The sequence below is a fragment of the Pseudomonas sp. ASL4 genome, assembly GCF_056680395.1.
The window spans coordinates 7,115,158-7,229,422 of record NZ_CM155280.1 but is presented as its reverse complement, the minus strand read 5'-3'; the positions used below and the strand labels follow the sequence as shown (position 1 = coordinate 7,229,422).

The 114,265-nt window shown below is 58.7% G+C and carries 101 protein-coding genes, 1 tRNA gene and 2 pseudogenes (2 of these 104 running past the window's edge); 53 read left to right on the top strand and 51 right to left on the bottom strand.

The annotated features are described in order from the left end of the window. The 4 genes from truB to AC1MEW_RS33095 form a co-directional block, all read left to right on the top strand. Nucleotides 1-808, top strand: partial view of a tRNA pseudouridine(55) synthase TruB gene (gene truB / locus AC1MEW_RS33110; protein ID WP_201200479.1) — the 3' portion only. 110 nt of this gene lie to the left of the window's left edge; only the last 808 of its 918 coding nucleotides appear in the window; the start codon falls outside the window, past its left edge; its stop codon occupies nucleotides 806-808. A gap of 142 nt (nucleotides 809-950) precedes the next feature. Then, nucleotides 951-1,220: a 30S ribosomal protein S15 gene (gene rpsO, locus AC1MEW_RS33105; RefSeq protein WP_003176135.1), complete on the top strand. Its 270-nt coding sequence runs from the start codon at nucleotides 951-953 to the stop codon at nucleotides 1,218-1,220. Between the two features lie 194 nt (nucleotides 1,221-1,414). Continuing rightward, nucleotides 1,415-3,520 carry a polyribonucleotide nucleotidyltransferase gene (gene pnp, locus AC1MEW_RS33100; protein WP_046045794.1) on the top strand — a complete coding sequence of 702 codons (2,106 nt, stop codon included), beginning with the start codon at nucleotides 1,415-1,417 and terminating at the stop codon, nucleotides 3,518-3,520. 137 nt (nucleotides 3,521-3,657) lie between these two features. Continuing rightward, nucleotides 3,658-3,730 (top strand) — tRNA-Thr (locus tag AC1MEW_RS33095). Between the two features lie 11 nt (nucleotides 3,731-3,741). On the opposite strand, the gene AC1MEW_RS33090 is transcribed toward AC1MEW_RS33095, so the two are convergent. Beyond that, nucleotides 3,742-4,524: a hypothetical protein gene (locus AC1MEW_RS33090; RefSeq protein ID WP_322270529.1), complete on the bottom strand. Its 783-nt coding sequence runs from the start codon at nucleotides 4,522-4,524 to the stop codon at nucleotides 3,742-3,744. Nucleotides 4,525-4,840: 316 nt separating this feature from the next. Here AC1MEW_RS33090 and AC1MEW_RS33085 point away from each other — a divergent pair, with 316 nt between their 5' ends. Next, complete coding sequence (locus tag AC1MEW_RS33085; RefSeq protein WP_480424958.1) at nucleotides 4,841-5,146, top strand: DUF6388 family protein; 306 nt, start codon at nucleotides 4,841-4,843, stop codon at nucleotides 5,144-5,146. A gap of 101 nt (nucleotides 5,147-5,247) precedes the next feature. Here the strand turns inward: AC1MEW_RS33085 and nadC are convergent, their stop codons facing one another. Beyond that, a complete protein-coding gene (gene nadC, locus AC1MEW_RS33080) occupies nucleotides 5,248-6,096 on the bottom strand; it encodes a carboxylating nicotinate-nucleotide diphosphorylase (protein WP_201200483.1) in 849 nt (282 codons plus the stop codon). 364 nt (nucleotides 6,097-6,460) lie between these two features. Here nadC and AC1MEW_RS33075 point away from each other — a divergent pair, with 364 nt between their 5' ends. The 5 genes and pseudogenes from AC1MEW_RS33075 (at nucleotide 6,461) to AC1MEW_RS33055 (ending at nucleotide 12,502) form a co-directional block, all read left to right on the top strand. Next, entirely contained in the window at nucleotides 6,461-8,677 is a 2,217-nt protein-coding gene (locus AC1MEW_RS33075) for a DUF1631 domain-containing protein (RefSeq protein ID WP_480424956.1), read from the top strand. A gap of 64 nt (nucleotides 8,678-8,741) precedes the next feature. After that, the gene (gene ampD, locus AC1MEW_RS33070; protein WP_201200486.1) at nucleotides 8,742-9,302 is read left to right on the top strand and encodes a 1,6-anhydro-N-acetylmuramyl-L-alanine amidase AmpD; all 561 of its coding nucleotides are present in this window, start codon (nucleotides 8,742-8,744) and stop codon (nucleotides 9,300-9,302) included. Then, nucleotides 9,299-10,135: a regulatory signaling modulator protein AmpE gene (ampE, locus tag AC1MEW_RS33065; RefSeq protein WP_201256486.1), complete on the top strand. Its 837-nt coding sequence runs from the start codon at nucleotides 9,299-9,301 to the stop codon at nucleotides 10,133-10,135. Before ampD ends, ampE begins: the two co-directional genes overlap by 4 nt. 369 nt (nucleotides 10,136-10,504) lie before the next feature. Next, nucleotides 10,505-11,596 (top strand): annotated as a pseudogene (locus tag AC1MEW_RS33060) (methyl-accepting chemotaxis protein); the annotation flags it as partial. Next, on the top strand, nucleotides 11,573-12,502 hold the full coding sequence (locus AC1MEW_RS33055) for a methyl-accepting chemotaxis protein (protein WP_480427379.1): 930 nt from the start codon (nucleotides 11,573-11,575) through the stop codon (nucleotides 12,500-12,502). The pseudogene AC1MEW_RS33060 and the gene AC1MEW_RS33055, both read left to right, overlap by 24 nt. Before the next feature lie 199 nt (nucleotides 12,503-12,701). On the opposite strand, the gene AC1MEW_RS33050 is transcribed toward AC1MEW_RS33055, so the two are convergent. Next, complete coding sequence (locus AC1MEW_RS33050; RefSeq protein ID WP_480424955.1) at nucleotides 12,702-13,478, bottom strand: TatD family hydrolase; 777 nt, start codon at nucleotides 13,476-13,478, stop codon at nucleotides 12,702-12,704. A 3-nt stretch (nucleotides 13,479-13,481) separates the two neighbouring features. Next, nucleotides 13,482-14,477, bottom strand: coding sequence for a catabolite repressor/activator (gene cra, locus AC1MEW_RS33045; RefSeq protein WP_201200495.1), 996 nt, complete (start codon nucleotides 14,475-14,477; stop codon nucleotides 13,482-13,484). Nucleotides 14,478-14,768: 291 nt separating this feature from the next. On the opposite strand from cra, the gene ptsP reads away from it, so the two are divergent. From ptsP to AC1MEW_RS33025, 4 genes are all read left to right on the top strand, one after another. Continuing rightward, nucleotides 14,769-17,630, top strand: coding sequence for a phosphoenolpyruvate--protein phosphotransferase (ptsP, locus tag AC1MEW_RS33040; protein WP_480424954.1), 2,862 nt, complete (start codon nucleotides 14,769-14,771; stop codon nucleotides 17,628-17,630). Further along, the gene (pfkB, locus tag AC1MEW_RS33035) at nucleotides 17,630-18,571 is read left to right on the top strand and encodes a 1-phosphofructokinase (RefSeq protein WP_201200499.1); all 942 of its coding nucleotides are present in this window, start codon (nucleotides 17,630-17,632) and stop codon (nucleotides 18,569-18,571) included. Before ptsP ends, pfkB begins: the two co-directional genes overlap by 1 nt. Nucleotides 18,572-18,582: 11 nt before the next feature. Continuing rightward, nucleotides 18,583-20,322 (top strand): PTS fructose-like transporter subunit IIB, encoded by a 1,740-nt coding sequence (locus AC1MEW_RS33030; RefSeq protein WP_201200501.1) that lies wholly within the window; start codon nucleotides 18,583-18,585, stop codon nucleotides 20,320-20,322. A 167-nt stretch (nucleotides 20,323-20,489) separates the two neighbouring features. Continuing rightward, nucleotides 20,490-22,031, top strand: coding sequence for an alkaline phosphatase D family protein (locus AC1MEW_RS33025; protein ID WP_480424952.1), 1,542 nt, complete (start codon nucleotides 20,490-20,492; stop codon nucleotides 22,029-22,031). A gap of 130 nt (nucleotides 22,032-22,161) precedes the next feature. On the opposite strand, the gene AC1MEW_RS33020 is transcribed toward AC1MEW_RS33025, so the two are convergent. Next, nucleotides 22,162-24,687 carry a PepSY domain-containing protein gene (locus tag AC1MEW_RS33020; RefSeq protein ID WP_201200508.1) on the bottom strand — a complete coding sequence of 842 codons (2,526 nt, stop codon included), beginning with the start codon at nucleotides 24,685-24,687 and terminating at the stop codon, nucleotides 22,162-22,164. A 170-nt stretch (nucleotides 24,688-24,857) separates the two neighbouring features. Then, nucleotides 24,858-27,116 carry a TonB-dependent receptor gene (locus AC1MEW_RS33015; RefSeq protein ID WP_480424950.1) on the bottom strand — a complete coding sequence of 753 codons (2,259 nt, stop codon included), beginning with the start codon at nucleotides 27,114-27,116 and terminating at the stop codon, nucleotides 24,858-24,860. 207 nt (nucleotides 27,117-27,323) lie between these two features. Between AC1MEW_RS33015 and AC1MEW_RS33010 the strand changes: the two genes are divergently transcribed. Both AC1MEW_RS33010 and AC1MEW_RS33005 read left to right on the top strand, forming a co-directional pair. Continuing rightward, entirely contained in the window at nucleotides 27,324-28,004 is a 681-nt protein-coding gene (locus AC1MEW_RS33010) for a Fe2+-dependent dioxygenase (protein WP_201200510.1), read from the top strand. After that, complete coding sequence (locus tag AC1MEW_RS33005) at nucleotides 28,001-28,762, top strand: tetratricopeptide repeat protein (RefSeq protein WP_480424949.1); 762 nt, start codon at nucleotides 28,001-28,003, stop codon at nucleotides 28,760-28,762. The genes AC1MEW_RS33010 and AC1MEW_RS33005 overlap by 4 nt, the downstream gene beginning before the upstream one ends. Before the next feature lie 54 nt (nucleotides 28,763-28,816). On the opposite strand, the gene AC1MEW_RS33000 is transcribed toward AC1MEW_RS33005, so the two are convergent. The 16 genes and pseudogenes from AC1MEW_RS33000 to AC1MEW_RS32925 form a co-directional block, all read right to left on the bottom strand. Beyond that, entirely contained in the window at nucleotides 28,817-29,818 is a 1,002-nt protein-coding gene (locus AC1MEW_RS33000; protein ID WP_480424948.1) for an alpha-xenorhabdolysin family binary toxin subunit B, read from the bottom strand. Nucleotides 29,819-29,852: 34 nt separating this feature from the next. Further along, nucleotides 29,853-30,911, bottom strand: coding sequence for an alpha-xenorhabdolysin family binary toxin subunit A (locus AC1MEW_RS32995; protein ID WP_201256171.1), 1,059 nt, complete (start codon nucleotides 30,909-30,911; stop codon nucleotides 29,853-29,855). Between the two features lie 178 nt (nucleotides 30,912-31,089). Then, the gene (locus AC1MEW_RS32990) at nucleotides 31,090-32,253 is read right to left on the bottom strand and encodes a type III PLP-dependent enzyme (RefSeq protein ID WP_201194372.1); all 1,164 of its coding nucleotides are present in this window, start codon (nucleotides 32,251-32,253) and stop codon (nucleotides 31,090-31,092) included. Between the two features lie 407 nt (nucleotides 32,254-32,660). Beyond that, nucleotides 32,661-33,818: an osmoprotectant ABC transporter ATP-binding protein OsmV gene (locus tag AC1MEW_RS32985; protein WP_201256167.1), complete on the bottom strand. Its 1,158-nt coding sequence runs from the start codon at nucleotides 33,816-33,818 to the stop codon at nucleotides 32,661-32,663. After that, nucleotides 33,815-34,468 (bottom strand): ABC transporter permease, encoded by a 654-nt coding sequence (locus tag AC1MEW_RS32980; protein WP_201200515.1) that lies wholly within the window; start codon nucleotides 34,466-34,468, stop codon nucleotides 33,815-33,817. The genes AC1MEW_RS32985 and AC1MEW_RS32980 overlap by 4 nt, the downstream gene beginning before the upstream one ends. Before the next feature lie 12 nt (nucleotides 34,469-34,480). Beyond that, the gene (locus AC1MEW_RS32975; protein WP_201200516.1) at nucleotides 34,481-35,374 is read right to left on the bottom strand and encodes a glycine betaine ABC transporter substrate-binding protein; all 894 of its coding nucleotides are present in this window, start codon (nucleotides 35,372-35,374) and stop codon (nucleotides 34,481-34,483) included. A 20-nt stretch (nucleotides 35,375-35,394) separates the two neighbouring features. Continuing rightward, nucleotides 35,395-36,111 (bottom strand): ABC transporter permease, encoded by a 717-nt coding sequence (locus AC1MEW_RS32970; RefSeq protein ID WP_054049992.1) that lies wholly within the window; start codon nucleotides 36,109-36,111, stop codon nucleotides 35,395-35,397. Between the two features lie 379 nt (nucleotides 36,112-36,490). Continuing rightward, nucleotides 36,491-37,285, bottom strand: a complete 795-nt coding sequence (locus AC1MEW_RS32965) for a gamma-glutamyl-gamma-aminobutyrate hydrolase family protein (protein WP_201256166.1) — start codon at nucleotides 37,283-37,285, stop codon at nucleotides 36,491-36,493. Between the two features lie 28 nt (nucleotides 37,286-37,313). Further along, nucleotides 37,314-37,745, bottom strand: a complete 432-nt coding sequence (locus AC1MEW_RS32960) for a GFA family protein (RefSeq protein ID WP_201256165.1) — start codon at nucleotides 37,743-37,745, stop codon at nucleotides 37,314-37,316. A 17-nt stretch (nucleotides 37,746-37,762) separates the two neighbouring features. Next, nucleotides 37,763-38,911: a trans-sulfuration enzyme family protein gene (locus tag AC1MEW_RS32955; protein ID WP_323570027.1), complete on the bottom strand. Its 1,149-nt coding sequence runs from the start codon at nucleotides 38,909-38,911 to the stop codon at nucleotides 37,763-37,765. Further along, nucleotides 38,901-40,118 (bottom strand): MFS transporter, encoded by a 1,218-nt coding sequence (locus AC1MEW_RS32950; protein ID WP_201256163.1) that lies wholly within the window; start codon nucleotides 40,116-40,118, stop codon nucleotides 38,901-38,903. The genes AC1MEW_RS32955 and AC1MEW_RS32950 overlap by 11 nt, the downstream gene beginning before the upstream one ends. Before the next feature lie 4 nt (nucleotides 40,119-40,122). Further along, a complete protein-coding gene (locus AC1MEW_RS32945) occupies nucleotides 40,123-41,493 on the bottom strand; it encodes a preATP grasp domain-containing protein (RefSeq protein ID WP_480424946.1) in 1,371 nt (456 codons plus the stop codon). 19 nt (nucleotides 41,494-41,512) lie between these two features. Next, nucleotides 41,513-42,427, bottom strand: a complete 915-nt coding sequence (locus AC1MEW_RS32940; protein WP_480424945.1) for a fatty acid desaturase family protein — start codon at nucleotides 42,425-42,427, stop codon at nucleotides 41,513-41,515. Beyond that, entirely contained in the window at nucleotides 42,424-43,185 is a 762-nt protein-coding gene (locus AC1MEW_RS32935) for a hypothetical protein (RefSeq protein ID WP_201256160.1), read from the bottom strand. Before AC1MEW_RS32935 ends, AC1MEW_RS32940 begins: the two co-directional genes overlap by 4 nt. Nucleotides 43,186-43,636: 451 nt before the next feature. Further along, a pseudogene (locus AC1MEW_RS32930) lies at nucleotides 43,637-43,786 on the bottom strand (IS5/IS1182 family transposase); the annotation flags it as partial. Next, complete coding sequence (locus AC1MEW_RS32925; protein ID WP_480427401.1) at nucleotides 43,779-44,057, bottom strand: hypothetical protein; 279 nt, start codon at nucleotides 44,055-44,057, stop codon at nucleotides 43,779-43,781. The pseudogene AC1MEW_RS32930 and the gene AC1MEW_RS32925, both read right to left, overlap by 8 nt. Before the next feature lie 616 nt (nucleotides 44,058-44,673). Between AC1MEW_RS32925 and AC1MEW_RS32920 the strand changes: the two genes are divergently transcribed. The 3 genes from AC1MEW_RS32920 to AC1MEW_RS32910 all read left to right on the top strand — a co-directional run bounded on the left by AC1MEW_RS32920 (nucleotide 44,674) and on the right by AC1MEW_RS32910 (nucleotide 47,824). Further along, nucleotides 44,674-46,263, top strand: a complete 1,590-nt coding sequence (locus AC1MEW_RS32920; protein ID WP_201256158.1) for a peptide chain release factor 3 — start codon at nucleotides 44,674-44,676, stop codon at nucleotides 46,261-46,263. Nucleotides 46,264-46,878: 615 nt separating this feature from the next. Then, nucleotides 46,879-47,235: a DUF6124 family protein gene (locus AC1MEW_RS32915; protein ID WP_322270542.1), complete on the top strand. Its 357-nt coding sequence runs from the start codon at nucleotides 46,879-46,881 to the stop codon at nucleotides 47,233-47,235. 343 nt (nucleotides 47,236-47,578) lie between these two features. Further along, complete coding sequence (locus tag AC1MEW_RS32910) at nucleotides 47,579-47,824, top strand: hypothetical protein (RefSeq protein ID WP_201256156.1); 246 nt, start codon at nucleotides 47,579-47,581, stop codon at nucleotides 47,822-47,824. A 181-nt stretch (nucleotides 47,825-48,005) separates the two neighbouring features. Here AC1MEW_RS32910 and AC1MEW_RS32905 read toward each other — a convergent pair whose 3' ends face one another. From AC1MEW_RS32905 to AC1MEW_RS32865, 9 genes are all read right to left on the bottom strand, one after another. Then, on the bottom strand, nucleotides 48,006-48,986 hold the full coding sequence (locus AC1MEW_RS32905) for a peptide ABC transporter ATP-binding protein (RefSeq protein WP_201200519.1): 981 nt from the start codon (nucleotides 48,984-48,986) through the stop codon (nucleotides 48,006-48,008). Then, entirely contained in the window at nucleotides 48,986-49,954 is a 969-nt protein-coding gene (locus AC1MEW_RS32900; RefSeq protein WP_201194391.1) for an ABC transporter ATP-binding protein, read from the bottom strand. The genes AC1MEW_RS32905 and AC1MEW_RS32900 overlap by 1 nt, the downstream gene beginning before the upstream one ends. A 10-nt stretch (nucleotides 49,955-49,964) precedes the next feature. Continuing rightward, on the bottom strand, nucleotides 49,965-50,876 hold the full coding sequence (locus tag AC1MEW_RS32895; RefSeq protein ID WP_201205126.1) for an ABC transporter permease subunit: 912 nt from the start codon (nucleotides 50,874-50,876) through the stop codon (nucleotides 49,965-49,967). A gap of 13 nt (nucleotides 50,877-50,889) precedes the next feature. Then, nucleotides 50,890-51,900, bottom strand: a complete 1,011-nt coding sequence (locus tag AC1MEW_RS32890; protein ID WP_201200520.1) for an ABC transporter permease subunit — start codon at nucleotides 51,898-51,900, stop codon at nucleotides 50,890-50,892. Nucleotides 51,901-51,974: 74 nt separating this feature from the next. Further along, nucleotides 51,975-53,570 (bottom strand): ABC transporter substrate-binding protein, encoded by a 1,596-nt coding sequence (locus tag AC1MEW_RS32885; RefSeq protein WP_480424943.1) that lies wholly within the window; start codon nucleotides 53,568-53,570, stop codon nucleotides 51,975-51,977. 78 nt (nucleotides 53,571-53,648) lie between these two features. Then, complete coding sequence (locus tag AC1MEW_RS32880; protein ID WP_201200523.1) at nucleotides 53,649-55,061, bottom strand: OprD family porin; 1,413 nt, start codon at nucleotides 55,059-55,061, stop codon at nucleotides 53,649-53,651. Nucleotides 55,062-55,231: 170 nt separating this feature from the next. Continuing rightward, nucleotides 55,232-56,833 (bottom strand): ABC transporter substrate-binding protein, encoded by a 1,602-nt coding sequence (locus tag AC1MEW_RS32875; protein WP_201200525.1) that lies wholly within the window; start codon nucleotides 56,831-56,833, stop codon nucleotides 55,232-55,234. A 301-nt stretch (nucleotides 56,834-57,134) separates the two neighbouring features. Next, nucleotides 57,135-58,760 carry an ABC transporter substrate-binding protein gene (locus tag AC1MEW_RS32870; RefSeq protein ID WP_201256155.1) on the bottom strand — a complete coding sequence of 542 codons (1,626 nt, stop codon included), beginning with the start codon at nucleotides 58,758-58,760 and terminating at the stop codon, nucleotides 57,135-57,137. Between the two features lie 259 nt (nucleotides 58,761-59,019). Next, the gene (locus AC1MEW_RS32865) at nucleotides 59,020-60,621 is read right to left on the bottom strand and encodes an ABC transporter substrate-binding protein (RefSeq protein WP_480424941.1); all 1,602 of its coding nucleotides are present in this window, start codon (nucleotides 60,619-60,621) and stop codon (nucleotides 59,020-59,022) included. Between the two features lie 757 nt (nucleotides 60,622-61,378). Here AC1MEW_RS32865 and AC1MEW_RS32860 point away from each other — a divergent pair. After that, entirely contained in the window at nucleotides 61,379-61,741 is a 363-nt protein-coding gene (locus tag AC1MEW_RS32860; protein WP_480424940.1) for an NIPSNAP family protein, read from the top strand. A 221-nt stretch (nucleotides 61,742-61,962) separates the two neighbouring features. Here AC1MEW_RS32860 and AC1MEW_RS32855 read toward each other — a convergent pair whose 3' ends face one another. After that, nucleotides 61,963-62,685 (bottom strand): SIMPL domain-containing protein, encoded by a 723-nt coding sequence (locus AC1MEW_RS32855; RefSeq protein ID WP_201195849.1) that lies wholly within the window; start codon nucleotides 62,683-62,685, stop codon nucleotides 61,963-61,965. A gap of 385 nt (nucleotides 62,686-63,070) precedes the next feature. On the opposite strand from AC1MEW_RS32855, the gene AC1MEW_RS32850 reads away from it, so the two are divergent. The 4 genes from AC1MEW_RS32850 to AC1MEW_RS32835 all read left to right on the top strand — a co-directional run bounded on the left by AC1MEW_RS32850 (nucleotide 63,071) and on the right by AC1MEW_RS32835 (nucleotide 67,619). Then, complete coding sequence (locus AC1MEW_RS32850) at nucleotides 63,071-64,333, top strand: ATP-binding protein (protein WP_201200533.1); 1,263 nt, start codon at nucleotides 63,071-63,073, stop codon at nucleotides 64,331-64,333. Further along, entirely contained in the window at nucleotides 64,326-64,886 is a 561-nt protein-coding gene (locus tag AC1MEW_RS32845; RefSeq protein ID WP_007942792.1) for a response regulator transcription factor, read from the top strand. The genes AC1MEW_RS32850 and AC1MEW_RS32845 overlap by 8 nt, the downstream gene beginning before the upstream one ends. Nucleotides 64,887-64,983: 97 nt before the next feature. Next, on the top strand, nucleotides 64,984-66,711 hold the full coding sequence (locus AC1MEW_RS32840) for an ABC transporter ATP-binding protein/permease (protein ID WP_480424937.1): 1,728 nt from the start codon (nucleotides 64,984-64,986) through the stop codon (nucleotides 66,709-66,711). A 158-nt stretch (nucleotides 66,712-66,869) separates the two neighbouring features. Further along, nucleotides 66,870-67,619, top strand: a complete 750-nt coding sequence (locus AC1MEW_RS32835; RefSeq protein WP_201256152.1) for a FadR/GntR family transcriptional regulator — start codon at nucleotides 66,870-66,872, stop codon at nucleotides 67,617-67,619. 158 nt (nucleotides 67,620-67,777) lie between these two features. Here the strand turns inward: AC1MEW_RS32835 and AC1MEW_RS32830 are convergent, their stop codons facing one another. Together AC1MEW_RS32830 and AC1MEW_RS32825 are read right to left on the bottom strand one after the other, a co-directional pair. Next, complete coding sequence (locus tag AC1MEW_RS32830; protein WP_201256151.1) at nucleotides 67,778-67,969, bottom strand: hypothetical protein; 192 nt, start codon at nucleotides 67,967-67,969, stop codon at nucleotides 67,778-67,780. Between the two features lie 15 nt (nucleotides 67,970-67,984). Then, a complete protein-coding gene (locus AC1MEW_RS32825; protein ID WP_480424936.1) occupies nucleotides 67,985-69,289 on the bottom strand; it encodes a phospholipase in 1,305 nt (434 codons plus the stop codon). A 236-nt stretch (nucleotides 69,290-69,525) separates the two neighbouring features. Between AC1MEW_RS32825 and kdgD the strand changes: the two genes are divergently transcribed. The 5 genes from kdgD (at nucleotide 69,526) to AC1MEW_RS32800 (ending at nucleotide 76,167) form a co-directional block, all read left to right on the top strand. Further along, a complete protein-coding gene (gene kdgD, locus AC1MEW_RS32820) occupies nucleotides 69,526-70,437 on the top strand; it encodes a 5-dehydro-4-deoxyglucarate dehydratase (protein ID WP_480424935.1) in 912 nt (303 codons plus the stop codon). Between the two features lie 59 nt (nucleotides 70,438-70,496). After that, nucleotides 70,497-71,942 (top strand): aldehyde dehydrogenase family protein, encoded by a 1,446-nt coding sequence (locus AC1MEW_RS32815; protein ID WP_480424934.1) that lies wholly within the window; start codon nucleotides 70,497-70,499, stop codon nucleotides 71,940-71,942. 164 nt (nucleotides 71,943-72,106) lie between these two features. Continuing rightward, complete coding sequence (locus tag AC1MEW_RS32810; RefSeq protein WP_480424932.1) at nucleotides 72,107-73,474, top strand: MFS transporter; 1,368 nt, start codon at nucleotides 72,107-72,109, stop codon at nucleotides 73,472-73,474. Between the two features lie 11 nt (nucleotides 73,475-73,485). Next, the gene (gene garD / locus AC1MEW_RS32805; protein ID WP_201200545.1) at nucleotides 73,486-75,039 is read left to right on the top strand and encodes a galactarate dehydratase; all 1,554 of its coding nucleotides are present in this window, start codon (nucleotides 73,486-73,488) and stop codon (nucleotides 75,037-75,039) included. A 186-nt stretch (nucleotides 75,040-75,225) separates the two neighbouring features. Next, nucleotides 75,226-76,167 (top strand): AEC family transporter, encoded by a 942-nt coding sequence (locus tag AC1MEW_RS32800; protein WP_201256149.1) that lies wholly within the window; start codon nucleotides 75,226-75,228, stop codon nucleotides 76,165-76,167. A gap of 157 nt (nucleotides 76,168-76,324) precedes the next feature. Here AC1MEW_RS32800 and AC1MEW_RS32795 read toward each other — a convergent pair whose 3' ends face one another. From AC1MEW_RS32795 to gatC, 6 genes are all read right to left on the bottom strand, one after another. Further along, on the bottom strand, nucleotides 76,325-76,705 hold the full coding sequence (locus AC1MEW_RS32795; RefSeq protein WP_133838522.1) for a carboxymuconolactone decarboxylase family protein: 381 nt from the start codon (nucleotides 76,703-76,705) through the stop codon (nucleotides 76,325-76,327). Further along, nucleotides 76,702-77,763: a calcium/sodium antiporter gene (locus AC1MEW_RS32790; protein ID WP_201200554.1), complete on the bottom strand. Its 1,062-nt coding sequence runs from the start codon at nucleotides 77,761-77,763 to the stop codon at nucleotides 76,702-76,704. Before AC1MEW_RS32790 ends, AC1MEW_RS32795 begins: the two co-directional genes overlap by 4 nt. A 59-nt stretch (nucleotides 77,764-77,822) precedes the next feature. Further along, nucleotides 77,823-78,197 carry a septal ring lytic transglycosylase RlpA family protein gene (locus AC1MEW_RS32785; RefSeq protein WP_201256148.1) on the bottom strand — a complete coding sequence of 125 codons (375 nt, stop codon included), beginning with the start codon at nucleotides 78,195-78,197 and terminating at the stop codon, nucleotides 77,823-77,825. A gap of 223 nt (nucleotides 78,198-78,420) precedes the next feature. Beyond that, a complete protein-coding gene (gatB, locus tag AC1MEW_RS32780; RefSeq protein WP_201200558.1) occupies nucleotides 78,421-79,866 on the bottom strand; it encodes an Asp-tRNA(Asn)/Glu-tRNA(Gln) amidotransferase subunit GatB in 1,446 nt (481 codons plus the stop codon). 10 nt (nucleotides 79,867-79,876) lie between these two features. Then, nucleotides 79,877-81,328: an Asp-tRNA(Asn)/Glu-tRNA(Gln) amidotransferase subunit GatA gene (gene gatA, locus AC1MEW_RS32775; RefSeq protein ID WP_201200559.1), complete on the bottom strand. Its 1,452-nt coding sequence runs from the start codon at nucleotides 81,326-81,328 to the stop codon at nucleotides 79,877-79,879. Between the two features lie 16 nt (nucleotides 81,329-81,344). Beyond that, nucleotides 81,345-81,632 carry an Asp-tRNA(Asn)/Glu-tRNA(Gln) amidotransferase subunit GatC gene (gene gatC / locus AC1MEW_RS32770; protein WP_007901429.1) on the bottom strand — a complete coding sequence of 96 codons (288 nt, stop codon included), beginning with the start codon at nucleotides 81,630-81,632 and terminating at the stop codon, nucleotides 81,345-81,347. A 211-nt stretch (nucleotides 81,633-81,843) separates the two neighbouring features. Here gatC and mreB point away from each other — a divergent pair, with 211 nt between their 5' ends. The 8 genes from mreB (at nucleotide 81,844) to tldD (ending at nucleotide 93,121) form a co-directional block, all read left to right on the top strand. Continuing rightward, a complete protein-coding gene (gene mreB / locus AC1MEW_RS32765; RefSeq protein ID WP_002555108.1) occupies nucleotides 81,844-82,881 on the top strand; it encodes a rod shape-determining protein MreB in 1,038 nt (345 codons plus the stop codon). Between the two features lie 178 nt (nucleotides 82,882-83,059). Continuing rightward, nucleotides 83,060-84,121 carry a rod shape-determining protein MreC gene (mreC, locus tag AC1MEW_RS32760; protein WP_480424930.1) on the top strand — a complete coding sequence of 354 codons (1,062 nt, stop codon included), beginning with the start codon at nucleotides 83,060-83,062 and terminating at the stop codon, nucleotides 84,119-84,121. Continuing rightward, nucleotides 84,121-84,612, top strand: a complete 492-nt coding sequence (gene mreD / locus AC1MEW_RS32755; RefSeq protein ID WP_201200560.1) for a rod shape-determining protein MreD — start codon at nucleotides 84,121-84,123, stop codon at nucleotides 84,610-84,612. The genes mreC and mreD overlap by 1 nt, the downstream gene beginning before the upstream one ends. 41 nt (nucleotides 84,613-84,653) lie before the next feature. Continuing rightward, complete coding sequence (locus AC1MEW_RS32750) at nucleotides 84,654-85,253, top strand: Maf family protein (RefSeq protein ID WP_201200561.1); 600 nt, start codon at nucleotides 84,654-84,656, stop codon at nucleotides 85,251-85,253. 57 nt (nucleotides 85,254-85,310) lie between these two features. After that, nucleotides 85,311-86,768, top strand: a complete 1,458-nt coding sequence (rng, locus tag AC1MEW_RS32745; RefSeq protein ID WP_201200562.1) for a ribonuclease G — start codon at nucleotides 85,311-85,313, stop codon at nucleotides 86,766-86,768. Nucleotides 86,769-86,843: 75 nt separating this feature from the next. Next, a complete protein-coding gene (locus tag AC1MEW_RS32740) occupies nucleotides 86,844-90,647 on the top strand; it encodes a YhdP family protein (RefSeq protein WP_480424929.1) in 3,804 nt (1,267 codons plus the stop codon). Nucleotides 90,648-90,811: 164 nt separating this feature from the next. Beyond that, nucleotides 90,812-91,660, top strand: coding sequence for a carbon-nitrogen hydrolase family protein (locus tag AC1MEW_RS32735; protein ID WP_201200566.1), 849 nt, complete (start codon nucleotides 90,812-90,814; stop codon nucleotides 91,658-91,660). A gap of 18 nt (nucleotides 91,661-91,678) precedes the next feature. Beyond that, nucleotides 91,679-93,121 (top strand): metalloprotease TldD, encoded by a 1,443-nt coding sequence (gene tldD / locus AC1MEW_RS32730; RefSeq protein ID WP_201200569.1) that lies wholly within the window; start codon nucleotides 91,679-91,681, stop codon nucleotides 93,119-93,121. Nucleotides 93,122-93,232: 111 nt separating this feature from the next. On the opposite strand, the gene yjgA is transcribed toward tldD, so the two are convergent. After that, nucleotides 93,233-93,757: a ribosome biogenesis factor YjgA gene (yjgA, locus tag AC1MEW_RS32725; RefSeq protein ID WP_201200571.1), complete on the bottom strand. Its 525-nt coding sequence runs from the start codon at nucleotides 93,755-93,757 to the stop codon at nucleotides 93,233-93,235. Nucleotides 93,758-93,865: 108 nt separating this feature from the next. Between yjgA and pmbA the strand changes: the two genes are divergently transcribed. The 6 genes from pmbA (at nucleotide 93,866) to AC1MEW_RS32695 (ending at nucleotide 99,231) form a co-directional block, all read left to right on the top strand. Continuing rightward, on the top strand, nucleotides 93,866-95,212 hold the full coding sequence (gene pmbA, locus AC1MEW_RS32720) for a metalloprotease PmbA (RefSeq protein WP_201200573.1): 1,347 nt from the start codon (nucleotides 93,866-93,868) through the stop codon (nucleotides 95,210-95,212). 248 nt (nucleotides 95,213-95,460) lie between these two features. Further along, on the top strand, nucleotides 95,461-95,856 hold the full coding sequence (locus tag AC1MEW_RS32715; protein ID WP_201200574.1) for a FagA protein: 396 nt from the start codon (nucleotides 95,461-95,463) through the stop codon (nucleotides 95,854-95,856). After that, on the top strand, nucleotides 95,849-97,225 hold the full coding sequence (locus tag AC1MEW_RS32710) for a class II fumarate hydratase (RefSeq protein ID WP_323570502.1): 1,377 nt from the start codon (nucleotides 95,849-95,851) through the stop codon (nucleotides 97,223-97,225). The genes AC1MEW_RS32715 and AC1MEW_RS32710 overlap by 8 nt, the downstream gene beginning before the upstream one ends. Before the next feature lie 27 nt (nucleotides 97,226-97,252). Continuing rightward, nucleotides 97,253-97,693, top strand: a complete 441-nt coding sequence (locus AC1MEW_RS32705; RefSeq protein ID WP_201200576.1) for a hypothetical protein — start codon at nucleotides 97,253-97,255, stop codon at nucleotides 97,691-97,693. A 2-nt stretch (nucleotides 97,694-97,695) separates the two neighbouring features. After that, nucleotides 97,696-98,307, top strand: coding sequence for a superoxide dismutase (locus AC1MEW_RS32700; protein ID WP_480424926.1), 612 nt, complete (start codon nucleotides 97,696-97,698; stop codon nucleotides 98,305-98,307). 30 nt (nucleotides 98,308-98,337) lie between these two features. Continuing rightward, complete coding sequence (locus tag AC1MEW_RS32695) at nucleotides 98,338-99,231, top strand: ZIP family metal transporter (protein WP_480424924.1); 894 nt, start codon at nucleotides 98,338-98,340, stop codon at nucleotides 99,229-99,231. 70 nt (nucleotides 99,232-99,301) lie between these two features. On the opposite strand, the gene AC1MEW_RS32690 is transcribed toward AC1MEW_RS32695, so the two are convergent. The 10 genes from AC1MEW_RS32690 to AC1MEW_RS32645 form a co-directional block, all read right to left on the bottom strand. Beyond that, entirely contained in the window at nucleotides 99,302-99,574 is a 273-nt protein-coding gene (locus AC1MEW_RS32690) for an HPr family phosphocarrier protein (RefSeq protein ID WP_201200579.1), read from the bottom strand. A 15-nt stretch (nucleotides 99,575-99,589) separates the two neighbouring features. Then, entirely contained in the window at nucleotides 99,590-100,447 is an 858-nt protein-coding gene (rapZ, locus tag AC1MEW_RS32685) for an RNase adapter RapZ (protein ID WP_201200580.1), read from the bottom strand. A gap of 2 nt (nucleotides 100,448-100,449) precedes the next feature. After that, nucleotides 100,450-100,914 (bottom strand): PTS IIA-like nitrogen regulatory protein PtsN, encoded by a 465-nt coding sequence (gene ptsN / locus AC1MEW_RS32680; RefSeq protein ID WP_480424920.1) that lies wholly within the window; start codon nucleotides 100,912-100,914, stop codon nucleotides 100,450-100,452. A 12-nt stretch (nucleotides 100,915-100,926) separates the two neighbouring features. Further along, nucleotides 100,927-101,235, bottom strand: a complete 309-nt coding sequence (gene hpf, locus AC1MEW_RS32675) for a ribosome hibernation-promoting factor, HPF/YfiA family (protein ID WP_093226719.1) — start codon at nucleotides 101,233-101,235, stop codon at nucleotides 100,927-100,929. Between the two features lie 73 nt (nucleotides 101,236-101,308). Beyond that, entirely contained in the window at nucleotides 101,309-102,802 is a 1,494-nt protein-coding gene (locus tag AC1MEW_RS32670) for an RNA polymerase factor sigma-54 (RefSeq protein WP_109787870.1), read from the bottom strand. Between the two features lie 186 nt (nucleotides 102,803-102,988). Further along, entirely contained in the window at nucleotides 102,989-103,714 is a 726-nt protein-coding gene (gene lptB, locus AC1MEW_RS32665; RefSeq protein ID WP_201195796.1) for an LPS export ABC transporter ATP-binding protein, read from the bottom strand. Then, nucleotides 103,714-104,247, bottom strand: a complete 534-nt coding sequence (gene lptA, locus AC1MEW_RS32660) for a lipopolysaccharide transport periplasmic protein LptA (RefSeq protein ID WP_201200585.1) — start codon at nucleotides 104,245-104,247, stop codon at nucleotides 103,714-103,716. The genes lptB and lptA overlap by 1 nt, the downstream gene beginning before the upstream one ends. Continuing rightward, nucleotides 104,234-104,806: an LPS export ABC transporter periplasmic protein LptC gene (gene lptC / locus AC1MEW_RS32655; protein ID WP_201195794.1), complete on the bottom strand. Its 573-nt coding sequence runs from the start codon at nucleotides 104,804-104,806 to the stop codon at nucleotides 104,234-104,236. Before lptC ends, lptA begins: the two co-directional genes overlap by 14 nt. A 7-nt stretch (nucleotides 104,807-104,813) precedes the next feature. Then, nucleotides 104,814-105,338, bottom strand: coding sequence for a KdsC family phosphatase (locus tag AC1MEW_RS32650; RefSeq protein WP_201195792.1), 525 nt, complete (start codon nucleotides 105,336-105,338; stop codon nucleotides 104,814-104,816). Next, entirely contained in the window at nucleotides 105,338-106,312 is a 975-nt protein-coding gene (locus tag AC1MEW_RS32645; RefSeq protein WP_480424915.1) for a KpsF/GutQ family sugar-phosphate isomerase, read from the bottom strand. Before AC1MEW_RS32645 ends, AC1MEW_RS32650 begins: the two co-directional genes overlap by 1 nt. A gap of 275 nt (nucleotides 106,313-106,587) precedes the next feature. Here AC1MEW_RS32645 and AC1MEW_RS32640 point away from each other — a divergent pair, with 275 nt between their 5' ends. From AC1MEW_RS32640 to hisC, 10 genes are all read left to right on the top strand, one after another. Further along, nucleotides 106,588-107,397 (top strand): ATP-binding cassette domain-containing protein, encoded by an 810-nt coding sequence (locus tag AC1MEW_RS32640; protein WP_201200590.1) that lies wholly within the window; start codon nucleotides 106,588-106,590, stop codon nucleotides 107,395-107,397. Next, entirely contained in the window at nucleotides 107,397-108,194 is a 798-nt protein-coding gene (gene mlaE, locus AC1MEW_RS32635; protein WP_201200594.1) for a lipid asymmetry maintenance ABC transporter permease subunit MlaE, read from the top strand. The genes AC1MEW_RS32640 and mlaE overlap by 1 nt, the downstream gene beginning before the upstream one ends. After that, complete coding sequence (gene mlaD / locus AC1MEW_RS32630; protein ID WP_201195787.1) at nucleotides 108,194-108,661, top strand: outer membrane lipid asymmetry maintenance protein MlaD; 468 nt, start codon at nucleotides 108,194-108,196, stop codon at nucleotides 108,659-108,661. Before mlaE ends, mlaD begins: the two co-directional genes overlap by 1 nt. Nucleotides 108,662-108,672: 11 nt before the next feature. Further along, entirely contained in the window at nucleotides 108,673-109,314 is a 642-nt protein-coding gene (locus tag AC1MEW_RS32625; protein WP_201200595.1) for an MlaC/ttg2D family ABC transporter substrate-binding protein, read from the top strand. Further along, on the top strand, nucleotides 109,311-109,616 hold the full coding sequence (locus tag AC1MEW_RS32620) for an STAS domain-containing protein (RefSeq protein ID WP_322270557.1): 306 nt from the start codon (nucleotides 109,311-109,313) through the stop codon (nucleotides 109,614-109,616). Before AC1MEW_RS32625 ends, AC1MEW_RS32620 begins: the two co-directional genes overlap by 4 nt. A 115-nt stretch (nucleotides 109,617-109,731) precedes the next feature. Continuing rightward, nucleotides 109,732-109,983, top strand: a complete 252-nt coding sequence (locus AC1MEW_RS32615; RefSeq protein ID WP_201195781.1) for a BolA family protein — start codon at nucleotides 109,732-109,734, stop codon at nucleotides 109,981-109,983. A 22-nt stretch (nucleotides 109,984-110,005) separates the two neighbouring features. Beyond that, the gene (gene murA / locus AC1MEW_RS32610) at nucleotides 110,006-111,271 is read left to right on the top strand and encodes a UDP-N-acetylglucosamine 1-carboxyvinyltransferase (protein ID WP_054049887.1); all 1,266 of its coding nucleotides are present in this window, start codon (nucleotides 110,006-110,008) and stop codon (nucleotides 111,269-111,271) included. Between the two features lie 125 nt (nucleotides 111,272-111,396). Beyond that, nucleotides 111,397-112,032, top strand: coding sequence for an ATP phosphoribosyltransferase (gene hisG, locus AC1MEW_RS32605; RefSeq protein WP_201200599.1), 636 nt, complete (start codon nucleotides 111,397-111,399; stop codon nucleotides 112,030-112,032). Nucleotides 112,033-112,158: 126 nt separating this feature from the next. Further along, nucleotides 112,159-113,484, top strand: a complete 1,326-nt coding sequence (gene hisD, locus AC1MEW_RS32600; protein WP_323570501.1) for a histidinol dehydrogenase — start codon at nucleotides 112,159-112,161, stop codon at nucleotides 113,482-113,484. 2 nt (nucleotides 113,485-113,486) lie between these two features. Then, a protein-coding gene (gene hisC / locus AC1MEW_RS32595) for a histidinol-phosphate transaminase (RefSeq protein ID WP_201256724.1) crosses the window boundary here: on the top strand, nucleotides 113,487-114,265 show its 5' portion. The gene runs 274 nt beyond the window's last position; 779 of the gene's 1,053 nt are visible here — the first part of the coding sequence; the start codon lies at nucleotides 113,487-113,489; its stop codon lies beyond the right edge, outside the window.

The window sequence follows — 114,265 nt, the reverse complement described above, 5'->3', positions numbered from 1 at the left end:
CGCCGAGAAGGCCGGGCACACCGGTAGCCTTGATCCGCTGGCCACCGGCGTGCTGCCGTTGTGCTTCGGTGAGGCCACCAAGTTCTCGCAATACCTGCTCGACTCCGACAAGGCTTATGAAACCCTGGCGCAACTGGGCAAGACCACCACCACGGCGGATGCCGAAGGTGATGTTCTGCTGGAGCGCCCGGTGACCGTTGGTCGCGCCGATGTCGAAGCTGCTTTACCCGGTTTTCGTGGGCAAATCAGTCAGATACCGCCGATGTACTCGGCGCTCAAGCGTGATGGCCAGCCGCTGTACAAGCTGGCCCGTGCAGGCGAAGTAGTGGAGCGCGAACCGCGTTCTGTTACTATTGCGCGCTTGGAATTGCTGGCCTTTGAGGGTGATACTGCGCGGCTTGCGGTGGATTGCAGCAAAGGCACCTATATCCGCACCCTGGTGGAGGATATCGGTGAGCAACTCGGTTGTGGCGCTTACGTTGCTGAATTGCGACGTACCCAGGCCGGGCCTTTCACGCTGGCGCAGACTGTCACGCTTGAAGAGTTGGAAGCGGTACATGCCGAAGGCGGCAACGAAGCGGTCGACCGCTTCCTGATGCCATCGGACAGCGGCTTGCTGGATTGGCCACTGTTGCAGTTCTCGGAGCACAGCTCGTTCTACTGGCTTAACGGCCAACCGGTACGGGCCCCGGATGCACCGAAGTTTGGCATGGTACGGGTACAGGATCACAACGGTCGCTTCATCGGTATCGGTGAAGTGAGCGAAGACGGGCGCATCGCGCCGCGTCGACTGATTCGGTCGGAATGACCGAAACCGGTCTGCGTAACAGCAGGCTGGCGAGGGTGGCTGTTAGCAGGCACGGTCACTACTCATTTTTAGATACAGGGATTTGTCCCTGGCCTGTTGAAGCTGTTTCTCTGAAACAGTTTCCTGATAAAAGGATTGCCTCATGGCTCTCGACGTTCAAGAAAAAGCTCAAATCGTAGCTGACTACCAGCAAGCTGTTGGTGACACTGGTTCGCCAGAAGTGCAAGTTGCACTGCTGACCCACAACATCAACAAACTGCAAGGTCACTTCAAGGCCAACGGTAAAGATCACCACTCCCGTCGTGGTCTGATCCGCATGGTAAACCAGCGCCGTAAGCTGCTGGACTACCTGAAAGGCAAGGATCTGGGCCGTTACCAGGCTCTGATCGGTCGCCTGGGTCTGCGTCGCTAATAAGCGATTGCGCTAGAGGTTGGTTGTCTGTCTTGCGTCAGTGGGTTTCCCGCTGGCGCATGGCAGGCTCCCAGCCTCAAGTTTTATCTGGATACACGTTTTACCCTGGACAGACGTTGGGCCGACTCCCGACATTGCCCAAGAATTTCGCAAGAAGACAAGTTCCCCAAGAGCCACAAAGAAGGTAGGACACCGTGAACCCGGTAATCAAAAAATTCCAGTTCGGTCAGTCGACCGTTACCCTCGAGACTGGCCGTATCGCCCGTCAGGCCTCCGGCGCAGTATTGGTCACCGTTGACGACGACGTCAGCGTATTGGTGACCGTCGTTGGTGCCAAGCAAGCCGATCCAGGCAAGGGCTTCTTCCCTCTGTCCGTTCACTACCAGGAAAAGACTTACGCTGCCGGTAAGATCCCTGGCGGTTTCTTCAAGCGCGAAGGCCGTCCTTCCGAGAAAGAAACCCTGACTTCCCGACTGATCGATCGTCCGATCCGTCCGCTGTTCCCAGAAGGCTTCATGAACGAAGTGCAGGTTGTCTGCACCGTCGTTTCCACCAGCAAGAAGACCGATCCGGACATCGCTGCGATGATCGGTACCTCGGCTGCCCTGGCCATCTCCGGCATTCCTTTCGATGGCCCTATCGGCTGTGCACGCGTTGCGTTCCACGAAAGCACCGGCTACCTGCTGAACCCGACTTACGAACAACAGAAAGCTTCGAGCCTGGACATGGTCGTTGCCGGTACTTCGGAAGCTGTGTTGATGGTTGAATCGGAAGCCAAAGAGCTGACCGAAGACCAGATGCTGGGCGCGGTACTGTTTGCTCACGACGAGTTCCAGGTTGTGATCAACGCCGTTAAAGAACTGGCTGCCGAAGCGGCCAAGCCAACCTGGACCTGGACTCCACAGCCAGAAGCCACCGCTCTGCTGGGCGCCATCCGTGCCGAGTTCGGCGACGCGATCTCCCAGGCTTACACCATCACCATCAAGGCCGACCGTTACGCTCGCCTGGGTGAGCTGAAAGACCAGGTTGTTGCCAAGCTGTCCGGTGAAGAAGGCCAGCCTTCTTCCAGCGAAGTCAAAGCTGCTTTCGGCGAAATCGAATACCGCACCGTTCGCGAAAATATCGTAAACGGCAAGCCACGTATCGACGGCCGCGACACCAAGACCGTACGTCCTCTGAACATCGAAGTCGGTGTTCTGCCAAAGACCCACGGTTCGGCACTGTTCACCCGTGGCGAAACCCAGGCTCTGGTTGTTGCAACACTGGGCACCGCCCGTGACGCACAACTGCTGGACACCCTGGAAGGCGAGAAAAAAGACCCGTTCATGCTGCACTACAACTTCCCTCCGTTTTCGGTAGGTGAGTGTGGTCGCATGGGTGGCGCTGGTCGTCGCGAAATCGGTCACGGCCGTCTGGCCCGTCGTTCGATTGCAGCCATGCTGCCTGCTGCCGACGTGTTCCCGTACACCATTCGTGTTGTGTCGGAAATCACCGAGTCCAACGGTTCGAGCTCCATGGCTTCGGTCTGCGGCGCTTCCCTGGCCCTGATGGATGCCGGCGTTCCGATGAAGGCACCGGTTGCCGGTATCGCCATGGGTCTGGTTAAAGAAGGCGAGAAATTCGCCATCCTGACCGACATCCTGGGTGACGAAGACCACCTCGGCGACATGGACTTCAAAGTAGCCGGTACCGCCAAAGGTGTTACCGCGCTGCAGATGGACATCAAGATCAAAGGCATCACCGAAGAAATCATGGAAATCGCTCTGGGCCAAGCCCTGGAAGCGCGCCTGAACATCCTCGGTCAGATGAACCAGATCATTGGTCAGTCCCGCACCGAGTTGTCGGAAAATGCTCCGACCATGATCGCGATGAAAATCGACACCGACAAAATCCGTGATGTTATCGGTAAAGGCGGCGCGACCATTCGTGCGATCTGTGAAGAGACCAAGGCTTCGATCGATATCGAAGACGACGGCTCGATCAAGATCTTCGGCGAAACCAAGGAAGCTGCTGAAGCTGCACGTCAGCGCGTTCTGGGCATCACCGCAGAAGCTGAAATCGGCAAGATCTACGTCGGTAAGGTTGAGCGCATCGTCGACTTCGGCGCATTCGTCAACATCCTGCCTGGCAAGGACGGTCTGGTTCACATCTCCATGTTGAGCGACGCTCGCGTTGAGAAAGTGACCGACATCCTGAAAGAAGGCCAGGAAGTGGAAGTACTGGTACTGGACGTGGACAACCGCGGCCGTATCAAGCTGTCCATCAAAGACGTAGCAGCAGCCAAGGCGTCGGGCGTTTAAGACACCCCTCGCTTGACCGCTTCAACGTTGTAAAAAAGGCCCCGCAGTGAAAACTGCGGGGCCTTTTTTTGCCTGCGATAATCCGGGAAGGTACTCGCGGTTGCGACACTCCGAACCTGTGCTAGGTTTAGCTCACCGCCCGTGTAGCTCAGCCGGTAGAGCAGCGCACTCGTAACGCGAAGGTCGCAGGTTCGATTCCTGTCTCGGGCAAAGAATTACTGCTATTTCACCTTCCGGCTCAGATCCTCGACGGAGCGTTTGAGCTGATCCAGTTGATTGCCCTGTTCACTGACCTTTTGCTTCACGCTGGACAGGTCACTGGAGCTTGAGCTGGAACTCGATCCGGCGTTGCGCTTGAGATCATCCACCTGACGGGCAATATCTTTAAGGCCATTCTGTTGTTCGCTGACACTGCGCTTGAGGTCGCTCACTTCACTAGAGCTGGAGCTTGAACTTGAGCCGTTATTGCGCTTGAGATCGTCCATCTGCGAGGCGAGTTTTTTCAGGCCGTTATCCTGCTCCTCGACGGTGCGCTTGAGATTGGACAGTTCAGTCGAGCTGGAGCTTGAACTTGAGCCGTTATTGCGCTTGAGCTCCTCCAGTTGCCTGGTGAGGTCTTTGAGGTCTTTATTCTGTTCCTCGGCGGTACGCTTGAGGGTGGTTATTTCACTGGTGCTCGAACCGACGTTTGTGCCGGTGTTGCGTCTGAGTTCTTCGATGAGGCGCGCTTGTTCGCTGACGGTTTTCTTCAGGTTGTCGATTTCAGCTGTATTGGTTTTAACGATGCCTGGTAATTTTTCCAGCTCACTGACTTCCAGATTGGTTCTGACCAGTACGGTTTTGCCATATGAGGTGTGGGTGGCGGTGAGCGTGTCGTTGAGCGAAGGGTTGTCGGAGCTAAGCTCGATAGCCTGAGCCGTATTGGCCAGTGCCAGGTTGCCGAGCAGCAGGGCAGCCATGCCAGTTGCAAACAGGGTAGACGGAAGCTTTGGAAAATTGCGCATCACCTGAATTCCTTGTGAAGTGCCTATATGGCACATCGCTATGACTTCGTTTTCTGAAACATGTTCCTGTGGGCCTCACAAAATAAGCGTGGTCAGTGACGGCAATCGGTTTTTTGTAGATTTGATGTAAACATGCATATAAATCGTCAGCTAAAGGTCCTATATTCGGAGCTTGCATGAGCACCACCGAGCTGTTTTCAGATGATCCCGAATGGTTCTGAAGGCCAGACAAACCAGGCTTCACGCGGTTTTTTGCGTCAGAGAGATCCTTGATGATCCAGATCCATCTTCCATTCCCCAGATCAGCGAGAACGACATGACCGTTAAAGAATTGACCCAAGAAGCCAGACACGAAGAAGCGCTCAAGAAGTACTTGCTGGAGTCGCCCCAGCTAGCCGAAGAGATCAAGGACCTGCCCGCCGACGATCAGAAAGACCAGGTCCAATGGGCGTTCGAGGATGAAGCGGAATCGCAAGGCTTGCAGCCTTGGGAGCTGACGCTCAAGTACACCTCAAGTCCTGAAGAGTTCGAGGCGGCACGCCTGGTTCTGCACAAAGAGGCGGCCGAAGTATTGGGTGTCAAGTGGGAACAGTACTGCGAGGACAATAATCTGGTGGTCTGACCTGTGGGAGCGGGCTTGCTCGCGAAGAGGGTGTATCAGTCGACGATTTTTATCGTCTGACTCACCGCTTTCGCGAGCAAGCCCGCTCCCACATTTTTCAATCAGAGGCTGAGCCGCATCGATAGGTCGACGGCTTTTACATCCTTGGTCATCGCACCAATCGAAATGTAATCAACCCCGGTTTCGGCAATCGGCAGCAACGTGCTTTCGTTGATACCGCCGCTGGCCTCCAGTTTTGCCTTGCCGCCGTTCAGGCGCACCGCTTCACGCATGTCATCCAGGCTCAGTTCGTCGAGCATGATGATATCGGCACCGGCCGCCAGGGCCTCTTTCAGCTCATCCAGGCTTTCCACTTCGATTTCCACGGGCTTGCCTGGGGCGATCTTGTGCGCGGCCTTGATCGCTTCAGGAATGCCGCCGCAGGCCGCGATATGGTTTTCCTTGATCAGGAAGGCGTCATACAGACCAATACGGTGGTTGTGGCAGCCGCCGCAAGTCACGGCATACTTCTGCGCCAGACGCAGCCCCGGCAGGGTTTTGCGGGTGTCGAGCAGCTTTACCTGAGTCTCGGCGACGAAATCCGCCAGAAATTGCGCGCGCGTTGCCACGCCTGACAGCAATTGCAGGAAATTCAGCGCACAGCGCTCACCCGTCAGCAGCGAACGCGCCGGGCCTTCGAGGTGAAACAGCGGCTGGTTGGGCTGCACCCGTTCGCCATCGCGCACCTGCCAGTGCACCGCAACCCGTGGGTCCAACTGCCGGAAAACGGCGTCAACCCAAGCAGTGCCGGCAATGACGGCCGCGTCGCGGGTGATGATGGTGGCTTTGGCCAGGCGTTCGGCCGGGATCAGCTGTGCGGTGATGTCGCCGCTGCCGATATCTTCGAGCAACGCACGGCGCACGTTGGCTTCGATTTCGGCGGTCAAATCGGCGAGACGTAGATTCGGCATAACGGGCTCCACAAACTAAGTGGCTCGATTATAGGGCCATGGCGCGAACCAACCCAAGGCATCCACGGTGTTCACATCGCTCTGAAACCTGCATTTGGTCGATTCGCCTGAGCATTTGGCGTTAAGCAGGGGTCTGCCTTGTACGTCTATTTCAATGAGAAGCGCAGAGTCTGCTGGCACAAGCCGTGTGTTTTACAGATAATTCGCCTTGCATTTGACGTCATAGCTTTGACGTCCCTTTGGGTCCCCGATTATTGAATGACAGCGGGTGGGCGGTGATCCCCGTTGAGCACCGCCCGTGAGGCTTGCACCCGCCGTCGATCTTTCTTACCGAACCGAAGAATCACCGTTTCAGGAGGCTTGGATGCACAACGACGGGAATGTAGTGCCTTTGCACAAGGCGGCTACCGATCAGGCGACCCACTCGCCGCTCGCCCGCCTGCCTGTGATTCTGCTTCAGGTTCGCGACAAGGCTGCTCAGTTACTCAGGCATGGTTTGCAGGAGCTGTTCGATAATGCAGATGACACGCTGTTCGAAATGGCCGACCGGGCCCGCAACGACGTCGAGCAGAACCTCTTTTTCGAAGCCATGCGCGACTTGCGCCTCAAGCGTAAAAGCATTGAACGCGGCTTTCTCGAACAGTTTTTTGAGGCATTCGTCAGCCTCACTCAGTACGACATCACTCACTCGACCTTGCCCCAGGCATTGGCGTTCGATGCTAATGCATCGCTGCCCAATGACGACCTGGAGCGCAACGTTGCGGTGGAGGCGATGGTCAGCAAAGTACTCAACCGCGAAGGGTTCGCCCTCGATCAACTGACCACCCGACTCAGCGTGTTGTTGGGCAAGGAGTTGCTCGAACAGCACAACCCGATGGGCCCGGCGATGCTGTGCGAGTATTTTCTGCAGTCCGGGCGCAATCTGGGCGTGGAGATCAAGGTCAAGCTGATCATTCTCAAACTGTTCGAGCGCTATGTGCTCAGCAGCGCCGATCAGCTCTACGCCGAAGCCAACCAATTGCTGATCGCCACCGGCGTGCTGCCCGAGCTCAAGCCGGCCCCGGCGCGGCGTGCTGCTGACCGTGCGGCGGCCAGTGCCCATGCCGAACCGGTCGAAGCGGTTGTCCGGTCCGGCAATACGCAGATTGATGACGGTGTCCAGGAAGTCTTCGCCGCCTTGCAGGAACTGCTTTTCCACGTGCGTGGCAGCGTCGCGCCGACGCTTGAGCTCAGTGCCCAGGCCCAGCCGATTTCCACCCGCGACTTGCTGCGCCTGCTGTCGCACTTGCAGCAATACGTGCCGGCCCTGGCAGCTCAGGACGACTTTGACCTGCGCAACCAACTCGAACAACTGTTAACCCGCGTCAGCGTAAAAAGCGGCAAGTCGCGGGTGGTCGGGGTGGCCGACGAAGACGTGATCAACCTGATCGCCATGCTCTTCGAATGCATTCTCGATGACCGTAACCTGCCGGATTCGCTCAAGGCGCTTATCGGGCGCTTGCAGATCCCGATGCTGAAGGTCGCGGTGCTCGACAAGAGCTTTTTCAGCCGCAGCAGCCACCCGGCGCGACGTCTGCTCAATGAAATCGCCACCGCGGCCATGGGTTGGGGCCAGTGTGACGATCATGAGCGCGATTCGTTGTACCTGCGCATTGAGCAAGTGGTGCAGCGGCTGTTGAATGACTTTGTCGACGACCCGGCGATTTTCTCCGAGTTGCTGGCGGACTTTCTGGCGTTTACCAGTGATGAACGCCGTCGCAGCGAGCTGCTGGAACAGCGCACCCGGGACGCCGAAGAAGGCCGGGCCAAGACTGAATTGGCGCGTCAGCGGGTCGAACGGGCGCTGAATGAGGCCTTGTTGGGCAAGCTGCTCCCGCAAGGCGTGGTGGTATTCGTCCAGGACGCCTGGAGCAAGCTGCTGTTGCTGACTTACCTCAAGCACGGCGATCAGTCCGCCGAATGGCACGCCGATGTGCAAACCATGGCGCAATTGATCTGGAGCGTGCAGCGTCACGACGAAGCCGACGCGAGCCTGCGTCTGCTGTCGCTGGTGCCGGGGCTGCTCAAATCCCTGCGTGATGGCCTGAGCAGTTCGGCGTTCGACCCGTTTGCCACCAGTGAATTCTTCAGTGAGCTGGAAGCCTTGCACGTTCAACTGTTCGAGCGGCCAGCCCGGACACCGGAACAGACGACACCCCGCGATGAGCCAGTGATGGTCGAAGTGCGGGAGGAAATCGTCTTGCGTACTGCCGATGAAGGTCCGGTCGACACGGCGTCGGTACGTTTGCCGGCGGACGATATTGGCCTGCTCCAGGTAGATCAGCTGCGCCTGGGCTGCTGGGTCGAGTTTCAGGAAGACGAAGAAAACACCTTGCGTTGCAAGCTGGCGGCGGTCATTGACGCCACCGGCAAGTACATCTTCGTCAACCGCACCGGGATGAAAGTGTTGGAGCGCAACCGTATCGGTCTGGCCCTGGAGTTTCGCCGTGGTGCGGTGCGTGCGCTGGACGATACGTTGCTGTTCGATCGGGCTCTGGAATCGGTGATTGGCAACTTGCGGCGTCTCAATCACGGCAAGTGATCGCGCGCAGAGGGTCTATCGCGGCATACTGGGCGCCAACACGGTCGTCGTTGAAGGAACCTGTATGCAGTTGGACCCCGCGAGCGGTTGGTGCCAGGGCGTAAACATATGCCCCTCGCCCAACTTCAATGCGCGCCCCACGGATGAAATTTCCCTGCTGGTGATCCACAACATCAGCCTGCCGCCGGCGCAGTTCGCCACCGGCAAGGTGCAGGAATTTTTCCAGAATCGTCTGGATGTCACGGAGCATCCCTACTTTGAGGGGATTGCTGACCTGCGGGTGTCTGCGCATTTTCTGATCGAGCGTGACGGCACCGTCACTCAGTTTGTCTCCTGTCTTGAGCGTGCCTGGCATGCCGGTGTCTCGAATTTTGAGGGGCGGGAAGTCTGTAATGATTTTTCCGTGGGCATCGAGCTCGAAGGTACGGATGATCTGCCCTTTACGGACGCGCAGTATCAAGCATTGACGACACTGACCCGCCAGTTGCAAAACACGTTCACCGGCATTACCGCGCAGCGCATTTGCGGGCATAGCGACATCGCACCCGGGCGCAAAACCGATCCGGGACCGGCGTTCGACTGGACACGCTATCGCGCCGCTCTGGCAAAAGAGGAACAACAATGAGTTTTCTGGTGTTGCTGTTGGCGGTCTGGATCGAGAAGTTCTCGGCCCTGCGTCATCGGGTTCAGCGTGATGGTGGTTGGGTCCGCGAGTTGCACAAGCTTGAGGCCAGCCCGCGTCTGAAAGACCGTCCGTGGCTGGTATTGGTGCTGTTGGTGTTGTTGCCGGTGGCGCTGCTCGGTTTGCTGTTGCTGGTCCTGGAGCCTTTGGCTTATGGCTTGCTGGCGCTGCCGGTGCACCTGTTGGTGGTGATTTACAGCCTGGGGCGTGGTGATCTGCTGGCGGGTCTCGGACCGTTTCGCGATGCCTGGCGCCGCGAAGACCTGCAAGCCGCTGCACACGTGGCCAAGCGTGACCTGGACATCTGCGCTGACAATGGCGAGCAACTGCTGGAGCGGGTTCAGGCCCATCTGATTTGGGAGGCCTACCAAAGCTTTTTCGCGGTTATTTTCTGGTACTTCCTGCTGGGCCCGGTAGCTGCGCTGAGCTATCGCTTGCTCGCGCTGGCCGAAGAGCATAGCCAGAACCCGGCGGTGGCTGAGCGTGCTGCGCAATTGCGCCATGCCTTCGATTGGGTGCCCGTGCGGTTGCTGGCGGCGAGTTTTGCCTTGGTCGGTAACTTTGTTGCGGTCGGGCGGGTGATGCTGCACGAGTTGCTGAACTGGAACATCAGCGCCGCCCAGTTGATCGAAAAGGTCGGGCTGGTGGCCGGTGAGATACCAGCGCCGATGGTCGGCCCCGACGGCATCAACAGCCTGGATCGCATCTGGGAATTGCTGCTGCGGGCGGCGGTGCTCTGGTATGCCGGGTTTGCGTTGTGGACGGTGTTGCCTTAACCACCTCAAATCTGAAGTGAACTTCATTGTGGCGAGGGAGCTTGCTCCCGCTGGGGTGCGAAGCGCCCCCGAAACCTGCCAAGGTGATTGATCAGGAAACCTCGCCCGCTCATTTTGCGACTGCTTCGCAGCCGAGCGGGAGCAAGCTCCCTCGCCACAGGCAAGCCCCCTCGCCACAAGGGTTTCATCAACCTCGATCACGGCATCCTCCCGTTAACCTTAAGTTACAAAACCTCCCTTCGATTTGAGCTATACAGACATAGCGCCAAATAGTGGCTATCTGCTGTCGCTGCGCGCCTGCCAATAAAAATAAGAAATCAAAAGGGAGACTTCACAGTGAAGAGCTTGCTCTATCCCGCTGTCGCGCTGATGAACCGTCTGAGCTTCGGCATGAAGTTCAGCCTGATCAGCGTGCTGTTCCTGGTGCCGATGCTGGTGACCAACTTCTATCTGGTGCGCGATTCTTATCGCGAATTCCAGGGCACCCAGGTCGAACTGCAAAGCCTCGACCTGCTGGGCAGCAGCCTGACCCTTCGGCGGGATCTGGAAACCCTGAACAACCTGGTGCAGATCAACGTCACCCTCGGTCAGTCCGGCAAGGCCGGTGATGTGGAGTCGAAGATCACGGCGCTGGGACAAAGCATTCTGACTCGCTTGCAAGGTCTGGTGGCCATGAGCACCGACCCGGAACAGATCAAAGTCTTCGATGGCAAACGCGATGAAATGATCGCCGCGTTCAAGGCCCAGCAAGCGGAAAATTCCCTACAAAGCAAAAGTGCGCTGATTGGCAAGTTGCTCGGCAACGCGCAGGTTTTCAGCCAGATCATCGCCAGCCAGGCCGGCCTGAGTCGTGACACCCAGAGCGACATGCGCCAGCTCAGTGAACTCATCACCAGCGTCACCCCGCCGGTGACCCAGATTCTGGGCGAAGGCCGGGCGATGGGCTCATTTTCGCTGGGGCAGGGCTTTCTCAATTCGGCGTCAAGCACCCGTTTCGACGAGTTGCTGGCGCAGATCGAAAAGCTCCAAGCCGAATACGGGTTGAAGTTGCACGATGCGTTGGGCGCAAGCCAAGCGGCGCACGACACCCTGGCCGCTCAGGCTGAGAGCAGCAAGGCCTCGCTGAAAAAGGCCGGCGAGCTGTTCGAAACGCAGGTGGTTGTGGCCGACACGCTTGATGCACCGTGGCAGGGATTTTACGATCAGGTCACCGGCCTGATGGACCAGACTTACCAGCTCAATGAAGCCACCCTGACGTTTCTCGGCACCCAGTTGCAGCAGCGGCTGGAGCAGAACCGCACGCACATGGTCTTGCAGGCCGTAGCGCTGTCGGTGGTGTTTGTGTTGATCTTCTATCTCTACGGCGGCTTTTACGCCTCGACCCGCACCACCCTCAAGCGCCTGGGCGCGGTGATGGATAAAGTGGCGGCCGGCGACATGACCGTGACGTTCAGCGCCCACAGCCGCGATGAGTTGGGTGAGTTGGGCGAGGTGTTCAACGGGACGGTGAAGAAAATCCACGACTTGATCGAGCGGGTCGGCCAGACCGTCAGCGAAGTCGAGCGCCAGGCCGGGCAAGTGGAAAGCGTTTCCGCCCAGAGCAATCAGGCCGTGGCCGGGCAGCGGACGCAGATCGAACAGGTCGCCACTGCCATGAACCAGATGTCAGCCACATCGCTGGAAGTGGCACGCAGCGCGGCGGCGGCAGTCAGCAGCGCCCACAGCGTCAATGACGAGACCCTCAACGGTCGTGGGCTGGTGGAGTCCCAGCAGGGCAGCATTGCGGCACTGGCTGGCGAGATCGATCAGTCGGTGATGGTGATCAATCAACTGGCCAGCGACAGCCAGTCCATCAGCCGCGTGCTGGATGTGATCAAAAGCATTGCCGAGCAGACCAACCTGCTGGCGCTGAACGCCGCCATCGAAGCCGCGCGGGCGGGGGAGCAGGGCCGTGGTTTCGCGGTGGTGGCGGATGAAGTCCGGACCTTGGCCAAACGCACCCAGCAATCGACCGAAGAAATCGAGCAGATGATCGCCAAGCTCCATGGCGGTGTCGGTGCGGCGGTGAAAGCCATGGGCGTCAGCCATCAAATGGCTAACGGCACCGTGGGGCAGTCGGAAAAGGTCCAGCAAGCACTGGAAAACATCCTCGGCGCCGTGGGTATGATCGTCGACCAGAACCAGCAGATCGCCGCTGCCGTGGAGCAACAAACCGCCGTGGCCCATGACATCGACCAGAACATCGTCGAGATCAACCGTGCCGGCGAGCGTACCGCCGAAGGTGCGCACCAGACCGAAAATGCCAGCCGCGCATTGTCGGCGCAGGTGGTTGAGTTGAAACAGTTGATCTGCGCGTTCCGGGTCTAATCAACACCCCAATGTGGGAGCGGGCTTGCTCGCGAATGCGGTGTGTCAGTCACCATCATGCTGAATGACGAACCGCATTCGCGAGCAAGCCCGCTCCCACAGGGTATGCGTTCCAACGTTAATGCGAACAATCTGTAGTACTTATCCTCTTTTCTGGCGGGCAGATTCCTGTTTCCCTGCGCGCACTGGTTTTTCGTGACTACCAGTTGAACAGCTCGCAGGCATTGGCCGTGCTGGCGGTGGCCAATTGTTCAGGGTTGATCGCCATGATGCCGGCCAGTGCCGAGCAGATCGCCGGCAAGTGCGCCGGGCTGTTGCGTTGGCCGGGGAACATGACAGGTGCCATGTCCGGGGAGTCGGTTTCCAGTACCACCGAGTCCAGTGGCAACTCGGCCAGCACCCGATGCATGCGCAAGGCTTGAGGCCAGGTCGCGGCGCCACCGAGGCCCAGTTTGAAACCAAGCTTGATGTATTCCCGCGCCTCTTCCTTGCTGCCGGCGAAGGCGTGGATGATGCCTGCGCGTTTCAAACGAAAGCGTTTGAGGGTAGCTATCACCGCGGCATGACTGCGCCGCACATGAATCAGCGCCGGCAGATTGAAATCCACCGCCAGTTGCAGCTGCGCATCGAACAACGCCTGCTGGCGCTCGCGATCAAGGGTTTCGATGAAGTAGTCCAGACCGATTTCGCCCACGGCGCACAACTGCCGATGACCGGCCAGCCGAGTCAGCCATTCGCCGAGAACCGTCAGGTCCTCAGGACGATGGTCATCCAGATACACCGGATGCAAGCCGAACGCTGCATGCAGATCAGGATCACTCAAAACCAGGTTCCAGACCCGCTGCCAATTACCCTGGTAAACCCCCAGCACCACCATCCGCCGTACCCCGAGGGCGCGGCTTTCGGCCAACAACGCCGTGCGATCGGCGTCGAAGTCCGGAAAATCCAGATGAGTGTGGCTGTCGATCAGCTCCACGGTTCAGTCCTGGCGAATGCGCTGCTTGAACGTCCGCGCAATGGCGAGCACGCCGGGTTGGTAGTCCGACTGTTCGATGGCGGCCAGGGCCAGCTCCAGGGCTTTGTCGGCGATCAACTGATGCTGCTGGGCCATGGCGTTGACCGGCAACGGCAGGAAATCCAGCAACTGCGTGTCGCCGAACGTGCCGAGACGCAGCGGCCGGGTTTTCAGCGGGAAGTCGTGCAACGCGTCGAACACGCCTTGAAGCAGCACGTAGGACGTGGTCACCAGCGCATCCGGCAAATGCCCCAGACGCTGGAGTAATTCTTCCATCAGTTGCTTGCCGCACTCGCGGCTGAACGACTCGCCCTGTTCGATCAGGATTTCGCCTTTGAACCCGGCCAGCGCCTCTTTGAAGCCCGCCGTCCGCTCCTGGCTGATGCTCAGCTCGGGACGGGCGCCGATCAGGGCGATTTGCTTGGGCAATGGGTCGAGCAGGCTGCGGGTCAGTTGCAGGCTGGCCTCGCGGTCGTCACTGATCACCGAGCAGAAATGCTCGGGTTCCATAACCCGGTCGATGGCGATGATTGGAATGCCTTTGGCCTGCAACTGGCGATAGCTGTCATCATCGGTCGGCAGGCAACTGGCGACGATCAAGGCGTCGCAACGCCGGGCCCGGAACAGTTTCAGCAGTTGCCGTTCGCTGTCCGGTGCATCATCGGAGCTGGCGATCAGCAACTGATAGCCGCGCGCCCGGGCGCCTTGCTCCAGGAGTTTGGCGATCCGCGCGTAACTGGGGTTTTCCAGGTCCGGCAGGATGAACCCCAAGGTGCGGGTATGCCGACTGCGCAGCCCGGCGGCTTGAGGGTTGGGTGTAAAGCCATGTTGCTCAACCACGGCACGCACACGCTCGACGGTAGCGCTGCTGATGCGTTGCTGTGCGGCTTTGCCATTGATGACATAACTGGCGGTGGTTACGGACACACCGGCCAACTGTGCGATATCACTGAGTTTCAACTCGGGATTTCCTTGTTTTTTCGAGCTTGCCCCGACATTTTCGCCAATCCTACCTGATTCAGGCAGGCAACCATTGTCGCAGCGCATCCGACAAGTTGGACTTCAAGGATGAGACATTATCGAGTAACGTGCCAAACTTTCTAGATTAAACGTTTCAGCAAGCGTATTTTCTACGTTATAGGTGCCTTTGGCCGGTTCTGCCGCGAAACTGCCAAAAGTCATGATCAAGCGCCTAAGCTGAAACATTCAAAACAATACCTGGCACCCCAAGGGCGCCAAAAAGGAGAAAGCATGCTCGAGCTCACCATAGAGCAGATATCCATGGGCCAGTCGGCTGTGGATAAGTCAGCCGCGTTGCACCTGCTGGCCCAACATCTGGTCGCCGATGGCTTGGTCGCCGAGGGTTATCTCGCCGGTTTGCAGGCGCGTGAAGCCCAGGGCTCGACCTTTCTCGGTCAAGGTATTGCCATCCCCCACGGTACTCCGGAAACCCGCGATCAGGTGTTTTCCACTGGCGTGCGGCTGATGCAATTTCCTGAGGGCGTGGACTGGGGCGATGGCCACATTGTCTACCTGGCGATTGGTATCGCTGCCAAATCCGATGAACACCTGCGCCTGCTGCAACTGCTGACCCGTGCCCTCGGCGAGACCGATCTGGGCCAGGCCCTGCGTCGCGCCAGTTCCGCCGAAGCGCTGCTGAAACTGCTGCAAGGCGCGCCGCAAGAATTGGCGCTGGACGCCCAGATGATCGGCCTCGGTGTGTCCGCCGATGACTTCGAAGAACTGGTCTGGCGCGGCGCGCGTTTGCTGCGTCAGGCCGATTGCGTGAGCAATGGTTTCTCCGCCGTGCTGCAACAAGTCGAAGCGCTGCCCCTGGGCGATGGCCTGTGGTGGCTGCACAGCGAGCAAACCGTGAAGCGTCCGGGGCTGGCCTTCGTCACGCCGGACAAACCGATGCGTTACCTAGGTCAGCCGTTGAGCGGTCTGTTCTGTTTGGCCAGCCTCGGCGAAGCGCATCAGGCCTTGCTCGAGCGCCTGTGTGCGTTGCTGATCGAAGGCCGTGGCCACGAATTGGGCCGCGCCACCAGCAGCCGCAAAGTCCTTGAAGTACTGGGCGGTGAAGTGCCTGCCGACTGGCCGAGCGCGCGCATTGCCCTGGCCAACGCCCACGGTTTGCATGCGCGCCCGGCGAAGATCCTCGCGCAACTGGCGAAAAGTTTTGAAGGCGAAATTCGTGTGCGCATCGTCGATGGCCAGGACAGCGCCGTGTCGGTGAAGAGCTTGAGCAAGCTGCTCAGCCTTGGCGCCCGTCGCGGTCAGGTGCTGGAGTTCATCGCCGAACCGAGCATCGCCGCCGATGCCTTGCCGGCGTTGCTGGCAGCCATCGAAGAAGGTCTCGGTGAAGAAGTCGAGCCGTTGCCAGCCGTCAGTCAGCAGCGCGAAGTGTTTGCCGATGTCGCCGAAGTGTTGCTCGCGCCAAAGTCCGGCAGCCTGGTCCAGGCCATCGCCGCCGCGCCGGGAATCGCCATCGGCCCGGCGCACATTCAAGTACTGCAAGCCATCGATTATCCGCTGCGCGGTGAATCCGCCGCCGTCGAGCGCGAGCGTCTCAAGCAAGCGCTGACCGATGTCCGTCGCGACATCGAAGGCTTGATCGAACGCAGCAAATCCAAAGCCATTCGCGAGATTTTCATCACCCACCAGGAAATGCTCGACGACCCGGAATTGACCGATGAAGTCGACACGCGCCTCAAGCAAGGCGAAAGCGCCGAAGCGGCGTGGATGGCGGTGATCGAAGCCGCCGCTAAACAACAGGAATCGCTGCAAGACGCCTTGCTCGCCGAGCGCGCTGCTGACTTGCGCGATATCGGTCGCCGGGTGCTGTCGCAACTTTGCGGCATTGAAACCCCGAGCGAACCGGAGCAACCGTACATTCTGGTGATGGACGAGGTCGGTCCATCCGACGTCGCCCGTCTCGATCCAGCGCGGGTGGCCGGCATTCTCACTGCCCGTGGCGGCGCTACCGCCCACAGCGCCATCGTCGCCCGCGCCCTTGGGATTCCGGCGCTGGTCGGCGCCGGTGCCGCAGTGTTGCTGCTGGCACCGGGCACGCCGTTGCTGATTGATGGGCAACGCGGTCGCCTGCATGTCGACGCCGATGCCGCAACCTTGCAGCGTGCCACTGAAGAACGCGACACCCGCGAGCAGCGATTAAAAGCGGCGGCCGAACAACGCCACCAACCGGCGCTGACCACCGACGGTCATGCAGTCGAAGTGTTCGCCAACATCGGCGAAAGCGCCGGTGTGACCAGTGCGGTAGAGCAGGGCGCCGAAGGCATCGGCCTGCTGCGTACCGAACTGATTTTCATGGCGCACTCGCAAGCACCGGACGAAGCTACTCAGGAAGTTGAATACCGTCGCGTCCTCGATGGCCTCGCCGGTCGTCCGCTGGTGGTGCGTACCCTTGATGTCGGCGGCGACAAACCGCTGCCGTATTGGCCGATCGCCAAGGAAGAAAACCCGTTCCTCGGTGTGCGCGGCATTCGCCTGACCTTGCAACGTCCGCACATCATGGAAGCGCAGTTGCGCGCGTTGCTGCGTGCGGCGGACAACCGTCCATTGCGGATCATGTTCCCGATGGTCGGCAGCGTTGATGAGTGGCGTCAGGCCCGGGACATGACCGAGCGCCTGCGTCTGGAAATCCCGGTGGCAGACCTGCAACTGGGGATCATGATCGAAGTGCCGTCGGCAGCATTGCTGGCGCCGGTTCTGGCCAAGGAAGTCGACTTCTTCAGTGTCGGCACCAACGACCTGACGCAATACACCCTGGCCATCGACCGGGGGCATCCGACCTTGTCGGCCCAGGCGGACGGCTTGCACCCGGCGGTGCTGCAACTGATCGACATCACCGTGCGCGCGGCCCATGCCCATGGCAAGTGGGTTGGCGTCTGTGGCGAACTGGCGGCGGACCCGCTGGCGGTACCGGTGCTGGTCGGCCTCGGTGTGGACGAACTCAGCGTCTCCGGCCGCAGCATCGCCGAGGTCAAGGCGCGTATCCGCGAACTCAGCCTGGCCCAGACTCAAACGCTCGCTCAACAGGCCCTGATCGTGGGCAGCGCCAATGAAGTGCGCGCATTAGTGGAGGCCCTGTAATGGCCAAGATTTTAACCCTGACCCTCAACCCGGCGCTGGACCTGACCGTCCAGTTGCCACGGTTGGAACCCGGTCAGGTCAACCGCAGTGACGAGATGCACACCCACGCCGCTGGCAAAGGCGTGAACGTGGCCCAGGTGCTGGCCGATCTCGGGCATCAACTGACGGTCAGCGGTTTTCTCGGTGAAGACAATCTTCAGGCGTTTGAAACCCTGTTCGTCAAACGCGGTTTTGTCGACGCGTTCATTCGCGTGCCAGGAGAGACTCGCAGCAACATCAAACTGGCGGAAAGCGACGGGCGCATCACCGATATCAACGGCCCAGGCCCGCAAGTCAGTGAAGCGGCGCAGCAAGCGTTGCTGGACCGACTGGATCAGATCGCGCCGGGGCATGATGCCGTTGTCGTCGCCGGTAGCCTGCCGCGAGGCGTTAGCCCGCAATGGTTGCAGGCGTTGATCGCTCGCTTGAAAAACCTCGGTTTGAACGTGGCGCTGGACACCAGCGGTGAAGCATTGCGTGCAGGGCTGGCGGCCGGTCCATGGCTGATCAAACCCAACACCGAAGAGCTTGCGGATGCGCTCGGTTGCGAAGTGATTTGCGTAGCTGCACAAGCCAAAGCCGCGAGCCGCTTGCACGCTCAAGGTATCGAGCATGTAGTGATTTCCCACGGCGCCGAAGGGGTGAACTGGTTCAGTGTCGGCGCGGCGATGCATGCCACGCCGCCCAAGGTCAGTGTGGCCAGCACGGTGGGTGCGGGCGATTCGTTGCTGGCCGGCATGCTTCACGGTTTGCTCAGTGCCGACACGCCTGAACAGACCCTGCGCACCGCCACGGCGATTGCCGCGATGGCCGTCACGCAGATCGGTTTCGGCATCAGTGATGCCGCGCAATTGGCGCAGCTCGAACAGGGCGTGCGCGTGCGCCTCCTGACAGAACAATAAGAGGGGTTGTCATGAAGTTAGCCATTGTTACGGCCTGCCCGAACGGTATGGTCACCAGTGTGCTGTGCGCGCGGTTGCTTGACGCCGCCGCCCAGCGTCAGGGCTGGAGCACTTGCGTCGAAGTGAACGACGCGGCACATCCGGAACGCCAGTTGTCGGCGGCCACCATTGAGTCCGCCGAATGGGTGCTGCTGGTGACCAGCGCGCCAGTGGACATGGCCCGATTCGTCGGCAAACGCGTATTCCGCAGCACCCCGGCCCAGGCCCTGCAAGACGTTGAAGTCGTGCTGCGCCGTGGCGCGGAAGAGGCCGAGATTTACGTCGCCGCTGAAGCAGTCGCCGAGCCTGTCGTGGCCGCTAAAAACGCTCCGCGCCTGGTCGCGATCACCGCGTGCCCGACCGGTGTTGCCCACACCTTCATGGCTGCCGAAGCCTTGCAGCAAGCGGCCAAGCGTCTGGGCTACGACCTGCAAGTGGAAACCCAGGGCTCGGTCGGCGCGCGCAATCCGCTGAGTGCCGCAGCGATTGCCGATGCTGACGTGGTGCTGCTGGCTTGCGATATCGAAGTCGCCACCGAGCGTTTCGCCGGCAAGAAGATTTACCGTTGTGGCACTGGCATCGCGTTGAAACAAGCCGAAGCCACGCTCAACAAAGCCCTGGCCGAAGGCAAGCAGGAAACCGCTTCGAGCGGCGCCAAAGGCCCGGCCAAGCAAGAGAAGACCGGCGTCTACAAACACCTGCTGACCGGTGTGTCGTTCATGCTGCCGATGGTGGTGGCGGGCGGGTTGATGATCGCGCTGTCGTTTGTGTTCGGCATCACCGCGTTCAAGGAACCGGGCACGCTGGCGGCCGCGCTGATGCAGATCGGCGGCGAGACTGCGTTCAAGTTGATGGTGCCGTTGCTGGCGGGCTACATCGCTTACTCCATTGCCGACCGTCCGGGCCTGGCGCCGGGGATGATTGGTGGCTTGCTCGCGAGTACCTTGGGCGCCGGTTTTATCGGCGGGATCGTTGCCGGTTTCATCGCCGGTTACGCGGCCCAGGCGATCAATCGTTATGCGCGGTTGCCGCAGAGCCTTGAAGCGCTGAAACCGATTCTGATCATCCCGTTGCTGGCGAGTCTGTTCACCGGGTTAGTGATGATCTACGTGGTCGGCAAACCGGTGGCGGGGATGCTCGAAGCGTTGACGCACTTCCTCGATAGCATGGGCACCACCAACGCGATTCTGCTCGGTGTGTTGCTCGGCGGCATGATGTGCGTCGACCTCGGCGGGCCGATCAACAAGGCTGCTTACGCGTTCTCGGTCGGGCTGTTGGCGTCGCAGAGTTATGCACCGATGGCCGCGACTATGGCCGCCGGTATGGTGCCGCCGATTGGTCTTGGGATTGCGACGTTTATTGCCCGGCGAAAATTTGCCCAGACCGAGCGCGAGGCCGGTAAAGCGGCGTTGGTGTTGGGGCTGTGCTTTATCTCTGAAGGCGCGATTCCGTTTGCCGCCAAAGACCCGTTGCGGGTGATTCCGGCGAGCATTGCTGGCGGCGCGCTGACCGGTGCGTTGTCGATGTACTTCGGCTGCAAGTTGATGGCACCGCACGGTGGGTTGTTCGTGCTGATGATCCCGAATGCGATCAACCATGCGCTGCTTTATTTGCTGGCGATTGTGGCGGGGAGTTTGCTGACTGCGGTGGCGTACGCGGTGCTCAAGCGACCGGAAGTGGTGGAGTTGGCTCTGGAACCAGCCAAGGCCTGACACCCAGCCCCTGTGGGAGCGAGCTTGCTCGCGATGACGGTTTAACATTCAGCATTGATGTTGTCTGACACGCCGCTATCGCGAGCAAGCTCGCTCCCACAGGGGATCGCGTTTCACACGGGCGTCATGCGCACATGCTTTAGTTTCCCTTTTACAGGGAGAACACCATGAGCGAATTCAACCTCGGTCGCCGTCGTGTCATGCAAGCGGTCGGCGCTGGTTTGTTGCTGCCGGGCCTGGCCCCGGCGGTGATTGCCTCGGTCCAGGATCGGCCGCAACTCACCGACGGCGTGCAGTCCGGCGATCTACTGGGCGACCGAGCGATGGTCTGGAGTCGCAGCGACCGTCCGGCGCGGATGGTGGTGGAATGGGACACCCGCAGCCTGTTCACCAACCCGCGTCGTTTTGTCTCGCCACTGGCCGACGCCCGCACCGATTTCACCGCTCGAGTTGAACTCACTGGGCTGCCAGCCGACCAGGCGATTTTCTATCGAGTGCACTTCGAAGACGCCCAAAGTGGTGCCGCCAGTGAACCCTGGTTCGGCCACTTGCGCAGCGTGCCGACGGCCCGTCGCGACATTCGTTTTGTCTGGAGCGGCGACACCGTCGGCCAGGGCTTCGGCATCAACCCGGACATCGGTGGCATGCGCATCTACGAAGCCATGCGCCTGCGCCTGCCGGACTTCTTTATCCACAGCGGCGACACCATCTACGCCGACGGCCCGGTGCCGGCACAGCTTGTTACTGAAAGTGGTCGGGTGTGGCGCAACATCACCAGCGAAGCCAAGAGCAAAGTCGCCGAAACCCTCGACGAATATCGCGGCAACTATCGCTACAACCTGATGGACGAAAACATCCGCCGCTTCAACGCTGAAGTGCCGCAGATCTGGCAGTGGGACGACCATGAGGTGGTCAACAACTGGTCGCCGGGCAAGCAGTTGGACGACCGCTACAAGAGCAAAGATATCCACAGCCTGGTCGGCCGCGCGCGGCAGGCCTGGCTCGAATACGCGCCGATGCGTTTGCAAGCCGCCGACAACGGCGGACGGATTTATCGCAAGCTCAGTTACGGGCCGATGCTTGATGTGTTCGTGCTCGACATGCGCAGTTATCGTGGGGCGAATGACGACAACCTGGGCGGGGAGAAGCCGTTCCTCGGCCGCGAGCAACTGGACTGGTTGAAGGCCTCGTTGAAAGCTTCAAACGCGCAATGGAAAGTGATCGCGGCCGACATGCCGATTGGTCTCGGTGTGCCCGATGGTGAAGTCAGCCCAGGTGTCACCCGTTGGGAAGCGGTGGCCAATGGTGACCCGGGACCGGCTCAGGGCCGCGAGCTGGAAATCGCCGAGTTGCTCGGTTTTCTGCGCGCCCAGCAAGTGCGCAATTTCGTCTTCCTGACTGCGGATGTGCATTACTGCGCTGCGCATCACTATCACCCGGAGCGTGCGGCGTTTCAGGATTTTGAGCCGTTTTGGGAGTTTGTCGCCGGGCCGTTGAATGCCGGGAGCTTCGGGCCTAATCCGCTGGATAAAACCTTTGGGCCGCAAGTGGTGTTCGAGAAAGCACCACCGGCGCAGAACACCTCGCCATTTGCCGGGTTTCAGTTTTTTGGCGAGGTGAATATTGATGGGCAGAGCGGGGAGATGAGTGTGGTGTTGCGGGATTTGGATGGGGTGAGTGTGTTTGAGCAGAAGCTGGCGCCGGTTTGATACTTTCAGGCAGGGCGTAGATCAACTGTGGGAGCGGGCTTGCTCGCGATGACGGCTCAACATTCAACAGAGATGTTGGCTGTCAGACCGCTTTCGCGAGCAAGCCCGCTCCCACAGGGAGGGTGTGTTTTCAGTAAACGTCGCGGCGGTAGCGGCCTTGTTCGATCAATCGATCGACTTCTTCGATCCCCAGCACTTGGTTGAGCACGTGATCCACGCCCGAAGCCATGCCTTGCAAGCTGCCGCAGATGTAGATCACGGCGCCGTCGGCCAGCCATTTTTTCAGCTCGGCGGCGGATTCGCGCAGGCGATCCTGGACGTAGATTTTCTCGGCCTGATCCCGGGAAAACACTAGGTCCAGCCGCTCCAGGTCACCTTCAATCAGCCAACCTTCCAGCTCATCGCGACACAGGAAGTCGTGCTCGCGATTGCGCTCGCCAAACAACAGCCAATGCCGTTGCTGCCCATCGGCAATCCGCGCCTTGAGCAAACTGCGCAGCCCGGCGAGGCCCGTGCCGTTGCCCAGCAGGATCATCGGCACCGGTTCGTTCGGCAGGTGGAAACCGCTGTTGCGCCGTACCCGCAAACTGATGCTGCCGCCCACTGGGGCGTGTTCGGTCAGCCAGCCGGAGCCGATGCCGAGACTGCCGTCGGGATGCAGTTCCTGACGCACGATCAGTTCCAGCACGCCGTCGGCGGCAATCGAAGCAATCGAGTATTCACGCATCGCCAACGGCACCAACGCCTGCACCAATGCCTGGGCGTGCAGACCAACCAGATGTGCCCGGTTTTCGGGCAGTTGTCGACTGGCGAGGGCTTGATCCAGCGGTTGCGAGAGGCCGTCGAGTTCTACACTGGCCCGGCCATCAATCCCCAAGCCATCGAGGAAATGCTCGATCGCCCACGTGCAATTGCGCGGCATGACTTCCACCAGATCACCGGCCAGCCAACTGCTGGTGCTTGGGGCAATCAGACCCACCAAGTACACCGGCGAGCCGCAGCTGTCCGGGTTGAGCAGTTCGCGCCGGGCCAGCGTCCAGTTGTCGTAGCTGGGCGCTTGCCAGGTATCCACAGGCGCCTGTCCGGTCAGCAGGCCAAGTTGCTGCTGCCAGTGACGCAAGGCGTAGGGGTCGCCGCTGTCGACTTCCACCGGGGCAAACAGGGTCTTGCCGCCGTGTTCGCCGAGCCAGGTGTGCAAGCGCCGGGCGAAGCCGCAGAAGTGCTGATACTGTCGATCACCGAGACCAAGCACCGCGTAGTTCAAACTCTCAAGGCTCAACGCCCGACCCAGCACTTTGCGCTCAAAACCACGGGCGCTGTCCGGTGCTTCGCCGTCGCCGAAGGTGCTGACCACGAACAGTGCATTGCTCGAATCACGCAGATCCTGTTCGCTGACATTCGCCAGCGGCTGCACCTTCACCGGCAAGCCTGCGGCCTGCAATTGCCCGGCAGTCTGCCAAGCCAATTGCTCGGCAAACCCGCTCTGACTGGCGAAGCCGATCAGCCAGGCAGGTGCGTCGCCGCCCGGTTGCACCAGGCCTTTGCGCGCGTCCTTGATCTGACGCTTTTTGCGTCGACGATCCAGGTACAGCAACCAGCCCGTGACGAAAAACAGCGGCATGGTCAGCGCGGTGATCGTCAGGATGATCCGCCCGACAATGCCGAAGTAACTGCCCGTGTGCAGCGCATAAATGCTGGTCAGCAATTGCGCCTTGAGGCTCTTGTCACTGTAGCGATCATGACGTTTGGTGATCCCGGTCGCCGGATCCAGGGTGATCTGGTTCAGCGCGCGGTCATGGGGCGAGGTATTCAACAGGTAGAACACCGTGGCCGGTTGGCCAGCCACCGGCGGCATGCGGATGTTGTAGGCAGACAAGTGCGGGCCGGCGGCGCTGTAGATGCTGCTCCACATCGCGGCGTAATCGGCAGTCGGCGCAGGACCGCTCGGCGCCGGCCCGCGGTTGCGAACCCGCTCGTTTTGCGGTGCGTCGGACAGCAGTTTGGTCAGACCTTGGTTGTACCACTCGTAAGACCAGGACAACCCGGTCAGCGCGGCCAAGAGGTAAAACACCAGGCACCAGGTGCCCGCCACCGAGTGCAAGTCCCAGTTGAAGCTGCGGCCCTTTTTCTTCCAGTCCAGGGTCAGCCAGGCTCGCCAGTTCTTCCATTGGCGCGGCCAGCGCAGGTACAGGCCTGAGAGGCAGAAAAACACCAGGATCAACGTGCACGCGCCAGTGATTTGCCGCCCGGTATCGCCCATCGCAAGGAAGCGGTGCAATTGCAGCATCAGGCCGAAGAAGTCCTGGCCGGTGACGTCGCCCGTGAACTCGGCGGTGTACGGGTCGAAATAACGCATCTCGCCGCGACGCTCGCCCGGCGGCGCCGTGAAGATCACCCGCGCAGCGTTGCCGCTGTCGGTCTCGACCCAGAGCATCGAGACTTTTTTGCCGGATGCGGCTTCGATGCGCTCGACCAGTTCGGCGGGCGGGAGGACGCCGGCGACCTGTTTCTCGACCTGCAGCACAGAGGGATTCAACGCCCGCAGGATTTCATCCTGAAACGACACCGTTGCTCCGGTGATGCCCATCAAGGCCAGGATCAGCCCGGCGCTGATGCCAAAAAACCAGTGCAACTGGAACAGGGTTTTCTTCAACACGTCGCTCGCCTTGTTCGTTCGAAAGTAATCATCACGGCGCGCATTATGCCGTGGGTTGTCGAGAAACATTCTTTATTACGCACAAAAGCCCCGTTCACCTGGATGAACGGGGCCTGTTGCTGATTACCGCCGTTGTCCGCTCCCACAGGGGATTGCGGTGTGACCAGCAATCAGAAGTGGAAGTTGGCGCTCAGCAGTGCAGTACGACCTGCTGCAACGTGGGCATAGTGCGTCTGGAACACCTGGTCAAAATAACGCTTGTCGGTCAGGTTCTGCACGTTGAGTTGCAGGTCGACGTTTTTGGTCAGGGCGTAGCTGGCCATTGCGTCGTAACGCCAGTAGGACGGGATCTCCACCGAGTTGGCTACGTTGCCGAACTGCGAATCGACGAAGGTCGCGCCGCCGCCGACGGTCAACTTTTCCGGGATCAGGTCGTAAGTCGACCACAGGGTGAAGTTGTTCCGTGGGGTGCTTGGCATATGGTTGCCTTTGTCGGCCGCGAGGGTGGTCTTGACCACTTCGCTTTCCATGTAGGTGTAGCCGCCGAAGACTTTCCAGTTACGGGTCAGTTTGCCGGTGTAGGTCAGTTCCAGGCCGTTGACGGTTTGTTCGCCGTCCAGCACTTGGGTGGTGGCGCCGTCCGGATCGTCGATACGGGCGTTGGTTTTCTCGGTGCGGAACAGCGCAGCGGTCAGCGACAGGTCGTCACCGAAGAAGTCCCACTTGGTGCCGACTTCGTAGTTGCGGTTCTTTTCCGGCTCCAGGTCGCTGTTGTTCGCCGCCAGTTCCATGCTGCCGTTACCGCTGGTTTCACCGGCCGGGTTGCTGGAGGTGGAGTAGGCCGCGTACACGCTGCCGTTAGGCAACGGGTTGTAGACCACGCCGATCTGGTAGTTCAGCAGGTCGCTGGTGTTCTCCCGGGAGAAACTGCCCGCTGGCGTGGTACGGCCCGCATTGGCGTAGCCGCTGGATTCGGTCTGGTAGTTGTCGTAACGCAGGCCCAGGTTCAGGGACCATTGTTCGTTGAACTTCAGGGTGTCGAACACATAGGCGGCAGCAGTTTTGGTGTCGGTGTCGGTGAAAGCGTTGCTGTCGGTGATGGTGCCCGACCAGTTATCCCCAGGCGTCGGCTTGTACAGGTTGGTGCAGTCGCCGGAGTTGAACAGTGCGCGGTTGCACGTGGTACCGCTGGCGGTCGAGGTCAAGATGTATGGGCGGTTGTGGGTGTCCTGATAAGAGAACTCCAGGCCGGTGACCAGGCTGTGTTCGATACCGGCGGTATTGAACTTGGCGCTCAGGTCGGTCTGGTTGACCCAGCCGCTGGACGTCGAGTTACGGCTTTTCGCGCCACGGTACACACTGCCGTTGGCCACGTTGCCCTTGCTGTCGTCAGGGTTGCTGACGATGTAGTCCAGGGTCGAACGGGACATGCGGAAACTGTTGGAAACGGTCAGGTCATCATTCAGATCGTGCTCGATCTTGATGGTGCCGCTGTCATCACTGGTCTCACGATAGTCGCGACCGGTGAGGCCGTAGAAATTGTCGCGATTGACGTTGGCTGGTTTGTCGACCTGGTACTTGCTGCGGTTCGGGCTGAGGGTCAACGGGATGCCGTAGTCCGGGATATCGTTGCTCTCGTTGTGGTAGTAACCGACGATCACGCGGGTGTCGGTGCCCAGGCCGAAGGAGAAGGTCGGCGCCACGCCCCAGCGGCTGACGTCCACGGCGTCACGCCCGGCGACGTTCGCTTCGTGCTTCATCAGGTTCAGGCGGAAAGCCGAGGTGTCGTTGATCTGCTGGTTCAGGTCGAGGGTGGTGCGCTTGGTCTGGTCCGAGCCCCAGGTGAAGCCGCCGTTGTAGAAATTGCCGAGTTTTGCGGTCTTGCTGATCAGGTTCAGGCTGCCACCGGTGGAGCCGGCGCCGGTGAAGGCCGAGCCTGGGCCTTTGCTGATTTCGACCGATTCAACGTCGAAGATCTCGCGGCTCTGGGACGCCGGATCGCGCATGCCGTCGATGAACACATCGCTTTCAGCGTTGAAGCCGCGAATGATCGGACGGTCGCCGGCCGGGTTGCCACCTTCGCCGGCACCAAAGGTGATGCCCGGCGTGGTGCGCAATGCGTCGACCAGACTGGTAGCGCCGGTGTCGCGGATCACTTGCTGCGGGATCACGGTCACGCTTTTTGGCGTTTCGCGAAGTGGCGCGGTGTACTTCTTGGAGGCCGAGGTATCGGTTTTGTAGGAGGTGTCTTCCTGGTCGCCAACAACGCTGGTGGCGTCGAGGGAAATCGCATTGCCCGGAGCCTTGTCGTCGGTCTTTTCAGCAGCGAAAACCATGTGGCCAGCGGAGCCGGCGGTGATCGCCATGCCAATCGCAGAGGCGAGCAAGCGCGGTGAACTGACGGGTGATTGTAGTTGTTGGCGTGACATTTGAATTCCCCTCCCCAAGGATTTGAGGCCGCGGAATATAGGGTAAACAAGTATCTGTATCAATTGCGAAACGTTGCTATTCGTGACGAATTTACATTCTTTACAATTTGACCTTACGGTTTTTGGTGTCTCGTTCGTCTATGGGGTTTTACACGGGCAATAAGAATCAATACCATTGGCGCTCCTCTGTTTTCAGGTGTCGTCCCCATGTTGCTGCACATTCCCGGCGTGTTCGCGAAAGAAGAAGTGCAGCGCATCCGTGAGGCGCTGGAACAGGCCGATTGGGCCGACGGCAAAATCACCGCCGGCTTTCAGTCGGCCAAGGCCAAGCACAACCTGCAACTGCCGGAAGGTCATCCGCTGGCCAAGGAAATCGGTGCGGCGATGCTTGAGCGGTTGTGGAAAAATCCACAGTTCATGTCAGCGGCGTTACCGAGCAAAGTCTTCCCACCGTTGCTGAACTGTTACACGGCGGGCGGCAGTTTCGACTTCCACATCGACAACGCCGTGCGTCAGCCCAAGGGCAGTATCGAGCGCGTGCGCACCGACCTGTCGGCGACGCTGTTCTTCAGCGAACCGGACGACTACGACGGCGGTGAACTTGAAATCCAGGACACCTTCGGCACTCAACGCGTCAAGTTGCCCGCCGGCGACATGGTCCTGTACCCCGGCAGCAGTCTGCACAAGGTCAACGCCGTCACCCGCGGTACGCGCTATGCGTCGTTTTTCTGGACCCAAAGCCTGGTCCGCGAAGACAGCCAGCGCGCGTTGCTGTTCGAGATGGACGGGGCGATCCAGCAACTGACCCAGGACATGCCTGATCACCCTTCGCTGATTCGCCTCACCGGCACCTATCACAACCTGCTGCGCCGCTGGGTCGAGGTATGAGTTATCAACTGCACCGCGAGGAAGTGCTCGACGGTGATCGGCTCAAAGCGATGCTCGAGGAAAGTCCGGCACGGGCGGCGCAAGCGATTTTGATCGCGGCTGGCGAAGGTGTTCTCGATGCTCAGGCCTTGCTGGGGCAGATTCTGCTGGACGGGCTGGGCATTGAGCAGGATCAGCCGCTGGCGGTGCGCTGGTTCGGGATCGCCGCCAAGGGCGGGCATTTGATGGCGTGCAACATGCTCGGTCGTTGTCATGAGCATGGCTGGGGATGTACCGCTGATGCCACGGTCGCAGCGAAACATTATCGCGACGCCGCCGAGGCCGGGCTGGATTGGGCGATGTACAACTACGCCAACCTGCTGGCCACCGGTCGTGGGGTGGCTGAAGACCAGGCACAAGCGCTGAGTCTTTATCGCCGCGCCGCGGAATTGGGCCACGCGAAATCGATGAACTTGCTGGGGCGTTATCTGGAGGAGGGGTGTCATTGCCCGGTTGATCCCCAGGGGGCCGTTGACTGGTATCGACGTTCGGCGGTCTGCGGTGATTTTCGTGGTCAGTTCAGTTATGCGGCGGTGCTGGCCGACGAGGGGCACATCGAAGCGGCGCTGGGTTGGTTGCACAAGGCGTTGGCGGGAGGGAATATCAATTTTCTGCGGGTCAGCAGCGAGTCATTGCTGGATGCACCGCACCCGGAAATACGCGCCATGGCCGAGCCTTATCGGCAACGGCTGGCCGAGCTGGCCAGCCACCTGATTTAAAGACTGCGCACCGACCCCTTGCCTGAGGGACCGATGCGCAGCATGGGCTGATAATCAGCCGCGCATCCAGCGTCCTTGCAGGACATTCATGTGGGCGCGCAGCGCTTGGCAGTGCTCGATCAGACGATTGCCGATGCTCAGCATGTCTTCATTTCTGGACGGCATGACCGCCTTGAGGAACGCCGCCAACGAATCGACCAGTTTTCCGGCTTCACGCACATAAACCTCTCGGTGCGGCACGACTTTCTGAGTGTCATTGAGCTGCCGGGTCTTGTCGTGGACGTCCCGCAGCTGGGTTTTCAGCGAAGTGATTCGCTCCTGTCGCTGGTCGATCCGCGTCTGGATGATTTGCCGGGTTTTGAGCAAGTCCCTGTACTTGGTCAGTTCGTTGGCTTCATCGAGGAATTTGTTCGCCACAATCAGCCCGGCCTTCATGGCGGCGGTTTCAGGTGTTTCGGGCTTGTTGCCGATCAGCGCAGTGAGTTGTTCCAGCAAGGGCTTGAGGCGATCGATAAAACTCACCTTTTCGAAGACCTTGATGGCTTCGTTCAAGATATCTTCATCGCCGCGCAGGGCGTTCAGGGGCACTTGCTCTGCGCTCAATTCCTTGTCCAGGCTGACCTGTTTGTCTGCCAGTTCCGCCAGCCTGAACCGGTTGTTGCTGATGGTGATGCTCTGGACATTGAACACGCCGATTTGCAATGTCGAGTGCAAATTCGAAATCTGATCAGTGCACAGCTCCATCAACTGGTTCGCCGTTTTCGAATAGATTTTAATGGCGTTTTTCACACTGGCGTCGGCTTCACGAGCGTTCAATACAGCAAGGGCTTCGAGGTTTTCTTGAAGATCCTCGGTTTCCAGGACGGTGATTGCCGATGTAATCGCGTTGGCGACCAGTTGGTCGGTGCTGCTGACGGCGGCATTTAATCCGACCAGCTCATTGCTCAGCGCTTTGATGTATAGGTTGGAGGAGCCGACAATCGATTGATAACGAATCGATTCGCGGCTGTCGCGAACAAGGGCGAAGTCGGGGGTAACATAATGTTGGGTGCTCATAGGGAAATCCTTTTCCTGTTTGTATGTGGATTGTTTAGTCGAACGCGGTAACAAGGGCATTTGCGTTGTTTTGAATGCTTTTCCAGTTTTTCAGAATGACTTTCAGGCTGGAAACAAAGCTTCTGAGTGTGAGAAAGTCGTTAATGCCGGTTACTTTGTTTCGGGACGAATTAATGTATTCGGATGTCGAGATCCATAAGGTTTCCAGTTGCGCTGTGCTGGTAATGGCGCCTTCCACGTAAGTAATCAGGCTGTCCAGCTCACTATGAAGTTCAAGCAGTGTCCCGGCGAGAATGTTTTTCTGTTTGATTGTTTCCGTGAGTTGTTCCCGTTCTCTGATTAGAGGCGACAGCTGCACTTTCTGCATGTCGGCAACCAGCCTGTGGTGGAACGAGCCCAGCGGGTTGATAAAACCCATGACGTGGTCGAAAAAGTTAGGCGATGTTTCTCTGGTTTTTTCGTCTATGCGCTTCTGGGTTTCATCAATTTTCTGATTCAGTTGGGTAATTTGTCGATTAATCTCTTCGTTGCTGGCCAGCTTCAGCTTTGAGCCAATACCCATGTGTACTTCTTCGGAGAGTTCAACCTTGAAATACTTCAAGCGTGCCAGAACGTCCATGCTGCTCAGCTTTTTGTCATCGATGGAGCTGGCGATGAACGTCAGGGAATCCTTGATGGAGCCAAAACGGTTTTTCTCTGTTTTGCCGATTTCCAGCGGTGGAAGGCTATTGATTTCTTCCTCGCTCATATCTTTGATAGTGCCGGTGTAGTTTTGGTAACCCGGCATTGTCACAATGGCATCAATGATGTCTTGCCCGAAACTTTCCAGATCCTCGGAAAATGCGGAAAGACTTCCGCCTACACGCTTCATGGACGACTCGATGTCTCTCCACGAGTTCGCGTTATTGATGATCTTGTGATACAGGCTGACAACGTCGTACGGTTCCAGGCCAACAATGTTGGTCTTTTTGGTTCTTAGTTGTTGTTCGACTTCTTCAATGGTGGTCGGCAGTGCCTTGGCGGTCGCAATATAATGTTTGATTTTGCGAATGTCGTCTTTTGTAATGATGGGGGTTGAGGTGTTGTTGCTCATTTGCATTTTTCTAATTCCTTTTAGAGTTTGCGTTGAGTTCTTAGGGTAATAGTGTTTTTTGAATAAGTGTATGTTTAGTCTGTAACTGTTTTTTAGTTATTGTTTGTCGGGGTTAAGTAATAACGGCGCCCATAAAAAAACCCGTGATTAATCACGGGTTTTTTATGGGGTTTGGCGTTTACACGTAAAACGACTTCAGCGGCGGGAAGCCATTGAATTCAACGGCGCTGTAACTGGTGGTGTAGGCACCGGTCGACAACCAGTACATACGATCACCAATGGCCAGGTTCAGCGGCAAACCGTACTTATAGTTCTCGTACATGATGTCGGCGCTGTCGCAGGTCGGGCCGGCGATGACGACTTCTTCCATCTCGCCTTTCTTCTCGGTCCAGATCGGGAACTTGATGGCTTCGTCCATGGTTTCGATCAGACCGGAGAATTTGCCCACATCCGTGTACACCCAGCGCTCTACCGCAGTACGGGATTTACGCGCGACCAATACCACTTCGCTGACCAGGATACCGGCGTTGGCGATCAACGAACGGCCCGGTTCCAGGATGATTTCCGGCAGGTCGTCGCCGAAATCTTCCTTGAGGAAACGGATGATTTCTTCAGCGTAGGTTTCCAGGCTGTTGGTGCGGGTGATGTAGTTGGCCGGGAAGCCGCCGCCCATGTTGATCAGCTTCAGGTGAATGCCGTCTTCTTCTTTCAGGCGTTCGAAGATCACTTTGACCTTGGCGATCGCTGCGTCCCAGACGCTGATGTCGCGTTGCTGCGAGCCGACGTGGAACGAGATGCCGTAAGGCACCAGGCCCAGGTCACGGGCTAGGATCAGCAAGTCCATGGCCATGTCGGTCTGGCAGCCGAATTTGCGCGACAAAGGCCAGTCAGCAGTGGTCGAGCCTTCGGTGAGGATGCGCACGTAGACTTTCGAACCCGGCGCAGCCTTGGCGATGTTGCGCAGGTCGGCTTCGGAGTCGGTGGCATACAGACGCACGCCCTTCTCGTAGAAGTAGCGAATGTCCTTGGATTTCTTGATGGTGTTGCCATAGCTGATGCGATCCGGGCCGACGCCCTGGTTCATCACTTTGTCGAGCTCGTAGATCGACGCGATGTCGAAGTTCGAGCCTTTCTCTTTGAGCAGGTCGATGATTTCGACGGCCGGGTTGGCCTTGACCGCGTAGTAGACCTTGGCGAATTCGAAACCGGCACGCAGGTCGTCATAGGCCTGGCTGATCATCGCGGTGTCGATCACCACGAACGGGGTTTCTTGTTTGTCGGCAAACGCCTTCATTTTGTTGAAGGTTTCACGCGCGAAATAGTCTTCGACGTTGATCGACATGCTGGGAACTCCTACTGGCAAACTAGATTAATCAATGGGTGCAAATGAACGTCCTCCGTATCCCCACTTTGGTTCGCCTACTTCCCAAGGCATGTCGCCGAAAGCAAAAAGGCCATGGGAAATGGTGCTTCCCTTGGCCTTGCTGTCTCGTCGTCAGTACTTGAGCCGGATGGATCGTTTCCAGCATGGACGTTCGGCGCGAACTTTAGGGCGTGAGGGGCTTGAGATCAACAAAAAATGTCGCGTTTTTACACGCTTCCGTCGTGCGGTCCCGGACAGCTACTGATGTAACCGACCTGCATGACAGTGTGATGTTCCCGTAGAAGGGAGATTTGAAGGGGATTGGATGGCCCTTGTGGCGAGGGAGCAAGCTCCCTCGCCACAAGGGCACTGGTGCCTCAGACAGATCAGGCGACCGCAGCCTCAGCCGGCGAAACAATGCTGGTCTTGCCGCCACGGGACTTACCGGAGCTCAAATACTCGGCAATCGACTCCTGGGTCACTTCCCCCAGGAACACCCGCTCGGCATCCATCACCGGCAGCCACGAGCGATTGAACTCGTACATGCGTGACAGCAGGATGCGCAAATGTTCGTCGAACGCGGCCGTGGCGTTGAACTCCCGAAGGTATTGCGCGCAGGTGCCGGTCTGACGGTGCAGGTCGCGACGTCGTACGTAACCCAGCGCCTTGTTGTCGGAGCAAGTCACCACGACATAACGACGGTCCAGTTCGTCCATCAACTCCAGGGCCTCGGCCACCGGGGTTTCCGGGCTCACCGACGGTGCGTTGTCCGCAGCGTCTTCGGCTTTCACCAGCAACAGGCGCTTGAGCGTGCTGTCCTGGCCGACGAAGTTGCTGACAAAGTCATCCGCCGGGTGCGCCAGCAGCGTGTCCGGGTGATCGATCTGCAACAGCTTGCCGGCGCGGAAGATCGCAATCTTGTCGCCGAGCTTGATGGCTTCGTCGATGTCGTGGCTGACCATGATCACGGTCTTGTTCAGCGCGCGTTGCATCTCGAAGAACTCGTTCTGGATCATTTCGCGGTTGATCGGGTCGACCGCGCCGAACGGTTCGTCCATCAACAACAGCGGCGCATCCGCCGCCAGCGCACGAATCACGCCGATCCGTTGCTGTTGACCACCGGACAACTCACGCGGGTAGCGAGTCAGGTACTGCTTGGGTTCCAGCTTGATCATGCTCATCAACTCGCGGGCGCGGTCGTGGCATTTCTGTTTGTCCCAGCCCAGCAGGCGCGGAACGATGGTGATGTTTTCCTCGATGGTCATGTTCGGGAACAGACCGATCTGCTGGATCACATAACCGATGTTGCGACGCAGGGTCACCGCGTCGAGGTCGGTAGTGTCTTCGCCGTTGATCAGGATCTTGCCCGAAGTCGGCTTGATTAACCGGTTGATCATCTTCAGCGTGGTGCTTTTGCCGCAACCCGATGGCCCGAGGAACACACAGATTTCGCCTTCATTGACGGTCAGGCTTACCGAATCCACGGCTTTCACATCTTTGCCGTTGCTTTGGAAGGTCTTGCTGAGGTTTTGAAGTTCGATCATTTCAGGAGTCCTTTTGGAGTCAGCGAGCGTTGCAGCCATTGCAGAAGCAGGTCGGCGAAGATGGCCAGGAGACTGACCAGCACGGCGCCGACGATCAGCATCGACATGTCGCTGCGGCTGATTGAAGCGAGAATAAGTACACCGAGGCCACCGGCGCCGATGGTCGCGGCGATGGTCATGACACCAATGTTCATGACCACGGCGGTGCGCACGCCAGCCAGGATCACCGGCACCGCGATCGGCAGTTCGACCATGCGCAAGCGCTGATAGAACGTCATGCCGATGCCGCGAGCGGCTTCGCGAATGCCGGGTTCGACACCGGTCAGCGCCAAGTAGGTGTTACGCATGATCGGCAACAGCGAGTAGAGAAACACGGCGGTGATTGCCGGCATCGGGCCCAGGCCCTGGCCGAACTTGGAGTAAAACGGCAGCAGCAGGCCGAACAGCGCAATCGACGGCACGGTCAGCAGCACCGTGGCGCTGGCTTGCAGTGGGCCGGCCAGCGACGGGAAGCGCGTCATCAGCACGCCCAGCGGTACACCAACGAGGATTGCCAACGTCACAGCGATGCCGACCAACGTGATGTGCTGCCAGGTCAGGTGCAGGACCAGCGGCCAGTCGAGATGGGAAAAGGCGTTCAGAAATTCCATGGCTTTTCCTCCTCAGTTGATCGGGTGCTGGCGCAGGAAATCTGCGGCAACGGATGAAGGGCTTTCATGATCGACATCGACCCGCGCGTTGAGCTGGCGCATGGTCGCGTCATCGAACAGTTCCGCCAGTGGCTTGAGTTCTTCGGCAAGCTTGGGATGCGCGTCGAGGTAAACCTGACGCACCACCGGGGCGGCGGTGTAGTCCGGGAAGTAGTGCTTGTCGTCTTCGAGCAGTTTCAGCTTAAAGGCGTTCAATCGACCGTCGGTGGTGTAGACCAGACCGGCAAACACTTGGCCGTTACGCAAGGCGGTGTAAACCAAACCAGCATCCATCTGCCGGATGTTTTTGCGGGTCAGGTTCATGCCATAGAGCTTGACCATGCCGTCCAGGCCGTCGGAACGGTTGGCGAACTCGGTGTCCAGCGCCACCAGGTGATTGTCCTTCTGCTCAGCCTGCAACACCGTGTTCAGCTCGCTGATGGTGTTGATCTGCGGATAAGCCTTGGCGGTGGTTTCCGGCAGGGCCAGGGCGTAGGTGTTGCTGAATTTCGACGGCGTGAGCCAGACCAGGCCTTTTTTCGCGTCGAGTTCTTTCACCCGGGCGTAGGACTGTTCGCTGTCGAGCTTTTCAGTGACGTGGTTGTAAGCCACCAGCGACACGCCGGTGTATTCCCACATCAGATCGAGCTGGCCACTTTCGTGAGCGCTGCGGGCCAGGTTACTGCCCAGACCGCCGGTCACCTGGGTGTCGTAACCCTTGGTGCGCAGGTATTGGGAAGTGATTTCCGCGAGCAGGGTTTGTTCGGTGAACACCCGGGCGCCGATGCGGATCACCGGTTTTTCAGCGGCTTGGGCAAATCCTGCGAACAGCAGGGCGCAGCCTAGTAATAGGGTCAGTCTTTTCATAAATATTCCTTTGCCGAGGCTTAAGACGGGCGTAGGCCGCGTTCGAGCCAGAGGCGGCTGGCGAGTGTCACCAGACCGTCGAGCAGCAAGGCCAGCAGGGCGGTGCAAGCGGCGCCGAGCAGCAGTTGCGGCTGATTGTTCAGGGCGATGCCAGGGAAAATCAGGCTGCCCAGGCTGTTGGCGCCGATCAGGAACGCCAGCGGTGCGGTCCCGACATTGATCGCCAGGGCCACGCGCACACCACCGATGATGATCGGCACCGCGTTCGGCAGTTCGACCCGCCACAGCACTTGAGTCGGGGTCATGCCGATGCCGACGGCCGCTTCCTTGAGTGAACCCTGGACGTTTTTCAGGCCTTCATAGGTGTTGCGCACGATCGGCAACAGCGAGGCGAGGAACAGGGCGAAGATCGCGGGGCCGCTGCCGATGCCCAGAATCCCCAGGGCGATGGCCAGTACGGCGAGAGGCGGAACGGTGTTGCCGATGTTGAAGATCTGCATGAAGCGTTCAGCGCGGCCAACCATGGTCGGGCGGCTGAGGAAGATACCGGCGGGGATGCCCACAACGAGGGCGGCCAGCATGGAGACAAGGACGAGAATCAAGTGAGCTTGCAGGTAAAACAATAAATCGTCGCGGTAATGTTCGATCGTGTTGATGCCAATCCAGTGGACCAGCAGGGCCAGGAGTGCGACGACAACCGCACCTCCTATAAGCCCCTTGCCATAGCGAATCGCCACAGGCGGACTCCTTTTTTTCTTAGTCGGCGAACGCAGTCCTTTGTGGCATGCCATTGCTGGCTGCCGGGATATCAACGTTCGCGAAAAGCAGCGCGTTCTATGTCCGCAAAGGGACATGAATCGAGCCATAAGCGCAGCCTCGTCAGGCTAACTTGCTGATTTTTCAGCCCCTGGTACGAGTGCAGTAACAGGGGAGTGGACGTCTGCACCTTTTAAAAGGTTCCATATTTAGCAGCATTTAGCCACCCTTGATGTCCCAACGGTCGAATTGATCGGTGTTGCGGCGGGGAAATATCAGAACGCTAAAGCCCCCTGTTCAGGCTGTTTGGGCGTGCGCGGTGGAACAGCCTGAAACGGGTTTCCAGAAGGACTTGCCGGTTCACACCCTCTCTTTTCGGGGAGCTGCCATGAAGGCATGACAGGCATCGCGAAACCGGGCCCAGATCAATTGTCCGAGTGGAGACGTCGGGACATTCCACTCCGGGTGCCACTGCACCCCAAAAATCGGCAAAGTGACATGGGATATCGCCTCGACTGTCCCATCCTCGGCGTACGCGTCTGCCTGCAGAGAGTCCGCCAAGCGATCAATACCCTGACCATGCAGCGAGTTCACGGAATAAGATTTCTGCTCGGGAAAAGCAGTTCCCGCGTTTCGCGCAAGCCACCCTTTTGCGGGAAGAGAAACTCTGTGTACGGCTGAATAGCGTGCCTGAAACTCACGGTCACGCTGCGCACGATGATCGAAGTGATCGCACACCTCATGTAGCGCCGTGTACAACGTGCCGCCCAAGGCAACATTGATTTCCTGCATACCCCGGCAAATCCCCAGCACCGGCAGCCCAGAACTTGCGGCGTGTTGTAAAATCCGCATCGCAGTCTGGTCTCGCGCGCAATCGCGATCCCCCACATGTGCTCGCGCTGGGGCATACAACGCTGTGTCTATGTTGCTTCCTGCGCCCGGAAGCAGCACGCCATCTAACCGGTCCAGGATGTCGGAGATTTCCCATCCCTCGGCGCCGCTCAAGAGGGAGGGGATAAGCACGGGAGAGCAGTCGCTGAATTGTGTCATGGCATCTAGATATTTCACAAAAACGGCTTGATGCGATAGCTCTCCCCAGCCAGCAATCGCGATTGTTTCAGTAGAACAAAGCACACCGACCACAGGTTTCTTCACGCGAATCCCTCCTTGAAGAACGCCTCTGTCAGGTCGGAAATCGGCTGATATTTTCTTCCCATCTGCGGCCGTCAAATGGCACGACGTTGAACGAGTGAGTGTCGTGCAATTCGAGGCACCGCACGTTGACGCTGAAGTCTTCCGGATGCGAACGCGGTCGATAAAATGGCTTTACGCCACAGATTCGACAAAAGGTGTGCTGTGCGACCTTCGTGTTGAACCGATAGGTCGTCAACACATCATGTCCCTCGATCAGTTGAAAATCCTCCGCGCGGACGGGCAAATGAAGAAAACCCGAGGCGAAACAGATTGAGCAATTGCATTCGATGGCGGTCGATTCAGTCGCAATCCGAATCCGAAACTGAACGGCGCCACAATGGCACTGCCCATCGATGTCTCTGAAGTGTTGAACCATGTTCCTCTCCGAGGCGCGGTTACCTTCCAGTGGTAGATGCGTCATGCACTGACGTCTCTTATTTAGTTAAGTGCAGTGGCGAGATCGATAAGGAGCGTATCCACATCCTCTAATCCGACGCTCATGCGCAGGCCCATTCGAACTCCGCCCTCTGGGCCCGTGAGCGTCGCGGGGCAAATAACCGATTCGTACCCCCCCCACCCCCAACCTCGTCCGATTACGGACACCCTGTCGATGAATCGTTGAAGAGCATCCGTATGACCACCTTTCAGCGTGAAGGTAAACACTCCACCAGCCCCCGAAAACTGCGCTTTCCACGCAGCATGATTGCGGTCTGATGGTAGGGCTGGATAGAAAACGCTCTCAACCGCGGGGTGTTTCGAGAGCCAGGCACAAATCCGACTTGCCGATTCGTAGTGGCGATTCATTCGAACGGCGAGGGTGCGTAGGCCTCGCAGGGCGAGATTGGCATCATCTGCGCCCACAGCCTGACCGAGAAGGCGTGCGGTATCACGTGTTCGCTCGAAGGTCGGCACATCGGCGAAAACCGCAGCTCCCATGACAGAGTCGGAATGTCCGCTGATATATTTCGACGTGCTATGGATGACGACACTCGCGCCGTGCTTCAGAGGATTGAAAAAGTATGGCGTCGCCCAAGTGTTATCGACAACAACAGGGACCCGGCCAGCATAGGCCGTCAACTCGCGCAGGTTGCAGACATCGAACGTCACAGATCCAGGAAGATCGAGATAAATCAAACTGACGTTGTCGGTAAGCGTTTGACGAAGTTCGGAAAGTAGATCAAGCGAGAAATATTCGACCTCGATTCCAAGCGGGCTCAACATCTGTTCGCAGAACTTTCGGGTCGCAGCATACGACGACTGCGCGACCAGAACTCTTGAACCGGGGCGTGCCAGCGCTATAAGAGTCGTTGTTATTGCGCCGAGGCCCGAACACATGGCGAGAGCACCAACACCATACTCGATCTCTGCCATTGCTTCGCAAAAGGCATCAGTGGTTGGTGTTGCCCATCTTCCGTAATGATAGGGGGCGGCACCCGGCGCCATTTCGGAGTAGGAATCAAACAAAACGGTGGAGCCCCGATACACAGGTGGATTGACGAAGCCCATCTTCATCCAGTTACGGCGTCCCGCCTCAATAAGACGAGTCTCTGGCGCTACTTGCTGCGCGTGGTCAATTTTATTTGTCATGTTCACGCCTCCTGAAACAAAACAACCCGATCATGCTGACAATGGCGAACATGAACCAACCCAAGCTGATCGGCGTCCATTGAGCACTTATGCTGCCCAGATAGTTCCCCAATGCCCCGCCAATCGCCCAAGAGACTGCGGACGCTCCGAAATAACTTCCAGCGTTGCTCTCGGTTGTTAATTCTGCGAGAGCAATGTTCGACGCGGGCAAGATGAGGCTTTCGCCGAATGTGAAAATCAAGGCTATGACAACGAGGAAGACCATCGACTGCTGCGAGCTCCATTCGCGCAAGAATATGAGTGCCGCCAGTGCGAAACAGGCGAGCAGCGCGAGATGACCGATTGACATTAACGATCGCCACTTCGCTCGTTGAAACCATTGCATCCCTAAAAGTGCGGTCAAAACACCGAACAAAGCATTCGCGATGTAGAACGGTCGAACACCGTTATACCCTGATGGTCCTTGAGCGAAAGTCAGCGGGATGAACACATAAATTTGCGTGTAAACAGCCCAGAACGGGATAAGAGCGATGCAGAGTTTTAGAAATTTCCTGTCGCGGAAAGCTCCAAAAAGCGCAGACGCGACACGCTTGGGTCTTTCAATTACGCGCGTTCGTACAGCCGCAAACGGTGCCACCAAAGTCAATACAGCGAATACATAACCGCTCACTTCAAACGGAAAAGCTCCGCTATGGGCAGGTAGCAAGAACAGTACCGTTGGCCCGACCAGCGCACCCAGGTTAAGTACAAGATTATTCAAAACGAATACACGCGAACGAATGCTTGCTTTAAGGGTGCCGAACACTGAGTACGCTGTCGTTTCGTAGAGCGCTGCGCCGAGTCCATTCAAGAACGCACACGAGACCAATGAAGGGAAATCGAGAACATGGCCCAGGCCGAAGAATCCCGCAGCACGACACGCCAGACCCAATGAAGCTAAAACCCTGCTATTGAAGCGGTCGGTAGCGGATCCGAGAATAAGCGGCAACAGCCGACTGGACAGCAGACTCACCGTGAGCACGTACGCGACGTCGCCGGCGCTCAGATGTCGCTCGATGCTCAGAAAGGTCGCCAGCAGCGGAAAAGACCCGAACACCGAGAGATTAACGAGGAACTGCAGAAAGAGCAGGACCATTGTTGCTAAGCCGACGCCACCCGTTAATCGGTCAAAAAGCGGCAAGACAGGGCGTATCTTCATTGATGTCATAGAGTCACTCGCAGACCGACTCTTCGATTGGGCTGGGTGCGAGCGCATCAAGGAATCCCCGCTCCATGGAAAACGCCTCGTTTTCGTCTCGAGCATAAGTCATGTACTCGATGGTGCCAGTGCCGCCGAGGTCTTCGGTAAGGACAACCACGCCAGCCCGTTCCCGCCGGTGTGTCATGGCGTTGGCAGCAGCAAGCGCTGCGTCAAGGTCATTCACAGGTACGCGATTGCGGGTTAACACCGTATGAGTGCGCAGGTAATCCTCGCCCGCAAGCTTTCGCAGCACACCATCAAGATGACTGCAGCCCCCGAGACGACCGTTTATTTCGGTGAACACTAGCGCTCCCTCGTCGGTCACGATGGCGTCGAAGTTAACGCGCCCGATATAGCCGAGGCTTCTTGTTATCTCTGCCAACACATCACACTGGCGGTGAAACTCATTCAGCGCGTAACCGTGCGGCTGGCATGGGATCTGAAATCCAGTCCACATCACCATGCCGTTGCCGCGTTTGTCTCCAGATGCGTCCATGCGAAGGTCCCCGAAGCTAATGCGCCTGGAACCCGCGGCCATGATGTCGTACTCGGAATAGAGAACCGTCGAGCTCCGATAAAACTGCTCGACGACCACCTGACAGTTGCCGGCCGTATCCGTCTGCCGTTCCCACATCGCCTGGGAGAACGCGTCCGTCAGGTCGGCGATCCCTGCAAGCGCGTAGACTTGATGGACGCCCGGATAGACATCTCTTTTCTCGAGCGTCACCGCAATATTGCCATCGCCACCGGCATTGACGTCCTGTTTGACTATGACGCTCGCATGTCTTGAAAGCATCTCGCGCAGTACAAGGTGCAACTCACGCGCAGTGCGACACACAAAGCCTTCGGCGCAGTTGACTCGGCCAGCGCACAGCGCGCGAAACACGGCTTTGCGATTTAGAAGTTCGGCCCCGGCCTGCGCCATGAAGTTCGGCGTTCCAGTCGATTGGCCGATGCGTAACTCTTCGCACAATATCCCAATCGATGACGTGTAAAAGTACGGGAGAACCTCCCAATCGCCAGCGCCGACACCGGCGGCTTTTAGCGTAGACAACATGACTTCGCTTAATAGCACGTCAGAGGTAAGCACCACGGGTGTCACCAAATCCATCGCCGGAGAAATAACCTGCGAAGACAACAGTTTTCGGCCAATCGTCTCAGCTACATACGCCATCATTGGCTCCGAAACCAAGGAGGGCAGGACCGCAATGTCCTGTTCGCCGAGTTGCCATACGAGTCGTCTTGCTGCGATCGCAGAAACTTGCCTCAGCGGCAGTGTTGCCCGATTCGTGTCTCCGATCATTGCTTCGTTATCGACGTTTCCAACGATAAGTTTGCGCATAGGTTTCTCTAGTGAGTGATCATTTGTGACGCATGAGAGAACGGATCAGATTCAGGTGCCATCTTGCATAAGAGCGCTCTCGGTATACGGCTTGCCCCATCTCTTCTAATGCGATTGTTTCAAGCAGTGATGAAGGCGCGGCAGGGTATCGATGATGTTCCGCATGAAAGTTGGCGTTCCACATAAAGTAACGCACAACCCAATTGCTCGTTATTGTTCTTGCGCAGAGATAGCGCGGAACGGTGGCGCTGCAACCATAGTGCTCAGGTAACCCAATAAATATAATCCAGAAATAAGCGACGGCAAGAGGTGCCAGATACAAAGAAAGCGTGTTTTTCGGAAATAGGGTCAGAAGCACTAAAACAACAACAATCCATAGCGTAATGCCCCATGCCTCTCGACGTGCCAAAGACATTCTCTTTCGTCCCCTCATATATGCCGGGAATTTGAAGAAAATAATCTCTACACCCAGGCGTATCTGGGAGATTAAAAAAGAACATCCTGAGAGCGTAAAAAAGTAACTGGATACTGAATTAAACTCCCCGCTCGACTCAGTATCATTACTTGTGCCCAGGTGCTGATGGTGCTTAAGGTGCTTGTCGGTATAGGCTGTGTAATTTATAAGTAATATACCAGCAGCGATCGAGCCGATAAGATAATTAGTATGCTTGCTTTTAAAAATATTCTGATGCAGGCATTCATGGGCCAGATTTAGAAAGCCAGCCAATATGAAACCCATTGCCATAACTATGCATAGTTTTTCAAGGAGCGATAAGTCTTGAAGCATTAAAGCGCCAAGGGCGCAATAGATCGATAGGATGATGAGTATTTTTAGCGGAAACTTGATGTTGCTCGCATGAGACCGGCCCGAACGGTATTTTTTTATTGCATCAGTAACGAGATCTGAATGCATGCCGCCGAGTCGGCTAGTCATTGAGAAAGTTCCGTCAGCGCCGCACACCAGTTGATGTTTTCCTGCATTGCCTTTAGCGAATCGCTAACGAACTGGGCCTCGTCTTCAGGGCTCACCAGAAGGTCCACCATTTGTCGTGTCATGGCAACGTGATATGCCTCGGCAGGGTCGTCACCACCTACATGGCACTCGAAATACTTGAGCTGATTACGATCAACGCCATAGCTGGAACTGACCGCATCCCAAAGCGCGGAGATCATCGTATTGGCATGCATTTCGAACGAAACCATGTAGGCACAGCGTGTCACCGCCGATAAGGACGCAAGCCCCTCAAACAGATTAGTCAGGTAGGAGCCGGTAGGGTCGCCAAATTCCGGTGATACAGGCTTACCCGTTAGCTTCTCAATATCGGTCTTTAATAGATTGGCGTGAAACCATTTTTCAGTATCGAGAATTTTGCTTAAACCAGGCTTGCCGTAGCGATCCATAACATAGGCTCCGCCTGTCTCGTCCCAACTTAGAAAGTTACCAACCACGCTGGTGATCTCGAGACTTCGAGGCACCTCATAATTGCTCTTTATCGCCGTGAGTATTGAGTTTGCCTGCGAGCCTGCCTGGAGGTACGGAAAGGCCTGAGACATGGCCAGATAATGAGGAAGGATCTCATTGACCTGTCTCTCGGTATGAACACTTCGAAACGGATGATCGTCAAGCAGATAGCGAACGTTGGCTTGCGCTTCGTCTATTACGGATACCGAGAACTCATCTTGAATGCACATAACACCCTCCCATCTTAATGTTTTTCAGGGGCAGTCGCCAAAGCCGTTACTCTGAGCCTGGCGAGTGACTTTAAGAAAAAACGAAACGCATGAGGTTCTTCGAAAAAGATTCGAAGACTGATACTGCACAACATGGATCACCACATCAAGGCATCGATCGCCAGCCCCATCTCAACATAGAAAGAGCTCCGTTACAGTGAGCGTCATCGTCTTGCCTGGCACTAAGTTAATGCTTGGGGCCGATTTGATTTAAATCATCAGCCGATGTGCTTGCAGTCACGGCTCTAAAATAGCTAATAAGTCATGTGTGACGGCTGTTGAAATTACCAGGCACTTCGGCGTCGCCCAGAGTGCCTGGCGTATGATTTAGAAGATCAACTGTTTTAGTGCAGCAGAAAGTTGTATTGTTTCAAGCGCTTAAACGGTCTAAAGCAAAAAACCGTTCCGAACATCACTTGCCAGCAAACCGTTTTATAATCATTCGCAGGTTTGGTAGAGCGAACAGCGTGGTCAACTGAGGAGTGGCCTTCATCAACCCTCGTAACTTCACTTTCAAATTAGCAAACTGCCGCTTGATCCCCCGGAACGGATGCTCAACCTTGACTTGCTTCGGTGCTTTGCAATATCGATCTTGCGCTCGGCCCTGTAGTACAGCCCGCGTTATTACAACTTGGATAGGTACTGTTACGAGCGGCGATCTGCCAAATTGCTTTATGAATTTCGTGCTCTTCGACACCGGTGTGTCCGAGGTCTTTGTACACGGCGAATTCTTCACCTGGCAGCAAATCGGTGACCTGTGTGACGTCGGCAATGGTGGTGCCCTGTCTTTCATCCGACTCGTGGGGGGCTTGGACCAGGTGGTGACGGTGCATTTCAGCACCTCTGGGGACTTGTTCGGAGAGTCCCGAAAACCGTCGATATGATCCCAATTGAATTGTCAGATGACGATGCAATTTGCCTCGCGCAATACCGGTCTCGCGTCTCGTGAAGAGAATCGCAGTTATTTCGAGGCATGAAATCATTTGAAATACACTCCTCCTTGTGTTGTTCGGTCGGATATGATTTCCGTATCATTGGATCCAATATTGGAGCACGAATTTTGAGCCGTCAATACCTTTTAGAGAGCATCCGAAAATATTCATATTCGGATATTTACAGGGGAAATTCGGGCTGTTGGGGACGGTGCAGAGCGCGCCTCTGATCGATTGATTTCAACACCGTTCGAAAGCTCACCCCCCCGCAGTGATTGAAGTTGCGGGTCTACACCACGCCGCCATGCTTGTAGCGTTTATAGGGGAGAGCACCCGCCGAGCATTTTTCCAAGACGAGATGCGGGCGCTGTGACCTTCAGCGGGAGGAGGCATTGCATCGGGCATTCCCGGCGGCTGTTTGTTACAATGCCCGGTTATCTGTGTTGGCCTTTGCAATCGGCCAAAGGTACTTTTTTAACTGTGTACATACCTGCGTACACAATCGAGATTTGAAGCGATGTCCGATAGTAAAATTGTCAATGAAGTCAACGCCAGACGAACGTTTGCCATCATTTCCCACCCCGATGCCGGTAAAACCACCATCACCGAGAAGCTCTTGCTGATGGGGAAGGCGATTGCGATTGCTGGCACGGTGAAATCCCGTAAATCCGACCGCCATGCCACCTCCGACTGGATGGAAATGGAAAAGCAGCGTGGTATCTCGATTACCACGTCGGTCATGCAGTTCCCGTATCGCGACCACATGATCAACCTGCTCGACACCCCGGGCCACGAAGACTTCTCTGAAGATACCTACCGCACCTTGACGGCAGTGGACTCGGCATTGATGGTCCTCGACGGCGGTAAGGGTGTAGAGCCACGCACTATTGCGCTGATGGACGTCTGCCGTCTGCGGGATACGCCGATTGTCAGCTTCATCAACAAACTCGACCGTGACATCCGCGACCCGATCGAACTGCTCGACGAAATCGAAGCCGTCCTGAAGATCAAGGCCGCGCCGATCACCTGGCCGATCGGTTGCTACCGCGACTTCAAGGGCGTTTATCACCTCGCCGACGACTACATCATTGTCTACACCGCCGGTCACGGCCACGAGCGCACCGATGTGAAAATCATCGAGAAGCTCGACTCCGATGAAGCCCGCGCGCACTTGGGTGACGAATACGATCGCTTCGTCGATCAGCTGGAACTGGTGCAGGGCGCCTGCCACGAATTCAATCAACAGGAATTCCTCGACGGCCAACTGACCCCGGTGTTCTTCGGTACTGCTCTGGGCAACTTCGGTGTCGATCACGTGCTCGACGCCGTGGTCAACTGGGCGCCGAAACCCCTGGCCCGTGTTGCCAATGAGCGCACCGTGGAACCGGTTGAAGAGAAGTTCGCCGGTTTCGTGTTCAAGATCCAGGCGAACATGGACCCGAAACACCGCGACCGTATTGCCTTCATGCGTATCTGCTCCGGCAAATACGAAAAAGGCATGAAGATGCGCCACGTGCGTACCGGCAAGGATGTACGGATCGGCGACGCGCTGACGTTCTTCTCCTCCGAGCGCGAGCAACTGGAAGAGGCGTTTGCCGGCGACATCATCGGCCTGCACAACCACGGCACCATCCAGATCGGCGACACCTTCACCGAAGGCGAAGTCCTGGGTTTTACCGGCATCCCGCACTTCGCCCCGGAACTGTTCCGTCGCGTACGCCTGCGCGATCCGCTGAAATCCAAGCAACTACGCCAGGGCCTGCAGCAATTGGCCGAAGAAGGCGCGACCCAGGTGTTCTTCCCGACGCGCAGCAACGACATCATCCTCGGCGCCGTCGGTGTGCTGCAGTTCGATGTGGTCGCCAGCCGCTTGAAAGAGGAATACAAGGTCGAATGCTCATACGAGCCGATCACGGTGTACTCCGCCCGCTGGATCGATTGCAGCGATAAGAAGAAGCTTGAAGAGTTCAGCGTCAAGGCTGTGGAAAACCTGGCTATCGATGGCGGCGGTCACCTGACCTACCTGGCCCCGACCCGGGTCAACCTGGCACTGATGGAAGAGCGCTGGCCGGACGTGAAATTCCGTGCGACGCGTGAGCATCATTAAGCGCTGATTGGCGACACCCAAAACCCCGTTGCGAAAGCTGCGGGGTTTTTTAATGCCCCGATTTCGGCCCGTTAACGCAAAAACCCTGTGGGAGCGGGCTTGCTCGCGAAAGCGGTATGTCATTCAACAGTGATGTCGACTGATACGGCCTCTTCGCGAGCAAGCCCGCTCCCACAGGTTTTGTGGTCTGAGCCGAGCGGCGGTGGGGCTGTTCAATTGCCATGTGACTAGTGAATGGATGGCTGTTTTTCTGCAGGTCCTACAGCGGTTTCCGATGGTTACATGTTTGGGCTACGTCACCTTGCGTCTTTGCCTACAAGTCCGCCAGAATCGGCCGGCTTGTGGGTATTGCGGGCTGCCTCTATCGTTTCCCTGTCGCTGAAAAACACAGCGGAACGGGCTTGGCGGTCCGCGGTTTTATACTCCAGGCATCTCGTCCAAAAATGGTTTCGGGCACTTAAGTGTCAGACCTCAATGTTATGGCGGGTTGCTCAAGGATCCCCTCGGGGATGCCGGGTTTGGAGTGTTGACCGGTCCGCCAATCTTGTGCAATCCGCCACCCAATCTGCTTGGCGGCAGGCGGTGGTGATCTCAACATTCTTAATGAGGTTCATCATGATCAAAGATTCGCCGAATCCCCCAGAAACCGACGAAGATTCCCCCGAGTCCATCGACTCCAAAAAATACGCAGACATCGCCGACCGCGTCCTCAGGCATTACCTCAATCCCTCGTCGCTCACCGACACCCCACGCAAACCCAGCCCCCTTTTTCACATCGACCCCGACGCCGATAACGAAACCCTGCTGGCCCACGCCTGCGAGTCGTTGGCCTCCGCGAATGTCATGACCAGTAACCTCGCCGGGCTAGTGGAAGGCACCCATCGCAATACCCTGTTGGGAATTGCGCAAGTCATCATGCTGGGTGAACTGGCCGTGAGTCGGGCCCTCGATAACCTCGACCCGCAAAAATAGACGCGGCCCTGTGGTGAGGGGGCTTGCCCCCGTTGGGTCGCGAAGCGGCCCTATAACCGGCGACCCATTTCTCCTGGCACATCGCGCGAACCGGGTTTACGACTGCTTCGCAGCCGAACGGGAGCAAGCTCCCTCGCCACAGGTCATCATTGATTTTTGAAATTGCTGTTTGGCATAACCTTTATTCCAAACCAATCTGTCCATTGGCGGCAATTACCCTCCTTCGTTAGCGTCCTATCTGGAGAACCCGGCCGATAGGAACTAGATTTCATTCAGCGCCACGGCAACCGGGTTACGCGCCGGCAGGCACCCATGCTGCATCTCAGAAAGGATGGAATCGGCTATGAGCATTTTTCAACGCGTTGTGCTGTTGCTTAAGGTTTTGGTGATGCTGTCTCTCGGAACGTCCTCGGCGTGGGCGTCCAGCCCCAGTCATCCACAGGGATTTAACGGCGTACCAGGGCATGACAGCAGCGGCCTGATGATCGCCGCGTCGGAGCCCGAGGGGAGCAAGGGCGACGACGACTCCACGACTGACGAGCCTGATCCTGATTCAAGTGATGACGAGGAAGGCGATAGCCAATCGTAAACCCCGGACAAAAGAAAACCCCTTCTACCGGACTGATGCGCAATCCAGGAAAAGGGGTTTGGACAACTGGTCAGGAAGACCGCAATCCCTGTGGGAGTGAGCCTGCTCGCGAAGAGGGTGTGTCAGCCAACATTAACGTGTCTGACAAACCGCTTTCGCGAGCAGGCTCGCTCCCACATTTTTATGCCGCGCCGTCGAGGAACTGCTCGGCGTAATGGCAAGCCACCTGGCGGCTGTCGAGCAGGCGCAGGGCCGGCTCTTCGGTGCTGCAGCGCTCGGTGGCGTACGGGCAGCGCTTGTGGAAAGCGCAGCCGGACGGTGGGTTCAGCGGGTTGGGCAATTCGCCGACGATCTTGATTTTCGGCTTGTTCGGGTCCGGGTGAATGGTCGGGGTGGCCGACAGCAACGCCTGGGTGTACGGGTGCAGCGGACGCTGATAGATGTCGTTCTTCGGGCCCATTTCCACCGGGCGACCGAGGTACATCACCATCACGTCATCGGCCACGTGCTGGACGACCGCCAGGTTGTGGGAGATGAACACGTAGGCGGTGTTGAACTCTTGCTGCAAATCCATGAACAGGTTCAGCACCTGCGCCTGGATCGACACGTCCAGCGCGGAGGTCGGTTCGTCCGCCACCAGCACTTTCGGTTGCAGCATCATGGCGCGCGCCAGGGCGATCCGCTGGCGCTGACCGCCGGAGAACATGTGCGGATAACGCTGGTAGTGCTCAGGACGCAAGCCCACCTGCTTCATCATCGCCTGGACTTTCTCGCGACGTTCGGCGGCCGACAGGTTGGTGTTGATCAGCAGCGGCTCGCCGAGCTGGTCACCGACTTTCTGCCGTGGGTTCAACGAGGCGTACGGGCTCTGGAACACCATCTGCACGTCTTTGCGCAATTGCTTGCGCTGAGCCTTGTCAGCGCCGGTCACTTCTTGCCCGGCGATTTTCAAGGAACCGGAGGACGGCTCTTCGATCAGTGTCAGGGCACGGGCCAGAGTGGATTTGCCGCAACCCGATTCGCCTACAACGGCGAGGGTCTTGCCGGCTTCCAGTTCGAACGACACACCGTTAAGCGCGCGAACCAGCGCATGGCCCTTGAACAGGCCGCGGGACACTTCGTAATGACGGGTCAGGTCGCGGGCGGTAAGTACGACGGCCATTACGCCACCTCCTGATTCAGCGGGTAGAAGCAGCGGGCGAGGCTGTTGCTTTTCGGGTCAAGGCCAGGACGCTGTGCGCGGCAGGAATCCTGCACGTACGGGCAACGCGGCGATAGCAGGCAACCCTGCGGGCGGTCGTAGCGACCGGGAACGATGCCCGGCAGCGTGGCCAGACGCGTGGCGCCGAGGCTGTGTTCCGGAATCGCCTTGAGCAGCGCTTCGCTGTACGGGTGCGCCGGAATGTCGAACAGTTGTGGCACTTGACCGACTTCGACCGCTTGGCCGGCGTACATCACGCACACACGCTGGGCGGTTTCGGCCACGACCGCGAGGTCGTGAGTGATCAGCACCAGGCCCATGTTCTGCTCTTTTTGCAGGGCCAACAGCAGGTCCATGATCTGGGCCTGAATGGTCACGTCGAGTGCAGTGGTCGGTTCGTCGGCGATCAACAGTTTCGGTTCGCCGGCAATCGCCATGGCGATTGCAACACGCTGGCTCATACCGCCCGACAATTGATGCGGGTAGGCCTCCATACGGCTGGCGGCCCCCGGGATTTCAACTTTTTCCAGGAGCTCGATGGCACGCTTGCGCGCTTGCTTGCTGGACATTTTCAGGTGCAGGCGCAGCACTTCTTCGATCTGGAAACCGACGGTGTAGCTCGGGTTCAGCGCGGTCATTGGGTCCTGGAAGACCATGGCCAGGTCTTTGCCGACGATTTGCCGACGCTGACGGTTGCTGAGCTTGAGCATGTCCTTGCCGTCGAAATTCAGGGCGTCAGCGGTGACGATCCCCGGATGTTCGATCAGGCCCATCAGCGCCATCATGGTCACGGACTTGCCGGAACCCGACTCGCCAACGATGGCCAGAACTTCGCCCTTGTCCACGGTAATGTCGAGCCCGTCGACCACCGGAACGGCGTTCTTGTCGCCGAAACGAACGTTGAGATTCTTGATTTCTAACAGTGACATTTGAATCTCCTCAGGCGGCGTTCTTGAGTTTCGGGTCCAGCGCATCGCGCAGGCCGTCGCCCATCAAGTTGATTGCCAGCACGCTGAGCAAAATGGTCAAACCAGGCAGACTTACCACCCACCAGGCGCGTTCGATGTAGTCGCGAGCCGAAGCCAGCATGGTGCCCCACTCAGGGGTTGGCGGTTGGACGCCAAGACCCAGGAAGCCCAGGGCGGCGGCATCGAGAATCGCCGAGGAGAAGCTCAAGGTCGCTTGAACGATCAGTGGCGCCATGCAGTTGGGCAGCACAGTGACGAACATCAGGCGTGGCAGGCCGGCACCGGCGAGGCGCGCGGCGGTCACGTAGTCGCGGTTCAGTTCGCCCATCACCGCGGCGCGGGTCAGACGAACATAGGACGGCAACGAAACCACGGCGATCGCAATAATGGTGTTGATCAGGCCAGGGCCGAGGATGGCGACAATCGCCACAGCCAGCAGCAGGGACGGCAGGGCCAGCATGATGTCCATCAGACGCATGATGGTCGGGCCGAGCATTTTCGGGAAGAAACCGGCGAACAGACCCAGCAGGATCCCCGGGATCAGCGACATGACAACCGACGACAAGCCGATCAGCAGGGACAGGCGCGAACCGTTGATCAGCCGCGACAGCAGGTCGCGACCCAGTTCATCGGTACCGAGCAGGAACTGGATGTGCCCACCTTCCAGCCAGGACGGCGGGGTCAGCAGGAAGTCACGGTATTGCTCGCTCGGGTTGTGCGGGGCAACCCACGGCGCGAAGATCGCGCAGAAAATCACCAGCAGCATGAACATCAGGCCGGCGACGGCGCCTTTGTTCTTGGAGAATGCTTGCCAGAATTCTTTGTACGGAGACGGGTACAGCAGGCTTTGATCGACTGCTACCGCTGGAATTGGAGTGCTCATGGTCATGATGATCTCAGCGCTGGTGACGAATGCGTGGGTTGGCAAAGCCGTAGAGGATGTCCACTACGAAGTTGACCAGAATCACCAGGCAGGCGATTAACAGGATGCCGTTTTGCACCACGGGATAGTCCCGTGCGCCAATGGCTTCGATCAGCCATTTGCCGATGCCGGGCCAGGAGAAGATGGTTTCGGTCAGGACCGCACCGGCCAGCAACGTGCCGACTTGCAGGCCAACCACGGTCAGCACCGGAATCAGTGCGTTGCGCAGGCCGTGGACGAATACCACGCGAGCCGGCGACAGGCCTTTGGCGCGAGCGGTACGGATGTAATCCTCACGCAGCACTTCGAGCATCGACGAACGGGTCATCCGCGCAATAACGGCCAGCGGGATGGTGCCGAGCACGATGGCTGGCAGGATCAGGTGATGCAGGGCATCGAAGAATGCACCGACGTCATCGGCCAGCAAGGTGTCGATGAGCATGAAGCCGGTGCGCGGCTCGATGTCATAGAGCAGGTCGATCCGCCCGGACACTGGCGTCCAGCCCAGGGATACCGAGAAGAACATGATCAGGATCAGGCCCCACCAGAAGATAGGCATCGAATATCCCGCCAGGGAGATGCCCATCACCCCATGGTCGAACAGGGATCCTCGCTTGAGTGCCGCAATCACCCCGGCCAGAAGGCCCAGGACGCCAGCGAACAACAGTGCGGCCATGGACAGTTCCAGGGTCGCAGGGAATAGAGAGCTGAACTCGGTCCAGACACTGGTGCGTGTGCGCAGTGATTCGCCAAGGTCGCCGTGGGCCAACTTGCCGATGTAATCCAGGTATTGGGCATACAGGGGTTTGTTCAGACCTAGGCGTTCCATTGCCTGGGCGTGCATTTCGGGGTCGACCCGACGTTCGCCCATCATTACTTCCACGGGGTCGCCCGGAATCATGCGAATCAGTGCGAAAGTCAGCAGGGTGATGCCGAAAAACGTGGGGATCAATAACCCCAGTCGGCGGGCAATAAAACTAAACATCTTGTGTGGTACCTCATCAGCCGGTTAGGCGTGCCTGGCGTCCCTGGGGTCAGGGACGCCGGGAGTTTTCTTATCTACTTCACCTGGGTGGTGGCGAAGTTATTAGTGGTGAGGGGGCTAATGTGATAGCCCTCTACGTTGTTGCGCATTGCGGTAAACATACGGGTGTGGGCCATGCTGATCCACGGTTGATCCTGGTTAAAGATCACCTGAGCCTGCTCGTACAGCTTGGCCCGTTCGGCCGGGTCAACTTTAGCGCGTGCTTCGTCCAGCAGTGTCTGGAATTTCTCGTTGCACCAACGGGCGTAGTTTTCGCCGTTTTTGGCAGCCTCGCAACTGAGCATAGGCGTCAGAAAATTATCCGGGTCGCCGTTGTCGCCCGCCCATCCGGCGGAAACCATGTCGTGCTCGCCGTTTTTGGCGCGTTTGAGCATTTCGCCCCATTCCATGACGCGAATATCAATCTTGATTCCGACCTTGGCCAGGTCGGCCTGCATCATCTGCGCGCCGAGCATCGGGTTCGGGTTGGTCGGGCCGCCGCCGTTACGGGTGAACAGGGTGAGCACCGTGCCTTCCGGTACGCCGGCTTCCTTGAGCAGGGCGCGAGCCTTGTCGAGATCACGCGGCGAGTTCTTCAAGTCGTGGTTGTAACCCAGCAGGGTGTCCGGGTACGGGTTGACCGCGACCGTGGCGTTACCTTTGCCGAACAGCGCATTGACGTAAGCCGCTTTGTCGAAGGCGATGTCGATGGCCTTACGCACCCGCACGTCACTCATGTACTTGTGGGTGGTGTTCATGGCGATGTACGAAACGGTCATCGCGTTCAGTTCATCGACCTTCAGGTTCGAGTCTTTCTTGATGCTCGGGATGTCATCCGGTTTCGGGTACAGCGCGATCTGGCACTCGTTGGCCTTGAGCTTTTGCAGGCGCACGTTGTTGTCGGTGGCGATGGCCAGGATCAGCGCATCAGCCGGAGGCTTGCCACGGAAATACTCCGGGTTGGCCTTGAAACGGACCTGAGCATCCTTGGCGTAACGCTGGAAGATAAACGGGCCGGTGCCGATTGGCTTGCTGTTCAGATCGCTGGTCTTGTCGGCCTTGAGCAACTGGTCAGCGTACTCGGCGGAGTAGATCGAGGAGAAGGCCATGGCGATGTCAGCCAGGAATGGCGCTTCGCGACGAGTCAGGGTGAATTTGACGGTGTTGTCGTCAACTTTCTCGACGCTTTTCAGCAGTTCCTTGAAGCCCATGCTTTCAAAGTACGGGAAGCCCACGCTCGACAGTTTGTGCCATGGATGGTTTGGGTCCAGTTGACGCTGGAAGCTCCAGACCACGTCGTCGGCATTCATGTCGCGGGTCGGCTTGAAGTATTCGGTGGTGTGAAACTTGACGCCTTTGCGCAGATGGAACGTGTAGTTCAGACCGTCCTCGCTGATGTCCCAGGAGTCGGCCAGTGCCGGAACCACTTCGGTGGTACCGGGCTTGAACGCCACCAGACGATTGAAGATGGTTTCGGACACTGCGTCGCCTGTGACTGCAGTCGTGTACTGGACCATATCGAAGCCTTCCGGACTGGCTTCGGTGCAGACCACCAAGGGTTTGGCCGAGACGCCAACAGCGACACTCAGCAACGCGGCAGCGATGGCCGCACGTAGGGGAAGCATTTTCATCAAGAGCCCTCTGCAATCAGTTGAACAGGAAAAAACCGAACGGCCGACTCTTCATGAGTCAGCCGTTGGGCGGTGTTTTTACAGAATGTTGAACGGGATGGTGGTTACGAGACGGAACTCGTTGATGCTGCCGTCAGCCTGGTTTTCGCTGGCACGGTGAGCGGTGTAGGTCGCGCGAACAGTGGAGGCCTTGAGTGGGCCGCTCTGCACTGCGTACGAAGCACCGATGCCGTATTCGTAGTGATGCTCGCCGTCCATGTTTTTCACGTCATACGCAGTGCCGGTGTAGTGAGTACCGTCGATGCCCCAGCCGCGAGCCTGGTAAATGTTGAACTTCAGGCCTGGCACGCCGTATTCGGCCATGTTCAGACCGTAGGCGATCTGGAAGGATTTCTCGTTCGGACCGTTGAAGTCGGACAGCAGGGAGTTGGCCAGGTAGATGCCGTTGGTTTCATGCAGGTAGTCGAAGTACTCGTTGCCGTTAATTTCCTGGTACGAGAAGGTCAGGCTGTGGGCCTGGTGAGTCAGGCCGAACGACAGGGAGTAGGCGTCGTTGTCGATTTCACCCATCTCTTTTTTGCCGGTATCGACGGTTTTGTAGTAGTTCAGGCCAGTGGTCAGGCTCAGGACATTGCTGTCACCCAGTTCATGGGTAGCGCCGAAGTAGTACTGGTTCCAGAAGTCTTCAACCTGGGATGCATACAGGCTGGTCTTCAGGCTTTTCAGCGGCTGGTAGTTCAGGCCGACGATGCTAACGCGATCGGTTTCAGCGTTGTTGTTGGTGTACTCGGAGCGGAATTTCGACAGGCTCTCTTCGGTACGCGGCGATACGCGGTCGAAGGTGCCAGCGTCGAACGACAGGTTGTTCAGCTCTTCGCTGTGCAGGCTCACACCTTCAAAGCTCGAAGGCAGTGGACGGTTGCCGATGGTGTCGACGATTGGCGTGCTGAAGTTCTGGCGACCGGCGGTCAGGGTGGTGTTCGACACGCGGAACTTGACGTTGGCCAGGCCCAGTTTGCTCCACTGACCTTCAGCGTCGCCGCCTTCGGTGGTCAGGGTACGGTTGTTACCGGCGCCTGGACGGGAACCAGGTGCGCCACCGTTGTTGGAGGCCAGGCTCTTGCGATCACGTTCCAGTGCAACGGCGTTGTACGCGGCCACTTCAGTGCTGACACCGACGGTGCCCTGAGTGAAGCCGGAAGTGAAATTGACGATGGTGCCCTGAACCCAGTTGATCCGGCGATCGGTCGGGGTTGCTACACCGTCTTTACGGTAGGTGAACTTGCCGCCACGTTTCAGTTGCTCGTTGGCGTACCAGTTACGGGTGGTGCCTTTGATCGTTGTACCTTCGACAAAGCCAGGTGCTTCGGCTTGGGCGCTGGCGGTGTTGACGGTCACCGGGGTGAAATCCTGGCTCTGGGTTTCCGCATACGCCGTGGCGGTGATGCTGCTGATGGCCAAGGCCAGGATCGCGGTGCTGCTCAGTTTCATGGGTGAAGCTCCTTTACTTTCTTTTTTTAGTGCCGGTTTTTTTGTGGCCCGGCTATTGGTTTAGAACTCATTCAGCGCTTCGCAAACGTTTGCTGTAGGCCCAATTGGCGAATTACGGCAATACGCTTGCGTGAGGGCGAAATCCGCCCCCAGCGTTTTTGGCTTATCGGTTATTGATCGATGCTGACACCCGAGAACACGTTGCGACCAAACGGGCTCACCTTGAACCCTTCTATTTTGGCGCTTAACGGCTGGTTGACCGTCGAGTGAGCGATAGGCGTGATCGGCACTTGCTGCTTGAGCAATTGCTGCGCCTGTTTGTACAGCACGGTGCGCTGGTCCCGATCAGTGACGACCTTGGCCTGCTTGACCAGCTTGTCGTAAGCCGGATCACACCACATGGAGTAGTTGTTGCCGCCAATGGCGTCGCAGCTGTACAGCGTGCCGAGCCAGTTGTCCGGGTCCCCGTTGTCACCGGTCCAGCCGATTAGGCTGATGTCGTGCTCGCCATTCTTGGTGCGCTTGATGTACTCGCCCCATTCGTAGCTGACGATCTTCACTTTGAGGCCGATTTTCGCCCAGTCAGCCTGGAGCATTTCGGCCATCAACTTGGCGTTGGGGTTGTAGGGGCGCTGGACCGGCATGGCCCAGAGGGTGATTTCGGTGCCTTCCTTGACGCCGGCAGCCTTGAGCAACTCTCTGGCTTTTTCCGGATCGTAGGCAGCATCTTTAATGGTTTCGTCGTAGGACCACTGGGTCGGCGGCATGGCGTTGACCGCCAACTGCCCGGCGCCCTGGTACACGGCGTTCAAAATGCTTTTTTTGTTCACCGCCATGTCCAGCGCCTGACGCACTTCGAGCTGGTCGAACGGTTTGTGGCGCACGTTGTAGGCGATGTAGCCGAGGTTGAAGCCAGGCTTCTCGATGAGCTGGAGTTTCGGGTCGTTCTTGAGTGCTGTTACATCGGCCGGGCGCGGGTGCAGAGTGATCTGGCATTCGTTGGCCTTGAGCTTCTGCACCCGCACCGACGCGTCGGTGTTGATGGCGAAAATCAGGTTGTCGAGCTTGACCCGGCTCGGGTCCCAGTACTGCTTGTTGCCGGTGTAACGGATGTTGGAGTCTTTCTGGTAACTCTTGAACACGAACGGCCCGGTGCCGATCGGCTTCTGATTAATATCGCTTGGTTTGCCAACCGCCAGCAGTTTGTCGGCGTATTCGGCCGACAGGATGGCGGCGAAGCTCATGGCGATGTTCTGGATGAACGCGGCGTCCACGCTGTTGAGCGTCATGACCACGGTCAGCGGCCCGGTCTTCTCGACCTTGGCGATGTTCTTGTTCAGGCTCATCCCGTTGAAATACGGGAACTCAGTCGGATAAGCCTTACGGAAAGGTTGTTGCGGGTCGAGCATGCGATTAAACGTGAACAGCACGTCATCGGCATTGAAATCACGGGTTGGCGTGAAGTAAGGCGTGGTATGGAACTTCACCCCTTCGCGCAGGTGGAAGGTGTACGTGAGGCCGTCTTCGGAAATATCCCAGCGGGTTGCCAGGCCAGGAACGACGTTGGTGGCGCCTTTTTCAAACTCTGCCAGTCGGTTATACAGCGGCTCGGCGGCGTCGTTGTCGGTCGCAGTGGTGTACTGCGCCGTGTCGAAACCGGCGGGGCTGCCTTCTGAGCAGAATACCAGGCTGTTGTTGGCGGCCTGGCTGATGGAAGTGGCGGCCAACAGGCCGGTGCCCAGCAATGCGGATAAAACCAAGGTATGGCGCATAACGCTCCCTCTTTATTAGTGTTTAACAATGAGCCTCCGTCCCGTCCAGGGACGTGGGGGCTGCATTGAGTTCAAACCATTGCGCGCAGCAAACCGAGAGCCCACGCATGCACTGGTCAGATCCCGACGGTATGAGCCGCGGGTCTGGCAGTAAATGCGGAAAGGCCTGAAAAACGCGTAGGAAAAGCCGACACGTCCTAAACCTCTGCTGTGGTACGCAGTGGATTTGGCTGTCAGAGAATTCCTACTTTCCCGGCAGATAAAGCAACGGCGACGTCATAAACGTCGCCGTTGCCAAACCTTATTTGCTGACGCTGACGCCGTAGAAGGAGTTCAAGCCGAATGGGCTGATCTTGAAGTCCTGCACGTTGGCGCGCATGGGTTGATACACCGTCGAGTGTGCGATAGGTGTCATTGGAACTGCATCTTTGAGGATGTGTTGTGCTTGCTTGTACAGCTCGATGCGCTTGGCCTGATCAGGCGTAGCCTTGGCTTCTTTGATCAGAGCGTCGTACGGCTTGTCGCACCATTTGGAGAAGTTGTTGCCGTTCAGCGCGTCGCAGCCGAACAGGGTGCCGAGCCAGTTGTCCGGGTCCCCATTGTCACCGCTCCAGCCGATGATCATCGCCTGGTTTTCGCCACCTTTGGAACGCTTGATGTACTCGCCCCATTCGTAGCTGACGATGTTCACGTTCAGGCCGATTTTCTTCCAGTCGGACTGCAGCATTTCAGCCATCAGTTTGGCGTTCGGGTTGTATGGCCGCTGAACCGGCATGGCCCACAGAGTGATCTGGGTGCCTTCCTTGACGCCAGCTTCCTTGAGCAGCTCTTTGGCTTTCTCAGGGTCGTACTTGGCATCTTTGATGGTGGTGTCGTAGGACCACTGGGTCGGAGGCATGGCGTTGACGGCCAGTTGGCCGGCGCCCTGGTAAACCGAGTCGATGATCTGAGGCTTGTTGACGGCCATGTCCAGCGCCTGACGGACCTTGAGGTCGGCCAATGGGTTTGGAGTGGTTTGGCCCTTCAGAACAGGCATCACGTTGTAGGCGATGTAGCCCAGGTTGAAACCGGCCTGGTTTGGCAGTTTCAGCTCTTTGTCTTCACCCAGTGCCTTGAGGTCGGCTGGACGCGGGAAAAGAGTGACCTGGCATTCGTTTTTCTTCAGCTTCTGAATACGTACCGACGGGTCGGTGGTGATAGCGAAGATCAGGTTGTCGATCTTCACGTCTTCAGGCTTCCAGTAGTCCTTGTTCCCGGTGTAGCGGATGTTGGAGTCTTTCTGGTAGCTCTTGAACACGAACGGGCCAGTGCCGATTGGCTTCTGGTTGATGTCGGCTGCCTTGCCTTCCTTGAGCAGCTTGGCAGCGTACTCGGCGGACTGGATGGAAGCGAAGCTCATCGCCATGTTCTGGATGAACGCAGCGTCAACGGTGTTCAGGACAAACTTGACCGTGTGATCGTCGACCTTCTCGATCTTGGCGATGTTGGTGTCCATCCCCATGTCGGTGAAGTATGGGAATTCGGTCGGGTACGCTTTGCGGAACGGATCATCCTTGTTAATCATGCGATTAAAGGTGAACAGCACGTCATCAGCGTTGAAGTTGCGAGTCGGGGTGAAATACGGAGTGGTATGGAACTTCACACCTTCACGCAGGTGAAAAGTGTATTCCTTCACGTCCGGGGAAATATCCCAACTGGTCGCCAAACCAGGAATCACGGCGGTGCCGCCGCGCTCGAACTGGGTCAGGCGGTTGAACATGGTTTCTGCAGAGGCGTCGAAGTCGGTTCCGGTGGTGTACTGACCAGGATCAAAACCGGCCGGGCTCCCTTCGGAGCAAAACACCAGGTTAGTCGCCGCTTGGGCGAAAGGTGCGCTAGCTAACAAGCTTGCGCCGACTAAAAACGGAATGACCGCGTGTTTAAGCATGGTGGCCTCATGATTTGTTGTCATTTTTGGAATTAGAGGACGACCTCGTGAGTCGTGCCTGCGGATACTTATGCAGGGGCCATACCCATTGCAAGATCCAGAGCGGCCACAAGTCTTAAACAGTGGCACGAACGTACCTTAATGTCGCATATGTATAAATTTTGACGCATTTGACCGTTTGCGCACGTTTTTTACGGTGCAAATGGCGCCCCACAAGGGGGCAACCGGGGCGCCTGGCGCACCCGGTTGGCGCGCGGTGTTACTTATTTATACCCACGCCATAGAAGGGTGTGAGGCCAAAAGGACTGATCTTGAAGTCGGTAACTTCCTTGCGCAAAGGCTGGAACACCGTCGAGTTGGCGATCGGTGTGATAGGCACCTGTTGCTTAAGGATTTTCTGCGCCTGTTGGTAGAGCTTGACCCGTTCGTCACGATCGGTTGAAACCTTGGCTTGCTGAACCAGTTTGTCGTACGCCGGATCACACCACTTGGCGTAGTTGCTACCTTTCACCGCAGCGCAGCTGTAGAGCACGCCGAGCCAGTTATCCGGGGCACCGTTGTCGCCGGTCCAGCCGTAGATCATCGCGTCATGCTCGCCGTTCTTGGCGCGTTTGATGTACTCGCCCCACTCATAGCTGACGATATTGGCCTTGATCCCGACCTTCTCCCAATCCTGCTGGATCATCTGCGCCGACATCCGCGCATTCGGGTTGGAGGCGCGCTGCACGGTCATCGCCCACAAATTGATCGTCGTACCGGGTGCAACCCCTGCTTCTTTCAGTAGCGCCTTGGCTTTGGTCGGGTCGTAGGGCGCGTCCTTGATGGTCGGGTCATACGACCATTGCGCCGGTGGCAGGGCGTTTTGCGCGAGTTGGCCGGCACTCTGGTACACGGCTTTGATGATCGCCGGTTTGTCGATGGCCATGTCCAGGGCCTGGCGGACCTTGAGCTGATCCAGTGGCGGATGCGTCACGTTGTAGGCCAGGAAGCCGAGGTTGAATCCGGCCTGCTTCAGCACCGTCAGGTTCGGGTCTTTCTCCATCACCTCGATATCGGCCGGGCGCGGGTAGCCGCTGACCTGACACTCGCCGGTCTTGAGCTTCTGCAAGCGTACGGCGGCGTCCGGGGTGATCGAGAACACCAGGTTGTCGATCTTCACGTCCTCAGGTTTCCAGTACGCCTTGTTGCCGACGTAGCGGATCTGCGAGTCCTTCTGATAACGCTTGAACACGAACGGGCCAGTGCCGACCGGCTTCTGGTTGATGTCCGCGGCTTTGCCTTCCTTTAATAGCTGCGCGCCGTACTCGGCGGACTGGACCGAGGCGAAGCTCATGGCCAGGTTCTGGATGAAGGCGGCGTCGGTGTTGTTCAGGCTGAAGCGCACGGTGTGCTCGTCGATCTTGTCGACGCTCTTGATCGTTTTGTTCAGGTCCATGTCGGTGAAATACGGCGACTCGGCGGGGTAGGCCTTGCGGAACGCATTCTCCGGATCGAGCAGACGCTGGAAGGTGAACAACACGTCGTCGGCGTTGAAATCCCGGGTTGGGGTGAAGTAGTCGGTGGTATGAAACTTCACGCCGTCGCGCAGGTGGAAGGTGTAGCTGAGGCCGTCCTTGCTCACGTCCCAACTGGTCGCCAGGCCAGGCTCGACTTCGGTGCCGCCGCGTTTGAATTGGGTGAGGCGGTTGAAGACGGTTTCCGCCGAGGCATCGAAGTCGGTGCCGCTGGTGTATTGGCTGGGGTCGAAGCCGGCGGGGCTGGCTTCGGAGCAGTAGACCAATGTTGTGGCGGCTTGGGCGAAGGGAGCGGTGGTGGCTAGGGCGATTGCGAGCAGGAGAGGTTTGACGGTGGTTCTTTCCATGGAGTCCCCGGGGGATTTGGGTAGCGGTGTATTCCTGAGAGTAGCTTTGTTGACCGGGCGCGCGGAAATATCGTTTTTTGAGGGGGACCCCTCTGTCTGGGCATAGTTGGCCGTTTTCCTTCGGATGTGCTCGGTTAAAACTGTGGGGGCTGGCTTGCCTGCGAAGGCGGCCTGATAGCCGACCTGTTTTCTGTTGACCGAGTACATATCCATTCCTGCGGTAACGGCCGCTTAGGGTTTATCCCTTACGGCGAGTCCCTTTTGGCAAACGCCCCAAAAGGAACCAAAAGGTCTCGCCCCGAGCGTCCGGCCCCTCGCTTAGGCTCGGCGTTCCTTCGCTCCGGTATTCATCTGGGGGCATCGCCTCCGGTCGGCTTCGCTTCGACCTCCTCTCGATGTGTGCGGCTTCGCCGCACGGCGCTACGCGCCTAACCCCCAGATGAACACCTCCACTCAGCCTCCCGAAGGGGCGGGCAGAGCAAGATCAAGATCAAGAGCAGGCGAGCTAACGCTCGGCCTAATGAGTGGTGAAGAGCGGGGCGGTGTATGCCGGTCTACTTTTGATTTTGTAGGTGCATGGCTTGCCCGCGAAGGCGGCCTGACAGCCGACCTGTCTCTCCCGGTTCTATACGGATCATTGTGGTAGATCGCTCCCACATTGGATCGGTGTGAACGCATTATTTGTTCACGCCAACGATCAGCGATGTGCGAGCTTGTCCGTGTTTCAGGAATTGGAATCCCATAGGGAAGATTTGGAATGACTCGAATTGTTGAAGTCCTGATGTACACCTTGAAGCCAGGGTCAGGATTGGATTTCCATCGGGTAATGCACGAAATAAGCGTTCCGCTGCACTTGAGGGCGGGCATGGATGTTGTTTCTTACGGCTGCTCATTACATGACGATGACAGCTATCACTTGATTCGTTCCTACGAAAACGAGGGCCATCGGCTGGCATCTCAAGAGGTTTTTTATTCAAGTTCGGAGTGGAGGCAAGGTCCGAGAGCGGAGATCGTCAGCAGGATTTTGGTCAGTACCATGACGGTGATGACCCTCACTCAAGAAGCGGTAGATGCCGTCAGGCTTTCCCGAGTATTGGATAGCGTCGTCGACTTGGCATAAGACCGCGTCATCGTTCTTCGCGAGCAAGCCCGCTCCTACAGTTGATTTATGGCAGACACAGCATTTTTGAGCGCCCATGAGCCACGTGGGAGCGGGCTTGCTCGCGAAGGCGGTAGATCGATCACCACAAAATCATCAGACAGACCTACCCTGACTTTCCCCAGGCAATAAAAACGGCGATCACTCCAGTGATCGCCGTTTGTGTGTCCGGGCCTATCGCCTCAAGGCGTCATCAACACTTCAATCGACCCATCCGCCGTCATGCTGACCTGGCTGGTGCCGGCTTCAACATCCGGCGTTACCGGTGCCGAGTCCATGCCTGCTGCCGCTTTCATCATCATCGGCGCGCGCATGAAGGGTTGTGGATAGCCGTTGCTGTTCAAATTCAGGTTAACGATTTTGTAGCCCTTGCCGCCCAACGCATCGGTGGCCAGTTGCGCTCGGGCCTTGAATGCGGTGACGGCTTCTTTAAGCAGCGCGTCTTCGCTGGCTTTGCGGGTTGGCGTGGCGATGGCGAAGTCCATGCCGCCCATTTTCAGGTCGGTCAGCAGTTCGCCGGTCAGTTTCGACAGGGCGGCGAAGTCGGAGCTTTCCAGGCGCAGTTCGGCGCGTTCACGCCAGCCGGTGATTTTCTGGCCTTTGGTGTCGTAGATCGGGTAGCTGTTGCGGCTGCCCTGGCGCAGGGTGATGTCTTTGACTTGCTTGGCCTGGGCCAGTGCCTTGTTCATGGTGGTGCTGACGTCGGCGGCGAGTTTGGCCGGGTCGGTGTTTTGATCTTCGGTGTAGAGGGTCACGATCATCAGGTCGCGGGCCACTTCCTGACTGACTTCGGCGCGCAGGGAGATCTGGTTGTAATGCAATTCGTCGGCGGCCAGGGCCGGGAGGCTGGCGACGGTGCCAACGCTGAGGGCGAGGAGGGCGGCGCTGCGGCGAAGTGTGTGCATGGAAAGCTCCTTGAAGGGGCGCAGGGGTTAAGGTCCGAGCCTGCGTGAAACCATCAGACTCTAGCTTTTATGATCCGGTTCGCCCAGTTACAACTTCTATACAGATGAATCAACTCGGTGGTGAAAAGCTTGTGTGGCGAGGGAGCTTGCTCCCGCTGGACTGCGAAGCAGGCCCAAAACCAGTCACCGCGATTTAACCGTCAAACCGAGTCAGCCGATTTGCGTCTGCTGCGCAGCTGAGCGGGAGCAAGCTCCCTCGCCACAGGAGTTATTCATCACAGATGGATCGTGGGTAACTGTGGCGGTTTGCCGCACTTTTGCCTGCCAGCCCCCGCGCTTGGTTATACTCCCTGCGATCCGCCTGGAGCGCTCATCAGGAGAGCTCATGCTCGCCCCCGTTCAACTCACTTCCGCGACTCGCCAGAATCTCTGGCGGCTGACGTTCATCCGCACTTTGGTATTGGCCGCTCAGGCCGGTTCCGTGGGGCTGGCCTACTGGTTCGATTTGCTGCCGTTGCCCTGGTTTCAACTGGCAATGACCCTCGCGTGCTCGATGCTGCTGTGTGCCTTCACGGCCATCCGCTTGCGCACTTCGTGGCCGGTGACCGAACTCGAATACGCCGTGCAACTGGCCTGCGATCTGTTTATCCACAGTGCCTTGCTGTATTTCTCCGGCGGTTCGACCAATCCGTTCGTCTCTTATTACCTGGTGCCGCTGACCATCGCCGCCGTGACGTTGCCATGGCGTTTTTCGGTGATCCTGTCGGGCATCGCCCTGACCATGTACACCCTGCTGCTGGCGCGGTTTTACCCGCTGCAAACCTTTCCGATTGCCCGGGAAAGCCTTCAGGTCTACGGGATGTGGCTGAGTTTCGCCCTCGCTGCTGCGGTGATCACGTTCTTCGCCGCGCGTATGGCCGAAGAGCTGCGCCGTCAGGAAGAATTGCGCGCGATCCGCCGCGAAGAAGGCCTGCGCGATCAGCAATTGCTGGCCGTCGCGACTCAGGCTGCCGGTGCCGCCCATGAACTGGGCACGCCGCTGGCAACCATGAGCGTGCTGCTCAAAGAGATGCAGCAGGATCATCCAGACCCGCTGTTGCAGGATGACCTGAAGGTGCTGCAGGATCAGGTCAAACTCTGCAAGGAGACCTTGCAGCAACTGGTGCGCGCCGCTGAAGCCAATCGCCGCTTGGCGGTAGAGATGCAGGACGTCACCGACTGGCTCGACGAGGCGCTGAACCGCTGGCACCTGATGCGTCCGGAAGCCAGTTACCGCTTCCAGCGTCTGGGCCAGGGCGCGGTGCCACGCATGGCGCCGCCGCCAGACCTGACCCAGGCACTGCTGAATTTGTTGAACAACGCCGCCGACGCTTGCCCCGAAGGGCTGCAAGTGACGCTGGACTGGAATGCCGAGGACTTGACCATCAGCATTCGCGACCACGGCGCCGGTGTGCCGCTGGCCATTGCCGAACAGATCGGCAAACCGTTCTTTACCACTAAGGGCAAAGGTTTCGGCCTGGGCCTGTTTTTGAGCAAGGCCAGCGTGACACGCGCCGGCGGCTCAGTGAAACTCTACAGTCATGAGGAAGGTGGCACGCTTACCGAGCTGCGCCTGCCCCGTGTCGCCCGAGGAGACGAACATGAGTGACGAGATCCAAGTAGAAGGCGAAGAACTGCCGCATTTGCTGTTGGTAGACGATGACGCCACGTTCACCCGCGTGATGGCCCGCGCCATGGCCCGCCGTGGTTTTCGCGTCAGCACCGCCGGTTCCGCCGAAGAAGGCCTGACCATCGCCCAGGCCGACCTGCCGGATTACGCCGCGCTCGACCTGAAAATGGACGGCGATTCGGGCCTGGTGCTGCTGCCAAAACTGCTCGAACTCGATCCGGAAATGCGCGTGGTGATCCTCACCGGTTACTCGAGCATCGCCACCGCCGTCGAGGCTATCAAGCGCGGCGCCTGCAATTACCTGTGCAAACCGGCCGACGCCGATGACGTGCTGGCCGCGCTGCTGTCGGAGCACGCCGACCTCGACACCCTGGTGCCGGAAAACCCGATGTCCGTGGATCGCCTGCAGTGGGAGCACATCCAGCGGGTGTTGACCGAGCACGAAGGCAACATCTCCGCCACTGCCCGCGCCTTGGGGATGCACCGTCGCACTCTGCAGCGCAAACTGCAGAAGCGCCCTGTTCGTCGCTGAACCTGCGCTGAACGAATGCAGGCCACGCCTCGCGACAAACCGAACCGATCATCTATGATCGGTTCGTGCGTGTTCTTTTCTCTATCGAGCCTTATCCATGAATCAGAACGCTGAATATTCCGCGGTCAATGATGCTGTGCGCGGGCAGTTTTTCCGCAAAGTCTGGGCGATGACCACGCCGTATTGGTTCAGCGAAGAGAAGGGCAAGGCCTGGACGTTGCTGATCGCTGTGATCGCGCTGTCGCTGATCAGCGTCGGCATCTCGGTGTGGTTCAACACCTGGTACAAGGATTTCTACAACGCCCTGCAAAAGAAAGACGAGGCGGCGTTCTGGAAGTTGATTCTGTATTTCTGCGTGATTGCCGCCGTGGCGATTGTCGGCGCGGTGTATCGGCTGTACCTGACGCAGATGCTGACCATCCGCTGGCGGGCCTGGCTCACCGAGAAATACTTCGACCGTTGGCTTGGCGACAAAAATTACTATCAGTTGGAGCAGGGTGGTTATACCGATAACCCGGACCAGCGGATTTCCGAAGACCTTAACAACTTCACCTCCAACACCCTGAGCCTGGGCCTTGGGCTGATCCGCAACGTCGTCAGCCTAGTGTCGTTCTCGATCATTTTGTGGGGTGTCTCGGGCAGCATCGAGGTGTTCGGCTATGAGATTCCCGGCTACATGTTCTGGTGCGTGCTGGTGTACGCGGCGGTCGGCAGTTGGCTGACGCACTTGATCGGTCGTCGCTTGATCGGCCTGAACAACCAACAACAACGCTTCGAAGCTGACCTGCGTTTCTCCATGGTGCGGGTGCGCGAGAACGCTGAAAGCATCGCGCTGTACAACGGCGAACCCAACGAGAACCGTCGCCTGAGCAACCGCTTCGGGATGGTCTGGCACAACTTCTGGGACATCATGAAGGTGTCCAAGCGTCTGACGTTCTTCACCTCCGGTTACAGCCAGATCGCGATCATCTTCCCGTTCATGGTCGCTGCGCCGCGTTACTTCGCCGGCAAGATCGAACTCGGTGAACTGATGCAAATCAGCTCGGCGTTCGGCAACGTGCAGGAGAGTTTCAGCTGGTTTATCAGCGCGTACTCGGACCTCGCCTCGTGGCGCGCCACCTGTGATCGTCTCCTGAGTTTCCGTCAGGCCATGGCCGATAACGAAGAGCGCGAGCCAGCCATCGATGTTCAAAACCAGGGCTCGGACTTGAAAATCCATAACCTGGGCCTCGATCTAGCCGACGGTCGCCACTTGCTGACCAGTGGCAATATGACCGTGGAGGAGGGCGAACGCGTCATGCTCAGCGGTCGTTCCGGCAGCGGCAAATCCACCTTGCTGCGGGCGATGGGGCATTTGTGGCCAGCGGGTCACGGCAACATTCGACTACCGGCGGCGCGTTACCTGTTCTTGCCGCAGAAGCCATATCTGCCGATTGGCACCTTGCGCGAAGCGTTGAGTTATCCACAGCCCGGCGACACGTATGCGCCTGAGCGTTATGTGGAAGTGTTGGAAACCTGCCGTTTGCCGCACCTTGTGTCGCGTCTGGATGAAGCCAATCACTGGCAACGCATGTTGTCGCCGGGTGAGCAGCAACGATTGGCCTTTGCCCGTGCGCTGCTCTATGCACCGCAATGGCTCTACATGGATGAAGCCACGTCGGCGATGGATGAAGAGGACGAAGCGTCGCTGTATCAGGCGTTGATCGATGAGTTGCCAGGGCTGAGCATTGTCAGCGTCGGTCATCGCAGCAGCCTGAAACGTTTCCACCCACGGCACATTCGTATCGACAATGGGCATTTGGTGGATCAAGCCGTAACCGCCTGACCACCACAAATCCCCTGATGGGGCGCGCTTTTGTGGCGAGGGGGCATTCCGACAAGCCCCCTCGCCACAGCTCGCTCCTACAGGGGGTGTTGGTGATCGTACAACCCGCTTGCGCTATGATGCGCTTTCAGCCGAATTTTTCGAGACAGACGTTCACCATGGAAAACCCGATCGACGCACCTCGCCTCCCTCGCAAGCGCCGCAGCCTCGCTCAGGAACTGGTGACGGTGCTGTCCGAGCAGATCCGCGACGGTCAGCTCAAGCGTGGCGACAAGTTGCCCACCGAGTCGGCGATCATGGATGCCCATGGCGTCAGCCGCACCGTGGTGCGCGAAGCGATTTCCCGTTTGCAGGCCGCCGGGCAGGTTGAAACCCGTCACGGCATCGGCACCTTCGTGCTCGACACCCCGAGCCCGAGCGGTTTCCGTATTGACCCGGCCACCGTCGTCACCTTGCGTGATGTGCTGGCCATTCTGGAACTGCGTATCAGCCTGGAAGTGGAGTCCGCCGGCCTCGCCGCGCAACGCCGCAGCGCCGAGCAGCTTGGTCTGATGAGAGCAGCGTTGGACGCCCTCAACGAAAGTGCTTCTCACGCCAGCGATGCCGTAGCCTCGGACTTCCAGTTCCACCTGCAAATCGCCCTGTCCACCGGCAACCGCTACTTCACCGACATCATGACCCACCTGGGCACCAGCATCATTCCACGCACGCGCCTGAATTCTGCGCGCCTGGCCCATGACGACCAACAGCACTACATGAGTCGCCTGAGCCGTGAACACGAAGAGATTTACGACGCGATCGCCCGTCAGGATTCCGATGCGGCGCGGGCCGCGATGCGTTTGCATTTGACCAATAGTCGCGAGCGGCTGCGCCATGCGCATGAAGAGGCTGAGGCGCAGCGGGGGTAGGTTTTCAGGTCAGAAGGTTTGTCGCCTGACAGACCGCTTTCGCGAGCAAGCCCGCTCCCACATTTGATCTGCGGCGTTCACAAATAGTGTGTTCACCGAAGATCCATTGTGGGAGCGGGCTTGCTCGCGAAGAGGCCAGATGCCGTTACGCAATGCCCTCAGCCAGCCTTCAAAATCCCCCGATCCACCCGCACCGCCAATTCAGCCGTCCCAGGCTTGGCATCAAAAACTACCTGCCCCTGAGCATCCACCACCGCCCGTGCAATCGGCAGACCCTTGGACAACAACTCCAACGGTGCACCCTTCAGTGATTGGCCCGAGGCCAGTTCCAATTTCAATTTAATCGTCATCTTCAGATCTCCTTATCAGGCAACGTTGCCAGTTGGGTGGTAGTCCTTGAGCAGCAGATAAGTGCTCCAGCCCCACCAGTCGTCGACGGTGGCGGTGTCGTTGAGGTTGTTCACATCCTTGCGTCGCAGCACTTTGCTGCCCTCGAGCCGGAACAGCGGCGAGAAGTTGGTCGCCAGGTTCAGCACGGCTTGCAGGTCAGGCAGTTGTTTCAGCGCCGCAAAGCTGCTGGGTGCTGGAACAGTTCCGCTGAGGTAAGTCGCGAACACTTCATCCGCTGACACCTGAACCGCTTTGTTGACGTGAATACGGTTGGCACTGTCGATAGCATCGAAGTAGCGCTTGTCCCCATACGCACGCCATTGCTCGCCGTTGCCATTGCGCACATTGAGGCCGAATTTGCTGTCTTCGTCGTGCATGAAGCGGGTAATCAGCGAGCCCAGGTCACTCGGCGTCACCGCTGCTGCCATTGCTTTGCGCGGCACCCGCAAGTGGCCGGCGGAAAACAGGTCAGTAAGGAAGTGATCGGCAAAGGCATTCATCGCATAGGCGACTTCCAACTGTTTTTCATCTTGAGCGGTGCGGGCCGCTGCGGCGTGCTGAAGCGCGGCGGTGTGGCCGGCGATGTAAGCCTGCTGTGCCCATTCGCCAAAATGGTCGGCGTTGTTCGCCGCCAGTTTCAAGTAACGCCCCAGCGGGATCAGTGCCGAGACGAAACTGCCACCACCGGTGATTTTGTTCCACTCTTCCGACAACGTATCTCCGAGGGCGTCGTAGGCTTCGTGGGGCTGCTTACCGTCCTTGATCGCCTGGTTCACGGCGTCGATTTCTTTTTGCATCACGGCGAGGATGTTTACCGCCTCTGCTTTTGATGCGGACAACACGGCCAGCGTGTCGAAAGCGGCGATAAAACGGTTCAGGCGATCCGCCGGGGTGGTGCCGTCGCTGATCGGGCGATCCGGGGTGCCATAGAAATCACCGCCCAATGCCAGCACCTGGCCGTAAGTCGGCGCCAACCCGTTGGTTAGATGCAGTTGCACGTTATGGGCGAGGATCGGTTCGGCGTTTTCGACGAAGCGCAGCAGGGTGTTGTCGCCAATGGCTGTGTGTTCACCGCCCTCGAACTTCAGCGGTGGCTTGCCGATCAAGGCTTTGCCGGAGGCCGGAGTCGGCTGCTGCGGATGACTGTGATGCTCGGCAATGTGCAGCACCAGGTGATCGTTGTCCCCGGTGATGGCGATGCCGCGTTCAGAAAAAAGATCATCGAACCGGGCGATCACCTGTTTCGGTTGGTCCTGGGGTTGCGTGTGTAGACCTGACATTTCTAGCTCCTTGATATGTCGTAGGTAAGTCCGTATTTAGCTGTATGTATATACAGTTAAATCAAGCTTAGTCGAGAATCTTCCTACGTCAAGGAATCACCTTTTCTGACTAAAATTTTGAGGTCGGCGATGAAATGCAGTTGACGGTTATATTTTAAGTTGTACGATGACCTACAACTTCGGCGAAGGCTGAACGGTTTTCTCACACATACGTTGCTATCCAGGGTGTTCGAATAATGAATCCACAAGAACTGAAGTCCATCCTCTCTTCCGGCCTGCTGTCTTTCCCGGTCACCGATTTCAATGCTCAGGGCGATTTCCATCGCGCGGGCTACATCAAACGTCTCGAGTGGCTGGCCCCATACGGCGCCACGGCACTGTTCGCCGCGGGCGGCACCGGTGAGTTCTTCTCTCTGGCGGCCAGCGAATACTCGGAAATCATCAAGACCGCTGTCGACACCTGCGAAACCAGCGTGCCAATCCTGGCCGGTGTAGGCGGTTCGACTCGTCAAGCCATCGAATACGCTCAAGAAGCCGAACGTCTGGGCGCCAAAGGCCTGTTGTTGCTGCCGCACTACCTGACCGAAGCCAGCCAGGACGGCGTTGCCGCCCACGTTGAAGCGGTCTGCAAGTCGGTGAAAATCGGCGTCGTGGTCTACAACCGCAATGTCTGCCGCCTGACCGCGCCGCTGCTGGAAAGTCTGGCCGAACGCTGCCCGAACCTGATCGGCTACAAAGATGGCCTGGGCGATATCGAATTGATGGTGTCGATCCGTCGCCGCCTCGGTGATCGCTTCAGCTACCTGGGTGGTTTGCCGACCGCCGAAGTGTATGCCGCTGCTTATAAGGCGCTGGGCGTACCGGTTTACTCCTCGGCGGTGTTCAACTTCATCCCGAAAACCGCGATGGATTTCTACCACGCCATCGCTCGCGACGATCACGCCACCGTCGGCAAGATCATCGACGACTTCTTCCTGCCGTACCTGGACATCCGCAACCGCAAAGCCGGTTACGCGGTGAGCATCGTCAAGGCCGGGGCAAAAATTGCCGGCTATGACGCAGGTCCTGTGCGTGCACCGCTGACCGATCTGACGGGCGCAGAGTACGAAATGCTCGCCGCGCTGATCGACAAGCAAGGTGCTCAGTAACCATCCCGATTAAACAAGGCCGCTGAGTGATCAGCGGCCTTTTGCGTAGGAGAAATTCTGTGGCTGATTCAAAGCGTTTTGATAACTACATCAACGGTGAATGGATTGCGGGCAGCGATTACTGCCGCAACATCAACCCGTCCGAGTTGACCGACACCATCGGTGAATACGCCAAAGCCGATCTGGCTCAGGTCCACGCCGCCATCGACGCCGCTCGCGCTGCGTTCCCGGCCTGGTCGACCTCGGGCATCCAGGCTCGCCACGATTCGCTGGATAAAGTCGGCACTGAAATCCTCGCCCGCCGTGAAGAACTCGGCACTTTGCTGGCCCGGGAAGAGGGCAAGACCCTGCTGGAAGCCATCGGCGAAGTGACTCGCGCCGGCAACATCTTCAAGTTCTTCGCCGGTGAATGCCTGCGTCTGTCCGGCGACTACCTGCCGTCGGTGCGTCCGGGTGTGAATGTTGAAGTCACTCGCGAAGCCTTGGGCGTGGTCGGTCTGATCACCCCGTGGAATTTCCCGATCGCCATCCCTGCGTGGAAAATCGCCCCGGCCCTGGCCTACGGCAACTGCGTCGTGCTGAAACCGGCGGATCTGGTTCCAGGTTGCGCCTGGGCCCTCGCTGAAATCATCTCCCGCGCAGGTTTCCCGGCCGGCGTGTTCAACCTGGTGATGGGCAGCGGTCGTGTGGTTGGCGATGCGCTGGTGCAGAGCCCGAAAGTCGACGGCATCAGCTTCACCGGTTCGGTCGGTGTCGGTCGTCAGATCGCCGTCAGCTGTGTCTCGCGCCAAGCGAAAGTTCAGCTGGAAATGGGCGGCAAGAACCCGCAGATCATTCTCGACGACGCCGACCTCAAGCAAGCGGTCGAGCTGTCGGTACAGAGCGCGTTCTACTCCACCGGCCAGCGTTGCACCGCCTCGAGCCGTTTCATCGTTACTGCCGGGATTCACGACAAGTTCGTTGAAGCCGTGGCCGAGCGCATGAAGTCGATCAAGGTCGGCCACGCACTAAAAACCGGCACCGACATCGGTCCAGTGGTGTCCCAGGCTCAGCTTGAGCAAGACTTGAAGTACATCGACATCGGCCAGTCCGAAGGTGCGCGTCTGGTCAGCGGCGGTGGCTTGGTGACGTGCGACACCGAAGGCTACTACCTCGCGCCAACGCTGTTTGCCGACAGCGAAGCAGCGATGCGTATCAGCCGTGAAGAGATCTTCGGCCCAGTAGCCAACGTGGTTCGCGTGGCGGATTACGAGGCAGCACTGGCCATGGCCAACGACACCGAGTTCGGTCTGTCGGCGGGCATCGCCACCACCTCGTTGAAGTACGCCAACCACTTCAAACGCCATTCCCAGGCCGGAATGGTAATGGTCAACCTGCCGACCGCCGGTGTGGATTACCACGTTCCGTTCGGTGGCCGTAAAGGTTCATCCTATGGCTCACGTGAGCAAGGTCGTTATGCGCAAGAGTTCTACACCGTGGTGAAGACCTCCTACATCGGATCGTAAACGCAATACCCCTGTGGGAGCGAGCTTGCTCGCGATGGTCTTGAGGACGCGGTGGTAAACCTGATGCCCCGTGTCATCGTTGACCACCATCGCGAGCAAGCTCGCTCCCACAGAAAAACTAAAGATTCACCCCGCATAAAAATAATCAGTGGGAGTACATCTACATGCCATCGACCAAGCCGACTCACGTCCGCTATTTGATCCTGCTCATGCTGTTTCTGGTGACCACGATCAACTACGCCGACCGGGCTACGATCGCTATCGCCGGCTCCAGCCTGCAAAAAGACCTCGGCATCGACGCGGTCACCCTCGGCTTTATCTTCTCTGCGTTCGGTTGGGCCTACGTGGCCGGGCAAATTCCCGGTGGCTGGTTGCTGGACCGTTTTGGCTCGAAAAAAGTATACGCACTGAGCATCTTCACCTGGTCGCTGTTCACCGTGCTCCAGGGCTATGTCGGTGAGTTCGGTGTCTCCACCGCCATCGTCGCGCTGTTCATGCTGCGCTTCCTGGTGGGCCTGGCCGAAGCGCCGTCGTTCCCTGGCAACGCCCGCATTGTGGCGGCCTGGTTCCCGACCGCTGAACGCGGTACCGCTTCGGCAATCTTTAACTCGGCGCAATACTTCGCCACGGTGATCTTCGCGCCGCTGATGGGCTGGATCGTCTACACCTTCGGCTGGCAGCATGTATTCGTGGTCATGGGCGGCATCGGCATCGTGTTCTCGCTGCTCTGGCTGAAACTTATCCACAGCCCGCGCCAGCACCCAATGATCAACGACGCCGAGTTCCAGCACATCGCCGACAACGGCGGCCTGGTGGACATGGATCAAGACAAAGGCAAAGGCCAAAAGGTCGACGGTCCGAAGTGGGACTACATTCGCCAGTTGCTGACCAACCGCATGATGCTCGGCGTGTACCTGGGCCAATACTGCATCAACGGCATCACCTACTTCTTCCTGACCTGGTTCCCGGTGTACCTGGTGCAGGAACGCGGCATGACCATTCTCAAGGCCGGTTTCATCGCGTCGTTGCCGGCGATCTGCGGCTTCATCGGCGGTGTACTCGGCGGGATCATTTCCGACTACCTGCTGCGCAAGGGCCACTCGCTGACCTTCGCCCGCAAGGCGCCGATCATTGGCGGTCTGCTGCTCTCGACCACCATCGTCGCCTGCAATTACGTGGACGTGGAATGGATGGTCGTCGGCTTCATGGCATTGGCATTCTTCGGCAAAGGCGTTGGCGCGCTGGGCTGGGCCGTGGTCTCGGACACCTCGCCGAAACAGATCGCCGGTTTGAGTGGCGGCCTGTTCAACATGTTCGGCAACATCGCCTCGATCACCACGCCGATCGTCATCGGCTACATCATCGCCACCACCGGATCGTTCAAGTGGGCGCTGGTGTTTGTCGGTTGCAATGCGTTGGTGGCGGTGTTCAGTTATCTGGTGATCGTCGGCCCGATCAAACGCGTCGTGTTGAAAGAGCCACCCGTCAATGGTCCTGAAATGACCAACAAATTATCCCGAGCGCATTCCTGAGGAGCGGCGTCATGCAGTTGATTGAACATTCCGACTCGCCGCGCTACATCCGCCTGCACGAGCGGGACAATGTGGTGATCGTGGTCAATGACCAGGGCGTGCCGGCCGGCACCGAGTTTCCCGATGGTCTGGTGACGGTGGACTTCGTGCCGCAGAGCCATAAAGTCACCCTCGAAGACATTCCCGAGGGCGGCCAGGTGATTCGCTACGGCCAGACCATCGGCTACGCCTTGCAGCCGATTCCGCGCGGCAGTTGGGTCAAGGAAGATCAACTGCGTATGCCCACCGCGCCACCGCTGGACAGCCTGCCGCTGTCCACCGAAGTGCCGGCGGCGCAGGCACCGCTGGAAGGCTTTACATTCGAGGGTTACCGCAACGCCGACGGTACCGTTGGCACGCGCAATATTCTCGGGATTACAACGACCGTGCAATGCGTCACTGGCGTGCTCAATCATGCGGTCAAGCGCATCAAGGACGAGTTACTGCCGCGTTATCCGAACGTCGATGACGTGGTGGCGCTGACCCACAGTTACGGCTGCGGCGTGGCGATCACCGCCACCGACGCGTACATCCCGATTCGCACCGTGCGCAACCTGGCGCGCAACCCGAACCTGGGTGGTGAAGCGCTGGTGATCAGCCTCGGTTGCGAAAAATTGCAGGCCGGGCAGGTGATGCACGACAACGACAGCTCGGTGGATTTGAGCGAGCCATGGCTGTATCGCTTGCAGGATTCGAGTCATGGTTTCACCGAGATGATCGAGCAGATCATGGCGCTGGCCGAAACCCGTTTGAAGAAGCTCGATCAACGTCGCCGGGAAACCGTGCCGGCGTCCGAACTGATCCTGGGCATGCAGTGCGGCGGCAGCGATGCGTTCTCCGGCATCACCGCCAACCCGGCGCTGGGCTATGCCTCGGACTTGTTGCTGCGGGCCGGTGCGACGGTGATGTTTTCCGAAGTCACCGAAGTGCGCGACGCGATTTACCTGCTGACCTCCCGGGCCGAAAGCAAAGAAGTCGCCGAGGAGCTGGTGCGGGAAATGGACTGGTACGACCGTTACCTGGCCAAGGGCGAAGCGGATCGCAGCGCCAACACCACGCCGGGGAACAAGAAGGGTGGGTTGTCGAACATTGTCGAGAAGTCGTTGGGTTCGATCGTCAAATCCGGCAGCAGCGCGATCAATGGCGTGCTTGGCCCTGGCGAGCGCTTCAAGCGCAAAGGCCTGATCTTCTGCGCGACCCCGGCCAGTGACTTTGTCTGCGGGACGTTGCAACTGGCGGCGGGGATGAACCTGCACGTGTTCACCACCGGGCGTGGCACGCCGTATGGTTTGGCGATGGCGCCGGTGGTGAAGGTCTCGACCCGGACTGAACTGGCGCAGCGTTGGCCGGACCTGATTGATATCGATGCCGGGCGGATTGCGACGGGTCGGGCTTCGATTGAGGATTTGGGCTGGGAGTTGTTTCACTACTACCTGGACGTGGCCAGCGGCAAGAAGCAGACGTGGGCGGAGCGGCATAAGCTGCATAACGACATCACGTTGTTCAACCCGGCGCCCATCACCTGAGACCGAGTCGCCTGCATCGCGAGCAAGCTCGCTCCCACATTGGATTTTCGTCGCGCACATATGTTGTGTTTGGCATTGGACAAATGTGGGAGCGAGCTTGCTCGCGATAGCGGTCTAACAGACGCCAAAGGACCGGGTGGCTTATCATTAGCCCCCTGACAACGCCCACCCAAGGTTCCCCCCGGCATGCTGGCAATTTTCCTCGAAACCCTGAACATCACCGCGCCGGTGTTTGCCATGCTGTTTCTGGGTGTGCTGCTCAAGCGCATCAACTGGATCAACGACAACTTCATCCATACCGCGTCGGCCCTGGTGTTCAACGTCACCATGCCGGCGCTGCTGTTTCTGGGCATCTTGCACGCGGATCTGCACGCCGCGCTGCAACCGGCGCTGCTGATTTACTTCTCCGTTGCCACGCTGGTGTGTTTCGCCATCGCCTGGGGTTGGGCGATCTGGAAGTGTCCGAGAGAAGACCGGGGCATCTACACCCAAGGCGCGTTTCGCGGGAACAACGGCGTCATCGGCCTGGCCCTGGCGGCGAGCATGTACGGCGACTACGGGATTTCCCTCGGGGCGATTCTTGCGGCGCTCGTCATTCTCTTCTACAACACCCTCTCGACCATCGTGCTGGCGGTGTACAGCCCGGTGATCAAGTCCGATCCGTGGAGTATCTGCAAAAGCGTGATGGCCAACCCGCTGATCATCAGCGTGATTGCGGCAGCGCCGTGTGCCTATTTCAAGATCAGTTTGCCGGGTTGGCTGGAGGCGTCCGGTCAGTATCTGGCGCAAACCACGTTGCCATTGGCGCTGATCTGCATCGGCGGCACGCTGTCACTGGCGGCATTGCGCAAAAGCGGCAACATGGCGCTGAGTTCAAGCCTGGTGAAGATGATCGGCCTGCCGCTGCTGGCGACCGCTGGTGCCTGGCTGTGCGGCTTTCGTGGGGCGGAGTTGGGGATTCTGTTTCTGTACTTCGGCAGCCCAACGGCGGCGGCGAGTTTTGTCATGGCGCGTCAGGCCAATGGCAATCATGAACTGGCGGCGGCGATTATTGTAATCACCACGTTGATGGCGGCAGTGACCACCAATCTGGGGATATTTGTGTTGCAGTGGGGTGGGTGGATCTGACTTCAGGATTTGTGGTGTTCTTTAGGGCCTCTTCGCGAGCAAGCCCGCTCCCACAGTGGATCTCCAGTGGACACAAAATATGTGTACGACTCAAATCCACTGTGGGAGCGGGCTTGCTCGCGAAGACGGCCGAACAGTCACCACAAATGCCAGCGACTTATTCCGGCTTCTGATAGCTATCGATCACTTCCTGCGCCGCCCGAAACGCATCAATCGCCGCCGGCACTCCGGCATACACCGCGCAATGCAGCAACGCCTCGCGAATCTCTTCCACGGTGCAGCCGTTGTTCAGTGCACCGCGCACGTGACCTTTCAGCTCTTGCGGGCACTTCAACGCGGTCAGCGCGGCGAGGGTGATCAGGCTGCGGGTTTTCAGCGGCAGACCTTCACGATTCCAGACGCTGCCCCAAGCATGTTCATTGACGAAATCCTGCAGCGGCTGACTGAACTCGGTGGCATTGCCCAGCGCCCGGTCGACGAAAGCATCGCCCATCACTTGGCGTCGAACTTCAACGCCGGGCTTTTTGTGGTCGGTCATTGCACATCCCTCTTGTGGTGTTGGCGACGCCAGGCGCGCAGCGACGTGAACAGCAAGAACGCCAACAGCGCCGGCAATACGAAAAACAGCATCAGGTGTTCAAGTTTGCCGGCCAGCGGCATCCCGGTGGTGAACGACACCATGTGCAGGCCGTACGCCAGGTACAAACCCAGGCACAGCAATCCTTCGGCCCGGGTTATCCGGTAGCCGGTATAAAACAGCGGCAGGCAGAGTACGGCGACGCCGAGCATCACCGGCAAATCGAAGTCCAGGGCATTGGGCGAAACCGACAGCGGCGATGGCGCCACCAGTGCGGTAAAGCCGAGCACGCCCAACAGGTTGAACAGGTTACTGCCGATCACGTTGCCCACGGCAATCTCCCGTTGACCGCGCAGCGCGGCGATCAGCGAGGTGGCGAGCTCGGGCAGGGAGGTGCTGATGGCGACGACGGTCAGGCCGATGATCCGCTCCGACAGCCCCAAGTCGCTGGCGACGGAAACGGCCGCGCCCAACAACAAGTGACCGGCGTACACCAACATTGCCAGCCCGGCGAAGATCATCAGCAGGCTGCTGAACCACGGGGCTTGTGACGTGGCTTCGTGGTTCGTTTGCGGACGGGCCGAGTGCCGTGACTGGCGAAGCAGCAGGCCGAGGTACAACACCAGCGCGGCCAGCAGAATCACACCGTCGAGGCGGGTCAGTCTTTCGTTCCAGGCCAATACGCACACCAGCAGGCTGGCGCCGATCATCAGCGGAATGTCCAGGCGTACCAACTGACGCGACACCCGCAACGGAATGATCAGCGCCGACAGGCCAAGGGTGACGAGGATGTTGAAAATGCTGCTGCCGATCACGCTGCCGACGGCAATGTCGGCGTTTTGCGCAAGCATGGCTTGCAGGCTGACGGCCATCTGCGGGGCGCTGCTGCTGAGGGCGACGATGGTCAGGCCGATGATCAGCGGCCGCACATGCAGGCGCGCTGCCAGGCGTACGGCGGCGCGGACCATCAGCTCGGCGCCGGCGATCAGTAGAAACAGGCCGCTGAGCAGTTCGATCACGCTCAGCAGGGGGATGTCGGCTAATCCGTAAATGGCCTGGGCTCCATCAGTGGCAGGGGTCAGTTATCGAGGGCTTGCACGCGAACCCGTGCGGTGCCGCTGCTGACCATACCCAACTGCGCGGCGGCTGCGCGGGACAGGTCGATCAAGCGTCCGCGAGTATGCGGGCCACGATCATTGATGCGCACCACACAGGATTTGTCGTTGTTCAAATTCGTGACCTTCACCCGGGTGCCGAACGGCAACTGGCGATGGGCGGCGGTCAGGGCATTCTGGTTGAACGGCTCGCCACTGGCGGTCCGTTTGCCGTGGTGCTTGGCGCCGTAATAGGACGCCGTGCCGGTCTGGTCGTAACCGTGCGGGTCGATGATGTCGTTGCTGGCGCAACCGGCCAGCAAAGAGAGCAGGGCGCAGGCACTCAGTAGACGCTTCATAAAAGGTTTCCCTGAAACAAATGTGGGAGCGGGCTGTGTGGCGAGGGGGCTTGCCCCCGTTGGACTGCGCAGCAGGCCCAAAACCTGAAAACTCGGTGTGCCAGAGATGACCCGAATTCAGATATTGGGGCCGCTTCGCGACCCAACGGGGGCAAGCCCCCTCGCCACAAAAGCCCGCTCCCACAGGGAATTGAGCCAGTTTTGAGTGCTGGCTCTATTCTCATCAGCCTTCGAGCTTGCTTTTCAGCAGTTCGTTGACCTGTTGCGGGTTGGCCTTGCCTTTGGAGGCTTTCATGGCCTGGCCGACGAAGAAGCCGAACATCTTGCCGCGTTTGGCTTCGTCTGCCGCGCGGTACTGTTCAACTTGTTCGGCATTGGCTGCGAGCATTTCGTCCAGTACCGCCGAGATCGCGCCGCTGTCAGTCACTTGCTTGAGGCCGCGCTTGTCGATGATCTCGTCCGCGCTGCCTTCGCCGTTGGCCATCGCTTCAAACACAACCTTGGCGATTTTGCCGGAGATGGTGTTGTCGGTGATGCGCAGCAACATGCCGCCCAGTTGCTCGGCCGAGACCGGCGACTGCTCGATGTCCAGGCCCTGTTTGTTCAACAGGCTGCCCAGTTCAACCATCACCCAGTTGGCCGCCAGCTTGGCGTCGCCGCCGATGCTCGCGACTTTCTCGAAGTAATCGGCTTGCTCACGGCTGGTGGCCAGGACACTGGCGTCGTAGACCGACAGACCGAACTGCGCCTGGAAGCGCTCGCGTTTCTGCGGCGGCAGTTCCGGCAGGGTAGCGCGCACGTCATTGAGGAACGAGTCCTCGATCACCACCGGCAGCAGGTCCGGATCGGGGAAGTAACGGTAGTCGTTGGCTTCCTCTTTGCTGCGCATTGGACGGGTTTCGTCCTTGTTCGGATCGTACAGGCGAGTCTGCTGGATCACTTTGCCGCCGTCTTCGATCAGCTCGATCTGACGGCGTACTTCGCTGTTGATCGCCTTCTCGATAAAGCGGAACGAGTTGACGTTCTTGATCTCGCAGCGCGTGCCGAATTCGACCTGGCCTTTCGGACGGATCGACACGTTGCAGTCGCAACGCAGCGAGCCTTCGGCCATGTTGCCGTCGCAGATCCCCAGATAGCGCACCAGCGCGTGGACGGTCTTGACGTAGGCCACGGCTTCCTTGGCGCTGCGCATGTCCGGCTCGGAAACGATTTCCAGCAGCGGCGTGCCGGCGCGGTTCAAGTCGATGCCGGTGGCGCCGTTGAACTCTTCGTGCAGGCTTTTACCGGCGTCTTCTTCCAGGTGCGCACGGGTCACGCCGACACGTTTGATCGTGCCGTCGTCCATGGCGATGTCCAGGTGGCCTTTGCCGACGATCGGCAATTCCATCTGGCTGATCTGGTAGCCCTTGGGCAGGTCCGGGTAGAAATAGTTTTTACGGGCGAACACGTTGTGCTGGCCGATCTCGGCATCGATTGCCAAGCCGAACATGACCGCCATGCGCACCGCTTCCTGGTTCAGCACTGGCAGTACGCCGGGCATGCCCAGGTCTATCAGGCTGGCCTGGGTGTTCGGCTCGGAACCGAAGGTGGTGGAACTACCGGAAAAGATTTTCGACCGGGTGGTGAGCTGGGTATGAATCTCCAGCCCGATCACGACTTCCCATTGCATGTGTTTCTCCTCAGAAGCCGGTTGGGGTGCGGGTGTGCCAGTCAGTGTGTAACTGATACTGATGGGCAACGTTCAACAGGCGACCTTCCTGGAAATACGGGGCGAGCAATTGCACGCCGACCGGCAGACCGTCGACAAAACCAGCTGGCATGGACAAGCCCGGCAGGCCCGCGAGGTTGGCGGTGATGGTGTAGATATCTTCCAGGTACTCGGCGATCGGATCGTTTTTGTTGGCACCAATCTTCCAGGCCGGGTTCGGCGTGGTTGGGCCGAGGATGATGTCGACCTCAGTGAAGGCGGCCATGAAATCGTTCTTCACCAAGCGACGGATCTTCTGCGCCTTCAGGTAGTAGGCGTCGTAGTAACCAGCCGACAGCGCGTAGGCCCCGACCATGATCCGGCGCTGCACTTCCGGGCCAAAGCCTTCGCCACGGGAACGTTTGTACAGGTCTTCCAGGTTCTTCGGATCGGCGCAGCGGTGGCCGAAACGCACACCGTCGAAACGCGACAGGTTGGAGGAGGCTTCTGCCGGAGCGATCACGTAGTACGCAGGAATCGCGTGCTGCATGTTCGGCAGGCTGATTTCCTTGATCACGGCACCGAGCTTTTCCAGCTCCTTGACGCTGTTGTGGATCAGCTCGGCGATGCGAGGGTCGAGACCGGCGCTGAAGTATTCCTTCGGCACGCCGATGCGCAGGCCTTTGAGCGACGTATTGAGGCTGGCGCTGTAATCCGGCACAGGCTCGTCGATGCTGGTGGAGTCCTTGGTATCGAAACCGGCCATGCCTTGCAGCAGGATCGCGCAGTCTTCAGCCGTGCGCGCCAACGGGCCGCCTTGGTCGAGGCTAGAGGCATAAGCGATCATGCCCCAACGCGAAACACGACCGTAGGTCGGTTTCAGGCCAGTGAGGTTGGTGAACGCCGCCGGTTGGCGGATCGAGCCACCGGTGTCGGTAGCCGTCGCGGCTGGCAACAGACGAGCGGCAACCGCGGCAGCCGAACCACCGGACGAACCGCCCGGCACGTGTTCCAGGTTCCACGGGTTTTTCACCGCGCCGTAGTAACTCGACTCGTTGGCCGACCCCATGGCGAATTCGTCCATGTTGGTCTTGCCCAGCGTCACGGCGCCGGCAGCGGCCAGTTTGGCGACCACGGTGGCGTCGTACGGTGCTTTAAAGTTGTCGAGCATCTTCGAGCCACAGCTGGTGCGGATGCCTTGCGTGCAGAACAGGTCTTTGTGGGCAATCGGCGCGCCGAGCAGGGCGCCGCTCTCACCATTGGCGCGGCGTGCGTCAGCGGCTTTCGCCTGCTGGAGCGCCAGGTCTTCGGTGAGGCTGATGAAACTGTTGAGCTGTGGATCGAGCTGGGCGATACGCGCCAGCAGGACTTTGGTCAGCTCTTCGGAAGAAAACTTTTTATCGGCGAGTCCGCGGGCGATCTCGGCCAGAGTCATTTGATGCATTGCAGGCTCTTTCCCTTTAGTCGATGACTTTCGGAACCAGGTACAGGCCGTTTTCGACCGCTGGTGCGATGGACTGATAGGCCTCGCGATGATTGGTCTCGGTCACGACGTCTGCACGCAGGCGCTGGCTGGCTTCCAGTGGGTGGGCCAGCGGCTCGATACCATCGGTATTGACTGCCTGCATTTCGTCGACCAGCCCGAGAATGCTGTTCAGGGCCGAAGTGATGTGTGGAAGATCGGCATCATTCAGGCCAAGGCAGGCCAGATGTGCGATTTTTTCCACGTCGGAGCGTTCAAGCGCCATTGCGATTCTCCAGTGGAAAACAGAACGGACGGCGTCCGTGTGTTAGATTGTCGGAACACTACCGCATTTCTACGGTCATAAGGCCGCGATTGTGGGGGTTGGTGCACAGAAAAGCGGCCAATTTAACATATTGGCGCCTTGCCCAAAATCCCTGTCGTTGTTAGAGTTTGCCGCACTTTTTTACCCACGCGTTGCCTAGGGTCCCTTTCCCATGTTCAAGAAACTGCGTGGCATGTTTTCCAGCGATCTTTCCATTGACCTGGGCACTGCCAACACCCTTATTTACGTGCGCGAGCGCGGAATCGTCCTGAATGAGCCCTCCGTTGTGGCTATTCGGACACACGGTAACCAGAAAAGTGTCGTTGCTGTCGGCACCGAAGCGAAGCGCATGCTTGGTCGTACGCCGGGCAACATTGCTGCCATTCGTCCGATGAAAGACGGCGTCATTGCCGACTTCAGCGTCTGCGAAAAGATGCTGCAGTACTTTATCAACAAGGTTCACGAAAACAGCTTCCTGCAGCCTAGCCCTCGTGTGCTGATCTGCGTTCCGTGCAAATCCACCCAGGTGGAGCGTCGTGCCATCCGTGAATCGGCCCTTGGTGCCGGTGCTCGTGAAGTGTTCCTGATCGAAGAGCCAATGGCTGCTGCGATCGGTGCCGGCCTGCCAGTTGAAGAAGCACGCGGTTCGATGGTTGTCGATATCGGTGGTGGTACCACTGAAATCGCGTTGATCTCCCTGAACGGTGTGGTTTACGCCGAATCCGTACGGGTTGGCGGCGACCGTTTCGACGAAGCGATCATCACCTATGTACGTCGCAACTACGGCAGCCTGATCGGCGAATCCACCGCCGAGCGCATCAAGCAGGAAATCGGTACTGCCTACCCGGGCGGCGAAGTGCGTGAAGTCGACGTTCGCGGCCGTAACCTGGCTGAAGGCGTTCCACGCGCATTCACCCTGAACTCCAATGAAGTGCTGGAAGCTCTGCAAGAGTCCCTGGCCACCATCGTTCAGGCTGTCAAAAGCGCGTTGGAGCAATCGCCTCCGGAACTGGCTTCCGATATCGCCGAGCGTGGCCTGGTACTGACCGGTGGTGGCGCCTTGCTGCGCGACCTCGACAAGTTGCTGGCCCAGGAAACCGGTCTGCCGGTAATCGTTGCCGAAGATCCGCTGACCTGTGTTGCTCGCGGCGGTGGCCGTGCATTGGAAATGATGGATAAACACACCATGGACCTGCTCTCCAGCGAATAAGTCGTTGGGTTGCATCTATGCTGTGAGCGCGCAGGCAGCACTTTGCAGTGCTGCCTGTTGGCGTTTATCTTCTGTCAGTCTGCATCCAGGCCGGTTTGATGCCGTATGAATAAAGAGAACATTTGCCTGGGAGGAGCGGCTTATTAAACCGCTTTTCGCCAAAGGCCCCTCACTGGGCGTGCGCTTATTGGTGCTGGTCGTGCTATCGGTCGCGCTGATGGTGGTCGATGCCCGCTTCACACTGCTCAAGCCAGTGCGTAGTCAGATGTCGCTGGTGCTGATGCAGTCTTACTGGATCACCGACCTGCCGCAGCGGCTATGGCAAGGTGTGGCCAGCCAATTTGGCAGCCGTACCGAACTGGTTGCCGAGAACGAAAAACTCAAGACTGAAAACCTGCTGCTGCAGGGTCGCATGCAAAAGCTTGCCGCCCTCACGGAGCAGAACGTTCGGCTGCGCGAGTTGCTCAATTCCTCCGCGCTGGTCAACGAGAAGGTCGAAGTGGCCGAGTTGATCGGCATGGACCCCAACCCCTTCACCCATCGCATCATCATCAATAAAGGTGAGCGCGACGGTGTGGTCCTCGGTCAGCCGGTGCTCGATGCCCGCGGCCTGATGGGCCAAGTGGTGGAGTTGATGCCGTACACCTCCCGCGTATTGTTGCTGACAGACACGACCCACAGCATCCCTGTGCAAGTGAACCGTAACGGCCTGCGGGCGATTGCCAGCGGCACGGGTAATCCGGAACGCCTGGAACTGCGTCATGTCGCCGACACTGCCGACATTAAAGAAGGCGACTTGTTGGTTAGCTCCGGCCTCGGTCAGCGTTTCCCGGCGGGTTACCCGGTAGCAACGGTCAAGGAAGTGATCCACGATTCCGGCCAGCCGTTTGCCATTGTGCGCGCCGTGCCGACCGCAGCCTTGAACCGTAGCCGTTATCTGCTGCTGGTGTTCAGCGATGGTCGCACCGCAGAAGAGCGCGCCAACGACGCAGCCCAGGCCCAGGAGGCTCTGGATCAACACGGCGGCGGGCCGATCATCCCGGCAACCGTGCCGAAGCCGATTCCTGCGGTCGTGCCGACTCCAGCTATTGCTGCGCCGGCCACAGCGCCAGTTGCCACAACGCCTGCCAAGCCTGCGGCAACCACCCGTCCGGCCAAGCCTGTCGCCAAGCCGCCTGCTGTGAAACCTGCTGCCAAACCGCCTGTCTCTGCACCGGCCACCACTGGGGGAAGAGAATAATGGCCGGTGCGACTGCATCCCGAAACGGCTGGATCGTCTGGCTGACCTTCGCCATCGGTCTGTTGCTCAGCGTTTCGCCGTTGCCACAATTCATGGAAATCCTGCGCCCGCTCTGGCTGGCGTTGCTACTGGCATTCTGGGCGCTGGCCATGCCGCAAAAAGTCGGCATGGTGACCGCTTTTTGCCTGGGGCTGGCTGAAGACGTGCTCTACGGCACATTGCTTGGCCAGAATGCGTTGATCCTGACCCTCATCACTTTCCTGGTGCTGTCGCTGCAACAGCGTCTGCGGATGTTCCCGATGTGGCAGCAGTGCCTGGTGCTTCTGGTGATTTTCGGCCTGGCCCAACTGGTTCAACTGTGGCTCAGCGCCCTGACCGGCAACCGCCAACCCACCCTGGCGTTGGTACTTCCAGCCTTGGTGAGTGCGTTGCTCTGGCCGTGGATCAGCTTCGGTTTGCGTGGTTTGCGTCGACGTTACAAAATCAATTAAACGGTCAGGCATTAGCCCGTACTGGACAGGGAGATGTCTTGATGAGTAAGCCGCTGTACCTCGCCTCTGGCTCGCCGCGTCGACGTGAACTGCTCACGCAGATCGGCGTGCCGTTTTCCGTCATCAGTGCGGACATCGATGAAACCCCTTTAAACGACGAAACCCCGTCGGCTTATGTCGAGCGTCTGGCGCGCGGCAAGGCCGAGGCCGGGCGCGGCACAGTCGTGTCCGATGCGTCGTTTTGCGTGTTGGGCGCCGACACGGCGGTGGTGCTGGATGGAAAAATTCTCGGCAAACCGGTGGACGAAGCCGATGCGTGCGCCATGCTTAAAATATTGTCCGGTCATGAGCATGAAGTCCTGACGGCCATCGCGGTGCTCGACGACGAGCGTTGCGAGTCTTTGGTGGTGCGCAGTCTGGTGCGTTTTCGCCCGATCAGCGCTCAGGAAGCGGCGGCCTACTGGGCCAGCGGCGAACCCCGGGACAAGGCCGGCGGCTATGGTATTCAAGGACTGGGCGCGGTGTTTGTCGCTGGGCTCGATGGCAGCTATTCAGCGGTGGTCGGACTGCCGCTGTGCGAAACCGCAGAACTACTCGGCCGTTTCGGCATACCCTGTTGGCAAACCCTTAACGCGCGCTAAGCGTCGTACTGACAAGATGCGGCCATTATCGTGAACATGCCTGAACGAGACCCTGCCATGAGTGAAGAGATTCTGATCAACATCACGCCGATGGAATCGCGCGTGGCGGTGGTCGAAAACGGTGTTCTGCAAGAGGTTCATGTCGAACGCACGCAAAAGCGCGGGATCGTCGGCAACATCTATAAAGGCAAAGTCGTACGTGTTTTGCCGGGCATGCAGGCGGCCTTCGTCGACATCGGCCTGGACCGTGCAGCGTTCATTCATGCCTCGGAAATTTCCCTGCGTGAAGGCCCTGCGGTAGAAAGCATCAGCAGTCTGGTGCACGAAGGCCAGAGCCTGGTGGTGCAAGTCACCAAGGACCCGATCGGCTCAAAGGGCGCGCGCCTGACCACGCAACTGTCGATTCCATCGCGTTATCTGGTGTACATGCCGCGCACGGCCCATGTCGGCATTTCCCTGAAGATTGAAGACGAAGCCGAGCGCGAACGCCTCAAGCAAGTGGTCACCGACTGCGTGGCCACAGAAGGCATCAAGGAAGCCGGCGGCTTCATCCTGCGTACCGCCGCCGAAGGCGCCGGGGCCGATGAAATCCTCATGGACATCCGCTACCTGCGCCGTCTGTGGGACCAGATCAACGCCCAGATCCAAACCATCGGCGCCCCGAGCGTGATCTACGAAGACCTCGGCCTGGCCCTGCGGACCTTGCGTGACCTGGTGAGCCCGAAGATCGAGAAGATCCGGATCGACTCCCGGGAAACCTTCCAGAAGACCACGCAATTCGTCGCCGAGCTGATGCCGGAAATTGCCGATCGCCTTGAGCATTACCCTGGCGAGCGGCCGATTTTCGACCTGTACGGTGTCGAAGATGAAATCCAGAAAGCCCTCGAGCGCAAGGTGCCGCTCAAGTCCGGTGGTTATCTGGTGGTGGACCCGGCGGAAGCCATGAGCACCATCGACGTCAATACCGGTGCGTTTGTCGGCCATCGCAACCTCGAAGAAACCATCTTCAAGACCAACCTCGAAGCCGCCACCGCTATTGCCCGTCAGCTGCGCCTGCGCAACCTGGGCGGGATCATCATCATCGACTTCATCGACATGGAAGACGAAGAGCATCAGCGCCAGGTGCTGCGCACGCTTGAGAAGCAACTGGAGCGCGATCACGCCAAGACCAACATCATCGGCATCACCGAGTTGGGCCTGGTGCAGATGACCCGCAAGCGCACCCGCGAAAGTCTCGAACAGGTGCTGTGCGAACCGTGCAGCAGTTGCCAGGGTCGCGGCAAGCTCAAGACCCCGGAAACGGTCTGCTACGAAATTTTCCGCGAAATCCTCCGCGAAGCCCGCGCCTATCAGGCTGAAGGCTATCGTGTATTGGCGAACCAAAAAGTGGTGGACCGTTTGCTCGATGAAGAGTCAGGCAACGTCGCCGAGCTGGAAGGCTTTATCGGTCGCACCATACGATTTCAGGTAGAAACCATGTATTCCCAGGAACAATACGACGTGGTGCTGCTCTGAATCTCCAGGTTTCACCGCGACTAGAACGGCTGGCCTCAGCTTTTTGCAGTATTTATGCCATGGGAGCCAACTGACATGGACCGTCTGACACGCATTTTGGCTGCAATGACCCGCTGGGGGCTGGGCCTGTGTGCGTTGGTTCTGGTGCTGATGGCGTTGTACGTCAGCCTCGGTCGGGAACTGACGCCGCTGGTGGCCGAATACCGCGCCGACATCGAGACCAAGGCCAGTGACGCGTTGGGCATGCCCCTGCAAATCGGCAGGCTGGAAGGTAGCTGGAGCGGTTTTGCGCCGATTCTGCTGGCTCACGACGTGACGGTCGGCGAGGGCAGCAATGCCCTGCACCTGGATAACGTGCGCGCCGTGCCGGATCTCTGGGCCAGCCTGATGGCCCGGCAAGTACGCATTGCTCACCTGGAACTCAATGGTCTGAAGATCAGCCTCAAGGAAGGCGAGGACGGTCAATGGGCGCTGGAAGGTTTGCCGGTGCGGCAGGACCAGCCGCTCGACCCGGAACAACTGCTCAATAGCCTGCAAATGATCGAACAGCTGTCGGTACTCGATAGCCAGATCACCTTGCAGCCCATGGACCATGAGCCGTTGACGTTGACCTACGTCGGCCTGAACCTGAAAACCGGCGCCTCCCGCCAGCGCCTCGACGTGCGCCTGACCTTGCCCGATGGTCAGCCAGTGGCCATGAGCCTGCGTACTCGCGTGCGTGCCAGTGCGTGGAAGGACGGCGAAGCCGAGGCTTACCTGAGTCTGCCGCAAAGTGACTGGTCGAAATGGTTGCCCGGACGCCTGACCCGGCAATGGGGTTTTTCCGAGATCAAGGCCGGCGGCGAGCTTTGGCTGAGCTGGGGTGAGGGCGCGGTGCAAAGCGCGGCGATTCGCCTCAACGCCCCGCAACTCAAAGGCGCCTACGCCGAGCGCAAGCCAATCCAGATCAACAATCTGGCGCTGAACGGTTACTTCCAGCGTAGCAGCGAAGGCGCCGTGGTAACCCTCGATTCCCTGGCCATGAACCTGGGCGACACACGCTGGGAAAGCCACCTGCAACTCAAACAAAGCGAAGCCACCGACAAGACCGAAGAGCTTTGGCATCTGCAAGCCGACCGTCTGGACCTGGCGCCGCTCACGCCGCTGCTCAATGCCCTGGGGCCACTGCCTGAAGGTGTGGCCACCGCTGTCGAGAAGCTCAAGGTCACGGGTGCATTGCGCAACGTGTTGATCGACCTGCGGCCCAATGCCACGGACGACAGCAAATTCAGTTTCGCCGCCAATCTGGAGCAGGTCGGTTTCGACGCCTATCACGGCGCACCGGCAGCGCGGAATGTCAGCGGCAGCATCAGCGGTGACCTCGGTCACGGCGAGTTGCGCATGGACAGCAAGGATTTCGTCCTGCACCTGGACCCGATTTTCGCCAAGCCATGGCAGTACATCCAGGCCAATGCCCGGCTGACCTGGAAACTCGATAAAGAAGGCTTCACGCTGATCGCGCCATACCTGAAGGTGTTGGGCGAAGAGGGCAAGATCGCCGGCGACTTCCTGATCCGCCTGCATTTCGATCACACCCAGGAAGACTACATGGACCTGCGGGTCGGCCTGGTGGACGGCGATGGCAAATACACCGCCAAGTACTTGCCGCAAGTCCTCAGCCCGGCGCTGGACGAATGGCTGCGCACGGCGATTCTCAAAGGTGCCGTGGACCAGGGTTTCTTCCAGTACCAGGGTTCGCTGAACCATGGCGCCCCCGAAAACGCTCGCAGCATCAGCCTGTTCTTCAAGGTTCACGACGCCGAACTGGCATTCCAGCCGGGTTGGCCGCACGTCAGCAAGGTCAGTGGCGATGTGTTTATCGAAGACAGCGGTGTGCGGATTCTGGCCAGCAAGGGCCAGTTGCTCGACACTCAGGTCAGCGATGTCTACGTCAATATCCCGCATGTCCCTGCCGGGCAAAACGTCCATCTGTTCCTCGACGGTGCGTTTGCCGGAGGCTTGGGCGATGGCCTGAAAATTCTTCAGCAAGCACCGATCGGCACCGCCGACACCTTTGCCGGTTGGGAAGGCGATGGCGACCTGCAGGGCAAGCTGAAACTGGACATCCCGCTGGCCAAAGGTGATCTGCCGAAGATTATCGTCGACTTCAAGACCGCCAGGGCCCGGCTGAAATTGGCTGAGCCGACGCTGGAACTGACTCAGCTCAAAGGTGATTTCCGTTTCGACAGCAGCAAGGGTTTGAGCGGTCAGAACATCACCGCGAGAGCCTTCGACAAACCGGTGACCGCGCAGATTTTTGCCGATGGCAGCCCGGGCAAACTCAATACCCGGGTCAGCGCATCCGGTCAGGTCGAGGTCAAGAAACTCACGGACTGGCTCAACGTGACCCAGCCGTTGCCGGTGTCCGGCGTGGTCCCTTACCAACTGCAACTGAACCTCAATGGGCCGGACAGCCAATTGATGGTCAGCTCCAACCTTAAAGGCGTGGCCGTCGATTTGCCGGCGCCGTTCGGCATGGCCACTGATGTGGGGCGTGACACGGTGTTCCGCATGACCCTGCAAGGGCCGGAGCGGCGCTATTGGGTCAGCTATGGTGACCTGGCGAATTTCACTTTCGCGGCGCCGCCGGGTAATTTCGGCGACGGTCGCGGTGAGTTGTTCCTCGGTGGCGGCAATGCCGTGCTGCCGGCCACCAAGGGCTTGCGCGTCAGTGGGGTGCTGTCGGAACTGGACGTCGGCCCATGGAAAGACCTGGTGGACAAGTACGCCGGTCAGGACCCGGGCGGTAGCGCCAAGCAGTTGCTCAGCGGCGCGGACTTCAAAGTCGGCAAGCTCAGTGGTTTCGGTACGACACTGGATCAAGCATCAGTGCAGTTGACCCGCAAACCTTCTGTCTGGGCCTTGCAGCTCGACAGTCAACAGGCCAAGGGCAGCGTGACTATCCCGGACGCGAAAGCCACGCCGATTGGCATCAATCTGCAATACGTGAAATTGCCGGCTCCCGACCCGACCGTGCTGGCCGATGAAAACTCGCCGGACCCGCTGGTTTCCGTGGACCCGACGAAGATTCCCGCGCTGGATATCCTCATCAATCAGCTGTTCCAGGGCGATGACCTGGTCGGCGCCTGGTCGCTGAAAGTCCGCCCTACAGCCAAAGGCATTGCGCTCAATACGCTGGACATGGGTCTCAAGGGCATCCTATTGCAGGGCAACGGGGGCTGGGAAGGAACGCCGGGTGCCACCAGCAGTTGGTACAAGGGCCGAATCAGTGGCAAGAACCTGGCCGACTCGCTCAAGGGCTGGGGCTTTGCCCCGAGCGTCACCAGTCAGGACTTTCACATGGATGTCGATGGCCGATGGCCGGGCTCCCCGGCCTGGTTGGCCACCAAGCGGTTCTCCGGCAGCCTCGATGCATCGTTGAACAAAGGTCAGTTTGTCGAAGTCGAGGGCGGTGCCCAGGCATTGCGGGTATTTGGTCTGCTTAACTTCAACTCGATTGGTCGGCGCTTGCGCCTGGACTTCTCCGACCTGTTTGGCAAAGGTCTGAGCTACGACCGGGTCAAAGGCCTGTTGGTGGCGAGCAGCGGGGTTTATGTCACTCGCGAGCCGATTGTGCTGACCGGTCCGTCGAGCAATCTGGAGATCAACGGCACGCTGGATCTGGTGGGCGATAATGTCGACGCCAAGTTGCTGGTGACGCTGCCGCTGACGAACAACCTGCCGATTGCTGCGCTGATTGTCGGCGCGCCAGCCATTGGTGGTGCGCTGTTCCTGATCGACAAACTGATCGGCGACCGCGTGGCGCGATTCGCCAGCGTCAAATACACCGTCAAAGGCCCATGGAAAGAGCCGAAGATCACTCTGGATAAACCTTTTTGATGTTCTTTTTCAAAAGCCACTCTCCAAACCGATGGAGTAGCATGGCCGTAAGCCCCTTGTAGGAGCTGCCGCAGGCTGCGATCTTTTGATCTTGTGAAAATCAAAAGATCGCAGCCTGCGGCAGCTCCTACAGGTATGTGTTGATTCCAGATAAGGAAATGGCCATGTCTGTAGCGGTGATTCAAATGGTCAGCCAGAGCGATGTGCTGGCCAATCTGGCCCAGGCCCGTCGCTTGCTGGAGCAAGCGGCGAACGCTGGCGCTCGGCTGGCAGTGCTGCCGGAAAACTTCGCCGCCATGGGGCGTCGCGACATCGCCGATATCGGTCGCGCCGAAGCCTTGGGCGAAGGTCCGATCCTGCCGTGGTTGAAACAGACCGCCCGCGCCCTCAAGTTATGGATAGTAGCCGGCACCTTGCCGTTACCGCCGGCTGACCAGCCGATGGCGAAAGTGCATGCCTGCTCGCTGCTGGTGGATGATCAGGGCGAAACCGTTGCACGGTATGACAAGTTGCACTTGTTCGACGTCGATGTGGCGGACGATCGCGGGCGTTATCGCGAATCCGATGACTATGCTTATGGCAGTGGGGTGGTTGTGGCAGACACACCCGTCGGTCGAGTCGGCCTGACAGTGTGTTATGACCTGCGTTTCCCGGAGCTGTACAGCGAATTGCGGGCTGCCGGTGCAGAGTTGATCACCGCGCCATCGGCCTTCACCGCCGTGACTGGCGCGGCCCATTGGGATGTACTGATCCGCGCACGGGCCATCGAGACCCAATGCTACATACTCGCGGCCGCCCAGGGTGGCACCCATCCGGGACCGCGAGAGACTTATGGACATGCCGCCATCGTCGACCCATGGGGGCGCGTGCTGGCGCAACAGGATCAAGGCGAGGCCGTGTTGCTGGCCGAACGCGATAGCAGCGAACAGGCGTCCATCAGGGCGCGGATGCCGGTGTCCAGTCACCGGCGCTTTTTCTCGCAGGGCGCGCAGCGACCTGCCTCAGAACGATGAATTTAAGGCGTAAAGCATATGAGCGAGTTGTTGTCCTCAGTCAGTGACCACCTGTTAGCGCCCGGCGGCGTGACCATCGAGAGCCTGCAAAGTGTGCTCGGCGATCTGGCCGGCCCGGGCATCGATGCTGCCGATCTGTATTTCCAGGGCCAGATTTCCGAGTCCTGGGCGCTGGAAGACGGCATCGTCAAGGAAGGCAGCTTCAACCTCGACCAGGGCGTCGGAGTGCGGGCGCAATCGGGTGAGAAAACCGGTTTTGCCTATAGCAACGCCATCACCCTCGAAGCGCTCGGCGCGGCGGCTCGTGCCGCGCGTTCGATCTCCCGAGCCGGGCAGAACGGCACGGTGCAAGCGTTCACCACCCAGGATGTCGCCCAGTTGTACGGTCCGGACAACCCGCTGGAAGTGATGACCCGCGCCGAAAAAGTCGAACTGCTCAAGCGTATCGACGTCGCGACCCGTGCCCTCGACCCGCGTATCCAGCAAGTCACCGTGAGCATGGCCGGGGTTTGGGAGCGCATTCTCGTGGCTTCCACCGACGGCAGCCTGGCGGCGGATGTGCGGCCATTGGTGCGCTTCAACGTCAGCGTGATCGTTGAACAAAACGGCCGCCGCGAGCGCGGTGGTCATGGCGGCGGCGGTCGTACCGATTATCGTTATTTTCTCAGCGACGACCGTGCCATGGGTTACGCCCGTGAAGCGTTGCGTCAGGCGCTGGTGAACCTGGAAGCGATTCCGGCGCCGGCTGGTACGTTGCCGGTGGTGTTGGGTTCGGGTTGGTCCGGTGTGCTGTTGCACGAAGCGGTCGGCCACGGCCTGGAAGGCGACTTCAACCGCAAGGGCAGTTCGGCCTACAGCGGGCGCATGGGCGAGATGGTTGCGTCCAAGCTCTGCACCATCGTCGATGACGGCACCCTGGCGGGTCGTCGTGGCTCGTTGAGCGTCGATGACGAAGGCACCCCGACCGAGTGCACCACGCTGATCGAAAACGGCGTGCTCAAAGGCTACATGCAGGACAAGCTCAACGCGCGCCTGATGGGCGTGGCCCGCACCGGTAACGGTCGTCGTGAATCCTACGCGCACCTGCCGATGCCTCGGATGACCAACACCTACATGCTGGCGGGCGAAAGCGACCCGGCAGAAATCATCGCCTCGGTGAAACGCGGCATCTACTGCGCCAACCTCGGCGGCGGTCAGGTGGACATCACCAGCGGCAAGTTCGTGTTCTCCACCAGCGAGGCGTACCTGATCGAAGACGGCAAGATTACCGCCCCGGTCAAAGGCGCGACGTTGATCGGCAACGGACCGGAAGCCATGAGCAAGGTGTCGATGGTCGGTAACGATCTGGCGCTGGACAGTGGCGTGGGGACGTGCGGGAAGGATGGGCAGTCGGTGCCGGTGGGTGTCGGCCAGCCAACGCTGAAAATCGATGCGATCACTGTGGGTGGCACAGGGTCGTAAGGAGATGTAGGAGCTGCCGAAGGCTGCGATCTTTTGATCCTGATTTTGATTTTGCAAAACCAACGTCAAAAGATCGCAGCCAGCGGCAGCTCCTACAGGGGCCGCGATAACTTAACGCAGACCGCGTTGAGTCTCGTCCAGCTCACGGATGTACTTGAACATTTTACGGCTCGATGCCGGTGGCTTGTTGGTCGCCAGTTCGTGCTGGGCCTGACGGATCAGGGAGCGCAACTGTTGACGATCAGCCTCCGGGTAATCGACAACGAATTTCTCCAGGACCGCGTCGTCGCCTGCGATCAAGCGATCGCGCCAGCGTTCCAGGCCGTGGAAACGTTCGTTGTACTGCCGGGTGGAGGCATCGAGTTGATCGAGCAAGGTCAGAATGGCGTCAGTGTCCTGGTCGCGCATCAGTTTGCCGATGAACATAAGGTGCCGTTTACGCGCGATATTCGCGGTGTGCTTGGGCGCATCGGCCAGGGCCCGGCGCATAGCGTCGGTCAACGGCAGTTTTGCCAGCAAGTCAGGCTTGAGTGTTGTAAGGCGCTCGCCAAGGTCAACCAGAGCATGCAGCTCGCGTTTAACCTGGGATTTGCTTTTTTCTCCCGTATCGAGGGAGTCGTCGTAAGAATCAACCATGGTGGCCGTCCGCAAAGAAACGCCGCCATGATAACCAGTCGGGGGCCGCTTGTCCGGCCCGGTCGCTCGAAGGCCCTAGCCGAAAGCAGAATTTGAGTGGAGAACAGCATGAGTGCAGTTGAAAGCGTCGGCCCACAAGCGTTGCCGGCACTGCAAGAGCAAGTCGAGCAGATCATTGCTGAAGCCAAGCGCCAAGGCGCCAGCGCCTGTGAAGTCGCGGTCTCGCTGGAACAAGGCCTGTCGACATCGGTTCGTCAGCGAGAAGTCGAAACCGTCGAATTCAATCGCGATCAGGGCTTTGGCATCACCTTGTACGTTGGCCAGCGCAAAGGATCGGCCAGCACTTCGGCCAGCGGTCCGGAAGCGATTCGCGAAACCGTTGCTGCCGCACTGGCCATCGCCAAGCACACCTCTGAAGACGAAGCCTCAGGCCTGGCCGACGCCGCGCTGATGGCCAAGGATCTGCACGATTTCGACCTGTTCCACCAATGGGACATCACCCCCGAGCAAGCCATCGAGATGGCCCTGACCTGTGAAGCGGCGGCATTTGCCACCGATAGCCGGATCAAGAACGCCGACGGCACTACCCTCAGCACCCACCAGGGCTGCCGCGTTTACGGCAACAGCCACGGGTTTATCGGCGGTTATGCGTCGACCCGCCACAGCCTGAGCTGCGTGATGATCGCCGAGGCCGAAGGCCAGATGCAGCGCGATTATTGGTACGACGTGAGCCGTCAGGGCACTTTGCTGGCTGACCCGGTGAGCATTGGCCAGCGTGCCGCGCAACGGGCAGCGAGCCGTTTGGGCGCGCGTCCGGTGCCAACTTGCGAAGTGCCGGTGCTGTTTTCGGCCGAGTTGGCCGGTGGGTTGTTCGGCAGCTTCCTGTCGGCAGTGTCTGGCGGCAGTCTGTATCGCAAGTCATCGTTCCTTGAAGGCACGCTGGGTCAGAAGTTGTTCCCGGAATGGCTGACCCTTGATGAGCGTCCGCACCTGATGCAGGCGATGGGCAGTTCGGCGTTCGATGGCGATGGCTTGGCGACCTATGCCAAACCGTTCGTCGAGAACGGCGTATTGGTGTCGTACATCCTCGGTACCTATTCCGGACGCAAGCTGGGAATGCCGAGCACCGCCAACGCGGGCGGCGTGCACAACCTGTTCGTGACCCATGGCGATGAAGATCAGGCTGCCCTGTTGCGTCGCATGGGGCGTGGTCTGCTGGTCACCGAGTTGATGGGCCACGGCTTGAACATGGTCACCGGCGATTACTCCCGTGGCGCGGCGGGTTTCTGGGTCGAGAACGGTGAAATCCAGTTCGCGGTCCAGGAAGTCACGATCGCCGGCAACATGCGCGACATGTTCAAACAGATCGTTGCCGTGGGGAATGACCTGGAACTGCGCAGCAACATTCGCACCGGTTCGGTGTTGATCGAGCGGATGACGGTGGCGGGTAGCTGACCCACACCGTTACACAAAAAGGCGCGTCATCCAAACGGATGGCGCGCCTTTTTTTATGGCGTTCACACCGTCCCCTGTGGGAGCGAGCTTGCTCACGATAGCAGTGTGTCAGACGACACATATGTTGAATGGTCGACCGTCATCGCGAGCAAGCTCGCTCCCACAATGGATCTCATCTAATTTCTCGGGGTTGTTTTGGTTCTCATTATCATCTAATAATAAATCTCATTACCGAATGAGCCCGGATCATGAGTTCTGCCTTGCACGAGCAGCCTTACCTCGAAAGCTGGCGCTGGATGAGTCGCCAGATCCGTTGCGCGATGGACCCCGATGAGCCTCGCCTGATCGACCATTACCTGGCCGAAGGTCGGTATCTGGCCTGTTGCACGGCAACGTCTCCCTGGACCATCGCCGAAACTTCCTTCCGTTTGTTGCTCGACACCGCCGCCGATGTCGCGCTGCCGTGGCACTGGCGCACCTTCTGCCTCGACCAGGCCTGGCGCCCATTGCGCGAACTGGAACGCCTCTCCCTGTGTAAGTGCCGCCTCAAGCGCTGGCAAAGCTACACCTGGCAACTGGCGACCTGCGAGTTGCAGCCTTCGATTCCTCTCATAGAACTGGTGCAAGGATTTCCCGATGAATAACACGCGTATCGAACGTGACAGCATGGGCGAGCTTCAGGTCCCCGAAGACGCCCTCTATGGCGCGCAAACCCAGCGCGCGGTGGATAACTTCCCGATCAGCGGCAAACCTATGCCGGTGCAGTTCATCCGCGCGTTGATCCTGGCAAAGGCTGCCGCCGCCGGGGCCAACGTCGAGCTCAAGCAAATCAGCGAGTCCCAGGGCAAAGCCATCGTCGACGCGGCGCAAGGGCTGCTCGAAGGCAACTTTATGCAGCACTTCCCGGTGGATATCTTCCAGACTGGCTCTGGCACCAGCTCCAACATGAACGCCAACGAAGTGATCGCCACCCTGGCCAGCCGACTGCTCGGCGAGCCGGTGAACCCCAACGATCACGTCAACTGCGGCCAGAGCAGCAACGACATCATTCCGACCACCATCCACGTCAGTGCCGCACTGGCGCTGCACGAGCAATTGCTGCCGACGCTGGTGCATCTGGTGCAGGTGATCGAGCACAAGGCCGAGCAGGTTCATCATCACGTCAAAACCGGCCGCACTCACCTGATGGATGCCATGCCGGTGCGCATGAGTCAGGTGCTCAACGGTTGGGCGCAACAGCTCAAGGCCAATATCGGCCACCTGCAAGATTTGCTACCGAGCCTGCAATCCCTGGCGCAGGGCGGCACAGCGGTGGGCACCGGGATCAACGCGCATCCGGAGTTCGCGGCGCGATTCAGTCAGCAGTTGAGCAAACTGACTCAGGTGCAATTCAAGCCTGGCAAGGACCTGTTCGCGCTGATCGGCTCGCAGGACACGGCGGTCGCGGTCTCCGGACAGCTCAAGGCCACCGCCGTGTCGCTGATGAAAATCGCCAACGACCTGCGCTGGATGAACTCCGGCCCGTTGGCCGGCCTCGGCGAAATCGAACTCGAAGCCTTACAGCCTGGCTCCTCGATTATGCCAGGCAAGGTCAACCCGGTGATCCCGGAAGCCACCGCGATGGTCGCCGCTCAAGTGATCGGCAACGACACGGTGATCACCATCGCCGGCCAGTCGGGCAACTTCGAATTGAACGTGATGCTGCCGATCATCGCCCAAAACCTGCTGAGCAGCATCGAATTGCTGGCCAACGCCAGCCGTCTGCTGGGTGACAAGGCCATCGCCAGCTTCAAGGTCAACGAGGCCCGGCTCAAGGAAGCGCTGTCGCGCAACCCGATTCTGGTTACCGCACTCAACCCGATCATTGGTTACCAAAAAGCCGCTGAGATCGCCAAGAAGGCGTATCAGCAGGGCCGTCCGGTGATTGATATCGCTCTGGAACACACCGACCTGTCGCGCAGCCAGCTGGAAGAGTTGCTCAATCCAGAAAAGCTCACCGCAGGCGGCGTGTAATCACCGCTACCGCTTTGGAGGCTCACCATGGAGCACTGGAAACGCACGATCGAAAGGGCTAATCGCTGTTTCATGCTGGGCGAATTCGTCGATGCCCGCGAGGCTTACTTGCAGGCACTGGCGCTGGCCCAGGTGTTGTTTGAGCGTTGGGCGGATGCCGATGAAGCGGTGGCTGCTTGCGTGATTTCTCACCACAACCTCGCGGATCTGCACTTGCGTCTGAACCAGCCGGAGGAGAGCGCCGAGTACCTGTGCGCCATCCATCAACGGTTGTTGCAGACGATGCAGGACGCGCGACTGGCTCCGGCGCTGCGCGAGGCGGCGTTGCGCCAGAGCAGCAAGACCTACGTCGAACTGCTGAATTTCATCAGTGAGTACGGCGAATACCCGCGCACCCATCGGCTGTTGCACATGGATGCTGCATCGCCCCGGCATCAGCCCGCCTCTCATCAACATGGAGTCCATTGAACATGGCTTTTACCTTGCCTGCCTTGCCCTACGCCTACGACGCCCTGGAACCGCATATCGATGCGCAGACCATGGAAATCCACTACACCAAGCACCACCAGACCTATATCAACAACCTCAACGCGGCCGTCGAAGGCACCGAGTTTGCCGAATGGTCGGTGGAAAAACTGGTGGCCAGCGTCCAGCAACTCCCGGAAAAGCTTCGCGCAGCGGTGATTAATCAGGGCGGCGGCCACGCCAACCATTCGCTGTTCTGGGAAGTCATGGCGCCCAATGCTGGAGGCAAGCCTGACGGTGCGCTGGCCGAGGCTATTGATGAGCAACTGGGTGGCCTGGATCGTTTTAAAGAGGCGTTCACCAAAGCAGCGTTGACGCGTTTCGGCAGTGGCTGGGCGTGGTTGAGCGTCACGCCGCAAAAGACCCTGATCGTGGAGAGTAGCGGCAATCAGGACAGCCCGTTGATGAATGGCAACACGCCCATCCTCGGCCTCGACGTCTGGGAGCACGCTTATTACCTGCGCTATCAGAACCGTCGACCGGAATACATCAACGCGTTCTACAACGTGATTAATTGGCCTGAAGTCGCGGCGCGCTATCAGGCTGCACTGGTTTAAGTCATCGATAACAAGAATCCAAGGCCGACTATGGGCACTGAAACATTGGCGATCGGAAGTGGACGAATGTTTCGTTACGCACTGGGATCGTTGTTACTGCTGGCGGGTATGACGTTGTTGGCAGCCCAAGGGTTGGCATGGCTAGACCTGGAACCGAAGCTGTCGCGTGCCCTGCAAGGAGGGGTGATCTGCGCCTTGGGTACTGCGCTGGGGGCGGTGCCGGTGCTGGTGATTCGGCGCATGCCGCGGACGCTCAGCGATACCCTGCTCGGTTTCGGTGCCGGGGTGATGCTCGCGGCGACCGCGTTCTCGCTAATCGTCCCGGGCATTTCTGCGGCCGAAAGCCTGGGGCTGACGCCTTGGGCGGCCAGTGGACTAATCAGCTTCGGTATCATGTTCGGCGCATTCGGGCTGTTTCTGGTGGATCGCAAGGTTTCCGGGGCCAGCCCGGAAATGCTCGTCGGCACCTTGCAGCGACCGGTGATTCCACCGCGAATCTGGCTGTTTGTGTTCGCCATCATCGCCCACAACATTCCCGAGGGCATGGCGGTCGGGGTTTCGGCCGGCGGCGGTATGCCCGACGCCGACAGCCTGGCCATGGGTATCGCCTTGCAAGACGTACCCGAAGGGCTGGTGATCGCGTTGATATTGGCCGGGGCCGGGATGTCGCGGGCCAAGGCGTTCCTGATCGGTGCTGCGTCAGGGCTGGTAGAGCCGGTCTTCGCACTGTTATGTGCGTGGCTGGTTAGCCTGGCTGAATTGTTGTTGCCATTGGGTTTGGCGCTGGCGGCCGGGGCGATGCTGCTGGTGGTGACCCATGAAATCATCCCAGAGTCGCGGCGTAATGGTCACGACAAACTGGCGAGTCTGGGGTTGCTGCTGGGGTTTTGTTTGATGATGGTGATGGATACGGCACTGGCTTGAAAAAGATCGCAGCCTTCGGCAGCTCCTACGAGATAGGGAGCGGGGCTGCCGAGGGCTGCGATTTTTTGATTTATTCGCCTTCGTCGAAGAAGTTATTGATCAGCGCCACCAGTGCATCCAGCGCTTCTTGCTCTTGCTCACCTTCAGTACTCAGATGGATTTTGCTGCCCTTGCCGGCGGCGAGCATCATCATGGCCATGATGCTTTTGCCATCGACCATGGCTTGCGGGGTGCGTCCCGCTCTGATCTGGCAGGGAAACTGACCGGCAACCCCAACGAATTTCGCTGAAGCACGGGCATGCAGGCCCAGTTTGTTGATGATTTCAATTTCCAGAGCAGGCATCGCGTTGTGAATCCTTTAGCTGAGGTCGCGGTGGCGAACCTGGACGTTCTTCAGGGATTGTTGCAGGGCCTGGCCCAGACGTTCGGTCAGGTAGACGGAGCGGTGATGACCGCCGGTACAGCCAATGGCGATGGTGACGTAAGCGCGATTGCTGGCAGCAAAACGCGGAAGCCACTTGAACAGATAACCATAAATGTCCTGGAACATTTCTTCGACGTCCGGCTGTGCTGCCAGGTATTCGGCTACCGGTTGATCGAGCCCGGACTGTGCGCGCAGCTCCGGTTTCCAATAAGGATTGGGCAGGCAGCGCACATCGAACACCACGTCGGCATCTACTGGCATGCCACGCTTGAACCCGAAAGACTCCACCAGGAACGCCGTGCCGGGCTCAGGCTGATTCAACAGGCGCAGCTTGATGGTGTCGCGCAGTTGGTACAGGTTCAGGTTGGTGGTGTTGACCTTGAGGTCGGCCAGGTCTGCAATCGGCCCCAGCAGTTGAGTTTCGTCTTCTATCGCCTCGGCCAATGAGCGGTTGGCGGTGCTCAGCGGGTGACGGCGGCGGGTTTCCGAGAAACGCTTGAGCAGGGTTTCTTCATCGGCGTCCAGATACAGCACATCGCATTGGATATGCCGACCGCGAACTTCTTCAAGTAATTCGGGGAATCGCGTCAGGTGACTGGGCAGGTTGCGGGCGTCGATGGAAACGGCGACCAGCGGCTGAGCCAGCTCTGTATGAATCAGCGCGCGTTCGGCCAACTCCGGCAGCAGGCCGGCCGGCAGGTTGTCGATGCAGTAGTAGCCGTTGTCCTCAAGGACATCGAGTGCAGTACTTTTACCTGAGCCGGAGCGGCCACTGACAATGATCAAACGCATGATTAGTGACCGTTTTGCTCGCTCAGGACAACCTGATACAAGGCTTCGTTGCTCGGGGCACTGCGCAGTTTTTCGCGTACTTCCTTGCGATCAAGCATGCTGGCGATCTGGCGCAGTAATTCCAGGTGCGCATCGGTGGCGGCTTGCGGGACCAGCAGCACGAACAGCAGGTCAACCGGAGCGCCGTCGATGGCGTCGAAATCGATAGGTGCGTCAAGGTGCATCAAGGCACTGATGGGCGAGGTGCAGCCCTTCAGGCGACAGTGGGGGATAGCAATGCCGTTGCCAAAACCGGTGGAACCGAGTTTTTCACGGGCAATCAGAGCCTCGAAGACATCTTGCATCTCCAGATCCGGGACTTCCCGGGCGATCAGGTTGGCAATTTGTTCGAGGGCTTTCTTTTTACTGCCGCCCGGCACTTTCACGAGGGAACGGCCGGGGGTCAGGATACTTTCAAGTCGGATCATGGGTTGGGAGTGTTAACGACCGGTTGCGCCCTGAAGGAGGCTCTGGGTCTTTTCCTTATGCTTTTTAAGTTGGCGATCCAGCTTGTCGGTCAGTAGGTCAATAGCGGCATACATGTCGTTATGCTCGGCATTGGCGACCACTTCTCCGCCGGGGATATGCAGCGTGGCTTCGATTTTCTGCAGCAGCTTCTCGACGGTCATCGTGACTTGCACGTTGGTGATCTTGTCGAAATGCCTCTCTAATCGGTCGAGTTTTTCGCCGATGTAGGTGCGCAGGGGTTCGGTCACTTCCAGTTGGTGTCCACTGATGTTGACTTGCATACAGCTTCTCCTTCGTTGCCAGTGCATAAAGCGGCAGGTAAAGGTACCTGCCACTGGAACGCTGTGGCGTGGCTTACATCAACCGCTTGCGTTCGCTCGAAGGCGCGATCCCTAAGGACTCGCGGTACTTGGCGACGGTGCGGCGAGCCACCTGAATGCCTTGTGCCTCCAGTAAACCAGCGATCTTGCTGTCACTCAACGGCTTTTTCTGATTTTCCGCGGCAACCAGTTTTTTGATGATCGCGCGGATCGCTGTGGACGAGCATTCGCCGCCTTCAGAGGTGCTGACATGGCTGGAGAAAAAGTATTTCAGTTCATAAATGCCCCGTGGGGTATGCATGAACTTTTGGGTGGTCACCCGTGAAATCGTCGATTCGTGCATGCCCACCGCTTCGGCGATGTCATGCAGGACCAGCGGCTTCATGGCTTCGTCGCCGTACTCCAGGAAACCGCGCTGGTGCTCGACGATCTGGGTGGCGACTTTCATCAGGGTTTCGTTACGGCTTTGCAGGCTCTTGATGAACCAGCGGGCTTCCTGCAACTGATTACGCATGAAGGTGTTGTCGGCACTGGTGTCGGCGCGGCGCACGAAGCCGGCGTACTGGGCGTTGACCCGCAGCTTTGGCACTGACTCTTGATTCAACTCCACCAGCCAGCGCTCATTATCCTTGCGCACGATGACGTCGGGCACGACGTATTCGGCTTCGCTGGACTCGATCTGCGAGCCTGGACGCGGGTTCAGGCTCTGGACCAGCTCGATCACCTGGCGCAGTTCATCTTCCTTGAGCTTCATGCGGCGCATCAGTTGGCTGTAGTCGCGGCTGCCGAGCAGGTCGATGTAATCGGTGACCAGGCGCTTGGCCTCGGCCAGCCAAGGTGTTTTGGCGGGCAGTTGACGCAATTGCAGCAACAGGCACTCGCCCAGGTTGCGGGCGCCGATGCCGGCCGGTTCGAATTGCTGGATGCGATGCAGGACGGCTTCGATTTCGTCCAGCTCGATGTCCAGTTCCGGATCGAAGGCTTCGAGGATTTCCTCGAGGGTTTCGTCCAGGTAGCCCTGATTGTTGATGCAATCGATCAAGGTCACGGCGATCAGGCGATCGGTGTCGGACATCGGCGCCAGGTTCAGTTGCCAGAGCAGGTGGCTTTGCAGGCTTTCGCCGGCGGATGTACGGGTGGTGAAATCCCACTCGTCGTCATCGTTGCTCGGCAGGCTGCTGGCGCTGGTCTGGTAAACGTCTTCCCAGGCGGTATCGACGGGCAGTTCGTTGGGAATGCGCTCGTTCCAGTCCCCTTCCTCGAGGTTATCCACCGTCGGGGCGGTTTCCTGGTAGGAGGGTTCCTGAATGTCGGCGTTGGGTGGTTGTTCGGCTTTGTCGGCCAATGGGTCGGCGTTATCGAAGTCGTCGCCTTCTTCCTGGCGTTCGAGCATCGGATTGGACTCCAGGGCCTCCTGGATTTCCTGTTGCAGGTCCAGGGTCGACAATTGGAGCAGGCGGATGGCCTGTTGCAGCTGAGGTGTCATCGTCAGCTGCTGGCCCATTCTCAAGACTAGCGATGGTTTCATGGCAGGGGCTTAACACCTTATTCGCCGGCGCGCATGCGCCATCCACTACAGGGCGCCGAAGCGCCAAACTTAAGCAAATTATATGCCTGAAACTGAAGTGTTTGCCTAGAGCGCCGTAACAATAAAAAACACAGCGATGTGTTAATTGCGCCATGCGCTCTGTCGACTAGCCAGACACCTCGGTGCTTACAGGCGGAACTCGTGGCCCAGATACACTTCCTTGACCAGTTCGTTGGCCAGGATGGTGGCGGAGTCACCTTCGGCAATTAGCTGACCATCGTTGACGATGTAGGCGGTTTCGCAGATATCCAGTGTTTCACGGACGTTGTGGTCGGTGATCAGCACGCCAATGCCTTTGGCCTTGAGGTGATGGATGATCTGCTTGATGTCGCCAACCGAAATCGGGTCTACACCGGCGAAAGGTTCGTCGAGCAGGATGAATTTCGGGTTGGTGGCCAAGGCCCGGGCGATTTCCACTCGGCGTCGTTCACCACCGGACAGGCTCATGCCGAGGTTGTCACGGATGTGGCTGATGTGGAATTCCTGCAGCAGGCTTTCCAGCTCTTTGCGGCGAGCGGCCTTGTCGAGTTCCTTGCGGGTCTCGAGGATGGCCATGATGTTGTCGGCGACCGAGAGTTTGCGGAAGATCGACGCTTCTTGCGGAAGATAGCCGATACCGGCCTTTGCACGACCGTGCATCGGCTGGTGGCTGACGTCCAGATCGTCGATCAGTACGCGACCCTGGTCGGCTTGTACCAGGCCAACGATCATGTAAAAGCAGGTGGTCTTGCCGGCGCCGTTCGGGCCAAGCAGGCCGACGATCTGACCGCTGTCGATGGACAGGCTGACGTCACGCACGACCTGGCGGCTCTTGTAGCTCTTGGCCAGATGCTGGGCTTTCAGAGTTGCCATTACTGGGCCTTCTGCTTCGGCGGGATCACCATGTCGATCCGTTGGCGCGGCGTTGTGATCGGCGAGCCAGTGGCGCGGCCGGCCGTAGCCACCTGTTTCACCGTGTCGTAGACGATTTTCTCGCCTTCGGTGGTGCTGCCGTCATCGCTGATGACTTTGGCTTGATCGATCAGCACGATGCGGTTTTGCTGGGCATGGTACTGGACAGTCTTGCCATAGCCTTTGACTGGCTGTGGGGAGGTGGTTTTTTGCAACTGCTCGAAGTACGCCAGGTTGCCCACCGACGTTACGACATCGATCTGGCCATCCTTTGTACGAGTGATGGTCACGGTATTGCCGGTAACCTTCATCGAACCCTGGGTGATGATTACATCACCTTTATAGGTGGCGATACCTTGCTTGTCATCGAGCTGGGCATCGTCGGCCTGGATACGGATCGGTTTCGTACTATCGTCCGGCAGAGCCCAGGCGCTCACGCTTCCCAGTGCTGCGCCCAGACTGAGCAAAATAGGGAGGGTTTTAACGAGCCTCATACTGTCCTCTTACGTTCGATAGCAGGTGTATCCTGCTTTCTTTCAAATACGCTTTCATTCCGTTGCCAGTCGATACACCGCCAGCGCCGTCGATTCTAACGGGTTGCTCGGTCTGCGCATATTGCTGCTGCGGGAACACTGTCATGCGAGTACTGGTAATAATCATCTCGCGGTTCTTTTCATCGGTCCGTGCGATACGTACCGAGTCGATCAGCTCTACCTGAGTGCCGTCCGGATTCACCTCGCCACGCAAGCTTGTGACATGCCACGGAAACTCGGTGCCGCGGTACATGTTCAGGTCGGGGTTGGTCAGCAGTGACACATCGCTCGCCTTGAGGTGTTCGACCTTGTCGGACGTCAAGTCGTACTGCAAGCCGCCGTCCGGCAGGTACTGCACGCTGTGGGCGTTGAGTGCGTAATAGTCGATCTGGCTGACATCGACCTTGGCCACTGGCTTGTCGAGGAAGCGTTCCGGGCTGATGTTCCAGTAGCCGACCGCTGCGAATATCGCGGCGATGCAACAGAACATCAAGAAATTGCGAAACTTTTTGCTCAGCATAATGGGCTCACAGGTACGCGGCGTTAGCCGCATCGAGGCGGCCCTGGGCGCGCAGGATCAGTTCGCAGAATTCGCGGGCAGCACCTTCGCCGCCACGGGCCAGGGTGATGCCGTGGGCGTGTTCGCGCACGAAACTGGCGGCATTGGCCACCGCCATGCCCAGCCCGACGCGGCGAATCACCGGCAGGTCAGGCAGGTCGTCACCGAGGTAGGCAACTTGTTCATAGCTTAGGTTGAGTTGGGCAAGAAGCTCGTCGAGTACCACCAGTTTGTCTTCGCGACCCTGGTAGAGGTGTGGAATGCCGAGGTTTTTTGCCCGCCGTTCGACCACAGGGGTCTTGCGGCCGCTGATGATAGCGGTCTGCACGCCGGCTGCCATCAACATCTTGATGCCTTGGCCGTCGAGGGTGCTGAATGTCTTGAATTCACTGCCGTCTTCGAGGAAGTACAGGCGCCCGTCGGTCAGGACGCCATCGACGTCGAACACGGCCAGTTTGATTTGTTTGCCGCGTTGCAGCAGGTCGTTGCTCATTACATTACTCCTGCACGCAGCAAATCGTGCATGTTCAAGGCGCCGACCGGACGGTCTTCGCTGTCGACCACTACCAGTGCGCTGATTTTGTTGTCTTCCATGATCTTCAGGGCTTCGGCGGCAAGCATCTCGGCGCGTGCGGTCTTGCCGTGAGCGGTCATCACTTCATCGATGGTCGCCCGGTGAATGTCGATCGTGCGATCCAGGGAGCGGCGCAAGTCGCCGTCAGTGAAAATCCCAGCCAGCTTGCCGTCGGCTTCCAGAATGACGGTCATGCCCAGGCCCTTGCGGGTCATTTCCATCAGGGCATCCTTGAGTAGCGTGCCACGCTGGACTTGCGGCAACTCTTCGCCGGCGTGCATGACGTTTTCCACTTTTAGTAGTAAGCGTCGGCCGAGCGCGCCGCCCGGGTGGGAAAATGCGAAGTCTTCTGCGGTAAAACCGCGGGCTTCGAGCAGCGCCACGGCCAGGGCATCGCCCATGACCAGCGCGGCGGTGGTCGATGAGGTCGGCGCCAGGTTCAGCGGGCAGGCTTCGTGCTCCACGTGAACGTTGAGGTTGACCTCGGCAGCCTTGGCCAATGGCGAATCGGGATTGCCGGTCATGCTGATCAACTGGATGCCCAGACGCTTGATCAGCGGCAGCAATGTGACGATTTCATTGGTAGAGCCGGAGTTTGAGAGCGCCAGGATGATGTCATCTTTGGTGATCATGCCCATGTCGCCATGACTGGCTTCGGCCGGGTGTACGAAAAACGCCGTGGTGCCGGTGCTGGCCAGGGTGGCGGCAATTTTGTTACCGATATGCCCCGACTTGCCCATGCCGACCACGACTACGCGGCCTTTGCTGGCCAGAATCATCTCGCAAGCGCGTACGAAATCAGCGTCGATATGGGGCAGTAAGCCTTGTACGGCTTCCACTTCGAGGCGGATGGTACGTTGTGCCGATTGAATCAGGTCGCTTGATTGGCTCATGTCAGAATCGTATAGCCCGATGAAAAGGCGGCGATTATAGCGGTAATGATCGAAACCCTCACGTTAGTTCGTCGTGCTTTGTTAATACCTGTTACCGAAATACTCCAAATGCGGCTTTTTGCCTGTCCTCTTGCTGAACATGCCCCGGCTTGGGCCTTGGGCGCTTGGCTATTGCAGTGATATAGTTCGCCGCCAGTTCGGCCTGCCCGGGGAGGTATGTGCTTTCGTCAGAAAGCCAGGCGTCCGAGTGAGAGGCTGCATCGCAAGGAGTTTAGATGAGTGCCGATAACGCCTACGCGGTCGAGCTGAAGGGACTGACCTTCAAGCGCGGTGCGCGCAGCATTTTCAATAACGTCGATATCCGCATCCCACGCGGCAAGGTCACCGGTATCATGGGGCCTTCCGGGTGTGGCAAGACCACCCTGTTACGGCTGATGGGCGCCCAGTTGCGACCTAATAGCGGTGAAGTCTGGGTCAACGGTCAGAACCTGCCCAAGTTGTCGCGCAGCGATTTGTTCGATGCGCGCAAGCACATGGGTGTGCTGTTCCAGAGCGGGGCGTTGTTTACCGATCTGGATGTGTTCGAGAACGTCGCCTTCCCGCTACGGGTTCATACCGAGCTGCCGGAAGAAATGATCCGTGACATCGTCCTGCTTAAATTGCAGGCCGTTGGCTTGCGCGGCGCCATCGATCTCATGCCCGACGAACTGTCTGGTGGCATGAAGCGTCGTGTCGCGCTGGCGCGAGCGATTGCCCTCGATCCGCAAATCCTCATGTATGACGAGCCCTTTGTGGGGCAGGACCCGATCGCCATGGGCGTACTGGTGCGCCTGATCCGTCTGCTCAACGATGCGTTGGGCATCACCAGCATCGTGGTCTCCCACGATCTGGCAGAGACCGCGAGCATTGCCGATTACATTTATGTAGTGGGTGATGGGCAAGTGCTGGGGCAGGGCACGCCTGACGAATTGATGAATTCTCAGGAGCCACGTATCCGTCAATTCATGACAGGTGACCCCGATGGTCCGGTCGCCTATCACTTTCCAGCGACGGATTACCGCGCAGATCTTCTGGGGAAGCGCTGATGCGCAAGATTTCACTGATAGAAAAAGTGCGCCGGTTCGGCCACGGGGCTATCGATGCCGTCGGGGTGTTCGGGCGGGCGACGATTTTCCTGTTTCACGCATTGTTTAGCCGCGGCGGTATTGGCGGCGGTTTTGGTTTGCTGATCAAGCAATTGCATTCGGTCGGCGTGATGTCCCTGGTGATCATCGTCGTCTCCGGGGTGTTCATCGGCATGGTGTTGGCGCTGCAAGGCTTCAATATCCTGTCCAGCTACGGTTCGGAACAGGCTGTCGGGCAGATGGTTGCCCTGACGTTGCTGCGTGAACTGGGGCCGGTGGTGACTGCATTGCTGTTTGCCGGGCGCGCAGGTTCGGCCCTGACTGCCGAAATCGGCAACATGAAGTCCACCGAGCAGTTGTCCAGTCTGGAAATGATTGGCGTCGACCCGCTCAAGTACATCATTGCCCCGCGCCTGTGGGCCGGTTTCATTTCCCTGCCGGTGCTGGCGATGATTTTCAGCGTCGTCGGGATCTGGGGCGGTTCGTGGGTGGCAGTCGACTGGCTGGGTGTCTATGACGGCTCCTACTGGGCGAACATGCAGAACAGCGTGACGTTCAATGGTGATGTGCTCAACGGCATCATCAAAAGTGTCGTCTTCGCCTTTGTCGTGACCTGGATTGCCGTATTCCAAGGCTATGATTGCGAGCCTACTTCCGAGGGGATCAGTCGTGCCACAACCAAGACCGTGGTGTATGCCTCTTTGGCAGTGCTCGGCCTGGACTTTATTTTGACCGCCCTGATGTTTGGAGATTTCTGATGCAAAACCGCACCCTGGAAATCGGTGTCGGCCTTTTCTTGCTGGCTGGCATCCTGGCTTTGTTGCTGCTTGCGTTGCGGGTCAGTGGCCTGTCCCCGACCGCAAACACCGATACGTATAAACTTTATGCCTACTTCGACAATATCGCCGGTTTGACTGTCAGAGCTAAAGTGACCATGGCCGGTGTGACTATCGGCAAGGTTACGGCGATCGATCTGGACCGCGACAGTTTCACCGGCCGGGTGACCATGCAATTGGAAAAGCGCGTAGATAATCTGCCGACTGACTCCACTGCATCTATCCTGACGGCTGGCCTGTTGGGCGAGAAGTACATCGGTATCAGCGTGGGCGGGGAACAAGCCTTGCTCAAGGATGGTGGAACCATCCACGACACCCAGTCGTCGCTGGTGCTCGAGGACTTGATCGGTAAATTCCTGCTCAATACCGTTAGCAAAGACGCTAAATGAGGAGCTTTTGAATGATTTCTACCTTGCGACGTGGCCTGCTGGTACTGCTTGCAACATTGCCGCTGATGGGCAACGCCGTGGCGGATTCTTCCGCGCACGCGCTCGTGCAGGACACGACCAATCGGATGCTTGCCGATCTGTCGGCCAATAAAGAGAAGTACAAGCAGGACCCGCAGGACTTTTATACGGCGCTGAACACCATCGTCGGACCTGTGGTGGATGCCGAGGGCATTTCCAAAAGCATCATGACGGTCAAGTACTCGCGCAAAGCCACGCCTGCGCAAATGCAGACCTTTCAGGAAAACTTCAAGAAAGGCCTGTTCCAGTTCTACGGCAACGCCTTGCTGGAGTACAACAACCAGGGCATCGTCGTTGATCCTGCCAAGGATGAGTCGGGCGACCGCACCAGCATTGGCATGACGGTCAAGGGCAGCAACGGCGCGATTTATCCGGTGCAGTACACGCTCGAGAAGATCAATGGCGAGTGGAAGCTGCGCAACGTGATCATCAACGGCATCAACATTGGCAAGCTGTTCCGCGATCAGTTTGCTGACGCGATGCAGCGCAATGGCAACGACCTGGACAAGACCATCAATGGTTGGGCCGGGGAAGTCGCCAAAGCCAAGGCCAGCACCGAGAAGCCAGCACAATGAGTGTATCGGCCATTCGCATGAGCGAGTCCGGCGAGCTGCGGTTGAGCGGCATGCTGGATTACCGCACCGGCCCGGGTCTGCGCAAGCAGGGCCAGGCGCTGATCAAAGCCAGTACGGCCCCCGCCGTGGTGGTCGATTGTTCGGCGGTGTTGAAATCCAGCAGTGTCGGCTTGTCGCTGCTGCTGTGTTTCATGCGTGATGCAGAGGCGGCCGGCAAGGCCGTCAGCATCCGCGCAATGCCCGAAGACATGCGCGAAATCGCTCAGGTCAGCGAATTGACCGAGCTGTTGGCGCACCCCTAACCGGCATCTATAAAGAAGCCCCCCGTCAGAGTCCTGTGAATGCGGGGTTCGCAGGCGCGGGGCTTTTTTGTATGATGTCCGACCCGCGCGCGCAGAGCGCCGATTGAGGTTGAGCATGCAGGCCACCGAAGTGAAGAGCTTTCTCGAAGGAAAGCTGTCCGAGACTTTTTTATCTGTGCAGGTTGAAGTTGAGGGCGAAGGCTGCAACTTTCAACTGAACGTGATTAGCGATGAACTGGCGGCGTTGAGCCCGGTGAAGCGTCAGCAGCAGATCTATGCCCATTTGAACCCATGGATCACCGATGGCAGCATCCATGCGGTCACTATGAAATTTTTCAGCAGCGCGGCCTGGGCCGAGCGCACCTGAGCCCAAGGGCGTCGAGATTCTTATGGATAAATTGATTATTACTGGTGGCGTTCGTCTTGATGGCGAAATCCGCATCTCCGGGGCAAAGAACTCTGCCCTGCCGATCCTTGCGGCCACTCTGTTGTGTGATGGCCCGGTCACCGTGGCCAACCTGCCGCACCTGCACGACATCACCACCATGATCGAGCTGTTCGGTCGCATGGGCATCGAGCCGGTGATCGACGAGAAGCTGAGCGTCGAAATCGACCCACGCACCATCAAGACCCTGATCGCGCCGTACGAACTGGTGAAAACCATGCGTGCCTCGATCCTGGTATTGGGGCCGATGGTTGCCCGTTTCGGTGAAGCCGAAGTCGCGCTGCCTGGCGGTTGCGCCATTGGTTCGCGTCCGGTCGACCTGCACATCCGTGGCCTCGAAGCCATGGGCGCAGTCATCGATGTCGAGGGCGGCTACATCAAGGCCAAGGCGCCTGAAGGCGGCTTGCGCGGTGCGCACTTCTTCTTCGACACCGTCAGCGTGACCGGTACCGAAAACATCATGATGGCCGCCGCTCTGGCCAAGGGCCGCAGCGTTCTGGCTAACGCCGCTCGCGAGCCTGAAGTCATCGACCTGGCGAACTTCCTGATCGCCATGGGTGCCAAGATCACTGGCGCCGGCACCGACACCATCACCATCGATGGCGTTGAGCGTCTGCACCCGGCCACCTATAAAGTGATGCCGGACCGTATCGAAACCGGCACCTACCTGGTGGCAGCTGCCGTGACCGGCGGCCGTGTGAAGGTCAAGGACACTGATCCGACCATCCTCGAAGCCGTTCTGGAAAAACTCCGTGAGTCGGGTGCCGAAATCACCTGCGGCGATGACTGGATCGAGCTGAACATGCACGGCAAGCGGCCAAAAGCCGTCAATGTGCGTACCGCTCCGTACCCGGCGTTCCCGACCGATATGCAGGCGCAGTTCATCTCCCTCAACGCCATTGCCGAAGGCACCGGTGCGGTGATCGAGACGATCTTCGAAAATCGTTTCATGCACGTGTATGAGTTGCACCGCATGGGCGCCAAGATCCAGGTCGAGGGCAACACCGCCATCGTTACCGGCACCGAGAAGCTGAAAGGCGCGCCAGTCATGGCCACCGACCTGCGTGCTTCGGCCAGCCTGGTAATCTCGGCACTGATCGCCGAAGGCGACACCCTGATCGATCGCATCTACCACATCGACCGTGGTTACGAGTGCATCGAAGAGAAACTGCAGATGCTCGGCGCCAAGATCCGCCGCGTACCGGGCTAGTTTCTGCTGCATGGGCGCAGGGACGCGCCCGTTGAATTGTTCAGTCGAGCCGGTTACCGGCTCGATGTGTGTCCGGCGCCGTTTGCGACCGGACATGAGTACCTTGATAAGGACTGACGTTTCCCATGTTGACCATCGCACTGTCCAAGGGCCGCATCCTTGACGACACCCTGCCGCTTCTGGCTGAAGCAGGCATCGTGCCGACCGAGAATCCGGACAAGAGCCGCAAGCTGATCATCCCCACGACCCAGCCCGACGTACGTCTGCTGATCGTGCGCGCCACCGATGTGCCGACTTACGTCGAACATGGTGCCGCGGACCTGGGCGTCGCCGGTAAAGATGTGCTGATGGAATACGGCGGCCAGGGCCTCTACGAGCCGCTGGACCTACGAATTGCCCTGTGCAAGCTGATGACCGCCGGCAAAATTGGCGCAGTCGAGCCCAAGGGCCGACTGCGCGTTGCCACCAAGTTCGTCAACGTTGCCAAGCGTTACTACGCCGAGCAGGGTCGTCAGGTCGACATCATCAAGCTCTACGGCTCGATGGAGCTGGCACCGCTGATCGGTCTGGCCGACAAGATCATCGACGTGGTCGACACCGGTAACACGCTGCGGGCCAATGGCCTGGAACCACAGGATTTCATCGCTGACATCAGCTCCCGTCTGATCGTCAACAAAGCTTCGATGAAAATGCAGCACGCCCGTATCCAGGCGTTGATCGACACCCTGCGCAAGGCAGTGGAGTCTCGACACCGCGGCTGATTCACCTGCGCGACGTTAAGTCGCGCCCGTCTATCCGCCTCATAGCCAGAATTCTCAGGTGCCCAAGCGGAAACGACTGCTAAGTTAGGGCGCCTGAGTTTTTGCCATTCCTATGAGGCTCTCGCTATGACCGCACCGACTGCAATTCGCCGACTCAACGCTGCTGACCCGGATTTCGCACATCATCTGGATCATCTGCTGAGCTGGGAAAGTGTGTCTGACGACTCGGTCAATCAGCGGGTGCTGGACATCATCAAAGCCGTGCGCGAGCGTGGCGATGCGGCGCTGGTGGAATTCACCCAGAAGTTCGACGGCCTGCAAGTCGCCTCGATGGCAGACTTGATCCTGCCGCGTGAACGTCTGGAGCTGGCCCTGACCCGCATCACCGCGCCCCAGCGCGAAGCATTGGAAAAAGCCGCGGCCCGAGTGCGCAGCTACCACGAAAAACAGAAACAGGACTCCTGGAGCTACACCGAAGCCGACGGCACGGTGCTGGGCCAGAAGGTCACGCCGCTGGATCGCGCCGGTCTGTACGTGCCGGGCGGCAAGGCGTCGTACCCGTCGTCGGTACTGATGAACGCGATTCCGGCCAAGGTCGCTGGCGTGACCGAAGTGGTCATGGTCGTGCCGACCCCGCGCGGTGAAATCAATGAACTGGTATTGGCCGCGGCCTGCATTGCCGGCGTGGATCGTGTGTTTACCATCGGTGGCGCCCAAGCGGTTGCCGCGCTGGCTTACGGCACCGAAAGCGTGCCGAAGGTCGACAAAGTGGTTGGCCCGGGCAATATTTATGTCGCCACCGCCAAGCGCCACGTGTTTGGCCAGGTCGGCATCGACATGATCGCCGGTCCGTCCGAGATCCTTGTGGTCTGCGACGGCCAGACCGATCCGGACTGGATCGCCATGGACCTGTTCTCCCAGGCCGAGCATGACGAAGACGCCCAGGCGATTCTGGTCAGCCCGGACGCCGAGTTCCTCGACAAAGTCGCCGCCAGCATCAGCAAATTGCTGCCGACGATGGAACGTGCCGAGATCATCGAGACGTCGATCAATGGCCGCGGCGCGCTGATCCTGGTCCGCGACATGCAACAAGCCATCGAAGTGGCCAACCGCATCGCGCCGGAGCACCTGGAGTTGTCGGTCGCCGATCCACAAGCCTGGCTGCCGCAGATCCGCCACGCTGGTGCAATCTTCATGGGCCGTCACACCTCCGAAGCGTTGGGCGATTACTGCGCCGGGCCGAACCACGTCTTGCCGACCTCCGGCACCGCGCGATTCTCTTCGCCGCTGGGTGTGTACGACTTCCAGAAACGCTCGTCGATCATCTTCTGCTCCGAGCAGGGTGCTTCCGAATTGGGCAAAACCGCTTCCGTGCTGGCCCGTGGCGAGTCGCTGACCGCTCACGCCCGTAGCGCTGAATACCGCATCGTTGATGATCAAGAAGGGAAATAAAGATGAGTAAATTCTGGAGTCCCTTCGTCAAGAGTCTGGTGCCTTACGTACCGGGCGAGCAGCCGAAGCTGGCGAAACTGGTGAAGCTCAACACCAACGAAAACCCGTACGGCCCATCGCCTAAAGCCTTGGCCGCGATGCAGACCGAACTGAACGACAACCTGCGCCTGTACCCGGACCCGAACAGCGATCTGCTGAAGAATGCGGTCGCCACTTATTACGGCGTGCAGGCGAACCAAGTGTTCCTCGGCAATGGCTCCGATGAAGTCCTGGCGCACATCTTCCACGGCTTGTTGCAACACGACAATCCGGTGCTGTTCCCGGACATCAGCTACAGCTTCTATCCGGTCTACTGCGGGTTGTACGGCATTGCCTTCGATGCGGTGCCGCTGGACGCGCAATTCCAGATCAACCCGGCAGACTACGCCAAGCCGAACGGCGGGATCATTTTTCCGAACCCGAACGCACCGACCGGTTGTCTGTTGGCGCTGGATGCCGTGGAGCAAATCCTCAAGGCCAGCCCGGATTCCGTGGTGGTGGTCGATGAAGCCTATATCGACTTCGGCGGCGAAACCGCGATCAGCCTGGTGGACCGTTACCCGAACCTGCTCGTGACCCAGACCCTGTCCAAGTCCCGTTCTTTGGCGGGCCTGCGGGTCGGTCTGGCGGTTGGGCATCCAGACCTGATCGAGGCGCTGGAGCGGATCAAGAACAGCTTCAACTCTTATCCGCTGGATCGCCTGGCGAATGTCGGGGCAGCGGCGGCGTTCGAGGATCGCGA

Excerpts from the sequence above, each read along its gene's own strand:
- rpsO (WP_003176135.1), top strand. The coding sequence starts at position 951 with ATGGCTCTCGACGTTCAAGAAAAAGCTCAAATCGTAGCTGACTACCAG.
- AC1MEW_RS33090 (WP_322270529.1), bottom strand. The coding sequence starts at position 4,524 with ATGCGCAATTTTCCAAAGCTTCCGTCTACCCTGTTTGCAACTGGCATG.
- AC1MEW_RS33085 (WP_480424958.1), top strand. The coding sequence starts at position 4,841 with ATGACCGTTAAAGAATTGACCCAAGAAGCCAGACACGAAGAAGCGCTC.
- nadC (WP_201200483.1), bottom strand. The coding sequence starts at position 6,096 with ATGCCGAATCTACGTCTCGCCGATTTGACCGCCGAAATCGAAGCCAAC.
- AC1MEW_RS33075 (WP_480424956.1), top strand. The coding sequence starts at position 6,461 with ATGCACAACGACGGGAATGTAGTGCCTTTGCACAAGGCGGCTACCGAT.
- ampD (WP_201200486.1), top strand. The coding sequence starts at position 8,742 with ATGCAGTTGGACCCCGCGAGCGGTTGGTGCCAGGGCGTAAACATATGC.
- ampE (WP_201256486.1), top strand. The coding sequence starts at position 9,299 with ATGAGTTTTCTGGTGTTGCTGTTGGCGGTCTGGATCGAGAAGTTCTCG.
- AC1MEW_RS33055 (WP_480427379.1), top strand. The coding sequence starts at position 11,573 with ATGACCGTGACGTTCAGCGCCCACAGCCGCGATGAGTTGGGTGAGTTG.
- ptsP (WP_480424954.1), top strand. The coding sequence starts at position 14,769 with ATGCTCGAGCTCACCATAGAGCAGATATCCATGGGCCAGTCGGCTGTG.
- pfkB (WP_201200499.1), top strand. The coding sequence starts at position 17,630 with ATGGCCAAGATTTTAACCCTGACCCTCAACCCGGCGCTGGACCTGACC.
- AC1MEW_RS33030 (WP_201200501.1), top strand. The coding sequence starts at position 18,583 with ATGAAGTTAGCCATTGTTACGGCCTGCCCGAACGGTATGGTCACCAGT.
- AC1MEW_RS33025 (WP_480424952.1), top strand. The coding sequence starts at position 20,490 with ATGAGCGAATTCAACCTCGGTCGCCGTCGTGTCATGCAAGCGGTCGGC.
- AC1MEW_RS33015 (WP_480424950.1), bottom strand. The coding sequence starts at position 27,116 with ATGTCACGCCAACAACTACAATCACCCGTCAGTTCACCGCGCTTGCTC.
- AC1MEW_RS33010 (WP_201200510.1), top strand. The coding sequence starts at position 27,324 with ATGTTGCTGCACATTCCCGGCGTGTTCGCGAAAGAAGAAGTGCAGCGC.
- AC1MEW_RS33005 (WP_480424949.1), top strand. The coding sequence starts at position 28,001 with ATGAGTTATCAACTGCACCGCGAGGAAGTGCTCGACGGTGATCGGCTC.
- AC1MEW_RS33000 (WP_480424948.1), bottom strand. The coding sequence starts at position 29,818 with ATGAGCACCCAACATTATGTTACCCCCGACTTCGCCCTTGTTCGCGAC.
- AC1MEW_RS32995 (WP_201256171.1), bottom strand. The coding sequence starts at position 30,911 with ATGAGCAACAACACCTCAACCCCCATCATTACAAAAGACGACATTCGC.
- AC1MEW_RS32990 (WP_201194372.1), bottom strand. The coding sequence starts at position 32,253 with ATGTCGATCAACGTCGAAGACTATTTCGCGCGTGAAACCTTCAACAAA.
- AC1MEW_RS32985 (WP_201256167.1), bottom strand. The coding sequence starts at position 33,818 with ATGATCGAACTTCAAAACCTCAGCAAGACCTTCCAAAGCAACGGCAAA.
- AC1MEW_RS32980 (WP_201200515.1), bottom strand. The coding sequence starts at position 34,468 with ATGGAATTTCTGAACGCCTTTTCCCATCTCGACTGGCCGCTGGTCCTG.
- AC1MEW_RS32975 (WP_201200516.1), bottom strand. The coding sequence starts at position 35,374 with ATGAAAAGACTGACCCTATTACTAGGCTGCGCCCTGCTGTTCGCAGGA.
- AC1MEW_RS32960 (WP_201256165.1), bottom strand. The coding sequence starts at position 37,745 with ATGACGCATCTACCACTGGAAGGTAACCGCGCCTCGGAGAGGAACATG.
- AC1MEW_RS32955 (WP_323570027.1), bottom strand. The coding sequence starts at position 38,911 with ATGACAAATAAAATTGACCACGCGCAGCAAGTAGCGCCAGAGACTCGT.
- AC1MEW_RS32950 (WP_201256163.1), bottom strand. The coding sequence starts at position 40,118 with ATGACATCAATGAAGATACGCCCTGTCTTGCCGCTTTTTGACCGATTA.
- AC1MEW_RS32945 (WP_480424946.1), bottom strand. The coding sequence starts at position 41,493 with ATGCGCAAACTTATCGTTGGAAACGTCGATAACGAAGCAATGATCGGA.
- AC1MEW_RS32940 (WP_480424945.1), bottom strand. The coding sequence starts at position 42,427 with ATGACTAGCCGACTCGGCGGCATGCATTCAGATCTCGTTACTGATGCA.
- AC1MEW_RS32935 (WP_201256160.1), bottom strand. The coding sequence starts at position 43,185 with ATGTGCATTCAAGATGAGTTCTCGGTATCCGTAATAGACGAAGCGCAA.
- AC1MEW_RS32925 (WP_480427401.1), bottom strand. The coding sequence starts at position 44,057 with ATGCACCGTCACCACCTGGTCCAAGCCCCCCACGAGTCGGATGAAAGA.
- AC1MEW_RS32920 (WP_201256158.1), top strand. The coding sequence starts at position 44,674 with ATGTCCGATAGTAAAATTGTCAATGAAGTCAACGCCAGACGAACGTTT.
- AC1MEW_RS32915 (WP_322270542.1), top strand. The coding sequence starts at position 46,879 with ATGATCAAAGATTCGCCGAATCCCCCAGAAACCGACGAAGATTCCCCC.
- AC1MEW_RS32910 (WP_201256156.1), top strand. The coding sequence starts at position 47,579 with ATGAGCATTTTTCAACGCGTTGTGCTGTTGCTTAAGGTTTTGGTGATG.
- AC1MEW_RS32905 (WP_201200519.1), bottom strand. The coding sequence starts at position 48,986 with ATGGCCGTCGTACTTACCGCCCGCGACCTGACCCGTCATTACGAAGTG.
- AC1MEW_RS32900 (WP_201194391.1), bottom strand. The coding sequence starts at position 49,954 with ATGTCACTGTTAGAAATCAAGAATCTCAACGTTCGTTTCGGCGACAAG.
- AC1MEW_RS32895 (WP_201205126.1), bottom strand. The coding sequence starts at position 50,876 with ATGAGCACTCCAATTCCAGCGGTAGCAGTCGATCAAAGCCTGCTGTAC.
- AC1MEW_RS32890 (WP_201200520.1), bottom strand. The coding sequence starts at position 51,900 with ATGTTTAGTTTTATTGCCCGCCGACTGGGGTTATTGATCCCCACGTTT.
- AC1MEW_RS32885 (WP_480424943.1), bottom strand. The coding sequence starts at position 53,570 with ATGAAAATGCTTCCCCTACGTGCGGCCATCGCTGCCGCGTTGCTGAGT.
- AC1MEW_RS32880 (WP_201200523.1), bottom strand. The coding sequence starts at position 55,061 with ATGAAACTGAGCAGCACCGCGATCCTGGCCTTGGCCATCAGCAGCATC.
- AC1MEW_RS32875 (WP_201200525.1), bottom strand. The coding sequence starts at position 56,833 with ATGCGCCATACCTTGGTTTTATCCGCATTGCTGGGCACCGGCCTGTTG.
- AC1MEW_RS32870 (WP_201256155.1), bottom strand. The coding sequence starts at position 58,760 with ATGCTTAAACACGCGGTCATTCCGTTTTTAGTCGGCGCAAGCTTGTTA.
- AC1MEW_RS32865 (WP_480424941.1), bottom strand. The coding sequence starts at position 60,621 with ATGGAAAGAACCACCGTCAAACCTCTCCTGCTCGCAATCGCCCTAGCC.
- AC1MEW_RS32860 (WP_480424940.1), top strand. The coding sequence starts at position 61,379 with ATGACTCGAATTGTTGAAGTCCTGATGTACACCTTGAAGCCAGGGTCA.
- AC1MEW_RS32855 (WP_201195849.1), bottom strand. The coding sequence starts at position 62,685 with ATGCACACACTTCGCCGCAGCGCCGCCCTCCTCGCCCTCAGCGTTGGC.
- AC1MEW_RS32850 (WP_201200533.1), top strand. The coding sequence starts at position 63,071 with ATGCTCGCCCCCGTTCAACTCACTTCCGCGACTCGCCAGAATCTCTGG.
- AC1MEW_RS32845 (WP_007942792.1), top strand. The coding sequence starts at position 64,326 with ATGAGTGACGAGATCCAAGTAGAAGGCGAAGAACTGCCGCATTTGCTG.
- AC1MEW_RS32840 (WP_480424937.1), top strand. The coding sequence starts at position 64,984 with ATGAATCAGAACGCTGAATATTCCGCGGTCAATGATGCTGTGCGCGGG.
- AC1MEW_RS32835 (WP_201256152.1), top strand. The coding sequence starts at position 66,870 with ATGGAAAACCCGATCGACGCACCTCGCCTCCCTCGCAAGCGCCGCAGC.
- AC1MEW_RS32830 (WP_201256151.1), bottom strand. The coding sequence starts at position 67,969 with ATGACGATTAAATTGAAATTGGAACTGGCCTCGGGCCAATCACTGAAG.
- AC1MEW_RS32825 (WP_480424936.1), bottom strand. The coding sequence starts at position 69,289 with ATGTCAGGTCTACACACGCAACCCCAGGACCAACCGAAACAGGTGATC.
- kdgD (WP_480424935.1), top strand. The coding sequence starts at position 69,526 with ATGAATCCACAAGAACTGAAGTCCATCCTCTCTTCCGGCCTGCTGTCT.
- AC1MEW_RS32810 (WP_480424932.1), top strand. The coding sequence starts at position 72,107 with ATGCCATCGACCAAGCCGACTCACGTCCGCTATTTGATCCTGCTCATG.
- garD (WP_201200545.1), top strand. The coding sequence starts at position 73,486 with ATGCAGTTGATTGAACATTCCGACTCGCCGCGCTACATCCGCCTGCAC.
- AC1MEW_RS32800 (WP_201256149.1), top strand. The coding sequence starts at position 75,226 with ATGCTGGCAATTTTCCTCGAAACCCTGAACATCACCGCGCCGGTGTTT.
- AC1MEW_RS32795 (WP_133838522.1), bottom strand. The coding sequence starts at position 76,705 with ATGACCGACCACAAAAAGCCCGGCGTTGAAGTTCGACGCCAAGTGATG.
- AC1MEW_RS32785 (WP_201256148.1), bottom strand. The coding sequence starts at position 78,197 with ATGAAGCGTCTACTGAGTGCCTGCGCCCTGCTCTCTTTGCTGGCCGGT.
- gatB (WP_201200558.1), bottom strand. The coding sequence starts at position 79,866 with ATGCAATGGGAAGTCGTGATCGGGCTGGAGATTCATACCCAGCTCACC.
- gatA (WP_201200559.1), bottom strand. The coding sequence starts at position 81,328 with ATGCATCAAATGACTCTGGCCGAGATCGCCCGCGGACTCGCCGATAAA.
- gatC (WP_007901429.1), bottom strand. The coding sequence starts at position 81,632 with ATGGCGCTTGAACGCTCCGACGTGGAAAAAATCGCACATCTGGCCTGC.
- mreB (WP_002555108.1), top strand. The coding sequence starts at position 81,844 with ATGTTCAAGAAACTGCGTGGCATGTTTTCCAGCGATCTTTCCATTGAC.
- mreD (WP_201200560.1), top strand. The coding sequence starts at position 84,121 with ATGGCCGGTGCGACTGCATCCCGAAACGGCTGGATCGTCTGGCTGACC.
- AC1MEW_RS32750 (WP_201200561.1), top strand. The coding sequence starts at position 84,654 with ATGAGTAAGCCGCTGTACCTCGCCTCTGGCTCGCCGCGTCGACGTGAA.
- rng (WP_201200562.1), top strand. The coding sequence starts at position 85,311 with ATGAGTGAAGAGATTCTGATCAACATCACGCCGATGGAATCGCGCGTG.
- AC1MEW_RS32740 (WP_480424929.1), top strand. The coding sequence starts at position 86,844 with ATGGACCGTCTGACACGCATTTTGGCTGCAATGACCCGCTGGGGGCTG.
- AC1MEW_RS32735 (WP_201200566.1), top strand. The coding sequence starts at position 90,812 with ATGTCTGTAGCGGTGATTCAAATGGTCAGCCAGAGCGATGTGCTGGCC.
- tldD (WP_201200569.1), top strand. The coding sequence starts at position 91,679 with ATGAGCGAGTTGTTGTCCTCAGTCAGTGACCACCTGTTAGCGCCCGGC.
- yjgA (WP_201200571.1), bottom strand. The coding sequence starts at position 93,757 with ATGGTTGATTCTTACGACGACTCCCTCGATACGGGAGAAAAAAGCAAA.
- pmbA (WP_201200573.1), top strand. The coding sequence starts at position 93,866 with ATGAGTGCAGTTGAAAGCGTCGGCCCACAAGCGTTGCCGGCACTGCAA.
- AC1MEW_RS32715 (WP_201200574.1), top strand. The coding sequence starts at position 95,461 with ATGAGTTCTGCCTTGCACGAGCAGCCTTACCTCGAAAGCTGGCGCTGG.
- AC1MEW_RS32710 (WP_323570502.1), top strand. The coding sequence starts at position 95,849 with ATGAATAACACGCGTATCGAACGTGACAGCATGGGCGAGCTTCAGGTC.
- AC1MEW_RS32705 (WP_201200576.1), top strand. The coding sequence starts at position 97,253 with ATGGAGCACTGGAAACGCACGATCGAAAGGGCTAATCGCTGTTTCATG.
- AC1MEW_RS32700 (WP_480424926.1), top strand. The coding sequence starts at position 97,696 with ATGGCTTTTACCTTGCCTGCCTTGCCCTACGCCTACGACGCCCTGGAA.
- AC1MEW_RS32695 (WP_480424924.1), top strand. The coding sequence starts at position 98,338 with ATGGGCACTGAAACATTGGCGATCGGAAGTGGACGAATGTTTCGTTAC.
- AC1MEW_RS32690 (WP_201200579.1), bottom strand. The coding sequence starts at position 99,574 with ATGCCTGCTCTGGAAATTGAAATCATCAACAAACTGGGCCTGCATGCC.
- rapZ (WP_201200580.1), bottom strand. The coding sequence starts at position 100,447 with ATGCGTTTGATCATTGTCAGTGGCCGCTCCGGCTCAGGTAAAAGTACT.
- ptsN (WP_480424920.1), bottom strand. The coding sequence starts at position 100,914 with ATGATCCGACTTGAAAGTATCCTGACCCCCGGCCGTTCCCTCGTGAAA.
- hpf (WP_093226719.1), bottom strand. The coding sequence starts at position 101,235 with ATGCAAGTCAACATCAGTGGACACCAACTGGAAGTGACCGAACCCCTG.
- AC1MEW_RS32670 (WP_109787870.1), bottom strand. The coding sequence starts at position 102,802 with ATGAAACCATCGCTAGTCTTGAGAATGGGCCAGCAGCTGACGATGACA.
- lptB (WP_201195796.1), bottom strand. The coding sequence starts at position 103,714 with ATGGCAACTCTGAAAGCCCAGCATCTGGCCAAGAGCTACAAGAGCCGC.
- lptA (WP_201200585.1), bottom strand. The coding sequence starts at position 104,247 with ATGAGGCTCGTTAAAACCCTCCCTATTTTGCTCAGTCTGGGCGCAGCA.
- lptC (WP_201195794.1), bottom strand. The coding sequence starts at position 104,806 with ATGCTGAGCAAAAAGTTTCGCAATTTCTTGATGTTCTGTTGCATCGCC.
- AC1MEW_RS32650 (WP_201195792.1), bottom strand. The coding sequence starts at position 105,338 with ATGAGCAACGACCTGCTGCAACGCGGCAAACAAATCAAACTGGCCGTG.
- AC1MEW_RS32645 (WP_480424915.1), bottom strand. The coding sequence starts at position 106,312 with ATGAGCCAATCAAGCGACCTGATTCAATCGGCACAACGTACCATCCGC.
- AC1MEW_RS32640 (WP_201200590.1), top strand. The coding sequence starts at position 106,588 with ATGAGTGCCGATAACGCCTACGCGGTCGAGCTGAAGGGACTGACCTTC.
- mlaE (WP_201200594.1), top strand. The coding sequence starts at position 107,397 with ATGCGCAAGATTTCACTGATAGAAAAAGTGCGCCGGTTCGGCCACGGG.
- mlaD (WP_201195787.1), top strand. The coding sequence starts at position 108,194 with ATGCAAAACCGCACCCTGGAAATCGGTGTCGGCCTTTTCTTGCTGGCT.
- AC1MEW_RS32625 (WP_201200595.1), top strand. The coding sequence starts at position 108,673 with ATGATTTCTACCTTGCGACGTGGCCTGCTGGTACTGCTTGCAACATTG.
- AC1MEW_RS32620 (WP_322270557.1), top strand. The coding sequence starts at position 109,311 with ATGAGTGTATCGGCCATTCGCATGAGCGAGTCCGGCGAGCTGCGGTTG.
- AC1MEW_RS32615 (WP_201195781.1), top strand. The coding sequence starts at position 109,732 with ATGCAGGCCACCGAAGTGAAGAGCTTTCTCGAAGGAAAGCTGTCCGAG.
- murA (WP_054049887.1), top strand. The coding sequence starts at position 110,006 with ATGGATAAATTGATTATTACTGGTGGCGTTCGTCTTGATGGCGAAATC.
- hisG (WP_201200599.1), top strand. The coding sequence starts at position 111,397 with ATGTTGACCATCGCACTGTCCAAGGGCCGCATCCTTGACGACACCCTG.
- hisD (WP_323570501.1), top strand. The coding sequence starts at position 112,159 with ATGACCGCACCGACTGCAATTCGCCGACTCAACGCTGCTGACCCGGAT.